Origin of the sequence: Paenibacillus sp. JJ-223, assembly GCF_927798175.1 — a bacterium.
Lineage (GTDB): Bacteria > Bacillota > Bacilli > Paenibacillales > Paenibacillaceae > Paenibacillus > Paenibacillus hubeiensis.
In genome coordinates this window covers 1-101,754 of record NZ_CAKMMP010000022.1, presented here as the reverse complement: position 1 = coordinate 101,754, position 101,754 = coordinate 1, and the positions used below count along the sequence as shown (strand labels likewise).

The 101,754-nt window shown below is 45.6% G+C and carries 98 protein-coding genes, 1 rRNA gene and 5 pseudogenes; 90 read left to right on the top strand and 14 right to left on the bottom strand.

Features of this window, described 5'->3' with window-relative positions:
• Positions 1-96: ribosomal RNA gene (rrf, locus tag L6H98_RS28790) — 5S ribosomal RNA — on the top strand; the annotation flags it as partial.
• A 188-nt stretch (positions 97-284) separates the two neighbouring features.
• On the opposite strand, the gene L6H98_RS28785 is transcribed toward rrf, so the two are convergent.
• Complete coding sequence (locus L6H98_RS28785) at positions 285-1,028, bottom strand: MerR family transcriptional regulator (protein WP_236421135.1); 744 nt, start codon at positions 1,026-1,028, stop codon at positions 285-287.
• A gap of 92 nt (positions 1,029-1,120) precedes the next feature.
• Here L6H98_RS28785 and L6H98_RS28780 point away from each other — a divergent pair, with 92 nt between their 5' ends.
• The 3 genes from L6H98_RS28780 (at position 1,121) to L6H98_RS28770 (ending at position 5,957) form a co-directional block, all read left to right on the top strand.
• Positions 1,121-1,822, top strand: a complete 702-nt coding sequence (locus L6H98_RS28780) for a type II CAAX endopeptidase family protein (protein WP_236421134.1) — start codon at positions 1,121-1,123, stop codon at positions 1,820-1,822.
• Between the two features lie 393 nt (positions 1,823-2,215).
• Entirely contained in the window at positions 2,216-4,138 is a 1,923-nt protein-coding gene (locus L6H98_RS28775; protein ID WP_236421133.1) for a serine hydrolase, read from the top strand.
• A 157-nt stretch (positions 4,139-4,295) separates the two neighbouring features.
• A complete protein-coding gene (locus tag L6H98_RS28770; RefSeq protein ID WP_236421132.1) occupies positions 4,296-5,957 on the top strand; it encodes a WG repeat-containing protein in 1,662 nt (553 codons plus the stop codon).
• A 129-nt stretch (positions 5,958-6,086) separates the two neighbouring features.
• Here the strand turns inward: L6H98_RS28770 and L6H98_RS28765 are convergent, their stop codons facing one another.
• From L6H98_RS28765 to L6H98_RS28750, 4 genes are all read right to left on the bottom strand, one after another.
• On the bottom strand, positions 6,087-6,752 hold the full coding sequence (locus tag L6H98_RS28765; RefSeq protein WP_236421131.1) for a hypothetical protein: 666 nt from the start codon (positions 6,750-6,752) through the stop codon (positions 6,087-6,089).
• Between the two features lie 421 nt (positions 6,753-7,173).
• A complete protein-coding gene (locus tag L6H98_RS28760; RefSeq protein WP_236421130.1) occupies positions 7,174-9,183 on the bottom strand; it encodes a hypothetical protein in 2,010 nt (669 codons plus the stop codon).
• Positions 9,184-9,590: 407 nt separating this feature from the next.
• Positions 9,591-10,430, bottom strand: coding sequence for a sulfurtransferase (locus tag L6H98_RS28755; RefSeq protein ID WP_236421129.1), 840 nt, complete (start codon positions 10,428-10,430; stop codon positions 9,591-9,593).
• 13 nt (positions 10,431-10,443) lie between these two features.
• A complete protein-coding gene (locus tag L6H98_RS28750) occupies positions 10,444-11,382 on the bottom strand; it encodes a DMT family transporter (protein WP_236421143.1) in 939 nt (312 codons plus the stop codon).
• 234 nt (positions 11,383-11,616) lie between these two features.
• Here L6H98_RS28750 and L6H98_RS28745 point away from each other — a divergent pair, with 234 nt between their 5' ends.
• The 5 genes from L6H98_RS28745 (at position 11,617) to L6H98_RS28725 (ending at position 16,833) form a co-directional block, all read left to right on the top strand.
• Positions 11,617-12,519 (top strand): polysaccharide deacetylase family protein, encoded by a 903-nt coding sequence (locus L6H98_RS28745; protein WP_236421128.1) that lies wholly within the window; start codon positions 11,617-11,619, stop codon positions 12,517-12,519.
• A 41-nt stretch (positions 12,520-12,560) separates the two neighbouring features.
• Positions 12,561-13,217: a YkyA family protein gene (locus L6H98_RS28740; RefSeq protein ID WP_236421127.1), complete on the top strand. Its 657-nt coding sequence runs from the start codon at positions 12,561-12,563 to the stop codon at positions 13,215-13,217.
• A 151-nt stretch (positions 13,218-13,368) separates the two neighbouring features.
• The gene (locus L6H98_RS28735; RefSeq protein ID WP_236421126.1) at positions 13,369-14,274 is read left to right on the top strand and encodes a hypothetical protein; all 906 of its coding nucleotides are present in this window, start codon (positions 13,369-13,371) and stop codon (positions 14,272-14,274) included.
• A gap of 341 nt (positions 14,275-14,615) precedes the next feature.
• Positions 14,616-15,539 (top strand): ADP-ribosylglycohydrolase family protein, encoded by a 924-nt coding sequence (locus tag L6H98_RS28730; RefSeq protein WP_236421125.1) that lies wholly within the window; start codon positions 14,616-14,618, stop codon positions 15,537-15,539.
• Between the two features lie 37 nt (positions 15,540-15,576).
• A complete protein-coding gene (locus L6H98_RS28725) occupies positions 15,577-16,833 on the top strand; it encodes an MFS transporter (protein ID WP_236421124.1) in 1,257 nt (418 codons plus the stop codon).
• Between the two features lie 121 nt (positions 16,834-16,954).
• Here the strand turns inward: L6H98_RS28725 and sigK are convergent, their stop codons facing one another.
• Positions 16,955-17,656, bottom strand: a complete 702-nt coding sequence (sigK, locus tag L6H98_RS28720; protein ID WP_236421123.1) for an RNA polymerase sporulation sigma factor SigK — start codon at positions 17,654-17,656, stop codon at positions 16,955-16,957.
• A gap of 297 nt (positions 17,657-17,953) precedes the next feature.
• Between sigK and L6H98_RS28715 the strand changes: the two genes are divergently transcribed.
• Positions 17,954-19,312: an amino acid permease gene (locus L6H98_RS28715; RefSeq protein ID WP_236421142.1), complete on the top strand. Its 1,359-nt coding sequence runs from the start codon at positions 17,954-17,956 to the stop codon at positions 19,310-19,312.
• Positions 19,313-19,408: 96 nt separating this feature from the next.
• On the opposite strand, the gene L6H98_RS28710 is transcribed toward L6H98_RS28715, so the two are convergent.
• Positions 19,409-20,488 carry an ABC transporter substrate-binding protein gene (locus tag L6H98_RS28710; protein ID WP_236421122.1) on the bottom strand — a complete coding sequence of 360 codons (1,080 nt, stop codon included), beginning with the start codon at positions 20,486-20,488 and terminating at the stop codon, positions 19,409-19,411.
• Between the two features lie 147 nt (positions 20,489-20,635).
• On the opposite strand from L6H98_RS28710, the gene L6H98_RS28705 reads away from it, so the two are divergent.
• From L6H98_RS28705 to L6H98_RS28685, 5 genes are all read left to right on the top strand, one after another.
• Positions 20,636-21,745 (top strand): iron ABC transporter permease, encoded by a 1,110-nt coding sequence (locus tag L6H98_RS28705; RefSeq protein ID WP_236421121.1) that lies wholly within the window; start codon positions 20,636-20,638, stop codon positions 21,743-21,745.
• A gap of 1 nt (position 21,746) precedes the next feature.
• Positions 21,747-22,514 carry an ABC transporter ATP-binding protein gene (locus L6H98_RS28700; protein WP_236421120.1) on the top strand — a complete coding sequence of 256 codons (768 nt, stop codon included), beginning with the start codon at positions 21,747-21,749 and terminating at the stop codon, positions 22,512-22,514.
• Between the two features lie 38 nt (positions 22,515-22,552).
• The gene (locus L6H98_RS28695) at positions 22,553-23,119 is read left to right on the top strand and encodes a nitroreductase (protein ID WP_236421119.1); all 567 of its coding nucleotides are present in this window, start codon (positions 22,553-22,555) and stop codon (positions 23,117-23,119) included.
• Positions 23,120-23,358: 239 nt separating this feature from the next.
• Positions 23,359-23,715 carry a hypothetical protein gene (locus L6H98_RS28690; RefSeq protein ID WP_236421118.1) on the top strand — a complete coding sequence of 119 codons (357 nt, stop codon included), beginning with the start codon at positions 23,359-23,361 and terminating at the stop codon, positions 23,713-23,715.
• Between the two features lie 323 nt (positions 23,716-24,038).
• A complete protein-coding gene (locus L6H98_RS28685; protein WP_236421117.1) occupies positions 24,039-24,629 on the top strand; it encodes an NADPH-dependent FMN reductase in 591 nt (196 codons plus the stop codon).
• Between the two features lie 87 nt (positions 24,630-24,716).
• Here L6H98_RS28685 and L6H98_RS28680 read toward each other — a convergent pair whose 3' ends face one another.
• Positions 24,717-25,373, bottom strand: a complete 657-nt coding sequence (locus tag L6H98_RS28680) for a DUF421 domain-containing protein (protein WP_236421116.1) — start codon at positions 25,371-25,373, stop codon at positions 24,717-24,719.
• 225 nt (positions 25,374-25,598) lie between these two features.
• On the opposite strand from L6H98_RS28680, the gene L6H98_RS28675 reads away from it, so the two are divergent.
• The gene (locus L6H98_RS28675; RefSeq protein WP_236421115.1) at positions 25,599-25,982 is read left to right on the top strand and encodes a hypothetical protein; all 384 of its coding nucleotides are present in this window, start codon (positions 25,599-25,601) and stop codon (positions 25,980-25,982) included.
• A gap of 118 nt (positions 25,983-26,100) precedes the next feature.
• On the top strand, positions 26,101-26,763 hold the full coding sequence (gene rnhA / locus L6H98_RS28670; RefSeq protein ID WP_236421114.1) for a ribonuclease H: 663 nt from the start codon (positions 26,101-26,103) through the stop codon (positions 26,761-26,763).
• Between the two features lie 84 nt (positions 26,764-26,847).
• Here rnhA and L6H98_RS28665 read toward each other — a convergent pair whose 3' ends face one another.
• The gene (locus tag L6H98_RS28665; RefSeq protein ID WP_339278458.1) at positions 26,848-27,852 is read right to left on the bottom strand and encodes a PQQ-binding-like beta-propeller repeat protein; all 1,005 of its coding nucleotides are present in this window, start codon (positions 27,850-27,852) and stop codon (positions 26,848-26,850) included.
• Positions 27,853-28,333: 481 nt separating this feature from the next.
• Between L6H98_RS28665 and L6H98_RS28660 the strand changes: the two genes are divergently transcribed.
• Together L6H98_RS28660 and L6H98_RS28655 are read left to right on the top strand one after the other, a co-directional pair.
• Positions 28,334-29,209 carry an alpha/beta hydrolase gene (locus L6H98_RS28660; RefSeq protein ID WP_236421112.1) on the top strand — a complete coding sequence of 292 codons (876 nt, stop codon included), beginning with the start codon at positions 28,334-28,336 and terminating at the stop codon, positions 29,207-29,209.
• Positions 29,210-29,446: 237 nt separating this feature from the next.
• Positions 29,447-30,436, top strand: coding sequence for a serine/threonine-protein kinase (locus L6H98_RS28655; protein ID WP_236421111.1), 990 nt, complete (start codon positions 29,447-29,449; stop codon positions 30,434-30,436).
• A gap of 104 nt (positions 30,437-30,540) precedes the next feature.
• On the opposite strand, the gene L6H98_RS28650 is transcribed toward L6H98_RS28655, so the two are convergent.
• Entirely contained in the window at positions 30,541-32,616 is a 2,076-nt protein-coding gene (locus L6H98_RS28650) for a vWA domain-containing protein (RefSeq protein ID WP_236421110.1), read from the bottom strand.
• An 809-nt stretch (positions 32,617-33,425) separates the two neighbouring features.
• On the opposite strand from L6H98_RS28650, the gene L6H98_RS28645 reads away from it, so the two are divergent.
• From L6H98_RS28645 to L6H98_RS28535, 23 genes and pseudogenes are all read left to right on the top strand, one after another.
• Positions 33,426-35,594: a transcriptional regulator gene (locus tag L6H98_RS28645; RefSeq protein WP_236421109.1), complete on the top strand. Its 2,169-nt coding sequence runs from the start codon at positions 33,426-33,428 to the stop codon at positions 35,592-35,594.
• 131 nt (positions 35,595-35,725) lie between these two features.
• On the top strand, positions 35,726-36,151 hold the full coding sequence (locus L6H98_RS28640) for a membrane-associated protease 1 (protein ID WP_236421108.1): 426 nt from the start codon (positions 35,726-35,728) through the stop codon (positions 36,149-36,151).
• A gap of 119 nt (positions 36,152-36,270) precedes the next feature.
• Entirely contained in the window at positions 36,271-36,738 is a 468-nt protein-coding gene (locus L6H98_RS31300) for a DnaJ domain-containing protein (RefSeq protein ID WP_290371503.1), read from the top strand.
• A gap of 50 nt (positions 36,739-36,788) precedes the next feature.
• A complete protein-coding gene (locus tag L6H98_RS28630) occupies positions 36,789-37,346 on the top strand; it encodes an FHA domain-containing protein (protein ID WP_236421107.1) in 558 nt (185 codons plus the stop codon).
• Between the two features lie 43 nt (positions 37,347-37,389).
• Positions 37,390-37,923 carry an FHA domain-containing protein gene (locus L6H98_RS28625; RefSeq protein ID WP_236421106.1) on the top strand — a complete coding sequence of 178 codons (534 nt, stop codon included), beginning with the start codon at positions 37,390-37,392 and terminating at the stop codon, positions 37,921-37,923.
• A complete protein-coding gene (locus tag L6H98_RS28620; protein ID WP_356724729.1) occupies positions 37,920-38,792 on the top strand; it encodes a protein phosphatase 2C domain-containing protein in 873 nt (290 codons plus the stop codon). The genes L6H98_RS28625 and L6H98_RS28620 overlap by 4 nt, the downstream gene beginning before the upstream one ends.
• Before the next feature lie 45 nt (positions 38,793-38,837).
• Positions 38,838-40,691: a serine/threonine protein phosphatase gene (locus tag L6H98_RS28615; protein WP_236421105.1), complete on the top strand. Its 1,854-nt coding sequence runs from the start codon at positions 38,838-38,840 to the stop codon at positions 40,689-40,691.
• Between the two features lie 39 nt (positions 40,692-40,730).
• The gene (locus L6H98_RS28610) at positions 40,731-42,023 is read left to right on the top strand and encodes a normocyte-binding protein (RefSeq protein ID WP_236421104.1); all 1,293 of its coding nucleotides are present in this window, start codon (positions 40,731-40,733) and stop codon (positions 42,021-42,023) included.
• A 6-nt stretch (positions 42,024-42,029) separates the two neighbouring features.
• Positions 42,030-42,719 carry an iron-dependent peroxidase gene (locus L6H98_RS28605; protein WP_236421103.1) on the top strand — a complete coding sequence of 230 codons (690 nt, stop codon included), beginning with the start codon at positions 42,030-42,032 and terminating at the stop codon, positions 42,717-42,719.
• A 77-nt stretch (positions 42,720-42,796) separates the two neighbouring features.
• Entirely contained in the window at positions 42,797-45,448 is a 2,652-nt protein-coding gene (locus L6H98_RS28600; protein WP_236421102.1) for a molecular chaperone, read from the top strand.
• A 101-nt stretch (positions 45,449-45,549) separates the two neighbouring features.
• Positions 45,550-46,320, top strand: coding sequence for a DNA and RNA helicase (locus tag L6H98_RS28595; protein WP_236421101.1), 771 nt, complete (start codon positions 45,550-45,552; stop codon positions 46,318-46,320).
• A gap of 80 nt (positions 46,321-46,400) precedes the next feature.
• Positions 46,401-47,039 carry a hypothetical protein gene (locus L6H98_RS28590; protein ID WP_236421100.1) on the top strand — a complete coding sequence of 213 codons (639 nt, stop codon included), beginning with the start codon at positions 46,401-46,403 and terminating at the stop codon, positions 47,037-47,039.
• The gene (locus tag L6H98_RS28585) at positions 47,036-48,460 is read left to right on the top strand and encodes a contractile injection system protein, VgrG/Pvc8 family (RefSeq protein WP_236421099.1); all 1,425 of its coding nucleotides are present in this window, start codon (positions 47,036-47,038) and stop codon (positions 48,458-48,460) included. Before L6H98_RS28590 ends, L6H98_RS28585 begins: the two co-directional genes overlap by 4 nt.
• A gap of 143 nt (positions 48,461-48,603) precedes the next feature.
• A complete protein-coding gene (locus L6H98_RS28580) occupies positions 48,604-49,875 on the top strand; it encodes a pentapeptide repeat-containing protein (RefSeq protein WP_236421098.1) in 1,272 nt (423 codons plus the stop codon).
• On the top strand, positions 49,872-50,435 hold the full coding sequence (locus L6H98_RS28575) for a serine protease (RefSeq protein WP_236421097.1): 564 nt from the start codon (positions 49,872-49,874) through the stop codon (positions 50,433-50,435). Before L6H98_RS28580 ends, L6H98_RS28575 begins: the two co-directional genes overlap by 4 nt.
• Before the next feature lie 66 nt (positions 50,436-50,501).
• Complete coding sequence (locus L6H98_RS28570; protein WP_236421140.1) at positions 50,502-50,978, top strand: DUF4280 domain-containing protein; 477 nt, start codon at positions 50,502-50,504, stop codon at positions 50,976-50,978.
• Positions 50,979-51,082: 104 nt separating this feature from the next.
• Positions 51,083-53,719 (top strand): contractile injection system protein, VgrG/Pvc8 family, encoded by a 2,637-nt coding sequence (locus tag L6H98_RS28565; protein WP_236421096.1) that lies wholly within the window; start codon positions 51,083-51,085, stop codon positions 53,717-53,719.
• Positions 53,720-53,723: 4 nt separating this feature from the next.
• On the top strand, positions 53,724-54,527 hold the full coding sequence (imm47, locus tag L6H98_RS28560; RefSeq protein ID WP_236421095.1) for an Imm47 family immunity protein: 804 nt from the start codon (positions 53,724-53,726) through the stop codon (positions 54,525-54,527).
• Positions 54,528-54,850: 323 nt separating this feature from the next.
• Positions 54,851-55,993: a DUF4164 domain-containing protein gene (locus L6H98_RS28555; protein WP_236421094.1), complete on the top strand. Its 1,143-nt coding sequence runs from the start codon at positions 54,851-54,853 to the stop codon at positions 55,991-55,993.
• Between the two features lie 19 nt (positions 55,994-56,012).
• Complete coding sequence (locus L6H98_RS28550; RefSeq protein WP_236421093.1) at positions 56,013-56,990, top strand: hypothetical protein; 978 nt, start codon at positions 56,013-56,015, stop codon at positions 56,988-56,990.
• 14 nt (positions 56,991-57,004) lie between these two features.
• Entirely contained in the window at positions 57,005-57,460 is a 456-nt protein-coding gene (locus L6H98_RS28545) for a hypothetical protein (RefSeq protein ID WP_236421092.1), read from the top strand.
• Between the two features lie 274 nt (positions 57,461-57,734).
• On the top strand, positions 57,735-58,172 hold the full coding sequence (locus L6H98_RS28540; RefSeq protein WP_236421091.1) for an SMI1/KNR4 family protein: 438 nt from the start codon (positions 57,735-57,737) through the stop codon (positions 58,170-58,172).
• Between the two features lie 522 nt (positions 58,173-58,694).
• Positions 58,695-59,350, top strand: a pseudogene (locus L6H98_RS28535) (hypothetical protein).
• A 340-nt stretch (positions 59,351-59,690) separates the two neighbouring features.
• Here the strand turns inward: L6H98_RS28535 and L6H98_RS31475 are convergent.
• Positions 59,691-59,849, bottom strand: coding sequence for an IS3 family transposase (locus L6H98_RS31475; protein ID WP_356724755.1), 159 nt, complete (start codon positions 59,847-59,849; stop codon positions 59,691-59,693).
• 920 nt (positions 59,850-60,769) lie between these two features.
• Here L6H98_RS31475 and L6H98_RS28530 point away from each other — a divergent pair.
• The 28 genes and pseudogenes from L6H98_RS28530 (at position 60,770) to L6H98_RS28400 (ending at position 83,832) form a co-directional block, all read left to right on the top strand.
• Positions 60,770-60,973: a hypothetical protein gene (locus L6H98_RS28530; protein WP_236421090.1), complete on the top strand. Its 204-nt coding sequence runs from the start codon at positions 60,770-60,772 to the stop codon at positions 60,971-60,973.
• Positions 60,974-61,723: 750 nt separating this feature from the next.
• Positions 61,724-63,466: an RHS repeat-associated core domain-containing protein gene (locus L6H98_RS28525; RefSeq protein WP_236421089.1), complete on the top strand. Its 1,743-nt coding sequence runs from the start codon at positions 61,724-61,726 to the stop codon at positions 63,464-63,466.
• A 10-nt stretch (positions 63,467-63,476) separates the two neighbouring features.
• Positions 63,477-63,812, top strand: coding sequence for a hypothetical protein (locus L6H98_RS28520; RefSeq protein WP_236421088.1), 336 nt, complete (start codon positions 63,477-63,479; stop codon positions 63,810-63,812).
• Between the two features lie 197 nt (positions 63,813-64,009).
• The gene (locus L6H98_RS28515; protein ID WP_236421087.1) at positions 64,010-64,294 is read left to right on the top strand and encodes a hypothetical protein; all 285 of its coding nucleotides are present in this window, start codon (positions 64,010-64,012) and stop codon (positions 64,292-64,294) included.
• A 205-nt stretch (positions 64,295-64,499) separates the two neighbouring features.
• Positions 64,500-65,030, top strand: coding sequence for a hypothetical protein (locus tag L6H98_RS28510; protein ID WP_236421086.1), 531 nt, complete (start codon positions 64,500-64,502; stop codon positions 65,028-65,030).
• 182 nt (positions 65,031-65,212) lie between these two features.
• Positions 65,213-65,725, top strand: coding sequence for a hypothetical protein (locus L6H98_RS28505; protein ID WP_236421085.1), 513 nt, complete (start codon positions 65,213-65,215; stop codon positions 65,723-65,725).
• 381 nt (positions 65,726-66,106) lie between these two features.
• Positions 66,107-66,604 (top strand): hypothetical protein, encoded by a 498-nt coding sequence (locus L6H98_RS28500; protein WP_236421084.1) that lies wholly within the window; start codon positions 66,107-66,109, stop codon positions 66,602-66,604.
• Positions 66,594-67,070, top strand: a complete 477-nt coding sequence (locus tag L6H98_RS28495) for a hypothetical protein (protein WP_236421083.1) — start codon at positions 66,594-66,596, stop codon at positions 67,068-67,070. Before L6H98_RS28500 ends, L6H98_RS28495 begins: the two co-directional genes overlap by 11 nt.
• Positions 67,071-67,194: 124 nt before the next feature.
• The gene (locus L6H98_RS28490) at positions 67,195-67,737 is read left to right on the top strand and encodes a DUF1629 domain-containing protein (RefSeq protein WP_236421082.1); all 543 of its coding nucleotides are present in this window, start codon (positions 67,195-67,197) and stop codon (positions 67,735-67,737) included.
• Between the two features lie 57 nt (positions 67,738-67,794).
• Positions 67,795-68,004, top strand: coding sequence for a hypothetical protein (locus L6H98_RS28485; protein ID WP_236421081.1), 210 nt, complete (start codon positions 67,795-67,797; stop codon positions 68,002-68,004).
• 219 nt (positions 68,005-68,223) lie between these two features.
• Positions 68,224-68,733 (top strand): hypothetical protein, encoded by a 510-nt coding sequence (locus tag L6H98_RS28480; RefSeq protein ID WP_236421080.1) that lies wholly within the window; start codon positions 68,224-68,226, stop codon positions 68,731-68,733.
• Between the two features lie 27 nt (positions 68,734-68,760).
• Positions 68,761-69,015: an SMI1/KNR4 family protein gene (locus L6H98_RS31470; protein WP_356724712.1), complete on the top strand. Its 255-nt coding sequence runs from the start codon at positions 68,761-68,763 to the stop codon at positions 69,013-69,015.
• Positions 69,016-69,030: 15 nt separating this feature from the next.
• A complete protein-coding gene (locus tag L6H98_RS28475; protein ID WP_236421079.1) occupies positions 69,031-69,483 on the top strand; it encodes an SMI1/KNR4 family protein in 453 nt (150 codons plus the stop codon).
• Between the two features lie 397 nt (positions 69,484-69,880).
• Positions 69,881-70,627 carry a hypothetical protein gene (locus L6H98_RS28470; protein ID WP_236421078.1) on the top strand — a complete coding sequence of 249 codons (747 nt, stop codon included), beginning with the start codon at positions 69,881-69,883 and terminating at the stop codon, positions 70,625-70,627.
• 38 nt (positions 70,628-70,665) lie between these two features.
• Positions 70,666-71,262 (top strand): pentapeptide repeat-containing protein, encoded by a 597-nt coding sequence (locus L6H98_RS28465; RefSeq protein ID WP_236421077.1) that lies wholly within the window; start codon positions 70,666-70,668, stop codon positions 71,260-71,262.
• Positions 71,263-71,859: 597 nt separating this feature from the next.
• Complete coding sequence (locus tag L6H98_RS28460; protein ID WP_236421076.1) at positions 71,860-72,831, top strand: hypothetical protein; 972 nt, start codon at positions 71,860-71,862, stop codon at positions 72,829-72,831.
• Positions 72,832-72,845: 14 nt separating this feature from the next.
• Complete coding sequence (locus L6H98_RS28455; RefSeq protein WP_236421075.1) at positions 72,846-73,301, top strand: hypothetical protein; 456 nt, start codon at positions 72,846-72,848, stop codon at positions 73,299-73,301.
• A 50-nt stretch (positions 73,302-73,351) separates the two neighbouring features.
• The gene (locus tag L6H98_RS28450; protein WP_236421074.1) at positions 73,352-73,642 is read left to right on the top strand and encodes a hypothetical protein; all 291 of its coding nucleotides are present in this window, start codon (positions 73,352-73,354) and stop codon (positions 73,640-73,642) included.
• Between the two features lie 33 nt (positions 73,643-73,675).
• Positions 73,676-74,311 (top strand): hypothetical protein, encoded by a 636-nt coding sequence (locus L6H98_RS28445; RefSeq protein ID WP_236421073.1) that lies wholly within the window; start codon positions 73,676-73,678, stop codon positions 74,309-74,311.
• A gap of 20 nt (positions 74,312-74,331) precedes the next feature.
• A complete protein-coding gene (locus L6H98_RS28440) occupies positions 74,332-75,747 on the top strand; it encodes a contractile injection system protein, VgrG/Pvc8 family (RefSeq protein WP_236421072.1) in 1,416 nt (471 codons plus the stop codon).
• Positions 75,748-75,782: 35 nt separating this feature from the next.
• Positions 75,783-76,898, top strand: coding sequence for a pentapeptide repeat-containing protein (locus L6H98_RS28435; RefSeq protein WP_236421071.1), 1,116 nt, complete (start codon positions 75,783-75,785; stop codon positions 76,896-76,898).
• On the top strand, positions 76,870-77,406 hold the full coding sequence (locus tag L6H98_RS28430) for a hypothetical protein (protein WP_236421070.1): 537 nt from the start codon (positions 76,870-76,872) through the stop codon (positions 77,404-77,406). Before L6H98_RS28435 ends, L6H98_RS28430 begins: the two co-directional genes overlap by 29 nt.
• 14 nt (positions 77,407-77,420) lie before the next feature.
• Positions 77,421-77,855 (top strand): DUF4280 domain-containing protein, encoded by a 435-nt coding sequence (locus tag L6H98_RS28425; RefSeq protein ID WP_236421069.1) that lies wholly within the window; start codon positions 77,421-77,423, stop codon positions 77,853-77,855.
• A gap of 2 nt (positions 77,856-77,857) precedes the next feature.
• Entirely contained in the window at positions 77,858-81,355 is a 3,498-nt protein-coding gene (locus tag L6H98_RS28420) for a DNA/RNA non-specific endonuclease (protein WP_236421068.1), read from the top strand.
• A 12-nt stretch (positions 81,356-81,367) separates the two neighbouring features.
• The gene (locus L6H98_RS28415) at positions 81,368-81,835 is read left to right on the top strand and encodes a DUF600 domain-containing protein (protein WP_236421067.1); all 468 of its coding nucleotides are present in this window, start codon (positions 81,368-81,370) and stop codon (positions 81,833-81,835) included.
• Positions 81,836-82,124: 289 nt separating this feature from the next.
• Positions 82,125-82,733, top strand: a pseudogene (locus L6H98_RS28410) (transposase); the annotation flags it as partial.
• 95 nt (positions 82,734-82,828) lie between these two features.
• The gene (locus L6H98_RS28405) at positions 82,829-83,332 is read left to right on the top strand and encodes a DNA/RNA non-specific endonuclease (protein WP_343261792.1); all 504 of its coding nucleotides are present in this window, start codon (positions 82,829-82,831) and stop codon (positions 83,330-83,332) included.
• Between the two features lie 11 nt (positions 83,333-83,343).
• The gene (locus tag L6H98_RS28400) at positions 83,344-83,832 is read left to right on the top strand and encodes an immunity protein YezG family protein (protein WP_236421138.1); all 489 of its coding nucleotides are present in this window, start codon (positions 83,344-83,346) and stop codon (positions 83,830-83,832) included.
• Between the two features lie 269 nt (positions 83,833-84,101).
• Here L6H98_RS28400 and L6H98_RS28395 read toward each other — a convergent pair whose 3' ends face one another.
• Positions 84,102-84,350 carry a transposase gene (locus tag L6H98_RS28395; RefSeq protein ID WP_236421066.1) on the bottom strand — a complete coding sequence of 83 codons (249 nt, stop codon included), beginning with the start codon at positions 84,348-84,350 and terminating at the stop codon, positions 84,102-84,104.
• Positions 84,351-84,401: 51 nt separating this feature from the next.
• Here L6H98_RS28395 and L6H98_RS28390 point away from each other — a divergent pair, with 51 nt between their 5' ends.
• The 11 genes and pseudogenes from L6H98_RS28390 to L6H98_RS28340 all read left to right on the top strand — a co-directional run bounded on the left by L6H98_RS28390 (position 84,402) and on the right by L6H98_RS28340 (position 93,974).
• Positions 84,402-84,845 (top strand): hypothetical protein, encoded by a 444-nt coding sequence (locus L6H98_RS28390; RefSeq protein WP_236421065.1) that lies wholly within the window; start codon positions 84,402-84,404, stop codon positions 84,843-84,845.
• 426 nt (positions 84,846-85,271) lie between these two features.
• Complete coding sequence (locus tag L6H98_RS28385) at positions 85,272-87,203, top strand: CdiA family toxin C-terminal domain-containing protein (RefSeq protein WP_236421064.1); 1,932 nt, start codon at positions 85,272-85,274, stop codon at positions 87,201-87,203.
• Positions 87,204-87,215: 12 nt separating this feature from the next.
• Positions 87,216-87,614 carry a ribonuclease toxin immunity protein CdiI gene (cdiI, locus tag L6H98_RS28380; RefSeq protein ID WP_236421063.1) on the top strand — a complete coding sequence of 133 codons (399 nt, stop codon included), beginning with the start codon at positions 87,216-87,218 and terminating at the stop codon, positions 87,612-87,614.
• Positions 87,615-88,170: 556 nt separating this feature from the next.
• The gene (locus tag L6H98_RS28375) at positions 88,171-88,599 is read left to right on the top strand and encodes a hypothetical protein (protein WP_236421062.1); all 429 of its coding nucleotides are present in this window, start codon (positions 88,171-88,173) and stop codon (positions 88,597-88,599) included.
• Complete coding sequence (locus L6H98_RS28370; RefSeq protein ID WP_236421061.1) at positions 88,589-89,122, top strand: hypothetical protein; 534 nt, start codon at positions 88,589-88,591, stop codon at positions 89,120-89,122. The genes L6H98_RS28375 and L6H98_RS28370 overlap by 11 nt, the downstream gene beginning before the upstream one ends.
• 269 nt (positions 89,123-89,391) lie before the next feature.
• Positions 89,392-90,639: a CdiA family toxin C-terminal domain-containing protein gene (locus L6H98_RS28365; protein WP_236421060.1), complete on the top strand. Its 1,248-nt coding sequence runs from the start codon at positions 89,392-89,394 to the stop codon at positions 90,637-90,639.
• Positions 90,640-90,658: 19 nt separating this feature from the next.
• Positions 90,659-91,024 (top strand): ribonuclease toxin immunity protein CdiI, encoded by a 366-nt coding sequence (cdiI, locus tag L6H98_RS28360; RefSeq protein WP_236421059.1) that lies wholly within the window; start codon positions 90,659-90,661, stop codon positions 91,022-91,024.
• 399 nt (positions 91,025-91,423) lie between these two features.
• Positions 91,424-92,397 (top strand): annotated as a pseudogene (locus L6H98_RS28355) (hypothetical protein).
• 20 nt (positions 92,398-92,417) lie between these two features.
• A complete protein-coding gene (locus tag L6H98_RS28350) occupies positions 92,418-92,777 on the top strand; it encodes a hypothetical protein (RefSeq protein ID WP_236421058.1) in 360 nt (119 codons plus the stop codon).
• A 571-nt stretch (positions 92,778-93,348) separates the two neighbouring features.
• Positions 93,349-93,489 (top strand): HNH endonuclease, encoded by a 141-nt coding sequence (locus L6H98_RS28345; protein ID WP_356724750.1) that lies wholly within the window; start codon positions 93,349-93,351, stop codon positions 93,487-93,489.
• Positions 93,486-93,974: an SMI1/KNR4 family protein gene (locus tag L6H98_RS28340; RefSeq protein WP_236421057.1), complete on the top strand. Its 489-nt coding sequence runs from the start codon at positions 93,486-93,488 to the stop codon at positions 93,972-93,974. Before L6H98_RS28345 ends, L6H98_RS28340 begins: the two co-directional genes overlap by 4 nt.
• A 122-nt stretch (positions 93,975-94,096) precedes the next feature.
• Here the strand turns inward: L6H98_RS28340 and L6H98_RS28335 are convergent.
• A pseudogene (locus L6H98_RS28335) lies at positions 94,097-95,183 on the bottom strand (IS3 family transposase).
• 181 nt (positions 95,184-95,364) lie between these two features.
• Here L6H98_RS28335 and L6H98_RS28330 point away from each other — a divergent pair.
• The 4 genes and pseudogenes from L6H98_RS28330 to L6H98_RS28320 all read left to right on the top strand — a co-directional run.
• On the top strand, positions 95,365-95,673 hold the full coding sequence (locus tag L6H98_RS28330; protein ID WP_290371502.1) for an HNH/ENDO VII family nuclease: 309 nt from the start codon (positions 95,365-95,367) through the stop codon (positions 95,671-95,673).
• 31 nt (positions 95,674-95,704) lie between these two features.
• Entirely contained in the window at positions 95,705-96,283 is a 579-nt protein-coding gene (locus tag L6H98_RS28325; RefSeq protein WP_236421056.1) for a suppressor of fused domain protein, read from the top strand.
• Between the two features lie 186 nt (positions 96,284-96,469).
• Positions 96,470-96,631: a transposase gene (locus L6H98_RS31465; RefSeq protein WP_356724693.1), complete on the top strand. Its 162-nt coding sequence runs from the start codon at positions 96,470-96,472 to the stop codon at positions 96,629-96,631.
• Between the two features lie 50 nt (positions 96,632-96,681).
• Positions 96,682-96,813: pseudogene (locus L6H98_RS28320) on the top strand (IS5/IS1182 family transposase); the annotation flags it as partial.
• Positions 96,814-96,850: 37 nt separating this feature from the next.
• Here L6H98_RS28320 and L6H98_RS28315 read toward each other — a convergent pair.
• On the bottom strand, positions 96,851-97,081 hold the full coding sequence (locus L6H98_RS28315; protein ID WP_236421055.1) for a hypothetical protein: 231 nt from the start codon (positions 97,079-97,081) through the stop codon (positions 96,851-96,853).
• A 457-nt stretch (positions 97,082-97,538) separates the two neighbouring features.
• Between L6H98_RS28315 and L6H98_RS31295 the strand changes: the two genes are divergently transcribed.
• The 5 genes from L6H98_RS31295 to L6H98_RS28290 all read left to right on the top strand — a co-directional run bounded on the left by L6H98_RS31295 (position 97,539) and on the right by L6H98_RS28290 (position 100,767).
• Positions 97,539-97,832: a deaminase domain-containing protein gene (locus L6H98_RS31295; protein WP_290371501.1), complete on the top strand. Its 294-nt coding sequence runs from the start codon at positions 97,539-97,541 to the stop codon at positions 97,830-97,832.
• Positions 97,833-97,855: 23 nt separating this feature from the next.
• Positions 97,856-98,299: an SMI1/KNR4 family protein gene (locus L6H98_RS28305; protein WP_236421054.1), complete on the top strand. Its 444-nt coding sequence runs from the start codon at positions 97,856-97,858 to the stop codon at positions 98,297-98,299.
• A gap of 542 nt (positions 98,300-98,841) precedes the next feature.
• Positions 98,842-99,378, top strand: coding sequence for a hypothetical protein (locus L6H98_RS28300; protein WP_236421053.1), 537 nt, complete (start codon positions 98,842-98,844; stop codon positions 99,376-99,378).
• Positions 99,379-100,036: 658 nt separating this feature from the next.
• On the top strand, positions 100,037-100,267 hold the full coding sequence (locus tag L6H98_RS28295) for a hypothetical protein (protein ID WP_236421052.1): 231 nt from the start codon (positions 100,037-100,039) through the stop codon (positions 100,265-100,267).
• Positions 100,268-100,269: 2 nt separating this feature from the next.
• A complete protein-coding gene (locus L6H98_RS28290) occupies positions 100,270-100,767 on the top strand; it encodes a hypothetical protein (protein WP_236421051.1) in 498 nt (165 codons plus the stop codon).
• Positions 100,768-101,754 lie beyond the last annotated feature (987 nt).

The window sequence follows — 101,754 nt, the reverse complement described above, 5'->3', positions numbered from 1 at the left end:
GTTCCACACGTTCCCATCCCGAACACGACCGTTAAGCCCTCTAGCGCCGATGGTACTTGGACCGCAGGGTCCTGGGAGAGTAGGAAGCCGCCAAGCGAAACCCCTTGTGGGGTATTTTTTTTTGCCTATTTAATTGAGCGATGTTATGTTCTGAATTTATTGTTCTATAACTACATCGTCTTTAAAGCCGTTCCAAATAAGGGAACGGCTTTTTTAAAGAAAACATGACCATCCATTAACACCCTCGGTTGTACGCATGATTTCAATAATAAGTTCCTCATTTCCTAGTTCTGTTCTTCTCCCTTTTCTACAGCGTGAGCAATGCTTATCTCCACAAAGTTCAGCACTTCGTCGGATACGGGGTATAGTCCTGACTCTGCTGTAGGGAGCTTTCTCACTTCCCAAAACTTCTCCATCAATTTCTCGTCTCCATTAAAGGTTTCGTGTGATAGCTTCATTAACTCGCAGGCAATGTTATAACCTTCCTCAGATTTAGGTGGAATAGATTGCTGTATACACCACTCAATTCGGCGCAGCAAAGAGGCATATTGCTGAGTGGTCTGGTCGTTACGGTTGAGATGGGGCAGAGCATTTTGTAGAAATGCACTTTCGTCATCGTTGAAGTAATCGATCCACTGTTTGGAAATGGGTTGTACGTCATGGACCAGATGAGAAACCCGATCCCAGGAGAGGGTACCTTCTAGATCAATCATATTGATCAAAGACGTAGTATTTGCAATACTGCTCTGAAGAGAAGTGAGCTGCTCCTGAAGATGATTATGGTGAGCGATGAGAATATGACGAAAAGATAGCTTATCTATTACTTTCTGAATGTCATCGAGCGGTAGTGATAGTGATTTAAGCAACGTTATCTTTTCGAGCGTGAATAAGTCTTCCTCCGAATAAAAACGGCGGCCGTTATCTTCCTTATAACTCGGTGTAAGAAGACCAATCTGATCATAATAACGCAGGGTTCGAACAGAAATGTTCCTCTGCTTGGATACTTGTCCTGTTGTCCATCTATTCATGTTTCTTCGTTCCTCCCGAAAATAATGCTTGCAGGTGACGTAACGTCACCTAATAACATTAAATTATATCACAGAGGATTGAGGGATTAAGGATGACTAGCACGGAAATGTGGAAGAAGATGGATCAGTGGACATGGCGTGAGTTTATTGCTTTGCTTGCGCTTGAATTTGTATTCGTTATATTCGTTATCAAATATCCAGTACAGTCCATGTATGAGCGATGGTTGGGGAATACGCTTTACTCAGGAACTCTTACAGGGCTTACGATCGCGATTGTACTTTGGTTAGGATTATATTTTATAGCTTTACGACCGAAGAAAATGTCCTGGACAGAGGTAGGCGTAAAGGGATTTCCTGCGAAAGACTGGTGGCGGATTGCGTTATGGATACTCATTCTCATCATATTCAGTGTGGCGACGCTCTATCTTACGAGTTTTCTTGGGAATACGATGGACAACAGCAAAACAGAGAGTCTAAAGCAACATGTCACTATATGTACTATGATTATTGGTATTGTGTCGGCAGGAATCGTGTCACCCTATTATGAGGAGATATTTTACCGTGGATTTATATATCGTTGGCTGCGGACTCGTGTTAGTATGAGATGGGCGATTGTGATTAGTTCGCTAATCTTTACGTTTGCCCATTTTCCCACTGTGAATGCCATGCCCGTCAATTTTATCAGTGGAGTTGTATTTGCATGGACTTATGAACGTACGGGATCGGTCGTGCCTGCTATGATCGTACACGGTGTGTTTAATACCATTGCCGTGTTGTTAACAGCGATGAGTTAAGCCCGCTACTCAAGACCGTCAATTTTCACGGGGCAAAAACGTATAGTACCATACCAAGTCGCTATTTTTAGCGGCTTTTTTGTTATGAAGGAACTTCCCCCATCTGTGGACATGAATGCTATATACCATAGATAAGAACTTTAGGCTTCGAGGTCGACTCTTTGGTTGCTGTAAGAGCTGGGAAGCGGGCTGGACTTATGCAGGGGGAGGTTCCTAGCCTTAAATAATAAATTGTATTCCTTCTTGAGGAGGATGGGAAACAAAGGAAAAAATAATATGATATACAAGTAAATAATTTGATGCTGAGGGATGAGGTTCTTTTATGAAAAAGAGACAAAGTTCACGAAACACGGTTGGTACCATGCATCAATACATAAAAAGGAGTAGAACCAAATGAAATTGAACATATGGAGACCCGTTATATTGTTTGGTATTAGCGTGCTTCTTTTTTTCAACTTATCGCTTCCGGCTCATGCAGCAACGAAAATGGAAACAGAAGCTACGCCTTCCGGGATTCCCTATAACCGGCTTGAGCAGGAAGTGGATAACTACGTAAATTCCCATATTGGAAAATCAACGCCTGGCGCTGCGGTTGTCGTCACCAAAGGGAATGAGATCATTTTCTCCAAGGGCTATGGATATGCCGATATCGATCGAAAAACGTCTGTGGATCCCTCTTCAACCGTTTTTGCCTACGGCTCCATGAATAAAGCGTTCGTCTGGACTTCGATCATGCAGATGGTGGAAGCAGGAAAAATGAAGCTGGATCAAGATATTCGGACCTATTTTCCTAAAGAGGTTGCAGATCAGCTGCGTTATGACAAGCCAATTACAATGCTTGATATTATGAGTCATACGGCTGGTTATGAGCAGCATCCGCTCAGTACATTTACGCTGTCGAACGAGAACCTGACTTCACTGGAAGAGACCGTACTATCCAACCAGCCGAGACAAATCTATGATCCCGGTAAAGTCATTGCCTATTCCAACTTTGCAACAGCGCTGGCTGCCTTGGCAGTGGAGAAGGTGAGCGGAGAGTCCTTCTTCGACTATGAGATGAATCATATCCTTAAACCCTTAGGGATGAAGCGTAGTTCAGGACATCCTGCGTTAGCGGATCACCCGGATTTGCTGCAGGCAAGAGCGACAGGTTACGCGGCGAAGCAGGACGGCGGATTTGAAGCTAGAGAACGCTATTATGTTCCTTTATATCCTGCGGGAGGGATGGAAGGTACGGCAGAAGATTTAGCTCGCTTCGTCATGGCCCTTAATACCACGGATAGTCCATTATTCGAGCACCCGGATACCGGACGGACGATGCTCTCCCGGAGTTATACCCCGAATGAAGCGATTCTGTCCAACGCCCACGGATTCTGGGAATATCGGGCAGTGCCGCACGTTGTCGGACATAGCGGGAATGTTAAGGGTTTCTCCGGCAACTTTGCAGTTGTTCCCGAAAATCAGCTCGGCATCGTGGTCTTAACTAACATGGAGATCGAGCAGGAGCTTACGTCTGGGATTATTAATCTGCTGATTCAAGAACCAACCAAAGAAGGGGAGCTAACCGTACCCGCTACCGAGTTGGCCCCATCCGAGAAACTGGCCGGATATTATGTACAGTCAGGGGGCACTTATTCTACTTATCATGAGGTTATTAACTACCTTGGATTAATTAAGGTGCAGCCAAAAGGGGAGCACGATCTTATTTTAAGCGTTATGGGAATGACGGGAGAACTCAAACAAACAAGTCCGAATGTATTTCAATTTGCCAAGTCGGACCATCCAAGATTTGAAAGATTGGCACCGATTCTGTATGCTGAAATTTCCGATGATCGTGTAATGCGATTGAGCAAAGGGATTGCCACGGATATTTTGCCGATCAAGGGAAGTCGGTCGCTTCCCGCTCTGATTTTCTATATGGTCTGGGCTCTTCTATCGATCCTATTTTTTCTGGTGGCTCCATTGGTCATCCTGATTCGGTGGCTCCTGCGTAGAAGAAAGAGGACTCCGCTAACAATGAACCATTTTACGTCTTCCTTTATCTTGTCCGGGACCATTTTGGTTATTAACGTCCTGTATCAGCTGGTAAACGCAATGTTTAATGAAGACGTAACGGTGGAGCAAATGAACTTGGGGGTATCGATCAATTGGGTTATGACCTTGCTTGCCATCGTACTGTTTGGGGTCTCCATGGTAAAGGACAGTAATACTTCGAGATCGACATGGAGCAAAGTATCTCACGCTGTCGCGGGAGTTCTGTTTATCGGCTTCACTTTAATACTAGCCCATTGGAACTTTTTTAATTTTATTCCGTGAGGTAATTGTCGCTGTTAATGGGCACTGAGTTTCTCAGTGTCCGTTTTAGTTATATATTAGAGCCGTGGTTGTATGGTCATAAGGGGAATAGAGCTGTCAGACTGGAGTGTGTTATAGTATGGGCAGAGTTTCAGCTTAAGCTGCAATTCCATGAAAAATGCACCTTTGTGAATCGGCGCGTTTTTCCATAACTCTAATAGGGGGAGTAGATTTGAAGAAAACGTTATTTAAAATCCTTGGTGCAACGCTCATCGCATCCGTGGTGATGATACCTCCATCATGGCCGGCGGATGCTGCATCAGCCTCGGTAATGCAACCGTGGGATAAAGCACAGGAACATGTCGAGCTTTACCAAATCTGGTTCGCGGACCGGGCAGAAAACGGGCTGATTCCGGTACGCCAAAAGCAAAAATGGGGATTCATCAACTACCAAGGGAAATTTGTACTCAAGCCTCAGTACCAATTAGCCAGAGAACCTTTTTATCAAGGCGTAGCGGTGGTGAACAAAAACCAGCTGATTAATAGGGCTGGGAAAGTTGTATTTCAGGACAAAAACATTGAATACATAGGTAGTTTCAACGACGGACTAGCCATTGCGAAGAAAAAGGGGAAAATAGGGTTTATGAATACGAAAGGAACCTTTGTTATTGCTCCGTCGTATGAGGAAGGAACCGGATTTTATAATCAAGTGGCATTTGTGAAAAAGGACGGGAAATGGGCGCTCATTGACACTAATGGCAAGACGCTTACGCCGTTTAACATCGAAGCGAAGGAGTTTGGACCTACATACGGTAAATTCGGGCTTTATCCCGTGAAGATCGACGGCCTTTGGGGCTGTATCGACAACAAGGGCAAGATGGTCATTCCTGCTGAATTTGAGAGTAAGGTAGAGTTTACAGAAAGTGATATTGAATTTGGTCTATACAAGGACAGTCACAGCGCGATCATTCAAAAAGACGGTTCGATCATCCATTTGGACAAAAATTATCGTGCTTTCGGCGAGCCGCAGGCCGGATTGTGGAAAGTGCAGTGGGGAGGCGAAGGGATTATCGACGTGACCGGGCATGTTGTGGTTGAACCGCAAGATGAGCAGAAGATCATTCTGTCGGGAGACGGTAGCTATGCGGTAAAAGAGATGAGCGAGAAAGATATAGGTTGGAAATATTACAACAAGAATCAAACTGCGCTATCCGATACATATTTTGCGGATGCGAAAGCATTCTCGGAAGGTCTGGCAGCAGTCAAACTGGATCAGAAATGGGGATACATCACAAAGCAGGGCCAGATCAAAGTGCCTAATCAGTATGAGGAAGCAAATCTTTTTCTGGGCGGCAGCGCCGTTATACGTAAAGGCGGAAAGTATGGTCTGATTGGACAAAAAGGCGAGATGATCGTTCCTGCCAAATACGATGAAATGGTTCCGCTTGTCCAACATGACGGCTTTATCAACAGTTCCTCGGAAAAAGTCACGACCTTGAATCCGTTATATAGAGTCAAACTAAATAATAATGTCGGCATCTTGGATAGCCGTGGAAAAATCGTTATGGATGTCAAATACCCGGATTTGTATCTCGATTACGTCGAATATTTTCATGATATCGGTCCGATAGCAACTGTCTGGTATACGGTGAACGCCAAGGGCGACATGATATCCACTTCAATCGACATCCAAAAGGGCAAACGTATATTTCCGCAATACAGTTCGGTTTATTATCTTGGCGATGGCATGTACAGCGGCTTCCCGCTGGCGAACCCATCCAAATACGCTATTTTTAATGCAAACGGAAAAACGGTCTTCTCCTCAGGAATCGACGGTTGAGATTATTTGCGTCAATTCCATCGTAAAATCCCCAACAAAAAGAGCTCGCGTCCAGCGCGGGCTCTTTCCATAACTTCTCTCAAGTCGCCACCGGATTCTCCATATAACTAATCTAGTCGCTCTTCCCTTTTACAACGGCAAGGGAATGTTTCTTTTTATCATAAAAGGGATCAATTTGCGAAATGCGATCGTGCTTGCAGCCTGTCCATCCCGTTGATATGCATCATAATCGTTCTTGAAGGTTTCCTGCATTTCCTCCGATAAGTGGCGGATGTATCGATGCGCGCATTCACGTATCTGTTCAGGTGAGCCGAAATCAACCACCAGGTCTAAAACGTCAAGCACATAGAATTCCATTGGATTCGCCTGCGGCAAAAACCATCCAGTCTGGATGACCTCCTCAAGGATCTCCTCAAGATTAGTCTCATACTTGTCCATCAATGGAGCGACCTTATTTTGAATCAAGGTGATTATTTCTGCCAGTTCCCGCTCTCGGGTGGCTTCCTTGGCCAAATTCCATACCTTGCCTTTGTCCCGGAAGCTGCTCAAGCTGATCTCCCAGTATACTTTTCCGCTGTCCGTATTTATGATTCGGGAATTGGTATTAAACTCCAAATAACTGCCGGCCACATTGGAAGAGTGACTTGAAAAACGTACCTCAGCTGTAAAGGGGCCCACGTGCTTGACCATGCTCCGCCTGGATTTATAATATTTGAACCCGCATGGCGCGCAGGCCGCCGCAATCCTTGAGCAACATTCCCGAAAAATATCCTTGCCGGTTTGGTGATCCGCCATATCTATTCCTCTCCTTTTTATTTATTTTATAAAGGGTAACATGTTACAGAAATCTTGGCTTTCCTTGTAAGCTCTTAAACTTTGTATTATTACGCCCAAACAGGCCTACGGTTTCGATTGCTTTCCTCTCATTTTTCACTTCAACTCTGGGCGGCACCCTGCCAAGTTATATTTGTATAGTGCTTGGAAAAGCTAATCCTCCCCAGTTCCCACCGGATTCTCTTCATAACTGATCCAGTCGCTCTAGCTTCCGGCATACAGCTTCACGTTCGTATATCCGGCTGCGTCCAGCACGATCACGTTCGGGCAGGCTTTGATTGGGTTTATCGAGAGCGGGGATTCGGTATTCTTTTCAGCCTAAATAAAAAAGCCCGAGTCCTTATTTGGAAACGGGCTTGGAGCACAGAATCTCTTCTCATGTTTATTGAGAGATATAATAAGCACTGTTCACATTAGTGTTGCTTTCGAATACCAGTACTTTTCCTTCCACCTCGTACCAGCGTACCATTTGTCCTCCGGTCTTGGTTGCCTTCGGTGTTCCATAGACGGCAATAACATGCTTCAATTTATCTAAATCGAAAAGAATATTTCGTAATGTACGGCTGTCCGCAGTATGAATAGAAGCGACATTTACGAGTAAGCCATCTTTGAAAATGAGACTGGTCCCATCAAAATAATACGTGTTGGCTTCCGACAACGGTCTTGCGGCCGGTTTGCCATTTTGCATCGTATAATAATTGCCTGGATGATTCTCGATGGCCTCATACAGATCGGGGCGAGCAATAACATCTGCTTCTTTTAGATCTTTTGAAAAAATATGTAGTACTTTAGATTCGTAACCTTTACCTAAAAGTGGATCCAAAAAACCTCCAGCCATGCCCAGTTTTGCGTTCAGTGTCTCCAATGGTACGAAGGTCTGTCCTGCCCAACTTAATGCTGTTTTATCCGTTTTGGAAACGGTCATTTTGTAAGAGCCACGAGTGATCGTCAATCCATTTGCAGTTTTGGACACCGTAGCATCCGCTGCCTTCGCAAAATCGTTCACTTCCACGTACCAGCGGTTGTCCATCGTCAGGAAAGGACCTTGTCCTGCAAAACGCATCTGTTTGCCGTTTATCAGCATTTGCGGTGGAGGCTGCATGGAGATTAGTTTCGATTGGTTCCCCGTGTATCCACCAGTGTCGGTTTGGATCAATTGAGAATTTTCCATGTTACGGGTCATGATTCCTGTTGGTAAATGCAGGTAATAATCTTTTTGTTCGAAACGGAATAAAACAATTGAATCGCCAACTTCCTTAAAATATCCGCCACCAATATCCGGAATGTCCGATACTACTTTCGCAGTTTTCGTATCGACTACTCTTATTGTTTTTTCTTTGGCTGTTTGCTGATGAATCAGAACGAAACGTTTATACTGAGTAAACCGAATCGAACTGGAAGCATCGGTGCGGGACAATGGTTTGATTGCTGCACTTGTAGAAGTTCGATAACCTACCATTTGATTTTCGTTTTTTGGATTTTTATACAAGACATAGGTTAGAGAACCGATTTTTTCTTCAAAAAGAATATTGTCAGGCAGCGCTGTGGAACCCTTGCTTGTTGTTCGGGTTCCGTCGGGGTTCAAAATGATCGTTTCTACCATGAAATGATTATCCCCATATGTATCATAATTGCCGATTTTAGCAAGAACTTTTGGGTCATTAGATATTTTTTTGTATTCGGTGTAGCTTAACGTTGTATTACTACCATTTTCGCGCGGATAATCAGCAGTACGCGCCAGCAATTTGTTACTGATCAGCGAATAGACTCGGGTATTGCGCTCCTCATAATTTATTTTTCCGTTGCCTTCTTGAATGGCGTAGCCCCCAAAGTCATAATACATTTCGAACGGAGGCGGGCTTTTCCCGTCTGTTTGTGCTTGATTCAACACGCTTAGATGATTGCGTTCGAGATCATATCCATATATAACAAAGTTGCTTATCGACTCCTTTTCACCTTTTGCATTTAATTGCTTATTTGTCGTTGAATCACAATAAACCGTAAAAGCTCGCGGACCTTTCTCTGTATCCAGCACATGTGTGCCATAGTCCCATCCGCAGCCTGGATAGAATGTTTTCTTCAGCGCTGGATCATCTTTTTTACGTGCGCTCTCCGAAAATTGGGCATCTTTTGATACAGCCCGTGCCTGCTCTGGAAATTCATGAAGTTCAGTCTCCACACGACCGTCATCAAAATAAAACTTCGTTACACGAACCTGCGGTACAACTCGGGCTGCTTCTTCCTCATACTTGAATTCAAATTTAATTTCCGATTTGTAAAGCTCCTGTGCTGCCTCTGCTTGTTCACCCGTATTCAGCAGCAACCAGCTAAAAAAAATCATACCTGCTACAATCAAAAACCTTGTGGCAAAGCGTTTCCTACTCTCTTCCATACTTCATCTCCTTAAAATTGCATAGGGTCGCTAATTTATTCATTATAAGAGAAATAGGGGCTAATACCAAGAACGAGAAGTTCAGACGATCTTTTTCTTGGATCGTTATTCGACGCGAGACCGAGTCGAAACAAGAGATATCGCTTCAATATCGTGCGCGAAAATTCGCCTACTAATCTTCTATGGCAATAATCCGATTCCTCCTTTCTCTTTACAGATCGCTTTCCTCTTTACCTATAAACCGTTTTGTGCCGTACTGATAAAATACAAAAAAACGGAGTAGCAAGTAAACGATTAACGCTCTCTCACTCGATGTCGGACTTCACGATAAAATACCGCCACGAATCCTTAGACCCAGGCGGCATTTCGGCTTAGCTATTCCACATCATCCACAACGTATCAAGCCCCTAAACTTCTTCCCCCGTCGCCACCGGATTCTCCTCATAACTAATCCAGTCGCTCCAGCTTCCGGCATACAGCTTCACGTTTGTATATCCGGCTTCCTCCAGCGCGATTACGTTCGGGCAGGCGGATACGCCGGAGCCGCAGTACACGATGATCGGCTCATCTTTGTCCAGCTTACCGAAGCGCTCCTGCAGCTGCTCCACGTTGAGCCAGCGGCCTTCGGGGCCGAGCACGTCTTTCCAAAAATAATTCACCGCGCCCGGAACATGTCCGGCTTTGGCGTCGATCGGTTCCTCCAGCCCCGCATAGCGGCGGGCATCGCGGGAGTCGATCAGCACGGCTGAGCCGTTCGCTGAGGCATGCTGTGTATCCTCTACGCTGGCAAGCATGTGAGGCTGCACGTTCGCATCGAACGTGGACGGAATCCGCACGGGCACGTCCGCAGTTACCGGAAACTTGGCGTTTTGCCAGGCCGTGAAACCTTCGTCCATCACGTAAGCTTGTTCATGGCCCAGGTAACGGAGCAGCCACCAGAGCCGGGCGGCGTTCATGCCGCCTTGATCGTCGTATGCAACGATGCGGGCATTGGAGCCGATGCCGGCTTTGGTCAGCCGCGCAGCGAGTTTGGCCGGGTCGGGCAGCGGGTGACGCCCGCCATGGGTTGAAACGGGAGCGGACAGATCCTGCTCCAGGTCGAGATACACCGCCCCTGGAATGTGGGCTGTGTCATAAGCTTCCTTGCCGGCATTCGGCTGGCCGAGCAGGAACCGGCAGTCGACAATGACGATATCCGGTTCGTACATTCTGGCGAGCAGCCAGCGCATGGATACGATATTTTTCATAACATACACCGCCTTAGGTAGATTGATTGGTTAATATACCTGAACCTTGTCCCGCAGAAGCATCCGGGGATGCAGGTTTGGTTTCGGTTTTGCCATAACGGATAAAGATCCATACCCCGAAAATGATCACCACGCCCGCAGACATTTGCAGTGCGCTGAGCGATTCGCCGAGCAGCATCCATGCCAGCAACGAAGAGAATACGGGTTCCCCGAGCACGCCCATGGATACCGTGGTGGCATTCATGTATTTCAGCAGCCAGTTGAACAAGTAATGCCCAAAGAGCGTAGGCACGATGGCAAGCAGCAGAAAGATGCCCCACTCGCTGGCGGCATAACCGCCAAACGCATGTCCGTTGGCCAGATTATAAATCGCCAGGGAGCTTGCGGCAACGAAAAACACCCAGAAATTATACGAAAAAGCGCTCAGCCCGGAACGCAAAGATTGTCCCAGCAGCATATGAATGGCCACGGCAATCGTTCCGAGCAAGGAGAGGAAATCTCCTTTCAGCGCCGTTCCGGACACCTGGAAATCACCCGCGCCAATCGCGATCGAGCCGAGCAGGGCAATGCCCATGCCGATGAGCATCATGCGATTGGCTTTAGCTTGGAACAGCCACACCGAGCCGGCAAGAATGAGAATGGGTTCGAGGGCCAGAATGACGGTGGAGCTGGCAACGCTCGTCAGTCGAAGCGATCCCATCCAAAGAAGAAAATGCAGGGCAAGCATAACTCCGGAGGCGAGCAGCAGCAGCCACTGCCTGAATTTCAGGCCAAGCATCTCATGCCTGTATTTCCACACCAAGGGAAGCATCAGCAGGTTGGTCAGATACAGTCTGTACATGGCGATCACGGCCACGTCGGCCGAGGACCAGCGCACAAAAATGGAAGAAAACGAGATGGCGATAATGCCGAGAAAAAACAGCAGGAAGATGGGCTTCCCGGCACGGTTCAAGCTTGTCATGAATGTAACTCCTTCTTGTTGTCAATTGCCTAAATCAATTCATTATACAGTGGAATGCCGTACAGGAAAAGAATCCGGAAAAATAAATAAGCAGATTGTAACCGGCCTTGTAACTTTTCTGTCATTCACCGCGTCTTCTTTTCTATTAATCTTCTATATAGAGACAAGAACCGATATAATATACCAATAATCGTGAAAAAATGAAGTTAAGGAAGTGGCGGGGAAGTGGGATTTCAACAACAGACAGCGAGAGAGAATGGAACTTTTTCAAGTAGAACAAGCCGAGTAAAGACGCATAAACGAAGACGCATCCGATACGGCAGAGTGATCACGGCAGTCATGCTATTGGCTGTGTTCGTGCTCGGAGTAACCTACATATTTGCCGGAATGACCGATTGGGTTAAAAGTTACATGGCACCGCCGCCGACGGCAGCTATCGAACAGCCTGCACGGCTGGGTATGATGGAAATGACTTCAGGCACCAAAGAGGAGCCTACCCGGTTTCTCGGGCAGGTGCGTAAGGTGGTATACATAACGTTCGACGACGGGCCAAGCGAATATACGGACACTCTTCTTAACATTTTGAAGCAGCATGAAGCGAAGGCAACCTTTTTCATGATCGGAAGCCAGCTGAACCAGCATAAAGCGGCGGTGAAACGTCTTGTGGAAGAAGGCAGCTATCCGGGGCTTCACAGCATGACGCACAACTATAAAAAGCTCTACAAGAGCGGCAGCTCCGCGAACTTTGTGAAGGAGTTCCAGAAGGAGCAGAAGATGGTGAAGGACATCGTCGGGTTCACGCCGGACTTGATTCGAGCGCCATATGGAAGCAGCCCGCAAATCGGGGAAACCTTCCGCGGAGACATTGCCGCGGCCGGATTCAGAATGTGGGATTGGACGGTCGATTCGCTCGATTGGAACCTGCCCGGCCAGCCCGATAAAATCGTGGAACGCGTGCGCAGCTCCGTGCACCGGGACAGGGAAGTGATCCTGATGCACGAGCGTGAACAAACGGTACAGGCGTTGCCGCGCATTCTGAAATTGCTGGAGAATAAAGGGTACGAGTTCGAAGTATACGATCCGAATGCGCATTTCACGGCCAATTTCAGCGGGGACACACGTTTGTGACATCCATGACGGACCTGTAGATCGAGAGAGGAGAGACGAAAGTGGCCAGAAAAGGAAGGGCGCTTCTTGTTGTTGCGAGTATGCTGCTGCTGATGATGGTGGTCAGTGCCTGCGGCGAGCCGCAAGAACCGGCAGCGAATCAAATCAATCAGCTGGTGCTGGGCGACCAGCAGATCAACGAGAGCTTAAAAGAGATTGCCCGTCATGAACGGGAGGATCTGGAGTTATATGCAACGATTCTGCAGAAGGGCAAGAACAAAAACAGCAATCTGGAAGCCTTGCTGGATCAGGCGCAGGATCATGTGGATCAGCGCAGGGAACTGCTGGATCAGGCCATGGCGGTGATGGAGCAGACGAAGCAGCAGCTGGATGGGCTGCGGGAATCCATTGGAGAGCTTTCCTTTGAAAAAGAGGAAACACTTGCCCAGGCGCAAGCGGTGCTGGAGCGTTATGAGACCAGAGCAGGCACATTTGAGGAATATGTCGCGGCGTACCAACAAAGCCTGGATGCCGACCAGCAGCTATACGATATGATGCGCAAGAAGGCAGAGCCCAATTTGGTGAAGATTAAACGGGCCATCCGACTGCGCAATAGCGAGTACGGCAAGCTGGCAGAGTTAAGGGAACAATTCAACCAGCAAACGAAAGCGTTCAATAACGCCAACGCCAAGCTGGTCAACATGGAACAGCCAAGCTAGCGTATGCCGATCAGGATGCTGACGGCTCGTGATTGATCCCTCATCCAGCGGTGTAAGTTACTATAAGAGCATTTTGCATTCTCCAGACAGCCGATTAGACGTCAGCAACATGGACAAGCAGCGATGCGTATAAGCTAACGGAGGTGTTGATATGGGAGCAAAAATGAAACTTGGTGCATCATTGGTCGTTTTGATGATGGGTTTTTCGCTGGTGGCCTGCGGCAACAGTCCTGCCATGCAGCCGCCCGCAAACGATACGAAAGAGCAGCAGCCGGCACCGGAGCAGCCGCAAGAACAAGAAAGTGCTGTGATTGAGGCAGAAGGCATTTTGACGGGATGGGCCGATCCGCATACGGTCGAGATTCGCGTGAACGGGGAGGCCATGGCTTTCCAGGTGGGCGAGGACGTGCAGAAGTTGTTCGACGATATCGATGATGAAGACAAGGTGCATTTTAAATATGTTGAAAAAACGTTCGAAGGCGATGCTTCGACCAAACAGCTCGTGCTGAAGGATATCGCCAAAATCAATACAGACGATGAGGCAACCGCTGGCGGAACGGATGGCGGCACAGGCGCGAACCGGGCCGGGAAAGCAGAGCTTGAAGTCACGGTTGAAGGCATGACGGAAAAGCGCCCGGTTACTTTGGCGAGAGGCGACGGATACTCGCTCTACGTGTTCGAACCGATGGCGTTTAATGCGAGCAAGAATGCATTAACGATGAAGATCGATCCCGAATACGTCGTAAACATTGAAAAGCTGCCTGCGGATTTTAATCTGGATCAACTGGCAATGGATGCAAAGGAAGAGCTGTCGGAGACGGGGGAAGTCAGAGAGCTGAGCAAAGAAGAGCTGGCGAAGGGCCCAATGGCCGATGCCCGTCTCTACATGATGGCCCAGAATGAGCATAAATCGCAGTATTTTATCGTAAAGGAACTTGACGGCCATGGATTCGTTTTCCGAATCGATGCACCGGTAGGCGAGCCGTCCGAAGGCTTCCTGCCTATGGCATATGCTTCGCTGAACTCCATCAAGAACGATGCCGGGATCGCCAAATAATCGCAAATAACTGCAAATAACCGGAAGGAACGATGCATCGCGCATGGAATCCTTCCGGTTTTCTTGCGTATTTCTTAATTCTTAAGCATGTCATTAGCGCTGATATGGCACGTATCGTAAAAGTTTCGGAGGCCGCATTGGCGCTATGCCCTTTACATGATAGCAGTGAACCGGATACACTTATGTCCAGCTGTATTTTATGGGATTTTTTTTGAGTCAAAGAGCCCGCTGGGCAAATCAACACGATTCGACATTTTACAATAAAAGAGAAGCTTTGTTCATGGATTGTCGATTCGACCCTTCAATCCTGGCAGCTGACAGTAACAAAGGAGGTGCTTGACATGCTGCAAAAGGATCGCTTCGCAGGTTGTCTGATCGGACTGGCTGCGGGAGATGCGCTCGGCACGACGGTGGAGTTCAGCAAGCCTGGTACATTCGAACCGATGACCGACATGGTTGGCGGGGGCGTATTTGGTTTGAAAGCAGGCGAATGGACGGATGATACGTCGATGGCGTTGTGTCTGGCAGAGAGTCTGATTCGAAAAGAAAGCTTCGACCCTGCAGACCAGATGCGCAGGTATACGAATTGGTACAAAGTCGGTTACATGAGCAGCACGGGCACCTGCTTCGACATAGGCGGGGCTACCCGAAATGCGCTGCACCGTTTCGAGTTGACCGGCGAGCCTTACAGCGGGTCGACGGACCCGATGACGGCAGGCAACGGTTCCATCATGCGTCTGGCTCCGGTTGCGATGGCGTACGCGCACGTACCGGAGGATGCCGTGCATTATGCGGGGCTGAGTTCACGCACGACGCATGCCGCTGCCGAGAGCGTGGAAGCGTGCGAACTGCTCGCCGCCATCCTGGTCGCCGGCATTCGAGGGGCGGACAAGCAGCAGATGCTGCATGCGGAGACGGGGCATCGCTGGCGGGCAGGTCGCCCATATGTGCCAGCCATCGAAGAAATTGTCCAAGGCTCGTACCGTCATAAGGAGCCTCCGCAGATTCAAGGCAGCGGGTATGTCGTTCGTTCGCTCGAAGCGGCGCTCTGGGCGTTTGACCGATCCGATTCTTTTGAAGAGGGAGCGCTGCTCGCCGTCAATCTCGGCGACGATGCGGATACGACGGGCGCCGTATACGGCCAGATTGCAGGCGCCTATTACGGTGTGGAAGGCATCCCGCAGCGCTGGCGCGAGCAGCTGGCCATGAAAGATACGCTGCATGACCTGATACAGGGTTTATGGAAGAAGCATGGGAACACATAGAGAGACAGACAAGCGGGATGGGAGAAGAGAACATCATATGAAAAACACGGCTTCAACAGCTTCAAGGTCAACAGCTTCAAGAAAAGGCTCCGGCAAACAGCGGGCGTTTCCGTTATCGCTGTTATGTTTGACGATCGGCGCTTTTGCCATTGGCATGACCGAATTTATCATCATGGGGCTGCTGCCCAATGTGGCGCAGGATTTGGGCGTAAGCATTCCGCAAGCAGGCCAGCTGATCACCGGGTACGCGCTTGGCGTTGCGGTCGGAGCTCCTTTGCTTACCGTATTCACGCATAAAATTCAGCAGAAAAAACTGCTGGTGCTGCTGATGTGCATTTTCATCGCAGGCAATGCATTATCCGTGGTTGCGCCAACGTACGGATTGTTGATCTCGGCCCGGATCTTGACTGCTTTCGCCCACGGCACATTTCTGGGCGTTGGCTCGCTGATGGCTACGCGCCTGGTTGCTCCCGAGAGGAGGGCGGCAGCGGTGTCGGTCGTGCTGGCAGGGCTCACGATCGCCAACATCGTCGGCGTTCCTTTTGGCACGTTCATCGGCCAGCAGCTGGGATGGCGCGCCTCATTCGGCGCAATCACGATTCTCGGCATCGTGTCGCTGCTCGGGATTATTCGTTTCATTCCCGTGCTTGAGCAGGGGGCACCGGCAAATCTGGGGCAGCAGTTCCGCAATCTGGTTCGTCCGCAGGTACTGCTCGGACTGTTGGTCGGCGCGCTCGGCACAGGCAGCCTGTTCGTGGTCTTTACTTACATTACGCCGCTCCTGACTGACATTAGCGGGTTTGCCGAACAGAGCGTGACGTGGATTCTGGTGCTGTTCGGCGTCGGTGTTACGCTGGGCAACATCGTTGGCGGCCGTTTGGCAGACTGGAAGCTCATGCCTTCCTTGGTCGTGAACTTTGGCGTGTTGGCCGCGATCCTTGCTCTGTTAACGTTGACGATCGGCAATCCGATTTTGGGGGTTGCGACCGTTTTCTGTTGGGGCGTCGCTGCTTTTGGCATCATGCCTGGACTGCAGATTCGCATCATGAACATGACTCGCGAAGCTCCGCTCCTGGCGACCACGTCCAGCCACTCGGCTTTCAATCTTGGAAACGCTGGCGGCGCGTACCTTGGCGGGCTGGCGATCACGCATACGGGACTGATCTCGGTTCCTCTCTATGGGGCAGCGATTGCCGCCCTCGGGCTGCTCGGACTGCTGCTTAGCGTGGCCACTGAGCGCAAAAAAGGGCTTCCGGAAACGGCAGACGGGACGGAGACGGTGCCTGTCCACTAAATTTGTGTACGGCATGACATAGGGGCGAGTTTGAGCATACCCGGTATTCCTCAGCATAACGTCTGATTCTATGGCAAAACCTCCGTTACCACGGGTCTTCGTGGAGCGGAGGTTTTGTCGTTTAGTTCTTTTGTTTATAAAATTCGTGATAAAGCTTCATTAACGCCCGTTTCTCGATGCGGGAGACGTAAGAACGGGAGATGCCCAGTTCCTTGGCGATTTCGCGCTGGGTGCGCTCCTCGCCGCCTGCTTCGAGGCCGAAACGGCCAATCACGACTTCTTTTTCACGGTCATCGAGAATGTCCAGGTTGCGATAAATTTTGCTTTTCTCGATTTTTAGCTGCACCTTGTCAACGACGTCGTCGGCTTCGCTTCCGAGGATATCAATTAAGGTAATTTCATTGCCTTCTTTATCGGTACCGATCGGATCATGAAGGGAAACGTCCTTGCGGGTTTTCTTTAACGAACGAAGGTGCATCAGAATCTCGTTTTCGATGCAGCGGGCTGCGAATGTAGCCAGTTTGGTCCCTTTGCCTTGCTGGAAGCTTTCGATCGCCTTGATCAAACCGATGGTGCCGATGGAGATGAGATCTTCCAGGTCTTCGCCGGTATTGTCGAATTTCTTCACAATGTGCGCGACGAGGCGCAAATTGTGTTCGATCAGCAGATTGCGGGAGTGGGCGTTGCCTTCAGCCATGAGGCGCAAATGCTTGGCTTCCTCGTCCTCGGCGAGGGGCTGGGGGAAGGCGTTGTTTTTGACATACGATACAAGCAGCGTTAACTCTTTGATAAACAGGGCAATGGCAGTAAATAATCCGGGCACGGGTGACACCTCCTGCAGTTTTACAACGATCTGGCCTGAGCATGTGAAGGAACAGGGTCGATCTATTGTATGTAGGCGGTTGCCCAGAAGTGCATGTACGCCGCAAAAAGGAGCGGATTCGCTTGCAAGAAGGCTTAAACTGAATTTGAATATTAAAAATGGGATGTCTGTTAGGACGGTGCGAGCATGAAAAAAATGATAGGTATTCCGCCTCTTTTATTATATGATAATGGATAAACTATTTTACAACCAAGAGAGCATGTACAGAAAGAAAGAGAGAGAGTAGTGATTGCAACCATGCAGGAAGAAACGTTAACGAGAGGATTAAAAAACAGGCATGTCCAGCTCATGGCGATTGGGGGTGCAATCGGAACGGGGCTCTTTCTCGGGGCCGGGAAAACGATCCAGCTTACGGGGCCTTCCATTCTGTTCGCCTACATCATCACAGGCATCGTATTGTTTTTCGTGATGCGGGCGCTGGGTGAGCTGTTATTGAGCAATTTGCAGTATCATTCCTTCGTGGATTTCGTGCGTGATTACCTGGGAAATACGGCCGCGTTCGTTACGGGATGGACGTATTGGTTCTGCTGGGTATCCATCGCGATGGCGGACATTACGGCGGTGGGGCTGTATACGCAATTCTGGTTTCCGGAAGTTCCCCAATGGATGCCGGGACTCATCGGGCTTGTGATTCTGCTGCTGATGAACCTGGCTACCGTAAAACTGTTCGGGGAAATGGAATTCTGGTTTGCGCTTGTCAAGGTGCTGGCGATCGTTGCGCTGATCGTCGTCGGTCTTTACATGATCATTCAGGGTTTCACCACGGACAAAGGGGCCGCGAGCTTTACCAATCTGTGGGCTCACGGCGGATGGTTCCCGCATGGGGCGCATGGCTTCCTGTTGTCGTTCCAAATGGTCGTTTTTGCGTTTGTTGGCATGGAGCTTGTCGGCCTGACGGCAGGAGAGACCCGTGACCCGCAGAAGGTCATTCCGAAGGCAATCAATCAGATTCCGATCCGGGTGCTCATCTTCTACGTGGGTGCGCTGCTGATTATCATGAGCATCTATCCTTGGAACGCGATCGTACCGAGCGAGAGTCCTTTTGTGCAAGTGTTCGCCGCAGTGGGGATTGCAGCCGCCGCAGGCGTGGTTAACTTCGTCGTGCTGACGTCGGCAGCCTCGGCATGCAACAGCGCCATCTTCAGTACAAGCCGCATGATCTATTCGATGGCCAAAGACGGCAATGCTCCGCGTATGACGGGCCGTCTGAATGGACGGAAGATCCCGTCCAATGCCTTATTTTTCTCCACCTCCGTCATTTTGATCGCGATTGTCCTGAACTATATTATGCCCGAAGGGGTATTCACGCTGGTGACGAGTGTTTCCACCGTATGTTTTATTTTCGTATGGGGGATCATGGTCATTTGCCATTGGAAATACCGCCGTACCCGGCCAGAGCTGGCCAGGAACAATCCGTTCAGATTGCCGCTGTACCCGTTCTCCAATATCGTCATCCTGGCATTTCTGGCGTTTGTGCTGGTCATTCTGGCATTGGCGGACGATACGCGAACGGCATTGTTTGTCACGCCAGTGTGGTTTGTCCTTCTTCTCGGCATCTATGCTTTCCGAATGCGTAATGGGAAGGCAAGACGCTGATCGGATAAGATCGGATTCCGGGGTTTGAAATGAAAGAAAGAGCAAGGGGAATTGCGTTTCCTCTTGCTCTTTTTGATGACTGCGTGCCAAGATCGATTATTTGATCGGATTTGCGTCCATTTCCTGTTTCAGCTTCTCGATGCCGTCGAAAATTTGATAGCCGTAACCCCAGAACTGGCTGAAGTCGGTGACGTAGATTTGTTTGTTTTTGATCGCATTCATGCTTTGGAACGCCGGGTTTGCGTACAGATTGTTGACCAGCTTGTCCAAATCCGGGGAACCGGCATAACCGGACAGCAGCAGGTAATCCGGGTTGGCGGTGATCAGCTGCTCCACGCTCACTTCGCCTTGTACCCCGTCAAATGTGTTTTTCAGCTTCAACAGGCTGAGCGCGTCCAACTGATACGTGTCGTTTGCCATGCTGCTCACCGTAACGGAATCTTCGGTCGCCGGAACGATATAAGCAAATGTGCGTTCAGGCTGAGCGGCCACAGCGGCTTTGATCGCTTCGGCGCGGGCTTTCAGGCTGTCCGTGAACTCTTGCGCCTTAGCTTGTACGTCAAAGATTTGGCCGAGCTGCTTGATGTCGTTGTACAGGCTGTCGAGCGTTCCTTTGTGGTTGGTTGTTTGCAGGAATGTGCGAATGTTCATTTCGTTCAGACCATCCACCGTACCTACGCCCCAATCGGCATCTGCGAACAGGTCGCCGCGACCCAGGACGAGATCCGGGTTGGCGCCGACAACGAGCTCTTTGCCGACATAGTCCTTGGACAATACCGGAATTTTCGCAAATTCGTCCGCCACGTCAGGGGTAACCGTGCCGTACAGGGCGGCGACGCCGACCATTTTATCGGTCAAGCCTAGCTTGATCAGCATTTCGGCTGCCGATTGGGTGTTGGCCACGACGCGTTCAGGCGCTTTTTCGAACGTTTGGGATTTCGGCTTCCATTCGCCGCCTTCGCCGGAGATCGTGAAGTTTTCAATGGTGAGCGGATAGGTCGTTTTGCCAGCCGTTTCCGTTGTTGTTTCGGTTGGCGTTGCTGCGGCGGAAGAAGCTGCCGTGTCGGCGACTTTTTCGGTGGTGCTGGAGGATGCTGCATTGGAGCATGCCGCGAGCAGGACAAGCATAAGACTCAAGCAGAGCAGCGCCGTTTTTCTGAATACAATGTTCGACATTGGATGATCCCCTTTTCTTTTTTTGAATTGACAAAGATAATCATTCTCAATTATAATCCGAGAAAATGCGTTGTAAAGAGGAAAATGCAGCGTTATTGATTTTGGAAGTCAAATGTATTCATATCTAACGGAATGATGGGGGAAAAGATGGGACAGACAGTTCAGGTTCATGCACCGCAAGCGGGGAAAAGAAAGTCTTTGATCCACAGTCGGGCAGGCTTTGCTCTGCTGATTGCAGCATTGCTGGTTTTGACGCTAATTTCGGTAGGCATTGCAGTGTCCATTGGTCAGGTGGGTATTCCATTAACCGAGTCTTACCGAATTTTATGGTACAAATTGACGGGATTCCAGTGGGGAGCGACGCCTGTTGAAGCGGGATCATTTACCGATATTATTTGGCAGATCCGTTTCCCGCGCGTGCTGATGGCAATGTTCATCGGTGCCGGTCTTGCGCTGTGCGGTGCGGTGATGCAGGCTGCCGTGCAGAATCCGCTTGCCGACCCGTATATTTTGGGCATCTCCTCCGGTGCTTCCTTGGGAGCGACCTTTGCGATTCTGATCGGTTTTGGCGCGGCAGGCTGGCTGGGTCAGACGGGTGTAGCTTTTTGGGCCTTTGCCGGTGCTATGGGGGCCTCGCTATTGGTTCTCGCTCTTGCGGGCATCCGGGGCAAAATGACATCGGTCAAGCTGGTGCTTGCCGGGATGGTCATTAACGCGCTTTGTACCGCCTTTTCCAACTTTATTATTTATTTTGCCAACAATGCCGAGGGCATCAAAACGGTCACCTTCTGGACGATGGGCAGCCTTGCCGCTTCCGGCTGGAACAAACTGCCCTTGATTGCAACCGTTGTGCTGGCAGGCATTCTGTTCTTCCTGCTGCAGTCCCGCGTGCTTAACACCATGCTGCTTGGCGATGAAGCAGCCGTGACGCTGGGCATCAACCTTAGCGTATTCCGCCGGATCTATATGCTGCTGACCGCCCTGGTGACAGGGGTTATGGTGGCAAGCTGCGGCATGATCGGTTTTGTCGGATTGATCATTCCGCATATCGTGAGGGGCCTCGTCGGTTCGGATCACCGGAAAGTCATGCCGGTATCGATCCTGTTCGGGTCGCTCTTCCTGATCTGGACGGACGTCATTGCGCGCTCGCTGATTTCCAGCGTAGAGCTGCCGATCGGAATCATCACGGCCATGATCGGTGCGCCGATGTTTATGTATATGCTGGTCAAAAAAGGATACGGTTTTGGAGGAAAGTAAAATGAAACTGAACGTTGAAAATGTATCCATCTCGGTGCTGAACACCGACATCATCCGCAACATTTCGCTGCAGGTCAACGGCAAACAATTCGTCGGCCTGATCGGCCCGAACGGCTGCGGAAAGTCCACCTTGCTCAAGAGCATATACAAGGTGATCAAGCCGCAGCAGGGCAGCGTTTTTCTGGACGACATGGACATTCTGAAATCAAGCCCAAAGGCCGTATCCCGACATATGGGCGTGGTAGGCCAGTTCAATGAGCTGAGCTTTGATTTTACGGTGCGCGAAATGGTCATGATGGGGCGAACCCCGCATAAACGGCTGCTTGAAACCGACAATGATCAGGATTACGAAATTGTGGAGCAGGCCCTAGCCAAGGTGAATTTGACCGGACATGCGGATCGCAATTACATTTCCTTGTCCGGCGGAGAGAAGCAGCGCGTGGTGCTTGCCCGCGTACTGGCGCAGCAGCCCGAATTTCTTATTTTGGACGAACCGACGAACCATCTGGACATCAAATACCAGCTGCAGATCCTGAACACGGTCCGCGAACTGGGCATCGGCATTTTGGCTGCGCTGCATGACCTTGAACTGGCGGCAGAATACTGCGACTACCTCTACGTAGTGAAGAAGGGGCAGATCGTGGTGCATGGGAAGCCGGCAGATATTCTCACCCGCGAAATGATTGGCGAAGTGTTCGACGTCGACTGCGAAATCTATCAAAACCCGGTTACGGGCGGGCTTGGTATTGCGTATCTTAACGCGCGCTAATACACGATAAAGAGGGAGTCCGGAAAGAGAGGGATAGCGTGAAATACACGGTGGAGCATACACCTGTTGCCAAAGCCATCAAAGAACGCCGGTCAATCCGGCAGTTCAAAAGTGATCCCGTATCCCAGGACATGCTGCTTTCCTTGCTCGATACGGCCAATTGGGCACCTACGCATGGATTGCGCGAACCCTGGCGATATATTCAGTTTTCGGGCGATTCCCGCCATATTTTCACGGAAGCCGTGCTGGATGCATTATCCGCGGACGACCGCAGAAGGGTGGAAGAGTCGCGAAGAGCCGAGTACATGACGATTCCCGTTCACCTGGTGGTTGTGATGAAAGAGGACTCGCGTCCGAAACAATGGATCGAAGACTTCGGCGCAGTGTGCAGCTGGGTGCAATGCTTTCAGTTGGCTGCGTGGGAACAGGGGCTTGGCGTCGTATGGAAAACGAATGCTTATCAGTTCGCGCCTTCGTTCCGCGAGATGGTGGGCGTTCAGCCCGGAGAACGGGTCGTCGGCGTGCTGCATATCGGTTATCCGGAGGTTGTACCCAAGCCGCGTCCAAGAACGGCTGCCGAAGAGAAGCTTACCATTTACAATTAGCTCCGAAGCACGTGAGGTTTCGGATTTTTTTATTAATTTTAACAATTTGAACAATAGATAACTCAAGCGGACGATTCTAGGTTATCCTTAAGGTCATAATCAGAAAGGCTCACATCGCTGCCCTTGATGACGATTCGTGACCGTGTCGTCTTCGTAGGCGATGGTATGGAATAAGCCGAGGAAGGTAGGCGCATACCCGGTGGAAGATGAATTTGGAATTGGAGGAGGACTATGGCGTTATGAGAAAAATAGTAGTTAGCGGAACTACTTATCTGTGGAATTATAAAGCAGTCAGAGATAATTACTGTAGATCCAAATTGACGTTAATTTCTGAAAATAAAGATATAAAATTTATCGTTCAGTTTACGACTAAGGATACAATTACCGCCGGAAGCCCTTTGAATGAGGGATTACGGGTGATGAAAGAGGATAAGCCATATTCTATTAATTTTAACCAACCTAAGTACGTTGCGGAGATCCTTCAGTATATCCTTGCTCTGGATTTAGATTTGGAAGTGAAAAAAGTGTATGAGCTAAACGGTAATGAATTGTTGGTCGGTATGGGATACTTGGATTTGGAAGGATTTCTAATCTAAGCAGCGTGGAATAGCATGGATCATTTCCAAGCCATTGGGATGGCTAGAAGTGGTCTTTTTTTGTTTTTGTACGCATAATATATGTCGTCTATACTCGCTTAAAAATATTTCACCAACTTACTTGACAATACTGAGTGAAGAAATTATAATCACTTACATAAAGTAACTTAAATTGAGCACACGACATTAAGAGGACACGATCCGTAAGGAGAATTGCCTTTTCCATGTAGTGATCAATGAAGGAAGTCAGCAGGATGAACAGAGCCGCATTGATTTGTAGGTCAATAATAAAATACCTGTAATATGGATTGGATGGATGAAAGATGGGTTTCTTGAAAAAAATATTTGGACAAACGTCCGAGGAGGAAGTAACCATGACTACATTGAACATCGGAATCATTTTGGGAAGCACTCGCGAAGGCCGCGTAAGCCCGCAGGTAGGGGCATGGGTCAAAGAAATTGCAGACAAACGCGGAGATGCCAATTATGAAATCGTGGATATCTCGGATTACCAATTGCCATTCCTTGGCACTACCGACGGTTCAGAACCGGGCATCGCAGCATGGAACCAAAAGCTCAACGAGCTGGATGGATTTGTGTTCATCGTGCAAGAGTATAACCACAGCATTACCGGTGCATTGAAAAACGCCCTGGATTTCGCGCGCGAAGCATGGAACAACAAAGCGGCGGGGATCGTAAGTTACGGTTCGACGGGCGGTGCGCGTGCGGCTGAACATCTGCGCGGCATTATGGGCGAACTGTTGATCGCCGACGTGCGGGTACACCCGACACTGTCTTTGTTCACGGATTTCGAGAACGGAGCCTTCAAACCGCAGGCGCTGCACCTGGATAATGTGAATGCCATGCTGGACCAAGTGAATGCTTGGAGCGGCGCTTTAAAAACATTAAGATAATGTCCCTAACTAAAAACTGACGTCGGTAACCACCGGCGTCAGTTTTTTATTTGGGAGCCGCCGCAGGCGATCTGTTCATCATAACGATTATTGCAGTTTGGGATCGATCGGTATGGTGTGACCGCCCGTGCCGACTTCCTCGAAAATATCCGTGGAGTTACCGTTTTCGGGCAAAGGACCGAGGGGGTGTTTTGGCTGCACATCGCTGGATGCTTCGTTGGCCGCTGCCTTGACTCCCGCATGCTGGGCATCCAGGAGCATTTTGCCGTTCAGCAGTTCTTCCAGTTCCCCGATCGTTACGGGACGCGCATGGCGTTTCAATACGTAGCCCAATTGACCATTGGGCTCGACTGTAGCTGATTCCAGATCACTGATGCTCGAAATGCCATTTTGCCGCAGCTGCATCTCCAAGTGGTCCACGGTGTAACGCATGCGTTTCAGGTTGGGGATAATCACCTTTCCGTCTTCTACCACCATTTTGGAACTTCCACTCATGAGCCGCTCGAAAATATTGAATTTCAGCTGAAGCTGCTCGACCACGAGCAAAATCGCAATAAAAACCGCCGCTGATCCAATCGCTTTGCCGAGTTCGTGATTCGCAATGGGCTGTACGATCGTGGTTCCGATCGAGATCATGATGACCGTCGTGGCGACGCTCATTTGCGAGATGGATTTGCGTCCCGCAATCCGCAGCAGAATGATGCCCGTCAGCGCAAGCAAGATGGATTTCCATATCCAGTCCATGAGCAGCCTTCCTTTCTGTACGGTCCTGTTCTTTTTTTAGTCTTCTCGCGGTATGGGTGAATTATGCAGTTCTATCCCCGAAAGGAAGGGGGCGAGGAAAAAAGTCCCAAGTGATAAAAAGGACCATTATCCTAGATTCTAGGATGCGGGAATGACCGATATTAATATAAGGTAGCCTTTCCAACCAATGAGGAGTGATGCAAGATAGATACGATGTATTCGAACATGATCCAAGAACTTCTTTCCGGGAAAGATTCTGAAGACGTGATTCAACAAGTAACGGAAATGGCCCAGAACAAGGACATTTCTCCATTAAATGTACTATTTGAACTGCTGAAAACAACGGAAAACGACAGATTGCGAAACGAAATCGCCATTGCATTATCCTCACTTGATCAACAGGATTATATTTTACATATAGAATACATCATTCCATATATCGGTGATCCCGCTCTGGAAGTGAGCGCACAGGCATTGATGTTGTTGGAGCAAATCAAGGACAGGCTATCCGACCAACAAATCCAGAGCTGCCTGGAAAGCTTGGAATGCCAGATCAAACATAATGAAAATAAGCTTTTGGTCGTTGCCTCGGAAATATTAAAGGGATGAAGATAACCGTCATACATAGGAAAAAGATGAAACAACGGCTTTCATTCCGTCCTTCCGATCGTTTACAATAGGTTATTGAATGTATTGAATGCAGTAAACCGAGGAGCGGTAAAGGGATATGGCAAAGCAGAAATATTATGTCGTTTGGGAAGGCAAGAAACCCGGCGTATATAGCACTTGGGCCGAATGCAAGGCTCAGACCGATCAATATGCAGGTGCAAAATACAAGTCATACGAATCCAAAGCAGCGGCAGAGCAGGCTTACCGTGCAGGCTGGAAAGGCAATTGGGGCTCCGGCGCTGCCGGTTCGGGCGCTTCGTCCAAAGCCCGCTCGGGCAGCGCCGGACGGAGTGCAGGGATGGAAACATCAGAAACCGTCGATTACGACAGCATCTCGGTGGATGTGGGTACCCGCGGCAACCCGGGGCCGGTGGAATACAAGGGCGTGGATACCAAGACGGGAGAGATTCTGTTCTCGGTGGGCCCGATTAACAAGGGAACGAACAATCTGGGAGAATTTTTGGCCATCGTGCATGCCTTGGCGTACCTCAAACAAAGAGGAAGCAGCAAGACGGTATACTCTGATTCCGTCAATGCCATGAAATGGCTGAAGCAGAAAAAGGTATCCACGACGTTGCCGCGCGATGCTTCAACGGAAGAAATCTGGCTGATGATCGACCGTGCGGAGCGGTGGCTGCAGACGAATACGTACCCCAACAAGGTATTGAAATGGCAAACGAAGGAATGGGGCGAAATCAAGGCGGATTACGGACGTAAATAAGGCCGGCATGCTCCATTTTCCAAAAGGAACGATATAACAAAAAAACAGCAGTCCGTTGCAGAAACGGCTGCTGTTTTTTTAAACCTATTGTACAGCTGGCAATGTGTACTGGGACAACTTAAAGAAATCTTTTACCTCATACAAGTAGCCATTCCCCGCATAGTAATATTCTGATGTTTCTTCGTCATAAGGGAGATGATAGATCGTTTTCAACGTGGCAGGGTCCAAGACACTCTTGTACTCGTTCTCGTTGATTAACAATTGATGGTCGATCGTTTTATGGACGACCTGCATCGGATCGGTCAGTTTCATGGATTTTTTAAGAAGCAATCCTTTGGCGCCGTATACCTTCATTTCTCCGTTCTCATACACCACATAGTTCTTTCCTACGGACTGAACCGTGGCATTCCCGGCGATGCTGCGGACCCATAACGTTTTTCCTTTAGCATTGAGAGCAATTAACTGGTTCCCCTTGGAAGGCACGTTCATGCGGAGAAGGAGATCGCTGCTATTATAAACCCAGGAAAATCCCGCAACATCAATATACGCATTGCTAGGTGGTGTATATGTAAACTGCTTGTTCAATTTGGAGCCGTAGACGTCAATCTTTGATTTAACCAAACCTCCAACCTGTGAAACCAGATATGTCCCGTCCACTACGCTGTACTGATCCCCGAGAGCCCGCTCCGACAGCTTTTTCCCGTTTGTGCCGTAGGCGTAGGCCCATGGGACAAATTTTCCATTGGCATCCCGTTTGCTGGGGTTGATCAATATAATGGTTCCATCGTTCATCACAACAAGTTCATTGGCTGCAGGTACAGGCAGCATCCAATTCAGTTTACCGGACGAATTGACCGAATATAGCTTTGTACCCCTGCCATCTTCTACGAGGGCATATACGGAGCCTTTAGCGCTATAAGCCATTTTGGTACTCCAAGGATAGGCCATCCCTTTTTTATAAAAAGGATAAGACCACTTTTCTTTTCCCGTTGTTCGATCGACGGCTGAAACGATCCCCACTTCCCATATCTTGGTTTCCGATTGGACGGATGATGTTGAATGAATGTATACCGTATTGGTATTTGGCACGTGATAAGGTGCTTGGGGAAATCCGTATGCTTCAGATGCTAACGTTTTTTCCCAATTGGGCTTGGGCAATGATGATCCGGCGGATGCAGATGCTGGCCCACTTAAGGATAGGACTGCAGCTAATCCTGCCATCAACAAGAAATACAACCATTTTCCTTTACGCATAGTACTCCTCCTTGGATTTAATTTTGGTTATTTTTACCTCGATAAGTATAATGCCGGAAGCGAGGAAAAGAAACAGCGAAAAGGAGCTTAACGAAAACAAAGCCTTTTTTTCTTATAAAAAGGGGTGAAATCCCGTCCATATCGCAAATTAAGGGGCCATAATGACGTAAAAACAACGTCTGCAATAATCGTTATTTACATTTTCCAGTTTCCAATTTATAATCAGTTCCAAATGATAGTTACATGCGAGGGAGCTTGTCACTGACGGGCTTTTTTCTATGTCAAGAAGAATGGCATTATATTGCAGGAGGCAGACATGAGTTCCATTTATAGAAGTGAAGAAGGAAAGAGCAGCATTCTGGAGGAATACGAGGCCTGTTTGGGGCAGCTCGGCGGGGATATTCGGCGGGAGTACGTGGACACGCGCTTCGGCAAAACCCATGTGTTATTGACTGGACCGGAGGATGGCAAACCGCTGTTTATTTTGCAAGGCGGCAATTGCGTGAATCCGATGACGTTGGCATGGTTCTCTTCGTTGTTCGGCGATTACCGGATTATTGCTCCAGACACGATCGGACATCCAGGCTACAGTGAGGAAGCGCGAATCTCTGCGAGGTTTGACAGCTTTGCGATGTGGGCTGCCGATCTGCTGGACCATTACGAGATCCCAAAAAGCGCGTTTATCGGGGCTTCTTTTGGCGGCGGCATCGTACTGAGGCTGGCTACGTACATTCCGGACCGGATCGCCTGCTCTGTGCTGGTCATGCCTGCGGGAATTGCTGCCGGTTCAAAGATCAAAATGGCGCAAGACGTCATCCTTCCGTTCTTCAAATACAAAATGACTTCTTCTGCCGCTTCACTGCAAAAGATCGCGGATAACGTGTCCTGTGGCTGCATGAAAGAATCGGATAAAAATATCGTCGGCAAAATATTCAAACACGTCAGTTTGGAGCAGGATCTGCCCAAGCTGACGGAGAAGGAAGAACTGAAGGATTATGCTGCGCCCACTCTGCTGCTGGCAGGGGAAAGAGACATCTTTTTCCCGGCAGACAGACTGGTGGAACGTGCGCGGGAGATTATTCCGAACGTACGGACGATCACGTATGATACGGGCCATTATCCATCCCAGGAAGCGCTGGTGCAAATGAATAAGGACATCGGTCAGTTTCTTCGGGAGAACTATGGATCATAGCATCCAGCTGTAAAAGTAAATTTAGAGGACGGGTGTTGGGACCGAAGTGATCTGATGCCATTCGGTAGTTCAACCATGTTAAAACGACGGATTTAAGCCTTGAACAGCAGGACCGTGTTTCAAAGTGCATCGTTTGGGGTAAACCATGGGATTACGTTTCCAGCTGGATCCCTGTGGGTGCTTCAAATGGTGCACATGAAACCGGTTGTGCAGGAATAGCTTGAAAAGAGGTAAGTCATGCGAAAAGGCAACGAAAAAGACGCGCTGCAGCGCAACACCGTTTTGAACAATACATATCAGGTAAGACGGGTGATCGCCCGAAGCGAACTGACCATCGTATATGCCGGAAGAGATCGGTCCACGGGTGCCAAGGTTGTCGTCAAAGAGTTTTTTCCACGAAGATTGGCGGGCCGCAAGTCGGATCACAAAAGCGCATATTGCGCTTCGCGGGGATATGGCGGGCAATATCGGGAGCTTCTCGCTGCGTTTATGCTGGAAGGTGAACTGCTGTCGGCACTGGATCATCCACACATCGTTCGGCATGTGGACCATTTTGAAGCCAATGACACAGGGTATGTGATCATGGAGTATTGCGACGGCGTGCCGATGAATGACTACCTGAAGGAGCATAACCACCGGCTTGATGCCGACTTTATCGGCACGACGCTGCTGCCGCTGGTGGATACGATCGAATACGTGCATAAGCAGGGCATCCTTCATCGGGATATCAAACCGACCAACATTATGGTGCTGGAAGACGGCACGCCAAAGCTGATCGATTTCGGCTCTGCCGTGCGCTGTCCGGTGGACGCCGGGCAGAAGCAAACGATTTTTACATCAGCAGGGTATTCGCCGCTTGAGTTTTATTCCGAGAAATCGGTGCAAGGACCGACCTCGGATCTGTATAGTTTGGCAGCCTTGTTGTATTATTGGACGTGCGGCCAGCCGCCGACGGATGTAAAACAGCGTTTGTTCCGGGATGAACTGCTCGCGGTTCGTGCCTATAACGAGTATGTAACCCGATGGCTTTCTTCCGTCATTCGCTGGGGGTTGACGGTCCGTTCCGAGAAACGCTGCTCTTCCCTAAGCTGGATCAAACGCGCCCTTCAGCTTCAGGCCATGGTGTGGAAAGTGCGCAAACCGGGGAATGTGGAATGGGCCGAGTCGGATCAGGAGCATACGCAAGTGTACGAAGCCCGAACCGGCTCCAAGCATGAAACAGCGTGAACGAAAACTCAAAAAGCCGGCTTCGCCTTATAGCGGCAAGGCACTCTTCATTGCTTGAAAACAATGGAAGTGCCTTGCGCGCAAGGCGAAGTCGGCTTTCTTTTTTACATCGCCGATGTTCCGGACTTCTGATGCGGTTCTCTGGATTGCCCTACATAAATGTTAGTGCTCGGCTTGATTGCTTTGTACCTAATTTCGATTTCGGTAACGCCGTCTTCAAACGTGATATACAATTTATCATTGTATTCCAGTGCAGCGGTTTGTTTGCGTTGAATTGGGGTCCGGCCCCGAACCACGGTACAATTGGTGTCGTGTCTGACCAGCAGCGTTTCTTTTTTGCCTGCTTCCAGCCAGATTCGTCCGGATTCCGGCACCTTGATGCCGATGTCCATCCGGTCGAACAACTCCCCAAGATTCACTTTGCGGCGGTCAATCGAGGTCAGCGGCCAATGGGTAACCGGAATGTCCTCCCCGCTTGCCGTTGCGAGAAAATATCCTTCCAATCTGCCGCGGAACGCGGGCTTCGGTTTCAGCACGAACCAATACAGCGCGAACAGTCCGCCCGCAACAACGATAGCCAGCCCCGAATACAGCATCAGTTTCTCGCGGAAGGAATGAACCTGAAGCGAAATCTCCGCCGTGGTGCTTGCTCCTTCGGGGTCTGTTGCCGTGATCTGGATGGAGGAATTTCCCGTTCGCAGGGACGACAACTGCAATATATTTCCGTTAATCGAAGCTTTCTCGAACTTGCCGTTGTCGCCTTCAACGAGCTGGTAGGTGAGAGGGTCCTTATTGGCGTCCTCAAAATAAGCATTCAGATCAACGAGCGCGTCGCCATCATCCTTCGACAAGTCCATGATTTTCCCCGTTGCGGCAGGAGCCTGATTCGTAATATCCACCTTGACTGGCGTGATCTCCCTGTAGAAATCAGGTCCATCGATGCGCACACCCCATGTATACAAACCCGATTGGGCAAACACATACTCCCCTGTAAAACCTTTTCCGGTATTTTTCAAAGGAACGCGCTCCGTGTTTCCCTTCAAAGGTGTAATGACCAGTTCGGCTTTGAGCCCTTTGTACACGTTCAAATCTTCAATCGGTTTGGATTCCGCAGTCTGGTCATGCAGTGCCGCTTCAAAGGTGATCGTTGTGCCTTTCGCCGGCTTCTCCGTTGCCATGGCGGCCGCTGCGGACAAGTTATAGTTGCCCAGCAAGTTGATTTTAACCAAATCGCCGCTGCGCCCCTTGAATTTCAGTTTGAACTGTCCCTTGACCGGCCGAATAATCTTCATCAGGGCGTATTTGTCGGATCGGATGAAGCTGACGTTGCTGGACTGGTAATACAGCTGGGCCTCCGAAACGGCATGGTCAGAGAGCATGATGATATTGGCGTCGGCCATGCTTGAATTCGGAATATCCACCGTGACCTCCTGCATCGCCCCGGTGGCGGTAACCGCAGCGACCGATACCAGAACGGATTGAATCTGATCCGCGAAGATCCGGTTGAAGATTTCGGGCAGATCGTCCGCGCTGCCGGTAATGTATGATGAACCGCCCGTCTCGGAAGCGATGCGTTCAAGCTCTGCCGGATCGACCGTGCCATCCCCGTTCAGCCCGACCGTGTATATCGGGTAGCCGGCCTTTTGGGCCATTTCGATCACGTTGTCCACATCCTTGGAAGAATCGGAGACCGTTCGGTTCGTGGACCCGCGCAAATCCGTTTCGCCATCGGAAAGCAAAATCATGAACGGTTTGCGCTGATCATCTCCCGATTGGGCAAGGAGACTTGCACCGCGTCGCAATCCGAGTCCCAGATCCGTATAACCGGAACGTTTCAGACCGTCAATGCGGCCCCGAAGAGCGTTCCGGGCTCCGGAAGAGGAGATATCCGTTAAAGGTATGGAGGAAGTGACCCTGTCGTTATAAGCGACAAAGCCAAGCCTTGTCTTGGGTCCGCTGCTCATGTCCATAAACATATGGATGACTTCTTCGGCAATGCGATCCTTGTCGGTCTCATTCATGGAATAGCTGACATCCAGCACAAACATGGCATCGAGGCCCTGATATGACTGGGTCTTGACTGCCGAAGCGGCAGAAGCTCGATCCGAATGAAATGGAGGCAAAATCAGGGGGATGAAGAGCATGATCATCATCCATAGTTTGAGTGTTTTTCGTTTCATGAGAGGCATTTGAAGCTCCTTTCTGGTCGAGTACATGATTGTTTCAAGCTATATAGACCGCACTAATCATTCACACTAGGGCACTGCGAGTGCAGTACCATCTTCCGATCGCTGTTATCCCCAGATTTTTGGGATTCCCCTTTTCTAAGGGGGGAAATCCGGTGAACAGCCTATGCTTCCGATGCAGCTTTCTTTCAGAAAGCTTTTAGCGAACGCTTTGCTTCTCCAGATTGGTTCTGCCTCTCCGTTAACGTGTGTTTGTATTTTGCGGTTTATATAACGTGATAAATTATGTGTTTTTTAAGTCTTTGCTGGTGCTCGATTTAACCGGGTTACATGTCGTTATGTATATAAAAGCTAAGCGAATCGGTTTGTTTACAAGTATTTTAAATCTTGAATAGGGGCTAAACCCCATCCGTTTAAAAAGATTGTATCTCATCCAAATTCTAGTATATTCTATATCATCGGCACGCTCCGTCAGGAAATGAAGTAAATTACAAAAATTAGTCCTTTAGGAATATTCGACAGGCAAAATTGAGCTTTTAGTCCTATATAGGGGAATATTGACAAAACATATTGCTGATGATTAAGATGAATTCCATAAATCTCCAAACAAACGGCATAAATCTGGTTCGCAAGTTCCGGGTGTATGTTGACGGCACGATCTATCAGTCGCATGTCTGCCGAATCCTGATGATTCTGCAAGCTCATGACCAAAGGCGGATGGAGGCGGGCGGAGTGTCAAAAATTGATGGAGGGAGGTAAGCGTTTGCTCCAAATGCCCATGTTTCCGGGCAAGCGCTGACTGAATGGACATTATTAATCAAACCAACCGAACGATGCTTTTCGAAGAGATCAACCCGGAGAAGCTGGACCTGATCACGATCGTGGGCGATGTCAAAGGCATCGACAGTCTGAGTGACGACAAGGTCAAAGAAATCAACGAGCATTTGCTGGTTCGCAGCTTTGACGAGTTTCTCGACAAGTTCTCTCCCAGCGTGTACTCTTTCTTCAATGCGGTAAATCAGAAGGTCATGTATACGCTTAAAAAGCCGGAAAACATTCCGGACGAGGCCATTTCGGAGATCAAGATCGATCACAGCAACGATTTCCTGAGAATGCTGTTTACGTTGATCGATACCAAGCGCAGCCAGGGAATTACCAACGTCGACTTCAAGTTCGAGAACCTGCTCGACATGATTTCGCCGAAAAAGGTGATGGACGACATCCGGCAAGTCCGGAAGGAAATCCATTACATGTACGGGCAATACGAGAAGCTGGACGACGGAGATCCGAAGAAGCTGGATGTCGGGGACAAGCTGAACGTCATGTTCGAGGAAGCCAGCCGGAACTACAACAACGTGATGGCGATGCTGCCGCTCGCGATCGAAGATATCAAAACCCGGCTTCTGCTCGGCAGGGCCCAGGAAGAGACGGCATCCGAGGCGATTCAAGTTGGTCAACTGACGATCGGCGAGAGCGGAGAATTGAAAATCATCGAAGCTCCGAAGAGTGATAACAACGAGTTGATGCTACTCGATGAGTCTTCCAGCACGGATCTGACACAGGTGTTCGCGGATGATTACGATTCCTTGTCCGAATCGCCATCCCCTTACGTTCAGGATCTGGTTGTCCGTACATTCTGCCCGCTTCCGGCGGTACAGAGTGAAGTGGATACGGCCGTTGAGGTGCAGAACTACAATACATACCTGGAGTTCTACAAGACGGCCAAGGATGATTTCGTGAAAACGGTCAAACCGCTCGTCGAGAAAATTTTGGGCGTCAAAATGTACTTTGACCAATATGCGATCAAAAACAAAGGCATGCAGCCGTCCATGCTGATCACCAATGCCAAGCTTGACATGCTGGTGAAAAGCAGCAATATTCCACGGCTCGAAACGTACCTGAACACGGTCAATGCCAAAAACGATTTCACCGATACGATCTGGTTCGGCATCGTCCCTTCGGTGGAGCTTGAAAATACCGGCAACGTCAAAGTAAGCCGCGAACGCTTCCGGGGTAACGACAAGGTCGTTAAACAGGACGGCAACAGCATGGAATCGCTGTCAATGCTGCTCAACGTCATCAAGGATTACAAAATCCAGGTCTTCTTCAGCTTCGAATCCGGGGAAGATTCCACGTTCAGCAGCATGGCGACGGCCGGGATCGACAAGTACGTCGACAAATGCGCCATGTTGACCCGAAAGGAATACAGCGAATTCGCCATTCCGAGCGCACCGAATTTCACGATCATTCCGAAGGAGAAGTCAGGCGTCATTATCGACAGCCGCATGCTCCAGACCGAACATGGCGTGGAACTGTCCAAAGAGAAGGAAGACATTTTGAAGCTTTGGATTGAAGGCGTGTATGTGGGGGCTTCCTATGTCGCTGCGGGTATCGTTGCCGCGTACCAGTGTCCGGAATATTTGCGGGCCGCGTTCAAAAACGTCAATCGCGATTATCCGGGGGTGCGCTTCGATATCGAGGCGGGCGACAACAGCTTGCGCGTCGTAACCACGATGACGAAGGAAATTTCCGGGTTCACGAATACGATCAAGGATGCCATCAACCGGAAAAACTTCGGCTTCATCTTCTCTTCGGAGAATGCGCAGCTGCAGGACAGCGACATCAAACGGATTACGGTGTACAAAGCCAGAAGCATGGCCATGTCCGAGGACGGTTATGATTCGATCTACAAAACGCTGGTCAGCACCTACATCGAGCGCCTGCTGCGTTTCCAAACCGGTGATTTCAAGCATGAAAACATCGTCAAGTTCTTCAGCAACAATCCGAGCAGCCAGAAGAGCAAATGGCTTGGCAGCCGGGGATCGGTCAATTCGATCATTCAGGAAGGCGACGACATGAGCTATATCATCGACGAGAAGAGCAACATGTGCCACATTGACCTGGTGTTCAACGGCAACGTGAAGAACCTCGAAGTCATGATTACCAAAGGCACCAGCGCCATGAGAGCGTAGTGGGCACCCATTCATTTCGGTTTTAGAGGTCTCGCCTCAGGGCGTACCTTTATAACATATATATTCCGGAATGGTTCCGTTCAACGGGCCAAGGCCGGAGACATTTTATCATTCCAAGGAGGTAACAATTCATGGGTTTTGTATTGAAAGTGGAAGGCGCAGAAACAATCGAGCTGGGAATGGATAACATCCGCACGGTCGCTTACGACACGGATACACCGGATGACTCCAACGCAAGATCCACGGATGTGGGCGCAACATTGCGCATCAGCGGCAAAATCATCACCGCAACGGACGGCGACAATGCCGACGACACGATGAAGCTTGCGCTGTGGTCCCTCGTTCCTGCCGAGAAGGCGGATTGCTACCGCAAAGTGACGCTGGAAGTTATTGCAGCGGATCAAGTGGTACGCAAAATTTACTTCCCGAACGCATTCGTCGTGGATTACAACGAACGTTTCGGTGATACCGAAGGGGTTGGTGAATTCAGCCTGTTCATCAAACAGAAGAAAGACAAAACTGAATTCACCAAAATTGAAGGCGGCTTCCCGGTTTAAGAGGGAGCTTCCGTTCGGGGCCGGCCGTCACCGGCACCGAACGCACCATCAGGTTAAGGGGCACTTGTGCCCCTTAATCTTTATTTTACTCTTACCTCAGAGAGGGAGCAACGAATACGATGAAAAATTATTATGCGGTGCTTGAGGTGGACAAAGGCGCTTCGGCGGAAGAAATCAAAAAAGCGTACCGAAGGCTGGCCAAAAAGTACCATCCTGACGTCAACAAAGGCGACCCCAAAGCAGAGGAACGTTTCAAGCTGGTGCATGAAGCCTATAGCACGCTGGGGAACCCGGAGTTGAGAGCCGCGTATGACAGGCAGCCTGATCCTGCATCGCAAGGTAGCGGTAAAGGTCGTTCGTCAGCGCAAGCTGATGCACGGCAGGGCAGCTCGGCCCGAACCCATCAGGACATGAAAGACCCTGGTCAGTTCTGGGGAGACCCGTCGCGGATGCAACAACAATTCGAGCAATTTTTCGGCTATCGTTCCAAGGGCAAGGATGCTGCGAACGGGAGTAAAACAGGGGCCAAAGATCCAACGGACATGTCCGCCATGTTTGAGCGTTATTTCGGAGTGCGAAAAAAGTAGGCCGGAAATCCAGCGAATGGGCGCATCCGGTGCACGCGGGGGTTTGAAAGGTGAGACGAGGAAGATCGGTATTAACGATGACGCTGGATGCTTGCGTCGCCGCAATTTCGTTAACCGTGTTATATTACATATTTTTTATCAATCGGGACATGGGTGCCCAGTGGGTAACAGGTGTTATCGTCATTTTGTCCGGAGGAGCGTATTTACTGCTCAAATATTTGCCTGCATCGCAAGGAAGCAGGGTCAGGAAGAAAACCGCGGTGTCTTCTCGTATCGTGAAGCTGGTGCTTCTCGATGACGATGGAACCAGCGTGAAGGAATGGTATATCCAGGGCGAAACGAGCGTCCTGATCGGCAAAAGCACCAAATCGATCGAAGCGGATATCGATCTGTCCGACACGCCGTATGCTTCCCTGATCAGCCCGCAGCATGCCGTGCTGAACAAGGCATCCGGCCAATGGTACATCGAGGATATCGATTCGACCAGCGGCGTCGGCATACGCAAGGGCAATCAGAGCCGAGCGAACAAATTGGAAATCGAGGAACCCAGCCTGATCGAGGCCGGGGACTTAATTTATATTGCCAACACGCGGATTTTGGTCAAGTAGTTGGCGGGCGACAATAACCAAGCTTACGGGGGAATGAAACGAAATGAGTCTGACGAGATGCGCTAATGGACATATGTTCAGCACGAGAAGGCATGGAAATACGTGCCCATACTGCAATCTGACGGTGGAGTCGCCAGCTGCGCCTAGCGGGGGAACCGCGGCAGCCGTACCGCGTGCGCCCCGCACGGCGGAAGACGACAAAACGATGCCTTATTTGGGCGAAACTACGGGCATTGAGCCTGTAACCGGTTGGCTGGTGTGCATTGAAGGCGCGCAGATGGGTCAGGATTACCGCATTATGGCGGAGAAAAATTTCATTGGCCGTTCCGAAGAGATGCATGTACGGATTCTGGGCGACAATACGATCTCCCGCCGCAATCATGCGGTCATCGTGTACGATCCGAAGAAGCGCAATTTTTATCTGCTGCCTGGAGATGCCTCTGGGCTTGCCTACCACAATAACGAGGCCGTTTATTCACCGGTAGAGTTGGCCGCATATGACGTCATTCAGCTCGGACGCAGCAAATTTCTCTTCATTCCATTGTGCGGCGTGCACTTTGAGTGGGAGCAGCAGTGAGTACGTTCATGATCCTGTGGAATGACAAGGAGCTGACCCCGTATTGGGTACTTGCGTGCGGCTGCATGCTGGTCGGGCTGCTCTTGTTCGTCCGAAGCCGAATAAATCCGGTGCGGCAGCGTGACGACGTGCCTTTGGAAGCACAGATCGGAAACGGTCAGACCATCGGGGCACGCAGCGAACAGGACGATTATTTTGCCAGCGCATCCATGCCGTTCGGTTTGCTGGCCGTGCTCGCCGACGGCATCAGCGGTCTGTCAGGGGGCAAGATGGCCAGTACGACGGCCGTAGAGACCTTTATTCGCGAATTCCAGGAGCAGGAGCATTTCCCGGACGTGCAGGAGTTTTATCAAAACACATCCCACATGGCCAATCAAGCCATTCTGCGCAAACAGCAGGGCGTGCCGGGAGGAACAACACTGGTAAGCGCGTTGATTCGGGGCCGGAACCTGTACTGGGGAGCGGTCGGAGACAGCATTCTTGCCGTATTTCGCAAGGGCGAGCTCGTTCCGATCAATCACAAGCATACGCTGGAGAGTCAGCTGGAAGAGCAGTACATGTCCGGCGAGATTACGGAACAGGAGGCCCTGGACAATCCGCAGCGCAAAAGGCTGGTCAACTATTTGGGCTACGAGCATTTCAGGCAGATGGAAATCGCGGACGAGCCGTTTGCGCTGCAGCCGGGGGACAAGATCGTCCTGTGCAGCGACGGCGTGTACAACACGCTGACCGAGATGGAGCTGGAAACGCTGCTTGCCCGGGACCAGTCTCCGCATGATACGGCACAGGACATCATCGATTTGATCGAAGAAAAACGACTGGTGCATCAGGATAACGCCACGATCATCATTCTGGAACAGGGATGGTAGAACGTTCGGGACAGCGGGGCACCGACACATGAAATGGGGAGACAGATGAGAAAGGAGAACAGCGACTTCAAGATGGCCTTTGTCTCGGAGGCAGGGTCATTTCTGAAAAACCGGGATTACTATGGCTGCGTGGAGCTTGAGGATTACGCCTGCTATATCATCGCGGACGGACTGGATACGGATGCCGAAGTGAACAGCGCCGAGATGCTGGTACAGGCCTTGTTGGAGTCTTTCATGGACAAACCGACGTTATCGAAACGGCGTCTGACGGAGTATATCAGTATAGCGCATGGATGGCTTCAACACGAGAGCCGCCGGGTCAGATTAAAAGCCGGTTTCGTCATCGTTGTGACGGATTATACCCGCATGGTCTGGGGTTCGGCGGGCCACAGCCGCCTGTACCATCTGCGGGGGAACAGGCTTGTGCTGAAAAGCCGGGATCACAGCATGGCGGCCCAGCTGGCTTCGGACGGACAGATCCCCGAGGACCGGATCGATCAGCATGACGAGCGCGGCAACCTGAATGAATATGCGGGCAAGCCGGGCAAGATCACGCCTTTTGTGTCCGAGAAAATCAAACTGGCCGATGGAGACGCATTGGTGCTCTGTACGCCAGGCATCTGGGAAGGCGTGCATGACGCGGAAATGATCGATGCCGCGGAAGCGGCGAACGATCCGCGCACCTTGGTGGATACGCTGGAAGAGGTCATGCTCAGCAAACAGCGAAGCCGGGTAGAGAACTATACGGCTGCCGCAATCTACGTGAACAAAATTTTCCACGAAGAACCGAAAAACCGCAAAAAGTGGATCAAACGCATTGCGATCATGTTGGTCATGCTGCTTGTTTTCGGGGGAGCGGGACTGTTCTACAAAATCAAAACGGCGGCAAACAAGGCGGAGTGGGCGACGGAGATGCTGGAATACGAGCAGAGTGCGGACCAGTTCGTGAAGGAGCAGGAATACGCCAAGGCCGTGTCGGATTACAGCTTGGCCCGCAACAACTCGATCAAGATCAAGGACCCGATCCACAAAAAACTGCTTACGGCCAAGATGACGGCGGCTCAGACGCTCGTCGACGGCGAAGCCCATCTCAAAGAAGGCGATATTGCCAAGGCGACAGCCAGTTATACGAAGGCATTGGAACAATCCGAGCCGTACAGCATGTTCGACCGGGCATCGATTCAGGAGCGTTTGGAGCAAATGACGACCTTCCAGCAGGTGCAGGATTGGGTGACCGAAGGCGATCTCAAGATGCAGAACGGAGATTACAGCGGAGCGATCACCATGTACAAACGAGCGCGTACGGCCGCGACGGAAACGGCGTACAAGGAAGCGCTCAAGGAAATCGCGACCAAGCTGGAGGAAGCGGAGACGAAACGTGCCGACATCAAGCGCCAATCGCGCCAGCTTCAGGCCGATACGCTGGAGCAGAAGGGTGACAGGTACAACGAAGCCGGAGATTACGCGGGTGCGTTGGAAGCTTATGAAAAGGCACAGGGCATTTACCAGGAGATCGACATGCTGGAACGTGTGCTGGCGATGGAACGCAAAATCAACAAGCTCGATGAAAAGCTGAATCCGCCGATTCCGGCCACCGATCCGCTGCTGGACGGCGGATTGGATGCAGGTCTTGGCCTGGATTCCACGGGCCTCTCGTCCAATCTGTCCGGCGCAGCGGAACCAACGGGCACCAGCCCGGCCGGTTCTTCGGGGAACGCGACGTCTTCAGGCACGACGAGTTCGAACGGAAGCGGCGCGGCGGGTTCGGGCCAGTCAGCGGGTACAGGCGCAACCGGCACCAGCTCGTCCGGCTCCTCTGATCATGAGGGCGAGAGCGATTTACCATCAGAGGTTGGGGAAGCCCGATCGGGAGCGGTCAGCACGAACAAGGAGCAGTAATAATCAATACGATCATTAACCCGGGAGGGGAGAGACAGGATGAAGGACATTATCCGTGACCGGCTGAACAAGATGGAAGACTTGGAGCAGCGCCGCGTTTTGAAAAACCTGATGACCGGCGTGTTCCTGAACCTGGTCGAATACCAGGAAGAGTTGAACCGGCAGATTGAGCAGCGCGTGTTCGACGAGGTGGAGAATCAGGAGGAGCGCCATGACGTCTTTGTCACTCTGAGCTCCCGGGAAGATCTGGACCCGATACATGAATACCTGTATCCGATGCTGCCGGAGGATGCGGAGCCGCAGACCGTGTACTTGAGCGAGGCAGCCGCAGCTCTGGCGAAAAAGGAAGAACTCAAGCTGTTCACCTTCTACATGGATTGCAGCCAGTATGAGTTAGGGAAGTTGTTGAACAGCCAGCGCACTTTCACCGGGGAGATCGTTACGGCCGAGGGCCGTTACGGGATCAAGGTAAAGTTGAAACCAAGCACGTTATATGTAAGCAAAATCGAGGAACTGTATCGGATTTTTCGTAAAAACAGCCTTGCCTGGAAGACGGTGAATGCGCCTTATGCTTACAAATTCGTCGACTGCGTGCTCGTTGCATCCGAAGATGGAGAGATGTGGGATACGGGACAACAGGTCAAGGAACTGACGGTGCATCTGGAAGAATTCGAACGATATAAACGAACCAACCTCGTTCCGCTGTGGAACATTCAGAAGCTGGACATGAAGACCGGCGGGTTTCCCGTTCCCGCAGCGGATCGTGTCAATTATGAGCATGTGCTGCCGCTTCGCAAGACGGGCACCGAGCATGGATACCTGGTCGATGGCGAAGAAGCGCACATTCGATACATCAAACGGTCGGAGGAGGACATCACGATCGTCTCTCCGCTGGAGAAATCGGATTCCTGGACGGTCATGAAAGTGACCGTTCCCGTAGCTACCCGCATTGGCAAAATGGATTACCCCATGTTCTCCAATGCAAAGCGGGAAGGATTTGCAGGCAAGTACGCCCGGCAGGAAGGTCGATCTGTCCGTTCCAAGGGGGAAATTGCGCGAATGATCCATGCGTTTCAGGCTGCAGAAGGCTTGGAGCTGGAAGACGTGCAGATTGCTCCTCCGGGAACCCCGACGGGCGTTACGTATCCGCTGAACTCGTTCATGAGTGACCACGTTCGCGTCGAGGCGGACAAACGCCGGATGATCATGAAGTTCGCCAAACGGGCTGCCCCGCAGGATCAGGACGTTTATTTGGACGATCTGCTCAGCTTCCTGGTATCGGAGGTCCAGCTGTCCTTCCCGGAATATCGATGCGAAGGGAAATGGGTGTGACGAGCCATGAACTACATTTGGGATCTGATCATTCGAGCGAAGCAAAATGGGACAGACTTGCGGGAACTTACGTTCATTCCGGCAAAAGTGTACTCTCCTTACATGGAACTCAGCCAGGTCGACTTGAATGCTGCTGATGTCGGACAGATCGTCGAAGTGAACCCGTATTACCGGTTTTACGATATTTTCAGGGATCTTTTCGATATCAACAACGAGGAGTACGTGGAGCTGCGCGAAACCTTGTTCGATCTGGTCATGCATTTCCTTGCAGACATGGATCTCATGCAGGGAATGAACAAACGTGAATATCACATTCGTTTCATTCTGAGGGACATGCGCTCGGGAATTTACGGTGAACGCATACGCCGCAGACTCGAACTGTTCGATCGGGAGCAGCAGGAAGTCATTGCCTGCAACTTGCTTCGGTTGTACGACACCGGAGAGGCCGTTCACCTGCTTCGGGATACGCTCGTACGGATGTTTCCGCGCTCGACGCTGTATGCCAATTGCGAAGAAAAGGATGAACTGCTCCTGTATATCGGACAGGAAGAACGAACCGAGGCGCGCGAGAAGCTGGAACTGATTCTGGAACTGCTTTTGCCGGTCAGGTTCGATACGGAGATCTATTGGGAGCATCACTTTGGCATTCTGGATGCGGACTATACGCTGGTTCAGGATGGAATCGCGCTGTATTGATCGCCAAGCAACGCCCATCCATAGAGTACAAAGGACGATTAGCGGTTGGCTTCAGCCGCCTGCAAGAAGGAGGAACCATGAACGGATATTCATACAGGCTGTATCCAGACGCTGCCGGACGGGAGCGGGCCCGCGGAACGATGCGTTATACGCGTGAAGAGCTGATGGACATGACCACTTTTCAGCTGCGCAATATTTGCTACAAAGAAAGATTGGTCGAAGGGATCGGGGCCCGAACGGAGCGCGAAGAGCTGATCCGCATCATTCTGAAATTTCTGGGCGCAGACGATGTGCTGTGGATTCGGGAACAGCGCGAGGGCGGGTTCGAGCGGCTGCAGAAGGCCATTTCTCGTAATATGTCCACGCCGATGACTAGTGATGGGGGCGTAAGCGTTCCAGCGAGGCTGATTCTTTATGAAGGGCTGAAGGTGGACAAGCTGGACCGCTACATCGTCACGGCGCCGGGAGGATTGGTCGAGTCCAATGTGCTGTTGGTGAACGAAACGATGGAGTTATGCGGCATCTTCAATCTGGTAAAGGACGAAGGGGCTCATGGCACGTTCTATCTGACCGCAGCTCCCGGTTCGACTTGGAGACGGACGGGCAACAGGCAGTACAGCTTGCTGTTTTTCCGGAAAAGGGATTCGGAATACCTCTATCAGAGCTATTATTCCGACAGGCCGCTGCCTCCGGTACATATTCAATACACCCAAATTCCGCTGGCCGATCTCGAAATCCGGGAGCTTGAGCCGACGGAAGCCGTGCTTGCGGTTGATTTTGGCACCTCCAACACGACGGCAGGCGCCTATTTGCATACCGGCTACATTCAGGCACCGAGCAGCCAGGATCTGCTGAATGGCCGGGTTCGTCTGGACGAAATCAACTACGTGGCTTTTCCCGATCCGACCTACAGGCAGACGGAATGGATCGAGGTTTTGCCTACCGCTGTCGGCGTGGCCGATTGTTCCGATCCTGCGAACATTCGTTACGAATTCGGTTACGAGGCACTGCGGAGCATGAGGCGCGGGGGATACAGCAGCAGGGCGAGTTTGTTCCGCAACATGAAGCGTTGGGTGAACGATTACAACAAAAAGGAAGAGATCGTGGACCCGCACGGCAATGCCGCCATCGTGACGCGCATGGATCTGTTGCGGGCGTATATGAACTATGTGATCCGTACGGCGGAGCATCAGTTCAAGTGCCGGTTCCGGCACGTGCATTTGTCCAGTCCGGTGAAGATGAAGGCGCAGTTTCTGCAAATGTTCGAAGAGATGCTGCCGGAGTACGACATCGAACGGGAATATGCGCTGGATGAAGGAATGGCGGTTCTGTACAACACGCTCGCGGACGGCATGGAACGAGGGTCCTTCATGGAAGGGCAGACGTATCATGCGCTGGTGATCGATTGCGGCGGGGGAACGACCGATTTGTCGTCATGTGCCTTTACGGTGGAGGACGGGCAGATCGCCTACCATCTCGACATTCACACCACCTATGAGAACGGGGATACCAACTTCGGCGGACATAACCTGACGTATCGCATCATGCAGTTCATGAAAATCGCGTTTGCCGATTATTACGAGGGCAAGCGCCGCATGGTCGACATCGACAGCCTGATCGAAGCGCCCGGCGCGGACGTGTTCCGTCAGGTGGACGAGGAAGGGGTACAGGCCGTGTACGCCAAGCTGGAGGAACGTTACCGTGAAGCGGAAAGGCTTATTCCGACCGCCTTTGCCCGGCGGGAGAACGCTTCGCGCGACGAGTATTTGCGAGTCAGGGGCAATTTTTATTTTCTATGGGAAATCGCCGAGGAAATGAAGCAGCAGTTTTTTCGCAAAACGGGCATTCTGCGTAATCGGTTCCATTCGGAACTGGAGGATGACGGCGATAACGACTTGCAAATTACGACCATGGAGCGCTGGTTCCTGTCGGTCCAACGGGACGGCGTGCTGAAGGATGAGTACGAATTCCCCGATGTGGTGTTCAACATCAAGGAAATTACGCAGCTGATCAAAGCAGACATCTACGATGTCGTGCGCAAGTTCCTCGATGAATTTTACAGGCAGGGCCGGATGAGCCAATATTCGATCATCAAGCTGACAGGTCAGTCGTGCCGGATTGACGTTTTCCGGGAAGCGCTGAAAGAGTTCGTACCAGGCAAAAGCATTGAATTTCGCCAGAAACCGGCGGAAGGCCGGGTGCCGGATCTGAAGCTCGCTTGCCTTAGAGGGGCAATTAGGTATTTAAGCTCGCGGAAGAACGGCACGGTACGGGCGCAGATTACCCACGATGCCGCCGTGATTCCATACAAAATCAGCGCATACACCCACAATGGGCGGGAAAAAGCGCTCATCAGCAGCCTGGATCGAAGCGACGGCATTCCGGGCAGCATCTCCAGACCGTCCGAGACGACCGAAGTCGAGCTGTACGTCAGCGGCAGCGACGGATTTCTCAGACACAAGCTGGTATATGGCAACCGTCCGAACATGTACAAGGAAGTGCTGTATGAGGACATTCGCGATCAATACCAAGGCAAAATTCCGCAGGATGATACCGACTCGATCGTGAACGGCGAGACGAAGTTTTTCGTTTTCCCGGATGATCGCCATTGGGGCTTCTACGTCCTGCCGGTTGCTCGAAAGAACGAACGGCTCTATCTTGGTCCGCAGAAGCTGTTTCCGTTCGAGCCGGATCTGTCGGAATTGGACTTCTTTGACGGGATGAAGTAGAGAAACCGGACCAAGGGAATGGCACAAGATGAAGTGCCCGTGAAGATTGCCCGGAGTGCGTCGTCAGGCGCTGGCTCCGGTTCGAAGGGAGGGAGAAGTTGATGTTCACGCATGCGTATCCGCATTTCCAGAAGGGCCGCATTCTCAAAACCGCCATGCTGGAGCAGCTTCGGGATTATCCGCGCGACTATCTGGAACTCCGCTACCGCAACTATGCGAACGGCATTATTGCCGGGGCGGAGGTTAAAGTAAAGGCAGACAAGCTGTCCATATCCCCCGGCATCGTGCTGTACCACGGCAAACTGTATATGCTGACCGAACAAATAGACATGTCTTACGTGGCGACAGGCCGTATGACGCTTCTGAAGGTTCGGCTGCTCGAAGAAACCACGATTCAGGATATCACAACAGGTTCGATGGAGCTTGTGCTGGATGAAGAGGAATGCAGTGCTGGCGAACTGGAGCTGGGTCGCTTCAAGCTTAAAGAAGGTGCAAGGCTCAGGCAGGATTACCAGACGTTCGCGGATCTGGCGACCGAGTTCAACACCTTGCACGTCATCCATGTACCTTATGCGGCGGAAGGGGCCAGCACGTTGTCCCCGCTCATGATGAGGGATTATGCGGACCGGCTGATGCGTACCGGCACGACCGATCCGCTGGACCTGACGTTTGCCATGATGTGCCTGAACGAGGGGATCGTGAATCGGCGGGTGATCCAGCATTACATTGCGAGCAGGCTCGGACAGGAAGTTAGGGACTACGGCAATGCCCAGATTCATCGCTACCTGGACCGGATCTTGGCCGGAGCGGGAGGCCGTGGCGGACGCCCGGGCTACCTGGGTAGCGGTCCGCAGCGAATGATCGTGGATTAAGAGGAGCGAGAGAAAGCTGCGGCTCAAACGGTTAATTCACGGAATGACATGTTGTACTCCAAGTAGAAAGGATGAGCGTGATGAAGCATTGGGACGAAAAGATTATGGCGATGATGAACGGCATGTCTACATCGCCAACCGATGATGGTTATGGTCATATCCCGGATGAACCCGAACCGGACCTTCATGCTGAATTTGTGCAGATCGGAGACGAACCATACTCTTTTGAGGAAACCGAATGTCTGGACGGGAAAATCAACCTGATGTTGCCGCGTACGTTCAAACCGATGTCTCCCCAAATGCTGGAATTGAAATATCCATCCCAGAATCGGCCGAAATGGGTCTATACGAATGCGGACGGCACCATTAATGTGGCAGTGAACCACACGACCAACCGATTGCCGCAGGAAGACTTGCCGCTTTTTAAGCAGAGCATGATTCAAATTTTGCGCCAAACTCAGAAATTGACCAAATGGTATGGGGATCATGATCGTAAGATCGATGGCAGGGATGTGGCCATTTGCGAGTTCCTTACCCCAGTCGTCAATGCCAATCTCTATCACTTCATGCTGTTCACTTCACTGGAGGACAGGGCACTGATGTGCACGTTCAATTGCACCGATCGGGAGATGGAGGACTGGCAACCGATTGCTTCTGCGATCATGAACTCTATCCGTTTTCAAGTCGAACATGAGCATGAAGGGAGTGCTTTGAATTGAGCATAGAAGCATTGTCTTACCAGAATGTGAGAGTCAGCCCGTTTGAGTTGGTCAGTCTTCAGGAACTATCCATCACGAAACAGATGAACGAGCATGCCCGCATGAAGTTTACGGGAATTGTTGACGAAGAGAAGAAGGATTCATATGTCCGATTAAGCGGCTCGGACACGCTGGTGGAGATTAGTCAAGTGGATGAGGAACGAGGCACTTCCGTGTTATTCAGCGGTTTGATTCTCAGCGTTAGCGTAACCGCGAACGGCGGGGTCTACACCCTGGAAGTGGAAGGCATCTCTCATACGCATGATCTGGATGTCCGTCGCAAAAGCCGTTCATTCCAAAACCACAGCATGACTTACCCCCAATTGTTGGACGCCATTGCGTCCGATTACCCCAATATCGATATCATGGATGCTGCGACAGATGGTGCGGCCATCGGCAAGTTCACGTTGCAATACGAAGAGACGGACTGGCAATTTCTGAAGCGGATTGCTTCCCGCTTGCGCACGGGCCTTATGCCAGCATCGGTATTCGATACGCCCAAGTTCTATTTCGGCGTCTTCGATACGTCATCCAAAGGCAAGCTTGAGGATTTCAATTACCGGGTGCGCAAACGGATGGACAAATATCGTTATACTTCCCAGAACACGAAAGTAGAAGTCGGCGAAGACGATTACGTGTACTACGAGGTCGAGACGAACCGGGTGCTGGATCTCGGTAATGCCATCGAATTCAAGGGCAGCCTGCTCTACGTCTATGAAGCCATGACCGAGATGAGGAACGGCCTGTTGAAACATCGCTATACGCTTAGTACACATCGCGGCTTGCGCCAAAATACCTTTCACAATGACAAAATCATAGGCGTCTCTTTACAAGGAAGCGTGATCGCCATCAACAAAGACAAGGTGCAGGTTCATCTGAACATTGACAAAGAGCAGAGCGCATCTGGTGCTCATGATTTCCCCTATCAATCCGTGTACACGGCGGAAGGCAACAGCGGTTGGTACGTTATGCCCGAGAAGGGCGACAGTGTTCGAATTTATTTTCCAAGCAACCGGGAAGAAGAAGGCGTGGCTACAAGTTCTGTCCGCCAGAACAGCGATGACGGAGAGAACAATAAGGTCAGCAACCCGGACCACAAGTATTTCCGTACCGCGGCAGGCAAGGAGCTCAAGATGACTCCGGAAGAGGTCATTGTGACAGGCAAGGATGGCGAGATCTTCATCCGGCTCAGCGAAGGCGGAGGAATCGAGATCATAAGCAGCCAGCAGGTCAAAATCACCGCCAAGGAAGACATCATGATGAATGCCGAGAAAAGCATCGTACTGTCCGCAAAAGAGGAGATCAGCCTGACTTGCAAGGAAAGCAACATCAAGCTTGACGGAACGACCGCATTGGTCGGGACAGAATTGAAAACCAATTAGGTGATCGGATCGGGATCGGGGCGGAAGCAATTTGGACAACATGGCTTTTGCCGGGCGGATTCCCCCATTCGGTCAGATGAATGTAAGTTATGTCTGATATTCATATAACAACATATTAATGCTATCTAGGTGGTGGGTTATGCATGAATATGGCACTTGAAAGGTTCAAGGAAGAGGTTGTAGTTCCGGTGCGTAGTCGGGTGTTACTCCATTGGGAGCGATTGTATGTCGAACAACGCGAACGATTGAAGCAAGAATTCGTCCATCATTTTGGCCAGTTCTGCGAGCGGGTTCTGCATGAGCAGCAGATTGGAGAGCACGGGCCGATTGGTCACGTTACTTACTCTATGCTCCGGACCTCCATGCTTGAAGGCCGGTTTCTGTATCTGGCCGAAGCTTCGGACGAAACATGGCTGTTTGATCCACGTTCGGTGGAGAGCAGTTATGATGCCGCGTGGGCCTTTGGTTACCTGAACGTCATGAAGAGCTGTTGGGAAGAGGAATTGGAACGGCCCGGATCGCCGTTTCGGGGAGCGATTCACCGTCCTGATGTTGAGCGGTTGCTGATTCAGGAGTCTGCGCATGGCCATGCCTATGTTACCTCGCTCATTCGTCATGCGTTGCCAGACGCGTTGGCTTGCGAGGCATTCGACCAATTGGACAAATGCGATGCATTCGAGGTAAGGGTGGGCGAGTACCTGGATGTGAGCGAATCGGTGTACCGGAGAGATTATGCCGATCAGGACGAGGCAGCCATTCGCAAATGGCTGTCGGAAGGCAACGATGAGGCTTACGGATACGGCACATTGGAACGAATGGATCTATCCGGCATGAATATGGACGGGATGGATCTGCGGTTTTCGGCTTTTCGCAGTCTGTTGTTCGGCGGCGGACGATTCCAGGCTTGTAACTTGACGGGCACATCGTGGGAAGGGTGCGAACTTACGGATACTCGGTGGGATCGAAGCGACATGTATGGGACACGGTTTCGAGGAAGCCGGCTGGTTGGAGCCACATTTTATGGAGTGAACGCACAGCGAGGGTTGCCTGATGCAGAACAATGGAACGGGCCGGGATTCGATGAGATTTCGTTTGCCGAATGCGATTTGCGGGAAGCGGATTTCATGCTGGCTAATCTTGGAGGAGCTGATTTTCGCGGAGCCGATCTGCGGGGAGCCGTCTTCGGCGTGTGTAATCTGACGGGAGCAGATTTCCGCGGCGCGGATGTAACGAAAACGGATTTCACCGGTTCTCTGCTGACAGAAGCACGGATGGACGAAGGAGCGTTCTGTTTGCTTCATGGTCGCCCGGAAGCCAGGGAACGGACGCTGCCGGATGGTCAGCCGATCGGAAATTCCCCGGAAGAGCTGAAGCAAGCCATGCAGCAGATTGGAGCAGTGGGAGGTCAGAGATGATGAAAGAAAGCTGGTTTCGAATTACGCAGGATCAGCGGATTGCGGATGCGATTGAACCTTTGCATGTGAAGGAGCGGATAAAACCGGAATGGATGCGGGGGGAGCTGCTTCATGAGCTGGAGCAGGCAACACTGCAATTTACGATTCGCCCAAGCCGCAGCCCGGTTGCTGTTGATCTGATCGAGCAGCCTTACCCTTTATGGTCAGATGATCTGAAACATGTGATGCAGGCCTTTGCGCCAAAACTGCTGTTTCGTGTGACTGGACTGATGGATCTGGAGCGCCAAAAGTTATATCCATATTGGTTCATGGTTCCGCCACGAATCGCTGCGCTGGCTGATGGCAGCGAATTCGATCGGAGCGGGCGTCTGCGCCGCTTACAGGTAGATGGAGATCGCTTGAACCGCACTCCATGGCCTGTCGTTCAGCTCACGGATCAGCGTTTGCAGGAAACGGTTCTGCTCGTCAATCTGGCACTGGCGGAAGCGATACTGAGACGGGAATTCATTGGTTTGAAGTTGGAACGGGTGGAATTGACCACTTGGGAGTTACAACGCTGAGAGGCATGAACGTCAAGTTGAACTATGGGCAGCCGCATTGCTGCCGACCCGAAGGGAGAAATGATGATGGCAGAGGCAATCGGAGCAACGAAACCGGATGTAGTGGATGAGGGGGCCGGCGGGCCGGCGTACGTCGTCGCCGGGGCCATTCTGAGCTGTTCCTGCGGAACGCAGCTGAATCGGCTGAAGATTCCGTACAGTCACGGCGTGCATTTGAAAGAGAAAGCGCAATTGAATGTGGCAGATGCCACGCCGATGATTCACATCATGCCGTTTGGCAACTGCACGAGTCAATTGAATCCGGCCGTACAGGCGGGCGAATTCGATATCGAAGGCGTGCAGAAGGCACCTTGCATCCCCGTGGTGAGCACGCCGTGGATGGGCGGAAAGACGGATGTGCTGATCGAAAACGAACCTGCGCTATTAAGCACCTGCATGAACATGTGCCTGTATGGCGGATACATCCAGATTGAAGACGATGGACAGGAATTGGGGGGATCGTCCATCGGCGGAACAACCGGGTTCGGAGGCAATATCCGCTGATCGAAAGTGCTGGCATGTAGGTCTACAGAGGACCATCACTATATGTCCTTGATCAACGGATGTAGGGATGAGGCAAGGATGAAGGCGAGGAGAGGAGGAGAACGATGAGCATCGTGGAGTCGGCTGTCGGAGCGGGGAACATCCGGTGCCTGTCGCCCTATACGCTGCAGAGCATTCAGGAATTGCGGCTCGAACGAAGGGCAGGAGATCATGCAAGGCTGTTTCTCAAAGGCATCGTGCCGGATGAGCAACAGGATCGGGAGTTGAAACGGGCTGTTCAGTCGGAAAATGTGCAGTTGATCGAAACCGGAGATCAGGGGCAGGAAGTGCGCAAGTTGTTCCAGGGCATGGTGCAGGACGTGAGCATACGCCGGGTGCAAGGGATCTATCTGTTGGAACTCGAGGCGGTATCCTATTCTTACCTGTTGGATATTCAGCCACGAATCCGTTCGTTTCAGAACAAGGACCAGGATTGTGAAGACGTGATTCGCCAGGTGCTGACCGCCTATCCGAAGTCGGATGTCATCGATTACGTCAGCGGCGGTACGAAACTGGGCGCGTTGACATTGCAGTACCGGGAGACGGACTGGCAGTTTCTGCGGCGGATGGCTTCGAGGTTCGGGGCGGTAATTATTCCGGAGGTGACGGCGGATTCGCCGAAGCTCTACATCGGGGTTCCGGATGGACGATTCTCGGAACTGCCGGATCAAGGCTACACGCTGACCCGTGACATGAAGGCGCTGAAGGAAGCGTGGGCCGTGGGTGCAGCAGGCGTGACGGAAAAGGATTTTACGAAGTATACGGTGGATACACACCGTTGGTTCGCGCTTGGAGATACCGTGCTGTTCCGGGAAGAAGAGTTGAAAGTGGAAGCCAGCGTGAGCCTGCTGCTGGGGGGAATGTTGCGGCATACGGTGACGCTAAGCCCGGAGAGCGGCATACGCCAGAACGAGATCGTGAATGATGACATCGCAGGCGCAGCGCTGGATGGCAAGATCATCGGGGTATCCAAAGATACCGTGAAGGTACATTTGGACGTAGATGCCTCACAGTCCGAAGATGAGGCCAGCTGGATGCCGTATTCGGCGGTCTACGCCGGGGACGGCGGCGGATTCTACAGCATGCCCGAATCCGGAGATGCGGTCCAGGTGTATTTTTCGACGGGCCGGGAACGGGATGCCTTCGCCATGGGGTCGGTTCGACGTGGAGGTCAGCCTTCCCCAAAGACGGCCGATCCTGCGACCAAGAGCTGGGGAACGAACTATGGCAAAGAGATGAAAATGACCGATTCCGAGATGTCCCTGATTGCGACCGAAGGCAGCCTGTTCATTACGCTGGACGGCGGCGGCATCAACATTCAGAGCGATACCGGAATTGTAGCGGTAGCCGGGCAGGAATTCATGCTGGAAAGCGAGAAGAAGATAGGGATTGAGGCTCAGGAGACCATCTATCTTCAGTGCGGTGATAGCAGCATCATCCTGGATGGCATGACCGATCTGAAGGGCAGTGAAGTGCTGCTCGATGGATTGATCAAGTTGCCAGTGACGGTCGAGGATTTGGAGCCGGTGCCGGAGGCCCCCTTTGTATCCGAGGTGCAGGTGGAAGAAGAGCCGGAGGAGAAAAAGGGCTTCTGGGGAAAATTGCTGGACGTTACCCAAACCGTACTTGACGTTGCCGGGATGATCCCTGTCATCGGAGAGGTAGCGGACTTGGCTAACGCGGGAATCTATGCGGCACGGGGAGATTATGTGAATGCCGCATTGTCCGCCGCCGCAGCGATTCCGTTCGTCGGTTGGGCGGCGACGGGTGCAAAGTTTGCAGTGAAGGGTTCCAAGCTGTTGTCCAAGGCAGGCAAAGTCGTGGATAACGTGATGGGCGTTGCTGGCAAGGTGATGGACAAAGTAGGGCAAGTAGCACAGGCTGTCGGAAGCCTTGCGAAAAAGACGGGAGATGCGATCTCCGGTGCCTTGGGTAAGGTGCTCACGAAGGCCAAGGGTCTGGCGAGCAATTTCAGCCCAATGGATCTGGCCAACAAGTTGAAGAGCAAGCTTAATGATCTGATGATGAAATCGCCGATGTTGGCTAAAGCATTAGATATGGCTAATTCATTTAGCATGAATTTGATGACCGACATGATGTCTGATGCCATGTTTAGCGCCGCGCTAGATATGTTGGGACGATATGGCGATAACAACATTGTGTTGGCAGCAGGTATAATTTTAGGTAGTCATGGAGGGCCATCAAAATCCCCTCCTAAGGGTAAAGATGTTTACGGACCTCATTACGAAGAGGCTAAAAGTTTACATGAACAATATCCTGACTTTTTTGGTGACCCCGATAATCACACAATTGTCCAAGGTAAAGAACTAGCTAATATGCGCAAAGAATACGATGATTATGTTTCCCAAGGACGTTTAGAACGTGGACATCATAGAGATGGACTTGCATTTGGAGGTAAAAATGTCCCTGAAAATATCGTGTTTACTGGTGAAACAACCATTCAAAGAAGTAAGTTAGATGGAGTTGATCTGGATTTCTATAAACAATATGGTAAACCGAACGCCAAAGTATTAAAATTACATCAACAATCTCCTGGGGGGATCATTGTATTTGGAAATAATGATAGACATACTATGGCTACTAACTTCCAAAATAAAGTACTGCGGTGGCAAAGAGAAGTAGGTTTAAGAGGGAAGTCGAAAAAAAAGGGTGGAAAGACGAAAAAAGGAAAGGGGACATAATTGTTTGAATACAGATAAATTAACTTATGTACAAGTTTTGTTTGACAGACCAATACCTGTTCAGGATATTTCAACTATAAGAAAGAGCTTTTATGATATAAAGGGTGATGAGATTCAAAAAATAGTATCCATTGTTGATTTACTAAAATTAGGAGAGTTTTCTATTAAATCAGAACTTCTGAAAATAATGATGGAGAGCTCGGACAAACAAATTCGAAATTTGTGTTGTAGGCTTTATTGTTGTGTTGCGCAACATTCGGATATACCTCTACTCGAAAGTTATGTAATGAAGATCATAACGCAGGGCGATGATGATGAATTGAAAAGTTTCATAACAAGTTCTCAGTATTCATTATCTCCTGAAGTCGTCCCTCTTTTGTTAGCTCTTTTGGATGATTGGGAAGATACAGAAATTGAGGAGAGAATAAGATCTGTACTTGATGAATTATTTCCTGTTATTGATTTTTTCGACGAGGATGTCTCCATTGATGATATCAGACAAGTGTTTGTGAATCTGTTTGATGAGATTAATGGTGATGTATATTACCACGGAGGACTGCCAGTGTTTCCTGGAATATGGACAAAGGAGTTGTTGGAAAGGGCAATTGAAGCCAAAAATCAAAAAAGTGCTCTTTATATGACGAATATTCCAACATTGTTATCTCTTTGGATAGGAAAAGATTGTCCTACTTATTTTGATACTCTAATTGATGATAAGAAGATAAATGAACTTTTCGAATATATAAAAACCATAGCAATGATGAATTGGGAGAAGGGGAGTAAGTACTTTTTTGGTCATAAAATTTAAATAAACGACTTTTTAAATTTGTGTAAAAGTATCGGGTTGTTTTACCTGCTTTTTTAGAAAAAAAGCCTATGCAAAAACTGGCGCTGGTGGTCTAATGGCGCCAGTTTTTTATGTTTGGATTTCTCGCTATACCTTTGTTCTTGTGTGATAATTTGGATATTATTATAGGAATGGATTGATCAAGTTACCATTGACGGTCGAGATTTGGAGCCGGTGCCGGAGGCCCCCTGGATGTTACCCAAACCGTACTTGACGTTGCCGGGATGATCCCGGTCATCGGAGAGGTAGCGGACGCGGGAATCTATGCGGCACGGGGAGATTATGTGGTTGCCGCATTGTCCGCAGCAGCTGCGATTCCGTTCGTTGGTTGGGCGGCGACAGGTGCAAAGTTTGCAGTGAAGGGTTCCAAGCTGTTGTCCAAGGCAGGCAAAGTCGTGGATAACGTGATGGGCGTTGCCGGCAAGGTGATGGACAAAGCAGGGCAAGTAGCTAAAGCTGTTGGGGATTTGGCGAAAAAGACGGGAGATGCGATCTCCGGTGCCTTGGGCAAGGTGCTTACGAAGGCCAAGGGTCTGGCTAGTAATTTCAGCCTGATGGATCTAGCGAACAAGCTGAAGGGCAAGCTTAATGATCTGATGATGAAATCGCCGATGTTGGCTAAAGCATTAGATATGGCTAATTCATTTAGCATGAATTTGATGACCGACATTATGTCTGATGCCATGTTTAGCGCCGCGCTAGATATGTTGGGACGATATGGCGATAACAACATTGTTATGATGGCTTCAATGGTGCTAATGGGTGCGCCTGGAGGCGGCGGGAAAAAGAAAAAAGGAAAAAGTCAGAAACAAATTAAAAAAGAAGTTGACGCCTTAGATAAGAAAATTAAGAAAATGGAAAAAGAAGGAGCGGATAAAGAAGAACTAAAGAAAATTAAACGTGAACGAAGTAAACTTGCCAATCAACTTGATACTCCAGATGACATAAGCAGTAACTACAATTTATCTAATGTGGAAGGGTATGAGCGTAAAATCGATAATACAAAGTACTATCATCACGATAAAGGTGACTTTGGCGAGGAAGTTGCTAGAAAAATTGCCAAAGATAATAATTTTGGCGAAGATATATCGGATTTGTTCCAAGTTGGTCGTAATGGAGTTGACGGTACATTTTTATCAAAAGGTCCACCGCCTAAAATTACCATGATTGAAGCAAAAACTTCTGAATGGGCAAATTTCACTTATTCAACAAATCAAAAAATGGGTGGTGATGGGTATTTTGATAATATGCTGAAAAACGGCGATTCAAGATATGAAGGATTTCAGGAAAAATTCGACAAATTGGTAAGAGAAAACCCTGGCTTAGAATTTGATTTCATAAGGGTTGAAGTAGACATTTCAAAAACGAATGTTGGATTTGGCGTAGATATTGTCAAGGTAAAGGATTGGAATAAGGCTATAAAATAACTCTGCTAAGGAGAAAGCGATGATAAATTCAAAAAAATTGCAAATGGCATACAAAAGATATATCAAGAATTTTTCTGAGGGATTAACACTGGAAAAATCGTTAAAGAAGTATGAAGAGGCTAAAATAGAAAATTCCGATATTGTGGAAAATAACGAAACTGAAAAGGATCATATCCTGTTAGTTAATATGTATAGAATATCTTCTTACTGGCTATCGGAATGGAAACATCATGTGCTGATTAAAGGTGAGGAGAATGCAATGGGGCTAAAGCAAATACAGAAAGTTGTTTTTTACCAATGTATGGTCCGACATATATATAAAGATCGTTACCCGAATATGAAGTTAATTCATTATTCATTTGATTTAAATATAGTTGCCCTAATTCATTTCAACATGTATGGATGGAAAAAAGAAGAGGATGTTTTCTTTGACTTTATTGAAGAGTATCTCGTGGAAAACATCATGAAGGCCAATGACTGGAATAAACATATTTGGTATTTATTTGAGTTGTATTTGCGAAGTTCTAACAAAACGATTTTTGGTGTAAACCAAAATATCCATATGATAGTTAAATTAAAGCTGGAAGAGAAAGGTATGAACTATGACTTAATTCCGGGAGAACTTGGCATATACAGCGAAGTGTTAGACCGTTGGAACACGCCTGACCTTGATGAGATCACACAACTGATTGGTAAAATGTCAGAATACCATTCTATGCTAGCTGCGGAGCTGGGGCAGTCATTAGAATTCGGAGATTTTCGCTATACCTTTTATCCATATGAAATCTTGTTTTTGCTTCATGTACGAAAAAAGCAAGGTTTGCCGAATCCAACGCATTTCGATGATTTCCTCATGAATTCGCCCGAAGCTAAAATAGAGATTCAAGACCCCGAGCCGTATCCGGATCAGGATCCCATTTTGCAAATGGTGGATGGTTACTATCGTAAAAACTACCCTGAGTATATTCCGAACAAGTACGGAACGCTGTTTGAATAGAGGAGGAAAAGAGTGTGGAAGATGAAGATTTGGTGCCCTTGATATTCAAAAATGCAGAGGACATTGATCAAATTTTGAATGATCCTGACGAATCGTTGGTATACTTCGGCATGCTAAACCATGGTTTAGCGACGAAACGATTTTTATTTTTGGACTACAAGGGGGAAGAGGGACAGGAAATCGTCAATTATATTTTGGATTATGAGTTTGCTCACGACATTGAACTGGGAACTGCAGAAGAATTAGAGGTGTTGGGAGAGTTTGACTATACATATCTTCCGGAGAAAATTAGGGAAGTGAATAAGTTAATCTCACCTAAAGGTTATGGTTTGTTTACCTATCCGACGACAGGAGACTTTTACGCGTTGTTTATCGCTGAATTGGAGCATAACCATGCGTTTAGTCAGGTTGATTTATTGGGAGATGAGGATATCCCGGAACGAGAACGTTATATTCAGTTGTACATTTAAAGGTTGTTGAAAAGTGTAAGGGGCTCCGGTCAAGACAACCGGAGCCTGCTTGTTTTGAATGGCGGTTTGAGTAGTAAATATAAACTTTCTTGCGAAATACATATTTCTTGATACACCAAAAACAAGACCTAGTGCTCTACAGATAATACGGGAAAGGAAACACCGTTGTTCAAAGGGCAGTTGCATGCATCTCCATTGAAACGTCCAGAGGAGTTACCAAATGCGAACTTAGAAATGTCAACGGTAAAAATAAAAAAAGTGAGGAGTAATAAGAATGGCTGAAATTGCAAAAATCCATGAACCGGTATCATTAGAACAGGTAGAGAACTTTGAGAAAACTAATGAGATCGAATTACCTAAGTTATATAAAGATTTTTTGTTGGAGTATAATGGGGGGCGTGTAGAACCGAATGTTTTTAAAATTTCATCTGATGAGGGTGAAAGTGCATTAAATGTTTTTTACGGAATTGGTAATATGAAAAATAATCTTGAAAAGAAGATTGGATTTTTTGAGGAGATATTAGAAATGGGGTTTATTCCCATAGCGAGAGATTCCGGGGGTAATCAAATTTGTTTAGGTATAAGAGAAGAGTTCTATGATCAGATTTTTTTCTGGATACACGATGAAGAGTATGATGATGCTATGGACAACATGCATTTCTTGGCGAAAAATATTCAAGAATTTATTGGTAGTTTGTATGATGATGAATAAAATTAATATGTTTTGTTACAATTTGCATTAATACTGAAATAGTCGGTACCCATTGCCGAATGAATTAAACATCCAACCAGTAACGTATGTTAGAATGGAAGGAAGCAAGTGAAAAATGAGAGAAGCTTAGAGAGTAAGGAGATATATTTTCCAACGAAAAGTTTGAGGAATTTAAAGAACAATACAAAAATGCGCAAAAAGAAATAACGATTGTAACAAACGATGGGACAAAAATTAGGGTTGATGCAATTGCAACTGATAAAGATGGTAATGTTATAATACAAGAATAAAAAAGCTCTGAGACTGCACCATATATACAGAAAATCAAGAAAAAGGCTTCCCTGATTTATAGTATTTATCAAGATTTAAAGTCAGTAGATGGATTTATATTCGATTTACAATTTAAGCATGAACCAACTGAAAATTGCAAAAAAATTTAGAAATTTTTAAGGTGAGCCACAGGATTTGCAGATTGTCTTTAGAGTTAATGAACCCGATGGACATATATATGAGGTGTAAATTATGAAGGCAAGTGAGGCATTTGATAATGTATGTGCTTTAGTAGCTGAGAAATATAAGGACGATGGTTGGAAATATGCTAAGTCAAGTCATTGGATGACTAAAAAAGATAAAAAATTCATGTATAAGGTGTTTTTTATTCAAGTTGGAATAATATTTCTGATAAAACTGTCGTGTTTTATGGGGAATGTGCCATTATTCCGCTAAAATCTAAAAATAAAATCTTTCATACAAGTACCCACAAATGTAATATTCCAAGCGGAAGTTTACATTGGAATATAGCAAATGAGAAAGACTGGAACCAGGTGGTTAGTGAATTTACCAACTGGTTAGACAGTGTATTCATGCCAATTGTAGATAAATGTATGAATGATTTGGATAACTTCGTAAAAGAAGTTGTTGTGCAAGGGTTCTACCCCGAAAATGGTTATATAATTGATATTGGATTTGTGTTAGATCATGGTTCGCGTGAATTAGCAGAAGAAGCGACCATTAGGTATTATGCGAGTTTGAGCGAGTACGAACAAAATGTATTCAAAGACAATTATGAGAGTATGATACAGGGGAATGAAGCTGTGAGTGTATACGGTAATAATATGATGAGGAATTACTCTAATTTTAGAACTATTATTGAAAATAAAATTATTGTTACGTTATAGCACAAGGTAATCGAAGGAAGGGTGGTAAAATGGAGGGATCCATTTATTACCCTTTCTGTTTTCGAATAACATTTTATGGATCTACGCCAGGAGTTTGTTAAGATTTGTGGAAACGTGGTTCGCAACTCCCACAACAAGATAGAAAGATAAAACCAGCAAACCAAACCCTAAAGAACTGCCAATACTTGATAAACAATCAAAGGCTTATTCCAGCTTGAATGCTGAGAAGGAGTAAGCTTTTTTTGCATGCACACGGTGAGCATTTTCAAAGCCGTCGTTAGAAAAGAATGAGGGCGAGACACAACAGCCATTCTGACGGGGTAAGCGAAAACCCTGACCACTAGATTGTTAATATTAAATCAGACAGCTTTTTAAGGGCTGCATGGCGATACTGAACAGGTGTCATGTATCCCAGTGTTCCGTGAATTCGATGTTTGTTAAAACAGTTTACGTAATCGCATAATTCTAATTCCAGATGACGAAGGTTTTGAAAGCTTATCTGGGATGAACTCCGTTTTCATGACTTTGTAAAGTGGCTTCAGCCGCAGCATTGTCATAGGTGCAGCCTCTCATGCTCAGAGATCGGCCGATTTCAAATGTCTTCAGAAGCTCGTCCATCCTTTGATTTTTAGATTCACTACCGCGGTCCGTATGAAACCACTGAATGTAACGCAAATCACCCTGTACTGTAGCAAAGGCGCATGAAATCAGAGTAGCGTCCTTGTGTAGATCTGCACTATGAATCTGTCTTTAATCAATAAAATGTCTTTGTATCATTCTTTGCAAGTTTCAGAATAGAAGAAGGAAAGAGTATAGAAGGCCGGAACATGGTTTTCTATATAAACCGCACTAATCAATCACACAAGGCCACTGTGAGTGCAGTACCATCTTCCTGTTATCCCCAGATTTTTTTAATTCCTTATTTCAAGGGGGAAATCCGGTGATAAAGGCGACCGCTTTGCTTCTCCAGATTGGTTCTGCCTCTCCGTTAACGTGTGTATGTTTTTTGCGGTTTATATAGTGATAAGTGAATCCTCCAGGGCAGCATTAGCGAATGAATTCTAACATTCAACCAGTAACACGCTTAACCCAATTAATACCTGTATTAAGGTTTCTCTGTTAGTTCGTACAAAAGAATCAAAATACTTGACTCGTTTTGTGGATCTTTGTTTTCTTGTTGACATAGAATGGCTTGTTTCAGAGTGCTTGTACCTTGCAAGCGGAATATGACATTTAGAGGTTATCCTACATACTATAAGGAATTATTTCCTAGTGAGTGCGTCATACATGACATGGAAACCGAGCTCTGTATGTAGACTTTATATAGGAATTGTTCGAAAATAAAAATCCTACTAAGTAAGGGATTAATAAAACTGAAATACATTGCGGGATATTCAATCTGTTGTAGGAGGTTTTATTGTGAAATTAAAAACGATTATCTTACAGGGAGATTCTAAATATGAAAAGGAAAATCAATTATTTCCTATAAGATGGAAGTCTCATCATGTAACCGAATTATTTATGGAGTTATTTCCTGATATTGAATTGGATGGGAACAGACAGTTGACTATTTTAGCTACAAGGGATAGAAGAGAAAACGCCAAGAAATACAACAATTATTAAGCGTTTAATGCCTCGGCATATTATCTTGAAGAAGCGCAGATAAAGACTTTGGAGACCTTAAACCCATAAGATGCAGAAAGTTTCATTTTGGGTATTATTGAAGAGGTATTAGTTGATATAACCAACATAATTGGTGAAGATGAACAAAAAAGAACCGTGATAAAAGATACCATTAAACAAGTAAGGGAAATGGAATTCTCACTAAAGAAAAAATGAAAACCTTATCCAAAAAGTCGAAGGTAGGAAAATATAAAGCAGATGTGTTTAGATGCCTGAATAAAGTATCTGGTGAAGTATGGTGCGTGGAAATAGAAAATGGAATCTCAGGTCAGACCAGAGTGGAGTGGTTGACCAGCAAACCGAATTATTTAGATCGCAGAGATTACTTTAAAAAATCCAAGTGGGAAGAAAATAAATTTATAATCACGAATAGATTAGGAGTAGAGGTCTTTTCGATTGAAGTGGGTAGGTATGGAAGAATCATAATGAATAAAGTCATTTACTAAAACAGATATTTACTACAATTTCCATAAAAATGAACAGGTTAATTGTGATAAGATGACTACCATGGGTTGCCATTTTTTAAACATGGAGATATATGGATTAATTAATCCAAAATATTAGAGATGATTCGTGCTGAGCTTTATATTGAACAGATTGAATATGGGGAATTCCACCATGATTAATCTGTTTTTTTGTTGAATTTTTCACTTCGAAGACGGCCTGTTAATCTCGTCCGCGAATAACGAAGTGCGTTACGACTATGACTATAACGAAGAGGGTCTGCTCACGGCCAAATATCAGAGCCGGGATGCAGCGCCACGTCCCGTGCTGCGCTACGAGTATGACGTGGAAGGGCGGACGGTGGCCCGCACGGATGCTGGCGGAACACGCGTCGAGTATGCGCATGATCCGGTGGGTCGGGTAGTTGCCATTCGGCAGGGCGAGAACGAATTGGCTCGGTACACCTATGCAGCGGGCAACCGAATCGCGTCCATGCTGTACGGCAACGGCGTGCCGACGGTGTATGAATACACGCCCGAAGGGCAGGTATCGCGGCTCCACACCCGGACAGCCGATGGCACGGTCCTGCTGGACAACCGCTATGCCTATGACCGGAGCGGGAATACGATCGGCTGTTATGGCACGCAGGATCAGGCCGAGTATCGATACGATGCACTGGATCGGTTGGTGGAAGCCCGGTATGCCGGATATGGCACGGAGCAACTGGCGTATGACGCGGCAGGCAACCGAATTTCCCGTGTCTGGAACGGACAACGGACAAGCTATACGTATGATACAAGGAACCGTCTGCTCAGCCTGATTGAGGAAGCATTGCAGGAAGAGAACGAGGAACAAGGTAGAGCGAATGAGCGAACAAGCGGGAAAAACATCCGTTACGCTTACGATGCGCAAGGCAATCTGATTCAGGAGCATCAAGGAGAGCAGACGACAAGCTACGTCTATGATGGATTCAACCGTACCATTCGAGTCGAACAAGCGGATGGACGAATCGTGCAGCACGGCTACGACCCCGAAGGTTTGCGAAGCAGGCTGGACACGGACGGAACCGTACGTCATTTTGTGCATGATGGCTGGCATGTCGTCAACGAGTTGGATGAAACAGAGCGGGTACAGGCGTCCTATATCCGTGGTCATGAATGGCTAACGCAACTGGACGATCAGGGCGAAGTGGCTTATTATGTAAATAATATCCACGGTGATGTCACTCACCTGACCGGATCACAGGGCCAGATCCTGAATGCTTATACGTATGATGCCTTTGGGAACATGCTGTCTGCAAGAGAGCAACGCGTAAATCCGTTCCGTTATGCGGGAGAAATGCAAGATGCGTTGACAGGACATTACTATCTGCGCGCCCGGTTCTACAATCCGTTCATCGCGCGATTTACGCAAGAAGACACGTATCGTGGAGACGGTCTGAACCTGTACGCCTATGTCGCCAACAACCCGATCCGATATGTAGACCCGAGTGGGTATGCAAAAGCGGGAAGCGGAGGAACCCCGGCTTCTTGTGTGAGTAAGGGCGATACACATGGTTCGTCTGAGGGGACAGGTAGAGCTCAAACAAGAGCAGATATAATAAACACTGTCCAGGATACACTAAGCCCGGCACTACAAAAGATTAAAGAATTGGATCCTAATGCTGTGGTTGGATATAGAGGTTCTTTAGCAACAGGTCAGAAAGGTGAGCATAAGGGTTATGCTCCATTTGACCCGACAAATTTTGATATTGATGCATTTATTGTTAGCGATAAGTTGGCAGAGACCTTTCCTAAGAAAGTTTATTGGAGATCAGCCAGAAAAGTTAGTGATGACATAAACCAACTATCAGACAATCTTGAGTCGGATTTCCGTAATATTTTCCCAGGGTATCGTTATGAGCCAGATAAACCGTTTACTTTTAGAATATATACCGAAAAAGAATTTAACAAAAAAATCTTTGATAAAGGTGTAAAATTTATTGAATAGGAGTGTTTTTATGGTGCCTTACTTAGAAGGAATAGTAGCTTTTCAATCGAATCAATCACTTGAGGAAGTTGGTAAATTAATTTCTGAACGATTATTTGGAGGGTTGCAATTTCAAGGCAAAGAAGAGTATATATACGAGGAGATTCCAGCTATATACATTTCTGAACTCATAATAGGTTTAAGAGTCGTATTGAGCGGTTATAATGGATTTGATGAAGATGAGAGATTTGTACTTGAGCTAGGTCCATTGAGAGGAGTTCCTCGAAATGGTGAAAAACACAATCTTAGTGCGTATTTAGAAACACTTTTCTCTGATTTTCAAGAATTTAAAATACTGAATAATTAGGATTATTTACGACTTTGGTAGCGAGATCGTACAATACAACCAACAATCCAAAACTTAACAAATACACTTGATAAACATTCAAAAGCTCTTTTCCACTTGAACGATAAGTAGGAATGAGCTTTTTTTGCATGCCCAAAATCAAGGGAGGACGAATCGAATGGCAAAAGAAGTGCAAGCAGTAGCAGAGGAGATAGGATTTGCGGAGGTTGCAGCAGCAGGACCGGAACCAACGGGTACTGGACCTGGCGTACAATTTCAATGATCAGCTTGTTCGCAGACGAGAGCTGTCCAGCGGCGAGGAAGAAACGTACACCTACCGCGAAGACGGTCTGTTGATTTCGTCCGCGAATAACGAAGTGCTTACGACTACGACTATAACGAAGATGGTCTGCTCACGGCCAAATCTCAGAGTCAGTTCGGTGTACGGACAACGGATGCGGCACCACGTCCCGTACTGCGCTACGAATATGTCAGTGGCTTGATAAATCGGAAGAAGCAGAATTTTTGAATTCATATGGTAAAGTTGATAAGCCAACGATAGTCCAGAAGGTTTAGAATTAGAAGTGAAGTTGGGAAATGTCACCAGTTGCGAGAGTGGTTATTTTTCTTAATTCAAAAACAGGAACGCTAAAAACTGCTACCCTTAAGTGACACATTCAGGTTGAAAGAATAAAAGGTGGTGAGACGGTGTTTGAAATGTATCTACATTATGAAAATAACTTTAATAAAGTTACGATTGAAAAAAAAGAGTATGATGATAATTTTGATGATCACACAAGTATAATATCTGACATTTGTGGATATTTGCATCAAACTGGAGAGATTGATTTTATTGTTTCAGGCTTTGGAAGTGAGCGATGGCCTGTAGATTGTAAATTTGATCTTCCACTGATAATTGAGGAATTGCCAGATATAATTCAAAATTTCAACAAAAATGAATGTAGTTTCTGCTTGGGTTTTTACGAACAAAATGTGATGAGAGAGATAAATTTTAGTGAAAAAGAGGGGAGTCTACATCTAGCTTGCAAAAGTCTAACGCACGGATGGTCACCCTCTCCATCATATTTAATAATGGAAAAATTATCTATGGAAAAAATGTTGGAAGGATTATTCAAGGATTTTATTTTTTGTAGTCAAAAAATATGTCCGGAACTGTTAGATGAAAAGCTTTTTAGAGAATGGATTTCCTTATATCCGACTATTCAAATATGTTATTGAAATATCAACCTGCTGCTGTACAAGATTGGACTTCGTGTTCCGGCTGGATTCTGAATAGGGGATAAATAAGTGGATACCTTATTGTGATTCAAGAAGACTAGATGCAGGTGTAGTTGATGAAGTTTGGTGATAATATTTACGATACAGTGCATAATTTGTGTAAAATTCAAAGGAGAACATCTATGCTTAAAATGGAACTACAACCTGTTGAAGTGCCTTGGATGATCAGTGCCTCCCACGATTTTTCCTGTTTTACCGGTATAGAAAATCGGGAAGTAAAGGTGCAAGTCATGGTTGGGTATAATAACCAGCATTATGAAAAAGTCATATCAAGATTAAACGGAGTATATGGAGAAGATATTCCTGATAAAGAATATAATAGAGCTGGAAATGGTATGATTGAAATTAAATTCACTCCGATCTGTGTGTTTAATATATACGGAAAGGTAGAGGGTTATGAAAAATACGATTTCAGCAAAGTAAACAAGTACTATACAGGAGAAGCTTCTTTAAGTCATGAATGGGATACAACCAATATATGTCCAGATCCAGGCCTCTATGAGATTAAGAAGTCAACAATGAAGGAGAATTATGGATACAATTCTTCGAAAGTAAAACACTGGGTATTACGCGGTCATGATTCATGTATCGATATACTCGCATATTCATTTGAATGGAGAACATTGGAGTGGTGAGGAACGTTGGCGCTTAAGGTTAAAAGGCAAGCGTGTTGGTTCTTGATACCAGGGAAGAATTAAACGTGGAAAAAGAGCGTGTTATTCAAATTGTTGGTAATTTGTTATCCGTAGTAGGGACAGAAAAAGAAGATGTAGTTGTGAAAGAATTTGAAGTTTGACGGAACTTCAATAGGCAAGGGGAAAAATGGATAATATTGGATGGAGTGATGGAAGAGTTTCTTGAAGTTTACCGCAGGATGAAATTGTGGTATACATACCGGGCAGGTCGCCAAAGTAAAGAAGATGGTTTTTAATTCGTTCATACGAGTAAACATCCAGACATACCTATACGTTGAAGTGGACTAAACTTGTATGCAAATTATAAGGAGTACATCCGAAATGAATCGTATGATTAGGAATAAAATGAACGAAATCAAAGGAAAGTTAATGGATATGCCTGATGGTATTCTGTTGGGCAAAATAGGCGAAGTGCTCTCGGGCGAACAAGAGCTCATTAGCAAATTGGAAGCGTACACGAAATACGTTGAATTTCTACGCGAGTTTAATGGTGCATCGCTGGGCGAAATAGAACTCTTTCCTTTGCAGGAAATAGAACGAAACCAATTTTATATAGACCACTTAATTGGTGGGCAGGCTAATTGGAGATGTATTGGTCATATCTTGTATGAACCTCTAGTAATAAAAAAAGATAATGGTCATGTATATAGGATTTATCGTGATTCTGAACAAGATGAACCAACAGAATGTTTCGGATGTTTTGATGACTTTGTCATGGACTATGCGCTGGGGGATAAATATAGAACGGTGGTCCCCATTGACACGGATGATTTGTGGGTGAAGTTGTTGATTGAAGGAGATGGAAAATATGAATCCTGAATTGAATTCTTTACTCCAAATGATTAGGCATGAACTTGAACAGGACAGTAGCAGTATTATTTATGGAGTTATGCAAAAAGGCATTGACACGTATAAAAATAATCATGGGCAATTCGTGCAGTTATACGAGTTTCTAACAATCTGTAATGGTGCGAGGTTCGGGAGTGTGGATTTGTGGTCCTACGAGGACTTGAAAGAACATCAATATCGGCTAGGTCAATGGATTGCAGAAAGCGATGAATGGCTTGAAATTGGACAACTTCTGTACGAACCAATAGTTATGAATAGATGGACGAGTGAAATATGCATACTCATGGATGAGATTCCGTTAAATGAGTCGAAAAAATATAAACAGTTGGATGACTTTTTAATACATCATATTTTTGGGAAAGGCTATCAGGAATTAGTGCCTGGCTTTGAGTGTGATGAGTGGTATCACTTTTTAGTCCGATTAAAATTAGTTTGAACATGATTAAGAGCTAATGCAAGATCATTTCAAAGGATTCAGCAAACATCAAGTTCACGTAATCTAGCGTTGATGTGTATGTTCAATATTGATAAAAGCGCTTATGGATATGGGGTGTTTAGTGATGATTTGGGAGCTAGAAAGTAATACGGAAGGATTCCAAACATTTCGACTTGTTGAATTTGAGAGAAAATCTAAAGTCTTTTCAGACGCGTTCAATGGTGCAGAGTTAATTCGTGATCATAAATGGAGTCCTGTGTTTGTTGAGGTAGCAGATGATGGCATGGAGAGTGATTTTCCTCATTTCTGGGGTGCTACTGGAGTGCCTATGATAAGTGAGAATGCAAAGAGAATATTAGAAGACGTATTGGAACATGAAGTGGAGTTTCTTCCTGTTATGTATGGTGAAATAACATATTATGCTATCCATGTGCTCAAAAATTTGCATGCCGTTGACAGCACGAAAACAGAGTTAAGACAATTGCCCAGTGGTTTAATTGTTGGGTTTAAAAAACTTCATTTTATACAAAACGTTATTGAAAACCATCATATATTCAAAGTCTATCTTAATGATAATCTATATAGCACCTCTATATTTGTTTCGAATGTCGTGAAGGAGACTGTAACCAAACACCAATTAAAAGGATTTAAATTCAAAACAGTTTAGTTGCAAATAAGATTTGATTGGAATGGCTAAGTTAATGGGGGAAGTAGTGATGTATACATGGAGAAATTGACTGAGGAGCAGGTGACAGAACTTGTAAGAAAAATTAGAAAGGGAGAAGGTGATGACATAGAACTTGTGCAATGGATATCCGAGATATCATTAGCAACCTCTAATCCAGAAGTAATAAAAACAATAATGCTTGGTGATGGAATCACTGTAGAAGAGATTGTTGAGACGCTTTACATATACAAACCGATTATATTGTAAAAAACGGGAATTATTAATTGGGTTTATATAGGTTGAACTAAACACTCACACGGAAAACGGAGTGGGCAGAAAGAATCTGAAGAAGCAGAGCGTTCGCCTAAAAGCTTTCTGGAGGAAAGCTGCATCTGAAGCATAGGGATAACAGCGATCGAAAGATGGTTCTGACCACGTAGTGACTCCGTGTAAAAAGTGGTTTAACTTATATAGTTGGAGGGATGAATGAATCAAGTACTTAGAATTCTAATAAAAAAACTGATTGGTGACGAAATAACAGCTAATGAATTTTTGGATTGGTTCAAAGGAAACAAGGACATAGCCGGTAACTTTGACCAACTATTAGAGGGTATTTGCAGAGAGAAGAATAAAAATGACCTGGGATTAATATTTTATGTAGGATTTACATTCGATCTGTTTAAAGAAAGACATCTGGAAATATTAAACCAGTTAATCACTGAATCTTGGCACAAGGCACATGAAGATATTGCTGGTTTACTTCAGTATTTCAAATCCAATACATCAGTAGAAAGTCTTTATAGAGCGGCAACAACTGAATTTAAGTACCTTCATTACACAACTGCTCTTGCCGTAAAATGTATTTGGGCACTAGGGGATATTAATACGCCAGAATCTCAAGAGAAATTAAAGCTTTTAAGTCAATCCAACGTAACGGAAATTAAAAAGAATGCTGTATATCAGTATCAAAGAAATGCGAATTCGTATTTCCGATAGATTATAAGGAATGTGTCATGAATTTTAATGGAGGATATCCAGAACCGAATTTATTTGAATATGATAATGAAGCACAAGGAATATTCAAAAGAAGAGCTTCCGGAAAGAATAGTTCCATTCGGAAGGGATCCTTTTGGTAACTTTTTATGCTTTGATTATCGTTCCATGCAGGAAAATCCTACAATTGTATTTTATGATCATGAAAGTGAAGTCGAGGATGAAAAAATTATATATGTATGTGATACTTTTACACAATTATTATCCGAACTATACTCTCAGTAAAAGGGTGAGGAGATTATGAAATTCGAAATTAACTATAGACCTACAACAGCAGACAAAATAAGAACTTTTCAAACTCAATATAATATTCTACTAGCTTCAGACTATGTGGAGTTTCTTCTGAGGAATAATGGTGGGAAGGCGGTTAAGCGCCGCTTCGATACAAAAGACGACACTATCACATCCTCCATTATGTTATTTTTGCCACTAGACGCTGAAGAAGATAAAAACCTTGAATCGTATTTTATTAATTATAATTTAGGTGAAATTGTTCCTAAACATCTAGTCCCTATTGGCATCGATCCAGCAGATAATTTAATTTGTATTTCAGTGGATGATAAGAGCAGAGGGGATGTATATTTTTGTGACATAGGGTATTTTGAACAAGACCAGGGGCTGAAAAAAGAACACATTTTATTGATAGCTAATTCTTTCAGTGAGTTTTTGGATTTGCTGTACATCCCCGAATAAGCTGCGCTAATCCGGAACTAAGTGTTGAAGCGTTTTTCAATACTTGGTTCTTTTGTTTGTCCACTGTGGACATTAATTTAAAAGCCCTATGTGATACATACTTCAGCTACAGTAATCAAGAATTGACCTGTTATTTGAAAATTCAAATTCGAGTAAGTCGAATACGGAAATTTGGAGTTTGTTTCAATCAGTAACTAATGAAGTAGTGGATTGTCAACAGAAAATCAGACAGTAGGTATTCTACACAGAAGTTAATAATGGTAAAATACCCCATATGAGGATCGGAAATGATCGATTATCCGGTGGAGGGTATTGGAAAAAAATATAATATTGATTAATTCAGAAGGAGGAGTTTAACCTGAAAAATGATCTAAATCCAGAATTTTTTCTTATTAGAATGTTTCCAACTGTCCCCATTGAAGGGGAGATTCTAAATAAAATATTAGATGCATTTGAAGAAACTGAATATTTTAAGCCGACTACATGGGGAAAAGGAGAAAGATCAAAAGCTCATTATGATCGAAATGTTATTGTTGAAGAGTTTTCCTTAAATCAAGTGCTCTCCGAGATTTATCTTCGAAGAGATAAGTCCTTCAAGTATGATGGGAAATTTTCAACTCAATTGTCTCCAAGATCATTTGTAAGTTTTAAATTTGATAAAAATATTAAACCAGATTACTGGCCACATATATTTGATCTTTCAAATAAGCTTGCAGAAATTATCAAACCAAGTTATGGAGTTACTCATATTTTTTGGCCCGCACCGGATAACATGGATATTGAATTTGAAAAGGATTTTTTGTGGATGGATTACTGTGCTCAGCCAGCTCCGGTAGATTTTATACAAAGTGGGCCAGCCGGAGTTGGCATGAGAACATATATTAGTGGTAAAGTAATGGAATTATTCGGTAAAGATTTCTTGCAAAACATGCCTGCCATAGTATCAAACACTGATTGGGATGGGTTACAAATTGATTTACATGATAAACCGTGGGAGGCGGATGTTGCTCAGATCGTCGATAATTTTAAGAAAACAATGGTTTATTTAGAACAGAAAGAAGTTTTGGCCATACCAGAATTTGACGAACAATTAAGAGGTGTAACTTTTAGTCCTAACACTGCGTGGAGGAATAGAAATAAATGATGATATCAGGGAGATAATTAATGGAGGAATAGAATGCTATGAGTGTTAGAAATAAGTTGTTAACCGAAATTCAGAGTGCAATAGAGAATAATGAAATATTAGATAACATTGATATAAGTGGTGTTGACTTGTCTTTCCTAAACTTGACAGGAATTACAGCTGATCGTTTACAAGGTCAAAAAACAGATTTTAAAGGAACAGCACTTATGAATGCCTCTTTTAGGGATTGCAATTTTGATGAAGCAGTATTCGAAAATTGTAACTTTCAGGAAGCGGATATAGCTGACTGTTTTTTTTATCGAACACAATTTCAACATGTTTCTATGAAAAAAGCTAAGTTAGCTATTAGTTTTTGTTCAGAGGCTTGTTTTGATGGGGCCGATTTATCTGAGAGTATTTTAGTGGGGACTTCTTTTGATGATGCATCATTCGTAAATGCTAATTTAAGTCGTGCAGATGCCGAAAGTGTAGTATTTATAGGTGCTGATCTTACGGGGGCGGATTTAAGTTATGGAAATTTCGAGGAAGCCGACTTTACTAATGCTAAACTTGACAGGGTTAGATGGAAAGGTGCAAATATCAAAGGTGCTGTTTTCGATGAGATAATAAAGGGAAAAATAATTACGTTAATCTGATCCAAAGAGGAACCTCACTCTAAAATGAAAAGCTGGTACACTGGTATTATCCCCTATAGTAGACAAGAAAAAGAGACATCTGGTAAGGTGACTTAATCTTGTTGACTAAGGGGATTTTTTTGCAGATGTAACGTTTTCAACACCATTAGATAAAAGTAGTTGGGTATGAATATTGGAACTCGTACTTTCCCTGTTTCTCAAAGTTTTTTACAACGGTAAATCAGATAGATACGCTGATCTAAACATGGCAACGAAAGACAGAAACGTCGGACGATGAATATTTTCATACCTGTTGCTTCTGGCTGCGGTAATTAATTGTGGCTGCTAAGGAACTCGAATAACAATTGTTACTTTTGTGGTCAATTTATCAATTGCATCCGTATTATTACAAAAGTTGATTAAAAAACCGATATACATATAGTCAGGGTTTTGAAGAATAAATACATACGATTTTTCTAAGAAAAGTGATTTTGGAGAAGAGGCTTCTAAACTAGGCAATATATAGATGGTGCATGCTGGATTTAGCGTGGATGTTGTAAAAGTGAAGGATTGGAGTAAAACACTCAAATAATTCATGAAGATCTGTAGGAGAGACGGATGAAAAACACTAAAAAATTGCAATTGGCATACAAGGGATACGTGAAAAATGTTGTGGATGGTATCGAAGACGTTCAAATGAGATACGAAGAGGCACAACGAGAAATTTTTAATGTAATAGAACACCATGAAGTAGAGCAGGACCATAAGTTACTAGTTAGGATGTTTCGAATATCTTCTTACTGGTTATCGGAATGGAAATATCGCGTGCTGATTAAAGGTGAGAAAAATGCAATGGGGCTAAAGCAGGCACAAAAGGTTGTTTTTTACCAATGTATGGTCCGACATATATATAAAGATCGTTACCCGAACATGATGTTAAATCATTATTCTTTTAAGTTAAATATAGTCGCTCTAATTCATTTCAGCATGTATGGATGGAAAAAAGAAGAGGATGTTTTCTTTGATTTTATTGAAAAATATCTCGGAGAAAACATCATGAGGGCCAATGATGACAATCGACATGTTTGGTATTTGCTTGAGTTATATTTGCGAAGTTCTGACAAAACGCTTTTTGGTGTGAATCAAAATATCCATACAAGGGTTAGATCAAAGCTGGCTGAAAAAGGTCTGGATCATGATATTATTCCGGAAGAACTTGGCATATACAGTGAAGTGTTAGACCGTTGGAACACGCCTGACCTGGATGAGATCACACAACTGATTGGTAAAATGTCAGAGTACCATTCTGTGCTAGCAGCGGAGCTGGGGCAGTCATTAGAATTCGGAGATTTTCGCTATACCTTTTATCCACATGAAATCTTATTTTTACTGCATGTACGAAAAAGGATAGGTTTGCCGAATCCGGAGCATTTCGATGATTTTCTCATGAATTCGCCCGAAGCTAACATAGAGATTCAAGACCCCGAGCCGTATCCGGATCAGGATCCCATTTTGCAAATGGTGGATGGTTATTATCGTAAAAACTACCCTGAGTATATTCCGAACAAGTACGGAAAGCTGTTTGAATAGAGGAGGAAAAGAATATGGAAGATGAAGATTTGGTGCCCTTGATTTTCAAAAATGCAAAGGACATTGATCAAATTTTGAATGATCCTGACGAATCGTTGGTATACTTCAGCATGCTAAACCATGGTTTAGCGACGAAACGATTTTTATTTTTGGACTACAAGGGGGAAGAGGGACAGGAAATCGTCAATTATATTTTGGATTATGAGTTTGCTCACGACATTGAACTGGGAACTGCAGAAGAATTAGAGGTGTTGGGAGAGTTTGACTATACATATCTTCCGAAGAAAATTAGGGAAGTGAACAAGTTAATCTCACCCAAAGGTTATGGTTTGTTTACCTATCCGACGACAGGAGACTTTTACGCGTTGTTTATCGCTGAATTGGAGCATAATCATGCGTTTAGTCAGGTTGATTTATTGGGAGATGAAGATATCCCGGAACGAGAACGTTATATTCAGTTGTACATTTAAAGGTTGTTGAAAAAGTGTAAGGGGCGCCGGTTAAAACAACTGGGGCCTGCTTGTCAGGTTCGATGGAGCTTGTGTTGGATGAAGAGGAGTGCAATGTCGGTGAACTGGAGTTGGGGCGCTTCAAGCTGAAAGAAGGTGCAAGGCTCCGGCAGGATTACCAGACGTTCGCGGATCTTGCGACCGAGTTCACACATTGCATGTCATCCATGTTCCCTATGGTCAGCACGTTGTCCCCGCTCATGGTGAGGGATTATGCGGACCGGATCTTGGCCGGAGCAGGAGGCCGGGGCGGACGTCTAGGCTACTTGGGTGGCGGTCCACAGCGAATGATCGTGGATTAACAATATCAATAGAGAAAGGGCGTGTTTTATCGTATGGAATATCTTGATCGCAAAGTGATTCCCATGTTATACAGCCAACGAGGCAATGAAGAGGTTGATCAGAGCAGCTCTGTAGACGAGAACATTGCAGCTGCGCATAGGCATCACGTTGGTGATCCTGCCGAAATGCCAACGATGCTGTGCATTGGAAACGAAAACGTATTTTTGAAACGTACGGAGTTGTTCGACGGTAGAGTAGCCGCCTTTCTTCCACGTTCGTTGCGTTTGATTTCGGAGAAGGAAGCAGACCTGAAATATCCCTCTTCTAATCGGCCGGAATGGATATATACCAACGATACGGGCACAGTCAATTTTACGTTCAATAGATTGGACCATCGGATTTCGGCAGAGGAGATGACCTCCTTTACCGAAACGATGGCGAATGTCCTTCGCAGTACACAACCCATTAGACAATGGGATAAACAGGGTGTACGCATTACAGATACAGGGCATGTCCTGGGTTACTGCCAGTTTTCCGTTCAGGGGTTGAATGATCAGATTTACAATTACATCGGTTTTACGATCTTGGACCAGAAGGTTCTTGTATATGGATTTAATTGCACGGATGAGGAGAAGAAGGATTGGGTCGAGCCTGGCGAAATGATACTGAATTCGCTTGAGATCCTTTGATGTAGAAGGGAGATGGGAGCATGAGTCTGACTTATGAAAATCTGATTATTGAGCCGTATGAATTACTGCATTTGCAAGAACTGACGATCCGCAAAAAGATGAATGAGCACACCAGGCTTGTGTTCCAAGGCATGGTATCGGAGGAATGGAAAGATCGCTATGTCGATGTTACGGATCGAGATACGCCTGTAGAAGTGTGGCAAAAAGACGAAGAAGGCAACAAAACCCCGTTGTTCAAAGGCATACCGTTGTCGGTTGAAGTGCAGGTTGTCAGAGGCGTGTATACGCTTCGAGTCGAAGCGATCTCACATACATATCGGATGGATATTACCAAGCGGACGCGGACGTTCCAAAATATTCAAATGACGTTGCCTGAATTGTTGAAAGAACTGGATCAGGATTATCCGGGTCTTGATGTCATTGATGAGGGGACGGGCGGGGCCAAGATTGGCAAGGTTGCCGTGCAATATCAGGAAACGGACTGGGCGTTTCTTCGGAGACTTGCTTCGCGTTTTCATACCAGCCTGATGCCAGCCGCCCAATTTGACAGTCCAAAATTTTATTTCGGCGTCTTCGAGCACGGAAATTCGATCGATCTGGATAATACGCGGTATACGATTCGCAAAAACATGTCTCCATTCATGTACTTTACCGAGAATGATTCGCTGAAGGTCAGCGAGTCGGATTTCATTGTGTACGAAATCGAAACCGACCAGGTCATGGAACTTGGACATCATATTACTTTTCGAGGCAGAAGCTTATATGTAACAGAAGCTTATACCGAATTGGTGAGCGGAATCGTGAAACATCAATATGTCCTCAGTCTTCACAGAGGGCTGCGGCAAAAGACATACTACAATTCGTTAATTGCCGGTAGCTCGCTGCTTGGACGCGTCATTTCCGTTCACAGCGGCCATGTCAGAGTGCATCTGGACTGCGATGAAAAGCAGGAGCCGGAAGAAGCATTGTGGCTCCTGTATCAGTCGCCCTACATCGCTGAGGGAAAGACAGGATGGTATGTCATGCCGGAAGTGGGAGATCCGGTTGCGGTCTATTTCCCAACGCATGATGAGGAAGAGGCCTATGCGACAGGAGCTCCCCGCCTGGATAACCAGGTTACGGGCACGAATCAGTTGAATAAGCCGGATCACAAAATCTTCCGTACGCCTTATGGCAAAGAGATCAGACTAACGCCGGATGCGATTTCCATTAGCAGCAAAGAGGGAGAAGTATTTATTCGGCTCAGCGGGGATGAGGGCATCCAGATTACGGGCAGCCAACAAGTCCGTATGTCTGCCGGAGGCAACATCTCACTGAAAGCCGGGAAGAAAATAACGTTATCTGCCGATTCGCAGTTACTGCTCGAAGGTGGCGGGGGAACGTTCAAATTGGATGGACAGGCAAAAATGAGCGGATCGGAAGTGAAAGCCAACTAGTTTGGCTTTCATGAAGAGAAGGAGGATAAGGGCAGATGGATCGCAAGGAGTCTCTGTTGCATTTCTATACCTGCCAGGTGGAACCCGCTAGAGCAAAGCTTATGGAAGATTTGCAGCATACGCTGGTTACGAGGCGCACGGAATTGGAAGCCGAGTTCATAGATCATTTCAAGCATATGATTCGGGATGTTAGCGAAGCCCAAGAACGGGGGGAAAAGGGGAATGTTGCCTATATCCAGTATTCCATGCTGCGAACAGAATTGGTAGGAGGGGCGATGAACATCCTGGTTGAGGCTTGCGATGATTCATGGTTGCTGGATCGCTCCCCTATCCGGGCATTCTATTCAGCTAACTGGGCGTATGAGTGCATTGGACGGATGCTGGATGGATTAAGAGAAGCGATACCCAACTACCAAGGAAGCGTGCCGCTGGTGGAATTGGACCGAATCATGTTACGGGAAGCGGGATTGGTAAACCGGTATCTCGTACAGTTCATACGCCGCAGCTGTCGCGCTTTGGAAAACTTCCAGCTAGATTCGCTTATGCATTTGGACCAGGTATTCGAAGTGCGAGTGGGCGAGTATCTGGATGCCAGCGAGTGCGTCTTTCGTTTGGATCGGCGAAACAGAAGCATTGAGGATATTGGCGCGGCATTGGAAGAAAGCGACGGTCTGGAGGTCATGTATGCACATTTTAAAGGACTCGATATGAGCGAAATGGAGTGCAGCGATCTGGATTTTCGTTACAGCCGCTTTGAACATATCGACATGCATTCAACCGATTTTCAGCGCTGTGTTCTGGTGGGGACGCTTTGGCGCAACTGCGATCTGGATGACGCCAACTTCACGGGAAGTGTTCTGCATGGAGCAGACTTTAGTGGCTGTTCATTGGCAAGAGCCGTATTCCGGGACACGATCGGAGAGGTAGGGCATGCGGAAGGACTCGTGCAGGGGCCAGGTTATGATGCGCTTAACTTCGAAAATGCAAACCTTGCAGGAGCCGATTTTCGCGGGGCACGCCTTCGCGGAGCCATATTTCGCGGGGCTAACCTGACCGGTGCGTTATGGGACGGCGCCGATGTAGAGGGGGCTATTTTTGACCATACAGAGAGGGGAGACGCCGATGATCCGATACTTTCGTTTAACGGCTGATGACAGGTGGATCCACCGGGTAGAAACGGAACCTGTTGGGGAACTGCAGCGCAGGGCTTGGGTTCAAGCTTTCCAGGATTCGGGCAGTGAGCACACTGCCATTAACCTTTATGTGCGCGGCGGGTTCCATGTGGATTATACGGATTATTTAGAACAACCCATGCCCCTGGTATCGGATCGGCTGCTTGAAATACTTACGTTGTACCAGCCGCGAATCCAACGAAGGGCCACTGTATTAACGGACAAGGAACGGATGACCCAGGAGACATACTGGGCTATTCATCCTCCTGCATTGGCCAATGTATTATCCCCTCAAACCCTTAGGCGAAAGGACGGAAGTCTGGAGCAGATTGTTCTGAAGCGGGAATTCCCGGAGTCGCCCTTGTTCCAATTAATGGAGCTGCGCGAAACCGTGATCATTGTCAACCTTGCTTTGGCCGAAAGCATTCTGCGCCGTGATGTAAAGGGAGTGCGGTTGGTTCCATTGGACATGGAGCAAGCCTATTAGAAAGGAGCGTTAAGATGGCGGAAAATCAAGATCAGGAGGCACAGATTCGAACGTCTGGAGAAGCCTCCAAAGGTTACGTCGTTGCAGGAGCGATCCTTAAATGCAATTGCGGGACGCAACGTACACGATTGAAGATTCCATTCAGCCATGGAGTTTATATTAAAGGCAAGGCACAGATGACGGTCGAAGATTATGTACCAGGCATTCATATCGGTTCATTCGGCAATTGTTCCAATCCACTGAATCCAGCAGTGGCGGCAAGTACAATGGTTGACATCTATGGGGTCAAGAAAGCCCCATGCGTACCTGTATTGACTATGCCTTGGCTTCACGGAAAGGGAGATACCAAGGTGGAAGGGAAGGCTGCGCTGCTGAGTCACTGTACGCATAAGTGTCTGTATGGCGGCGATATCGTCATTGAGGATGACGGGCAGCAATTGGACTTTTGACGATGAGTGAAATCACGGAGAAGAAGCCTGATCGTATCGGATACGAACAACTTCGCCTATATTGGCCTTATCGTGCACAGTGGCTGGAAAACGTGCAAATCACCCGTCAGGTAAACGAGCATGCGAAGCTATATGTTAGCGGCATCCTTCCAGAAGAGGATGGACCGGGTATTCTCCGGGTTCAGGCAGAGGGAGAACCTATTGTGCTCAGGCAAATCGATGAAAGCGGCAGATCCGTGCGGCGTCTCTTCCATGGGGTCTTGACTTCGTTCACGGTTCATCTGTCGGGAGGCATTTATCGGTTTGAGCTTGAGGCGATGTCCAATTCCTACCAAATGGATATTCGCCTGGAGGAACGGGCCTTTCAAAACAGAGGCTGGACGTTCAAAGAACTGATCCAATTCATCATGAAACCCTATCCGAACTCGGACGTTCTGGATCAGGTGACTGGTGATACCAAATTAAGCCACCTTGTTTTACAATATAAGGAGACCGATTGGATGTTCCTGCGCCGGCTCGCCTCAAGGTTCGGCACAGTGTTGGTGCCCGAGATTACGGCAGCGTCTCCCAAGCTCTTTATCGGTTTGCCGGTAGGCAAGTTGTGGAAGTGGCCGGAGGACCAGCCTTACCAGGTTCGCAAAGAGCTGGGCGGAATGGATTGGCATGGCTCCGATGTAGAGCATCGTTATATCATCCGTGGGCCGAAAGGCACGCAAGGCGTATTACAATATACCATGGAAAGTTCCGAGACCTATGCACTCGGAGACAAGGTTGAGCTTCCCGATGGCAGGGAGCTAACCGTCGTGTATGCATATTCCCGTCTGGAATCGGGTCTGTTGATGACCACCTATCGCATGGTTCCCGAGGATCAGATTCGCGTTCCGCGCTGCGACTTGTCGGACCTGATTGGCTTGTCCTTATACGGTGAGGTGGTTCGTGTCATTCACGATCATGTTCAGCTTTCATTGCCGATGGACGAAGGCCCTATGACGCAAGGGGCGGCCTGCCCCTATCCGATCGCTCCGGCTTATGCGGCTGAAGGACATAGCGGGTTGTACATCATGCCGGAAATCGGGGATACGGTGGAACTCTATTTTCCGGGGAGCCGGGAGTCCGGAGCATACATCCGCCATGCTGTTCCTGAGGGGAAGCGATCTGTCAGCGGTGGATCGGATCATAAGGTGTGGGGGCATCCTGCTGGAAGCTCCATCGGTATGTCGCCTGAGGAGGTTACGCTGCAAGCCGGATCGGGGATGACGATCACCTTGAACGACCAGGGTGTAATCCTGGAAAGTCCGGGAAACCTGTCCATTCAGGGAAGCAATATTACATTTAAAGCTGGACAGATCGAAGCTACGGCACCGGAAGCGATCTGGCTGCTTGGCGGCGGAGGCAGCTTCATATTGGACGGAGAAGCGAATGTTCGGGGGAGCGTGATTCAGCAGGAAGGCAGCAACAAAGCGCCTGTGCATGTAACAGATTTGCCGCCAGAGCCGGAGCCGCCGTTAATGCCGATCGAGGAGTATGAAGCGGCCCAGGCTGCTGCAGCCGCAGAAGCCGCCGCGGCAACGCAAGCATCGACGACCAACCCCAAGGCAGGTTCGTTGTTTGGAGCAGCGCTCGCTGTTGCTGGCATGATACCGATCGTAGGTGCACTGGTAGGAGCTGCTGTTGCCGCTCAAGCGGTGGGAATGGCGGCTGCGGCGGCAGGCGTCATTGGGGCCATCCCCAAAACAGGGTCATTCAGGCCTTCCGCACAGAATTTGCTTGATCGTCTCACAAGCGGATTTGTTGAGTTGCAACAACAGGAGAACGATGCCAAGGCGATGATGCTTGGTAAAATGCTGACGGCTGCCCGAGAGCTCACGATGGCCACGTCCCCTACGGATTGGGTCAAGAAACTGTTGCAACAGAGCACCGAGATGAGCGCTGCTTATTATGAGGTTCCGCCGTATATTCGGGAGAAGTGGGTTAAAGCTTCTGCGCCACCAGAACCCGCAGATCCGGGTTATCGTCTGGTGTACAACTCACAATGGCGATTGTGGTTGCCTGTTAATGAGCAGGGAGTTACGGATCAGGCTGCTTTGCAGGCGTACCAGAAGGATAAAGGGAAGATAGACATGGGTCCCTTGTTACAAGGCCCATACCCGGTAGAACCTGTTGTGGATCTCTATCAGATGCAGATTGATGATCTTGAGCAAGGGAAACAGCCTTTTTCTGGAAGACCGGTTAGCGAAGAATATGCTAAAATGATGATAACTTGGCTGAAGGTAAATCAAGCTTTTTCTGGACTTCAAATGATGGTAGGCAGCGTGTATGGTGCCAAGGGAGTATCAGGAGCACAGCTTAACAAGGCATTGTCTGGATCGAAGGCTATACCTAGTACAGGTACAAAAACCAGTGTGACGAGTACGATGATCACTGGGGTGAAGAACTTTGGCAAGAAGTACTGGGAAGACCACTCGGTTATCAGGATCGTACCTGGGTACTTTTGGTCTAAAGAAGAAGGTACGGGAAATCGAGTAGGGAGCATCAAAAAGCCAGCAGGAAAAGTTACCAATAGCGAATCGGGATCACCCCCTAAACCAGCAAAGAATGCATCCGAATCGGAGAGTAATAATACGAGTCGGACGCCTTCGTCAAAAACAAGTGAGTCAGACACGACGACACCGCCGAAAAACAACATGACGTCGAAGAACAAACCAAATGAAAATGAATCAGAGTCACCTCCTAAACCAGCAAAGAATGCATCCGAGTCGGAGAGCAATAATACGAGTCGCACGCCTTCATCTAAAACTAGTGAGTCAGAGACGGCAACAACGCCGAAAAACAATACAACGTCGAACAATAAACCCAGCCAAAATGGTCCGCCGAATGAGGTGAACTCATGGAAGTCTTCTGCACCGAAGAAGACGGATAAGAGTAAACAGCAAGCTGATTCGAAAACGCCGGAATCCTCCCAGTCAGAGAAACCTAAAGTGAATCCGAATAACAATAAGCCAAAGGATGACTCTGGAGCCACTGAGGGGACGCCTAAAGCTCCTAATAAGACTCATGTTGATAATCCATTTGACGATGCAGGTAAGCTAAAACCGAATGTGAAATATAAAGCTGGTGAGCACCAATATGACTACGAAACGGATCATATGGGGAGAATTGAAAAATTTACTGCTGATGATTTAAAATTGACTACAAGAGATGAACGATTACCGCATGCTGCAAATACACCAGGTAAGCAGCCTGGCGACCATGCAGGTCACTTGGCAGGGGATAGGTTCGGCGGTTCTCCTGATTTAGACAACCTTGTTTCGCAATCAAGTGAAGTAAATTTAAGCAAATATAAAAAACTTGAAAACAAATGGGCAAAAGCATTAAAAAACAACAAAAATGTAAAGGTTGAGGTTAAAATTAAGTATGACGGCGAGAATCCTAGACCTACAGAATTTGAAGTAATTTATGAAATTGATGGAGCTATTGATAAGCTTGTTATAAAAAATTAAGGAGAGATTCTATTGACTAAGAGTTTTGAAGATTACTTTTCAGAGTTGCAGGCTGACATGGTATCTACATGTTTGGAGTACGTAGATCGCAAAGCAGATGATATTTATTTATATTGTTCTTATGAACCAGAGGCCTATTATTTTAATGTGTTTTATAGGATTAATAAGACATTTGTACTAAAGCATAAGATTAACGATGCCGTTAAAGTAGTAAATGGTACACCAGAATATAACTATGATGTTTCAAGGGATAGACAATTAGGGCTCTTAGATATTGGCACCGAGGATCTAAAGAAAATTCATGAGGTTTGTAAAGCTTTCAGACGAGAGATGCCGACTGAAATGAAATTACATTACAACGTTGAAAAAAATAGTTTAGCGGCAAATTTTAAATATGATCTGGTATATTCAAATGATGATGAATTACTTCCAGACGATATATTCGAACAATGGTTTGAAGAGATTAAGTCACAAGGGTAGTACACTTTAGGTTTGAAAAAATTTAGGCTATATCTCGGGTTTACATTTTAGAAGCAAGATCGTACAATACAACCAACAAACCAAACACTAAATAATTCAAACACTTGATAAACTTTCAAAAGCTCTTTCCCACTTGAACCATGAGTAGGAATGAGCTTTTTTTGCATGCCCAAAATCAAAGGAGGATGTAACCAATGGCAAAACGTGAACAGGTAGTGGCAGAAGAGTTGAAGAACCAGCAACTAGCACAGGAAGTAGAAAAAGAAGTGGGGTCTATTGCCCAGGATCAAGTAACAATGCGTGTTCGACAAGGAAGGCAGAAGAAATACTGGCACTCGTGCATGCAGATGGAGACACAACCAGAAGCTATCAGGAACAACGAGATTTTCTAATCAAGAGCCATATGCGGGACATACAGTTCAACAAGAAGGAAATCGAATATGTAGAAGGCGAACTGCAAGGTATGATGAAACGGCTAGACTACCAACTAGAAACGATGCCAGGCATAGATTTGGTAACGGCATCTTCTCTAGTGGCAGAAATAGGCGACATTAGCCGTTTTGCCAGCGCAGATAAACTGGCACGTTTTGCAGGGATAGCCCCTGTCAATTTCAGTTCCGGCGGCAAAGGTACGAACCAAAAAAGCAGACAGGGTAATCGGATACTTCATGGTTTGTTTTATAACCTAGCTGTCCAGCAGGTACAAGTTTCAAAAGGTAGCAAGAAACCACGTAATCCACTGTTTTACGAATACTTCAACCGCAAGAAAGAAGAAGGCAAAACACCAACGCAAGCATTGGTATGTGTGATGCGGAGACTAGTCAACATTATTTACGGCATGATGAAGCACAAGACAGCGTTTCGTCTCCCCGAACAAGTAGAAAAACAAGCGAGCTGACAGGTGGTATTGCTAGTATTCTAGCAACCACCGTTACTTTTCAATAGATTAGCTTTACAACATAGGGGACGGGACAAGCTGTTAAACCGCCACCAATAGTCTATGAAACAGTTAAGTATGGTGATCATTTTACAAGAAAAAATAGAAAAAAAGTTTTAAAACCAAATATAGAATACACATCACCAGATGGGTATACTTATCGTACGGATAGTCAAGGGCGTGTTATTGAATGTGAAGGGGCACTTGTGCTTGGTAAAGGAGACCGAAGTGAATATGCCCAGAGGACGGTAGGGAAAGGGCAAGGTAGGTTACCTGATGACGATGGTGGACACTTGATAGGAGCACAGTTTAAAGGTCCAAAGGATATTGACAACTTGGTTCCACAAATTAGCCAAATTAACCGCTCTGGTGGGGAATGGTATAATATGGAGTCTAAGTGGGCAGAGGCTTTGAGTGAGACACCTCCGAAAAAAGTTACTGTAAAGATTGAACCGGTTTATTCAGGGACCTCCATGAGACCAGACTCCTTTGAGGTAACTTATCAAATTGAAGGAAAGAAGCCAGTACAAAAAACAATTAAAAATCAAGTCGGAGGTTGATTTCGTTGAGTATAGAAAAAGAAATGAATCGAATTTATAATCGAATAGCTGAAACAGTGAATGAAATGATTCCAGAAGAATGGGAAACGTTTTATTTCTATGCTCAAATTTCTGAAACAGGTGGAGGGACTTACTTTTTTTATAACACACCTGAGGATGTGCAAAATTTTAAATATAGTTTAGAAATCCCTTACTATTATGATAATTATAAAGAACGAAATAAAATTAAAGGCAGAATTCTACTCGAATTAAGTGAAAAACTAAGAAAGACTTTTATAGAAAATGAACAAGAACCTTGGTATTCATTCACATTATCGCTTAGTAGGAATGGTAAATTCAAGATTCATTATGATTATACAAATTGGTTTGATACGAATTATAGTTTTGATGATCAGTTGCTTATTTGGGAATATAAATATTTGGGTAATTTACCAGAGGATGAAGAGATGAGAGGATTAATAAACAGGTATATAGAAGAATATCCGGATAATCCGATTTAAGTTGGACAACGACGAATTATTCTGAGTCGATTGTTCAGGCGCCAGAGTCTAATTAAAATTGTCTTCATTATATCGAAGGGAAAATTTATCTATTTAATAGTAGACTCATTGATATATAAACCGCAATTAAGATCATAACCTGACAAGCAGACGATCAATCATTTCCATCGGATACTGATTAATTCTCTTCATAATTGACTCACATAAAGCCTGATTTTATAAAATTTGTCAAAGAAAACGTTGTTTACAATGTCCGCTTTGAGCCACACTCATAACCCTTCAACTGGATTTAAGTTTGGGCTGTAAGGGGGTGAAAACACCAACTGCATACGCGGATGTTTCTTCAAGAAAGGCTGTAACTCCGTAGCGTGATGAATCCGGCTATTGTCCAAGATCAAGGCGATTTTTCCACTTGGATAGGCGGAGAGATACAGGTATTTCCAACATAGGAAATGTAGGCAGTGAAGATAGAGCCCAACAACTATATACCTGGGTAAAGGGGGAAACCGTAGGTACATTGTCAGAGCGTTAAAGATCCCGAATATTAAAGAATGATGAGGGGGATATCTATGAATTTAGTTGAAAAAATAAATCATATATTCACTTTGAAAACTGAATTAGAACAAAAAAATAAGATTAGTGAGATAGGGGACATTATCGAATATGGCAGCCTAGAGAGAGAAGAATTAATTGCTGCAGTTAATTTAATGTTATCATTTATAGTTCGAGAAATTGGTATTTCGGTGAAAGAAAGTCTATTAAATGCTGTGAATAACGCTTTGGTTTATCAAAATGTAGGGACAGAGGTTTCTTTTGATATATTGTTACCTTATATGTCAAAATTCAGAAAAGATCATTTGACGTACGTTTTGACCTTTCTGGGGTTTTCAGGTAAAAAGGAGTACAGACAGCTACTAGAAAAATATCTGAACTACAATGATGATGAGATAAAGGAAGCTGCTCAAGAGGCAATTTGTGAAATTGACTTCAGAATCCAAAACAGTAAAATGTAAATATTGAAGTGAGGAAATAGTGAAATAGCCGCCAGTGCTATGGTTTCTTTATCCCTGTTCTCTCTGTATCAGCTGTTGATGGATGGACCCCACCAAGTAGGGAGTGTATTGGGCTCTGAGCCAAGCAGACTTATCCCATGTAATACCCGAATAAAGATTCTACATTTCGTTTGTAAGCACATTAATGCTTGAATTTTATACCCTAAATAACGCTATTCCGTTACATTGAACAGGTTGATTATGGTCAGATACTACCGTAATTGACCTGTTTTTAGTTATCTTCGTTTTCTTGCGTTTTTTAATTTACTCGGAACTCTAGAATACACCGCTCCATAGGGATGATGGGATTAGGGGGAAATTTCCTCTTTTGTTAAACCCCTATTTGAACTTGGATAGAAGTAGGGAACAAAATGAAAAAGAAACAGTATGTTTATTAAGCCATCGGCGCTGAATTTGCTGAATCGCTTCATTAGCGGATTTTCCGAGTTACAACAGCAAGAGAATGACGCCAAACGAAACTTGTTGGGAAAAATTTTGACAGCTGCCAAAGAATTGACCACTTCCACCTCACTGACGGATTTCATGAAGAAACTGCATCAACAGAGTAACGAAGTTAGTGCGGCGTATTATGAAACCCCTCCGTATATTCGGGAGAAGTGGGCAAGTCAATTTATACAATATCAACAAGCGGATCAGGAACTGAGGGACTCTCTGGATTACTTCAAAAAAATGATGAAGAATCCGGATGAATATAATGTGCTACTCGTAGGTGCTCAATTTGCAAACATTACCTTTGACATTGGCAGACCTTATATTACTGAGGAAGAGCTAGGGAGTTACGACTATTGGAAGTCTCAAGGGCTGAGCCTTGATGAAATGAAGTATTTGGCATGGAGACTGAAAGCCCCCATGAGTGATGAAGCTTTTGTAGACTTGTGGTATGGCTATTATGAACATGATGCAATGCAAAAAGGCTTGCATGGTCAAGCTAATTTTAGAACAAAGGGGAGTTCTGGAGGCGGCTTTGTAAGCCCACCGAAGTCGATCCCGCAATCAGGTGAAACTACGCCGTCCAAGGGCAAGAGGTTTTTCCGAAAGTTTTCAGAAAATAGTCAAAAGATGGGGACCGTGTCTGGTGAAGGCAGCAATTGGGGCAATAAAAAGAAAAATAAAACAGGCGAATCTGCTTCAGAAAGCGGAAAAGTAGCCGATAATGAAACAGGATCAGGATCACCTCCTAAACCAGCAAAGAATGCATCCGAGTCGGAGAGCACTAATACGAGTCGCACACCTTCATCTAAAACAAGTGAGACAGAAACAACAACAACGCCAAAAAACAGTACGACGTCGAAGAAAAAACCAAACGAAAATGAATCAGAATCACCTCCTAAACCAGCGAAGAATTCATCCGAGACGGAGAAGAATAATACCAGTCGTACGCCTTCGTCGAAAACAAGTGAGTCAGACACGACAAAACCATCAACGAATCATACAGCGTCGAAGAACAAACCAAACGAAAATGAATCAGAATCACCTCCTAAACCAGCAAAGAATGCATCCGAGTCGGAGAGCACTAATACGAGCCGCACACCTTCATCTAAAACAAGTGAGTCAGATACAACAACAGCGCCAAAAAACAGCACGACGTCGAAGAATAAAAATAACCAAGATGAAGCTCCGAATGAGGTGAACTCTTGGAAACCTAAAGCATCGAAGAATAAGGATGAGGGTAAACCGAAAGATGATTCTAAACCACCAGAATCCTCACAGTCAGATAAACCTATGGAGAATTCAAATACTAATAAGCCGAAGGAGGGCTCGGAAGGTACTGAGGGGACGGGTGAAGTTAAATACAAAGAAGGATATTATTTTGAGCATTTAACTGGAAAGGTAGAAAAAGTAACAGAATGGAAGGGTGTTAGCGGTGGTCATAACTACGAAGAATTTAGGAAGTTTTTTGGCGCAAATGAGAAGTACTCATTACAAGAGGTGAAAAAAGTAGAACATTCCGACATTCCTGGCATTTATGATTTGGAATATAGAATGATGGTTGAAATAAAAGATTATACAGGGAAAGGTACAGGTAAATTTAGGTATATACCCAAGGAAGATAAACCACCGTATAAAAAAACTATATATGATCCTAATATAATTTCTAATGACGAAATTATACGATTAGGAAAAGAGGCAATGGAGGAAGGAATTAACTCGAAAAGAGTAAGTCAATTGAAAAGTCAAAATAATAAGCAAATAATCCGAGGAGTTTCAAGTAATGGGTTGAAGTTTGAAGGGATAAAAAATATTGATACTGGTGAAATTGAAAACTTTTATCCGGTATTAAAATTTGGAGAAAACTAAGGTGAAGCCATAATGACCACTGTTTACGATGATAAGAATAAGTTTATTCTCAGGTACGAAGAAAACGGACTTGAAAAAGGCTCAGTTATTGATGTTCTTGGCGATTTTGTATTAGAGTATGACTTTGTTAAGGTATTAGATGGATTTTTAAACGAATACGTTGAGAGACGAGATTATATGGGGGTTATATATTCAGATGAATACGATGTTGGCGAAGAAGGTTACTTTGGCGAGAATAGTGTTTTATTTTATTATGGTGTAGATGATAATTATGATATTGTAAGTTACAAAGAACTGTATGATTACTTGAAGGTAGCATGTAGTTTTTATATTGAAAAGAACGCTGACCAAAAAGATTTAATAAACAAATCTTTATTAAGAATAAAAGAAAAATATAATATTAAAGAATAACAATTGAATTGGCGAGTATAATCCATAAGAGCGTCAGGAATTGGACAATACAATGAACGGATCCACAACACGAGCAATGCCCGTGTTGTGTTTTTTTCGTTCCTTGGTATGGGCACAGCAGTTGGTGAAGTAGTCCATCCCAACCAGTGCCGAATTACCAACAGTTCAACGAATAACCCACGTAATACCCGTTTAGAGATTTTGTCATTTCGGGAGTACGCACATTAGCTTTAATTTTATAACCTAAACAACGCTATTGCGTCGCAATGAACAGGTCGATAGTGGTCAGATACTACCATGATAGAGCTGTTTTTAGTTATAGGGCGGCGGCAACTCTAATAGAACGCCAAGCAAGCTGATATAATGGCGGTAATCAGAAAAACGGTTACCACCTTCTTTACTCCCAATTTTAAGTTTACAACTTAGGGGACGGGTGAATTTACGAAGAGGTATGGTGACCCTCCTGTAGAAGAATTAAGTTAAGATTGATGTTGCTGCTGAAAAGAAAGCTGAAGAAGTAAGAAGTACAGGATTGAAAAATATAGAGGAGTTTGCAATGAATACTGGTTTGGAGTTACAAGAGGCAATAAATTTAAAATCACATCTTTTTCTTAATAAATATGATCTTCCAGCTTACGATGAGAAAGGTTTGTACTTTTATAACTCTAAATTAACACCGGATCCTGAAGTAATATATGCTTTTCATAAGGCAATGGAAGGAGAACTAACGCCAGAACAGAAAAAATGGTTTCAGCAGTTAAAAGCACATGAATTAGATGAAAAAGCCCGAATGGATTCAGGAAATGAATATTATAGAAATCCAGAATCTTGGGATTTTGAGGAGAAAGTTTGGAGATCAAAGCCTCCAGGTGCACATGAGAATGCTGTACCTCAACCTAAATTTGGAACATTCCCGGGTTATAAGGAAGAAAGTGCGAAATTTCATCAAATTAGAAAAGGTGATTTTTATGATATTGTCTTTTAGTAGTGCAGTAAAAAGGATAAAGGATATTAACTGGTCTATTGAAGAAGAACCCAAAGAATCCCATTCGGTCTTGTTGTCCGAATACTTGAGAAGAATGGCTGTTTTTGTGAAAACTTATTCTTCTAACCATAACCCGATAGGAAGTCCGCTTAAAATTTTCAATATAGATGACAATAATTTGTTGCTAAAGATCGATAGGAATTTTGATGAAAAATTACCCAATATCAACAATCCTATACATTATAAAATTTGTAGAAATTATTTAGAGGCAGCAAGTATTGTTGAAATGGGGCATTCAGAAGCTTTAAAAGTAGCAAATATTTATGAACCCATTATTAATTTTTTTGAAAGGGGTGGAAATTTAAGATTTGATAGCGACAGGGCACTGAGTTGTGGTAGTGCTGCTTTTGTTCTTGAAAATTGGGTTGATTTCCATAGTAGTAGGATAGAAAAAGATATTAGCGATTTCAATTTGGAGAGAATTGATCTTAATGAAACAATGTTTAGGGTGCAAGCCCCTTGAATTAATAAAATATGTAACTTGAATCAGCCACGGCCCAGTGCCAGTTCTTGGACTTGCGTGGTGGTGTTCCAAGTTGATAAGTCATATCCCAAACAACTTATAATTTAAAATAATTATATACCTTTACATCAAACAGGTGACTATGGTCAGATACCACCATAATTGATCTGTTTTTTGTTATCTTCGTTTCCTTGCGTTTTTTAACTTATCGGTAAGAATTTTTTGGAAAATAGTCAAAAGATGGGGGCCGTGTCTGGTGAAGGCAGCAATTGGGGCATAAAAAGAAAAATAAAACAGGCGAATCTGCTTCAGAAAGCGGAAAAGTATACGATAATGAAACAGGATCAGGATCACCTCCTAAACCAGCAAAGAATGCATCCGAGTCGGAGAGCACTAATACGAGTCGCACACCTTCATCTAAAACAAGTGAGACAGATACAACAACAACGCCAAAAAACAGTACGACGTCGAAGAATAAACCAAACGAAAATGAATCAGGATCACCTCCTAAACCAGCGAAGAATGCATCCGAGACGGAGAAGAATAATACCAGTCGTACGCCTTCGTCGAAAACAAGTGAGTCAGACACGACAAAACCATCAACGAATCACACAGCGTCGAAGAACAAACCAAACGAAAATGAATCAGAATCACCTCCTAAACCAGCAAAGAATGCATCCGAGTCGGAGAGCACTAATACGAGCCGCACACCTTCATCTAAAACAAGTGAGTCAGATACAACAACAGCGCCAAAAAACAGCACGACGTCGAAGAATAAAAATAACCAAGATGAAGCTCCGAATGAGGTGAACTCTTGGAAACCTAAAGCATCGAAGAAGAAGGATGAGGGTAAACCGAAAGATGATTCTAAACCGCCAGAATCCTCCAAGACAGATAAACCTAAGGAGAATTCGAATGTCCATAAGCTGAAGGAAGATACGAAAGATTTCGATGATAGAGAAGATGACAATTGGGAAGCCCAGAAACCTATGTTTGGCGAAGACTGGGATGCATACTTTAGATCTAAATACGGAGATAATAATGTTACATGGGTGACTAAGAATAAATTCGAGTATGTAGACGGTTTTGACGATCATCTAATAAATGCACAGAGTATTGTAAGGAAAGGGAATAAAGGCGTTGTGGGAGGTCACAATTTAGATAGTTTCGAAAAGATTTTAACAGATCAAGGTTGGAATTTTGATGACCTTATTGTTTCCAAAACGCCACACCCCACAATCCCTGGAGTCTATCAAATTCAGTATAGAATACCAGCACTTGATAGGGAATTGAAAGTAATACCTGATCAGTATAAAAATATATCACATCCTAAGACTGTATATGATCCAAGTGTAATCTCGAATGATCAAATAATACAATGGGGGAAAGAAGCGATGATGAATGGAGAAATTGTGGGTAGGGAAATTCGAGGAACAGCATCGAATGGCTTGAAATTCACGGGTTACCTCAATGAAAATGGAAAAGTGACTAATTTCTTTCCGACCACTTCAGACTAATTTCTAGGAGGGTGATTTGATGAGTGTCAAATTAACAGAGAAAGAATTATTAGATATGTATTATCGACACCTTGAGGGGAAATATTTTTTAGATGCACTTAAAAACTACTGCAATGGAAATGGGTTTGGTGGTAGTGAGAGTGTTTGGTGTGTTTTTGCTGGTGAGTTAGATGAGTGGGAAGAAGGTTATTTCGGAGATGAGGGAGTTTGTTATTTTTTTGACTACCCTGCGGTAGAGGAAGATCAGAGAATTGTATTAGATTACCCAACTTTCTATCAGTATCTAAATGAAGCAAGTATGGATTATTTAATACGGAATCCAATTGTTAAGGATGAGGTTGAAGCTCGATTAATGGAAATCAAACAAAAGTTCAACATTGAATAAGTTGGCGAGAACATTTCTAACCAATATCATGACTTAGATAGATATAATAATCAAATCTTGTCTACAACTTCAACATAGAGAGCGTAAACACAATCAGTTCTATCAGGCATGGGAACGCGGTATACAGATGCGTTTTTCATTCAATGAGTGTGGCTATGCACTCTTTACCTTTTCCACGACCTGAAACCACGTATCAGTTCCCCAGTGCCTAAACGTTTCACGAGAACGGACTTTCTTCGGACGGGTAGAGATGGATTACCATAGGAGCTGTATCCTGATTTACGGTTTGAATTTTATAGAGTGGAGGCCGATGTAAATATACGAAAGTTGGTTTTGGTGTGAATGTGGTTAAAGTAAAAACGTGGAAAATGCATTAAAGTAAATATAAGGAGGTTGGCTATGATAAACATAAAGAAAGTAGATATTTCCTTTAAAAATATCGGAAAAACTTTATAGATGGCATTAAGTTGGAAGATGTGAAAAAAGAGTACACAGAGGATTTTAAAAAAATAAAAGAAATAATTGAGCAAAATAAAAAAGCTGTAGATCACATATTATTAATTAATCTTGAATCAGTATTGTCTTATCATCTCTCGTTGTGGAAACAAGATGTTCTCATTAACGGAGGAAACATCCCTGAGCATCTTAAAACAGTTCAAAAGGTTGTATTCTATCAATGCATGGCTCAAGATGTTTATAAGGATCGGTATCCTAATATGATGCTGGAGTATTCTTTTGAAAAAATTATTATTGCGTTGGTCCATTTTGTTATTTTTGGGTGGGAGAAAGAGGAGAACATACTATTTAACTTCATGGAAAAACGATTTGGGACAAAATATTTGAATGTAAAGGAGACCCATAAACATCTATGGTTTCTTTTAGAGCTTTATTTACAATTTAGAAATCAGAAGATATGGGGTACGGACATAGAGGTTTCGAAAAATACAATAAAGAGATTGAATGAGCAGGGCATAAACACAGGCTTGATTCCAGAGAACCTGAGTGTGTATGAAGATGTGTTGCAACAATGGAGAACATCTGATCTTGGATTGATCACTGTGCTAATCACCGATATGTCTATTTATCATCTCAACTTAGCAGCGGAAATTGGTCAGTTTGAGGAATTTGGTGATTATATGTATGGATTTTATCCTTACGAAATTCTGTTTTTGCTTTATGTACGAAAAAGTCTAGGTTTAACCAACCCTGATGAATTCAATGACTACCTAATGAATACACCAGAGGCTAAAATGGAAATTAAACATCCAGAACCTTATCTAGAATGGGACCCTATGTTACGAATGATTGATGATTTTTATCGTGAAAATTACCCTGAGTATATCCCAAATCAGTATGGAAATCTGTTTGAATAGAAAAGGAGCGCGGCGAGCATATGGTTCAGAAAGATTTGGTACCTATCATATTTGCAAATGCAGAGGTCGTTGATAAAATATTGAATGACCCAGACGAATCATCGACATATTACAGTATGCTGAATTATGGTTTGGCGTCCAAAAGATTTTTGTTTTTGGATTACAAAGGGGAAGAGGGCAACGAAATCATCAATTACATTTTGGACTATGAGTTTGCCCATAATCTCGAGTTGGGAACCTCGGATGAGTTGGAATTATTGGGGGACTTCTATGTTCTGTTCATTGCTAGTATTGGGGATAAGGAAGGATTAACGCAAGTGGATTTATTGAAAGATGAAGACATACCCAAAAAGGAACGTCATATCCAATTATACATATAAAATTTGTAGGAGAGTAAGGGGAGAATTGATCTTGTGGTATGCAAAAAACTCTCACCGAATTCTTGTGGATTTTTAGTGTTGTAGTTTTTTTATTCTTTAGGCGATAATAAACTCAGTGTACTCTTTCCACTTATAGGCTACCAAATGTCGAGTGAAATGTCTCCCCTTACCTCAATAACCTATGTTTTGCTTGTATGTACTAAAAGATACGTGTGTAGAAAAAAAGTATAATCAAACAGGTGGATTACGGACAGATCTAATTCATCTGTTTTTTGTTTTCTTACGATTTTTCAATTTACTCGCAACTGTAGAAAATCTCTGGATCAGCTATACTTAATTGGACAAAAATAAGGGCTTGTAGAATAAACCTATCTTCCTAAGAAGCGGATCTGGTTGAGGAATATAGCCTCACTGCCTCGTCTCTGGATCGCTGGATCAAGCAAGCCAAGACCTCGAGTTCTTTCAAAGAGGAGGATAACCGTTCATCAGAAGAAAATGAATGGATTGCTCAAAGAGCAATTGAAAATGGAGAGGTTCCAAAAGTAAATTTAATGAGAAACAATTAGCACAGATTGAAGCGGGGAAAGCTAGAATTCAAGGTTTAACTTGGCATCATCATCAAGTAACTGGAAAAATGCAATTAGTGGTCACAGATACACATGGCGTAAATCACTTGGGTGGAAATGCGATATGGGGGGATGGAATAAGATGATGAATGTTGAATGGCAATTTGCTGATAAAGAAGTGAGTCGAGAAGAAATTGATGCAGTTTCAAAAAAAATAGGTTATAGATTTCCACTAGACTATATATTATGTTCGATGGTTAATCATGGTGCGAATGTAGAACCTGAAGTCTTTGATGTAGGACATAAACAAAAGGTGTTTGGTTCTCTCCTGTCATTTGATGAGTCAAGTCCAGACAACTTTTTGAAGGTCTATGAGAACTATAAAGAAACATTACCGACTGGAGTAATTCCTTTTGCATTCGATCCGGCTGGAAACTTAATTTGTTTTGACTATAAAGAGAGTGAAGATATGCCGAAGATCGTTTTTTGGGAGCATGAAGGAGCGTGGGAGAAATCAATTCTCGTCCAGGACGAAGGTTTGTCTGTCGAACAAGCTGAAGAAAGAGCGCGAGAGAACATATTTTTTGTGGCTAATTCATTCACTGAACTACTTGAGAGCTTGCATGATTAATAAATGTCTGTAGATTCTATAACATACAGAACTCACTCCTATATAAAACTATAATTAGGAGTGAGTTTTTTTAGGTTCATTTGATAGATGAAGACACACGAAAGTGGATTGTCAACATTAGATCAGACAACTTTTTTAAGGGCTGCTTGACGATACTGAACAGGCGTCAAATATCCCAGTGATCCATGAACTCGGTGCCTGTTAAACCAGTTGATGTAGTCGTATAATTCCAATTCCAAATGACGGAGGTTTCGGAATTCCATCTGGTAAATAAACTCCGTTTTCATGATCTTGTAGGTGGCTTCGGCCACGGCGTTATCGTAAGGACATCCTTTCTTGCTGAGTGATCGGCCAATACCAAACATGCCTAAAAGCTGGTCCATCGTATGGTTCTTAAACTCACTCCCACGATTCGTATGAAACCACTGGATTTGGCTCAAGTCGCCTTCTACCGTTGCGAAGGCAGGGGAAACCAGAGCAGCGTCTTTATGTGGACCTGCACTATGGCCAATGATCTCGCGATTGAACAAGTCAATGAGGACGCAAACGTAATGCCATCGATACCCGACCTTCCCATATGTGAGCTCGCTTACCACGAAGCGCTTTGCTTCCGTCTGATTAAACTCACGACCCAGTTCATTCGCCGTTGTTGCCTCATTACAGGCCGTTTTGTGAGGTTTAAACTGGGCAACGGTGTACGCGGAGACGAGGCCTTGCTCTTGCATGATTCGACCTGAAGCTTGGCTTTTATCTTTCGTGTACCGTAGACTTTTCGATTGTTGTGGAATATCTCCACAATAGCTTCCGTGAGCTCATCTACATTGGGCTTTTCCTTCGCTTCATGATAGAAGGTGCTTTTGGCGATTTCGAGGACATTACACATTGCTGATACCGAGTATTGTTCACGGTTATTCTGGATGATAGCTACCTTCGTCCCATGATCAGCGCGGCTTGCTTTAAAATGTCGTTCTCCATCCGTAGACGCTCAAGCTCTTTACGCATAGCCATTAATTCGTTTTCTTCAGGTGAACGGTTGTCCTTCTCTTTGGAAGAGCCAGTGGCCTGCGATTGCTTGATCCAACGGTCTAGAGCCGAAGCAGTGAGGTCGTATTCCTCCACAATGGCAGCTCTGGGCTTGCCGTTTTCATAGAGCTCTACCATTTGTTTTTTAAACTCCGTTGTGAATGTGCGTCGTTGTTGTTTAGGCATTGTAGAAATCCGCTCCTTAATATGATAGTTCTATTCTAAAGCCCTTATTTTTTCTGTCCAACTAAGTGTAGCCGATCCACCACTACATCGGAGAAACCTAGGGGGAGTTCGGATCAACGGAAGGACGATTCGGAAAGTGTTGAGGGGATGGATAATAGTGCTTCTAGCACGATAACATGGAATGAGTTTCAAATTGAAAATATATAGAAATGGTGTAAGAGATGCGGTTTGGGATAATGCTAAAGATGAAGATGGTAATGTAAGAGATCCATTGACTAATGTCATAATGAACAAAGACGAGCCATGGGAAATGGGGCATAAGCCAGGTTATGAATTTAGAAAGCATAAGAAAAGTGCACAACAAAGAGGTATAACAAGAGAACAATTTCTAGATGAGCACAACAATCCTAAACACTACTATCCGGAGCTCCCAGAATCCAATCACAGCCATAAGGGTGAAGATTTAACGGACAATTATTTCGGAGATTAAGTTTAGGAGTGTTGGAGCAGGAGGGGGGATAATGGAAATACCAAATGATAGTAAATTGCTCGCTAAATCAGCTTTAAAAGCATTAGGTGGGAATCCCGTTATTCACAAATATTGGGATGATGATGAAGTGGGTAATATTGATATTTTATCAACTGTTGATAGACCATGGGAAGGTATTACGTCATATGCAACTCTCGGATTATATATGCATTCAATAGGAAAAATTGTAGATGGGAAGTTTTTGAGGGTAGAAATTGTAGGGGCAAGTGCAACAAGCCATAAAAAATTTTCGAATATTTTAGCAACTTGTGCATTTTGTATAATTAATTCAAAAATGCCGATTTATCCAGGCGCAATATTCAATGATGTGGTGAAGATGTATTATCCTGATATAGACATGAAACATATGCTCTTCGTGCCTCCATTTCTTTGGGAAGAGCAATTACAAACAATTGATTCTCTAGATAAAAAAGTTGCATGGTTGCTTGCTGTCCCAATTTCTGAAAATGAATACTTATTTGCTCAAGAATATGGCTCCAATAAACTTGAAGACCTATTTGAGCAGAAGCAGATTGATATTTTCGATATTGAACGAAAATCAGTTTTGTAGTATCGTGCTACTAGTGTCAAATCAGCTAAGCTGTGTCTTCAAACCGTTTAAATAGTAATGCATGGGTTAAATAGTTTAGATGAATACTCGATATGAGATCAAAGAGACCAATGGCAGCGAGTCCGAGATCTGTTTCCACCTGAACGAAAACCACAAGGAGGACATCCCGCTTTGGACAACTGAATCATGTTAAATACAATGCTTTGGGTTGCACGTTCAGGCGCCCCATGGCGTGATCTTCCTGACCACTTTCCCCATTGGAAATCCGTGTACACTCGCTTTCGACGTTGGCAGAACGCCGGGATTTGGGATAAGGTGATGAAGGCTGTCTCCCTGGATAACGAATGAGAAAGTATTATGATTGATGCCACGATTGTGCGTGTTCATCACCATGATCGGGCGCAAAGAGGGGCAAAAGCAAGCAAGCGATCGGACGTTCCCGTGGTGGATGAAGTACCAAAATTCATGCCATCGTCGATGCGTTAGGAAATCCACTACGTTTCGAATTAACGGATGGTGAAGCTCATGACTCGGTTCAGGGCTAAAAGCTTCTGCAAGCGAGGGAATCTACAGGGTCAGGTAATGATCAATCGCTTGAGTTGATCGAGAATGGTAACAATCCATGGCCAGATGGACTTTCGCGGTTCGAAAATACGTTTCTATCGCCCAACGTTTACTATAATAACTCAGAATCTCATCATTGCTTAGTGAAACATCCGTACTTAGAAAAGCTTTCATTTGCTTGGGATCAAAACCTTTCCCCTCTTTCCAATACAGCAGCAGGACGGCGTATTCCAAGAGATCGAGTTTTCCTTCATAACGATATATTCGATAAGCGGAGGAGCTAACGGTCACCAGGTTGGTATTCGATTTTTAGATGTAGGAAGCAAAGCTTGTTCACCTCTGCGCGGGGGGGTTGGTGATACTTCTATTTTACGCAGAGAGTCGGGTGTGTCTCTTTTTACATTTCATGGAACCAATTTTGGGCAAGTACAGTTATAACCAAATAATGCTATTCCGATACAATCAAACAGGTTGACTATGGTCCGATACTACCATAATTGACCTGTTTTTGTTACCCTCGTTTTCTCGCAGTTTTTTTATTACTCGCCGATTTCATCTGCTACGCTCAAGAAGCGGGTGCCCATTTTTTCCGGACCTGAGATCAATAACTACTGTAAGTGCGTCTTCTTGATAAAAAGATAATTCTGATCAGTAAGTGTAAAAACAACACGTATCAATAAATCTTGAATCAATGAGTGGATATGATCCAAATCATCCAAATCATAAAAATAACTATCCTAGACCACCTAAAAATCACTATAAATATAGAGGGTCAGATAATAAAGGAAGGTTGCGAGATACAGAGCAAAAGATGATAGAATATCTGAGAGAAAGGTTCAAAAATAATCCTCATGTTAAAGGCAGTATTGAAATTATTTCACATAACCCTATTTGTAAAAGTTGTAATGATATTATTGATCAATTTCAAATTGATTTTCCGAATATCAAAGTCACGAGAGTTCAAATCTTGGATGACTTGAATTGAGTAGAATATGGAGGAGATTTAACATGGATATTTCAAATAAGGGTGAGTTAAAGAAATTCTTATTAACATTAGAAAAAAAATCATACCCAATGAAGCCTTGTAGTGAAGATGAGCTAACAAAATTAAAACATTTTTCTCCAACAAAAACGCTGCCCTCGAATTATTTAGATTTTATGAGTAAGTTTGGGAATGGTGCAGAGTTTTTGACTGGTACACATTATACTATGAAGTATATATTAGAGTTAAAAGAATGGGCTGTAGAACTTTTAGAGGAAAATAGTTTCTCAAAAAAACTCACAGATAATCAGTTTGTGTTTATGATGCACCAAGGATATATGTTTTGGTTTTTCAATTTGGATGAGGGTGATAATCCACCTGTGTATCTTTATGATGAAAGTCTTGATCTAACTGATTTCAAAAAAGTTAGTGATACACTTTCGGAATTTTTAATTTCATTGTATGACTGATATATATCGAGTTTAATTCAATAATAACCAATAGTGCCACAATACGAGCTAGCCGCCCGTATTGTGGTCTTTTTTTATCCTCTATATGTATGGCGGTAGATGAAATAGATCACCCCCAGTGCCGAATGAATCCATCATTTAACCAATAACACATATAACCCTTGTAATACCCGTATAAAGATTTCTTCATTGCGGTTGTACGCACATCAAATGCTTTAATTTTAAACCCTAAATAACGCTATTCCGATAAATCCAGCAGGTTGATTATGGTCAGATACTACCATGATAGAGCTGTTTTTAGTTATAGAGCGGCGGCAACTCTAATAGAACGCCAAGCAAGCTGATATAATTGTGGTAATTAGAAAAATGGTTACCACCTTCTTTACTCCCAATTTTAAGTTTACAACTTAGGGGACGGATGAATTTACGAAGAGGTATGGTGACCCTCCTGGGAAGAATTTAAAGTTAAGATTGATGTTGTTGCTGAAAAGAAAGCTGAAGAAGTAAGAAGTACAGGATTGAAAAATATAGAGGAGTTTGCAATGAATACTGGCTTGGAGTTACAGATGAATAAGCTCTTTGAAGAAGCTAAATGCATTATTCGAAATATTGATTGGAGCCATATTGAGTTTAAGAGACCGTCATATGTTGTGTTGTTGTCTGAGCACCTGAGAAGAAGCTCATTATTCTATGATTATTTTCACAAAGATTCGATGAGGTTAATAGTATTTAGTGCTATGGACTTTATCGATATGCAATTACCTAAAAATATATTAGATGAATGTACGGAAACACTCCAGAATGTAAAAGGTATTTTTGTCAGAGAAGTGTGTAGACATTATTTGGAATGGGCTTATTTGATAGGGGAGGGTGTGCCGATCGCTGTTCAGTTTCAGGAGCTATACTTACCCATAATAAAGCTATTTGAAAGAGGGGGCAGAATACAATATGATAAAGGACTGTTGATTATTGGGGGATTAACTTGTTCGCGATTTGTATCTTCGGATTCTAGTTTGTTTGAACCAGAGGATATTAGTGATAGTTATCTAGAGGAGATAGACAAAGATGTTTTGAATTAGTGAATATTGTAAAATGTTTTATATAACTATCTTTCAACACTATCAACAACGCCGCAATGCGAGCTATCAGCCGTGTTGTGGTTTCTTTTTTGTCCACCGCTATATGCTAAAAAATACAATTATCTAAGTGGCGGCTATTGAAAAAATAGACCACCAGTGATGAATGAACCCATTATTCCATCAATAACATATATAAACCTTGTAATAACCGTATAAAGATTTCTTTAATATGGGTTGTACGCATATCAAAGATTTAATATCGAAAATGAATCAGAATCACCTCCTAAACCAGCGAAAATTCATCAGAGACGGAGAAGAATAATACCAGTCGTACGCCTTCGTCGAAAACAAGTGAGACAGATACGACAACAACGCCGAAAAACAGTACGACATCGAGGAATAAAAATAACCAAGATGAAGCTCTGAATGAGGTGAACTCTTGGAAACCTGAAGCATCGAAGAAAAAGGATGAGGATAAACCGCAAGCTGATTCCAACCCGTCAGAATCCTCACAGTCAGATAAACCTAAGGAGAATTCGAATGCTAATAAGCCGAGGGAGGACTCGGAAGGTACTGAGGTGACGGGTAAAGGTTCTGTTAAAATTGAAAAGATTGATTGGAGTAAATACAACAATCTCAAAAAGAGTGGTTGCAACAAATGATTAAACATGAGCTTACGGAAATTGAACTTATGAAGCAAGGATACCCATACAAAAATCCTGGTGCGTACAATCCTGACTGGAATACCTTTGGTAATAAACCACCAGGAGCACACGACGCAGCTGATCCTCAACCTAGAGGTGAGTTTGATGGCGCGTTTAAATATAATCTTTCTGAACAAAACAAGATAGAGAAACAAATAGAAAAAGAAAAAGAAAAAGGAGAATAAATGTGGAATATTTAAAACAGGCGATTAACCGTATATCTGTAATTGATTGGAGCTGTCTTGGAGAAAAGGAAACCATGTCACAAAGTCATTTGTGTCGAGAGTATTTGAGAAGAGCAACAAAATTTTTAAAAGAGTACCCAGGTACTTGCGTACCTCCATTTATTATGATTTCAAATTCGATCACGAAGCCACATGAAAACATTGAAGTGATTTCCATATTAGATGAAATAAACAATTCCTACCACAGAGCTCTTGTTACCAGTTACCTTGAATTATGTGCTCTTATTGATGAGAAAAACCCAATTGCTATAGATAACAAGGATTTGTTTGAACCAGCAATAAAATTATATGAAAGAGGTGGCTTTTTTCATAGAAGGGAAGGATATATATATATAAATGGTAATGCTATTTTAATTGCAAATGTTGCTTGGGATAAGCAGGAACCGCTAGATATTAGTGATGAAACCTTGGAAGCGCTAGATAATGGTTATATCGAGTAAAAATTTTCACATTTTTCAATATTGAGTGGGCTGCTTAGTGACGATTAAGATCCTCATAAACCAATAATTAATGAAAAAAATAATTGGGTTTATAATGCCGAAGGAAGATTATACAGAGCAGTTGACAAACCTAGCCCTTTAAAACTTGATAATTATACTTAACAACCCGTCATTAAAAAAAAATAGGAAGAAGCAATGTGAGCAAAATAATATATTGGTCTAAACATGTGCAATTAGACATTAGAATAATTAAAAAGTTGGAAGGTAAGTGGGATGTTCAGTTTCCTAAAGAGGAGGTGCGATCGAACTCCTAGTGTAAAAGTTACAGTGTATGTTACTTTGGCTGAAATACTATTGAAGAATAATCAAACTATTTCTAAAGAAATTATTGATGCTATAATTGGCTTTAAAATGGATTCAATTAATGAGGAACTTAGCTTAGATGAATTAACAGATTTATCAAGAGCCGTTAAGAATGTTTAGAATAAGATTCTGGTTCTGATAAAAACAATCTACTCACAATATTACTAATATCACCACAATGTGAGCTAACCGCCGTATTGTGGTTTCTTTTTTTCGCCACTCCATTCTAAAAAATATAATCATTTAAGTGGCAGCTTTTCAAAAACACTCCACGCTGAATGAACTCATAATTCAACCAAGAACACATATAACCCATGTAATACCCGTATTAAACATTTTTCTATTTTCGGTTGTACGCACATTAGATGATTTAATTTCATAGCCTAAATGACGCTATTCCGTTACTGAAGTAATATATGCTTTTCATAAGGCAATGGAAGGAGAACTAACGCCAGAACAGAAAAATGGTTTCAGCAGTTAAAAGCACATGAATTAGATGAAAAAGCCCGAATGGATTCAGGAAAGGAATATTATAGAAATCCAGAATCTTGGGATTTTGAGGAGAAAGTTTGGAGATCAAAGCCTCCAGGTGCACATGAGAATGCTGTACCTCAACCTAAATTT

Excerpts from the sequence above, each read along its gene's own strand:
- L6H98_RS28785 (WP_236421135.1), bottom strand. The coding sequence starts at position 1,028 with ATGAATAGATGGACAACAGGACAAGTATCCAAGCAGAGGAACATTTCT.
- L6H98_RS28780 (WP_236421134.1), top strand. The coding sequence starts at position 1,121 with ATGACTAGCACGGAAATGTGGAAGAAGATGGATCAGTGGACATGGCGT.
- L6H98_RS28775 (WP_236421133.1), top strand. The coding sequence starts at position 2,216 with ATGAAATTGAACATATGGAGACCCGTTATATTGTTTGGTATTAGCGTG.
- L6H98_RS28770 (WP_236421132.1), top strand. The coding sequence starts at position 4,296 with ATGCACCTTTGTGAATCGGCGCGTTTTTCCATAACTCTAATAGGGGGA.
- L6H98_RS28765 (WP_236421131.1), bottom strand. The coding sequence starts at position 6,752 with ATGGCGGATCACCAAACCGGCAAGGATATTTTTCGGGAATGTTGCTCA.
- L6H98_RS28760 (WP_236421130.1), bottom strand. The coding sequence starts at position 9,183 with ATGGAAGAGAGTAGGAAACGCTTTGCCACAAGGTTTTTGATTGTAGCA.
- L6H98_RS28755 (WP_236421129.1), bottom strand. The coding sequence starts at position 10,430 with ATGAAAAATATCGTATCCATGCGCTGGCTGCTCGCCAGAATGTACGAA.
- L6H98_RS28735 (WP_236421126.1), top strand. The coding sequence starts at position 13,369 with ATGGGAGCAAAAATGAAACTTGGTGCATCATTGGTCGTTTTGATGATG.
- L6H98_RS28730 (WP_236421125.1), top strand. The coding sequence starts at position 14,616 with ATGCTGCAAAAGGATCGCTTCGCAGGTTGTCTGATCGGACTGGCTGCG.
- L6H98_RS28725 (WP_236421124.1), top strand. The coding sequence starts at position 15,577 with ATGAAAAACACGGCTTCAACAGCTTCAAGGTCAACAGCTTCAAGAAAA.
- L6H98_RS28715 (WP_236421142.1), top strand. The coding sequence starts at position 17,954 with ATGCAGGAAGAAACGTTAACGAGAGGATTAAAAAACAGGCATGTCCAG.
- L6H98_RS28710 (WP_236421122.1), bottom strand. The coding sequence starts at position 20,488 with ATGTCGAACATTGTATTCAGAAAAACGGCGCTGCTCTGCTTGAGTCTT.
- L6H98_RS28705 (WP_236421121.1), top strand. The coding sequence starts at position 20,636 with ATGGGACAGACAGTTCAGGTTCATGCACCGCAAGCGGGGAAAAGAAAG.
- L6H98_RS28700 (WP_236421120.1), top strand. The coding sequence starts at position 21,747 with ATGAAACTGAACGTTGAAAATGTATCCATCTCGGTGCTGAACACCGAC.
- L6H98_RS28690 (WP_236421118.1), top strand. The coding sequence starts at position 23,359 with ATGAGAAAAATAGTAGTTAGCGGAACTACTTATCTGTGGAATTATAAA.
- L6H98_RS28685 (WP_236421117.1), top strand. The coding sequence starts at position 24,039 with ATGGGTTTCTTGAAAAAAATATTTGGACAAACGTCCGAGGAGGAAGTA.
- L6H98_RS28680 (WP_236421116.1), bottom strand. The coding sequence starts at position 25,373 with ATGGACTGGATATGGAAATCCATCTTGCTTGCGCTGACGGGCATCATT.
- L6H98_RS28675 (WP_236421115.1), top strand. The coding sequence starts at position 25,599 with ATGATCCAAGAACTTCTTTCCGGGAAAGATTCTGAAGACGTGATTCAA.
- rnhA (WP_236421114.1), top strand. The coding sequence starts at position 26,101 with ATGGCAAAGCAGAAATATTATGTCGTTTGGGAAGGCAAGAAACCCGGC.
- L6H98_RS28660 (WP_236421112.1), top strand. The coding sequence starts at position 28,334 with ATGAGTTCCATTTATAGAAGTGAAGAAGGAAAGAGCAGCATTCTGGAG.
- L6H98_RS28655 (WP_236421111.1), top strand. The coding sequence starts at position 29,447 with ATGCGAAAAGGCAACGAAAAAGACGCGCTGCAGCGCAACACCGTTTTG.
- L6H98_RS28650 (WP_236421110.1), bottom strand. The coding sequence starts at position 32,616 with ATGAAACGAAAAACACTCAAACTATGGATGATGATCATGCTCTTCATC.
- L6H98_RS28645 (WP_236421109.1), top strand. The coding sequence starts at position 33,426 with ATGGACATTATTAATCAAACCAACCGAACGATGCTTTTCGAAGAGATC.
- L6H98_RS28640 (WP_236421108.1), top strand. The coding sequence starts at position 35,726 with ATGGGTTTTGTATTGAAAGTGGAAGGCGCAGAAACAATCGAGCTGGGA.
- L6H98_RS31300 (WP_290371503.1), top strand. The coding sequence starts at position 36,271 with ATGAAAAATTATTATGCGGTGCTTGAGGTGGACAAAGGCGCTTCGGCG.
- L6H98_RS28625 (WP_236421106.1), top strand. The coding sequence starts at position 37,390 with ATGAGTCTGACGAGATGCGCTAATGGACATATGTTCAGCACGAGAAGG.
- L6H98_RS28615 (WP_236421105.1), top strand. The coding sequence starts at position 38,838 with ATGAGAAAGGAGAACAGCGACTTCAAGATGGCCTTTGTCTCGGAGGCA.
- L6H98_RS28610 (WP_236421104.1), top strand. The coding sequence starts at position 40,731 with ATGAAGGACATTATCCGTGACCGGCTGAACAAGATGGAAGACTTGGAG.
- L6H98_RS28605 (WP_236421103.1), top strand. The coding sequence starts at position 42,030 with ATGAACTACATTTGGGATCTGATCATTCGAGCGAAGCAAAATGGGACA.
- L6H98_RS28600 (WP_236421102.1), top strand. The coding sequence starts at position 42,797 with ATGAACGGATATTCATACAGGCTGTATCCAGACGCTGCCGGACGGGAG.
- L6H98_RS28595 (WP_236421101.1), top strand. The coding sequence starts at position 45,550 with ATGTTCACGCATGCGTATCCGCATTTCCAGAAGGGCCGCATTCTCAAA.
- L6H98_RS28590 (WP_236421100.1), top strand. The coding sequence starts at position 46,401 with ATGAAGCATTGGGACGAAAAGATTATGGCGATGATGAACGGCATGTCT.
- L6H98_RS28580 (WP_236421098.1), top strand. The coding sequence starts at position 48,604 with ATGAATATGGCACTTGAAAGGTTCAAGGAAGAGGTTGTAGTTCCGGTG.
- L6H98_RS28575 (WP_236421097.1), top strand. The coding sequence starts at position 49,872 with ATGATGAAAGAAAGCTGGTTTCGAATTACGCAGGATCAGCGGATTGCG.
- L6H98_RS28570 (WP_236421140.1), top strand. The coding sequence starts at position 50,502 with ATGGCAGAGGCAATCGGAGCAACGAAACCGGATGTAGTGGATGAGGGG.
- L6H98_RS28565 (WP_236421096.1), top strand. The coding sequence starts at position 51,083 with ATGAGCATCGTGGAGTCGGCTGTCGGAGCGGGGAACATCCGGTGCCTG.
- L6H98_RS28550 (WP_236421093.1), top strand. The coding sequence starts at position 56,013 with ATGATAAATTCAAAAAAATTGCAAATGGCATACAAAAGATATATCAAG.
- L6H98_RS28540 (WP_236421091.1), top strand. The coding sequence starts at position 57,735 with ATGGCTGAAATTGCAAAAATCCATGAACCGGTATCATTAGAACAGGTA.
- L6H98_RS28520 (WP_236421088.1), top strand. The coding sequence starts at position 63,477 with ATGGTGCCTTACTTAGAAGGAATAGTAGCTTTTCAATCGAATCAATCA.
- L6H98_RS28505 (WP_236421085.1), top strand. The coding sequence starts at position 65,213 with ATGCTTAAAATGGAACTACAACCTGTTGAAGTGCCTTGGATGATCAGT.
- L6H98_RS28500 (WP_236421084.1), top strand. The coding sequence starts at position 66,107 with ATGAATCGTATGATTAGGAATAAAATGAACGAAATCAAAGGAAAGTTA.
- L6H98_RS28495 (WP_236421083.1), top strand. The coding sequence starts at position 66,594 with ATGAATCCTGAATTGAATTCTTTACTCCAAATGATTAGGCATGAACTT.
- L6H98_RS28490 (WP_236421082.1), top strand. The coding sequence starts at position 67,195 with ATGATTTGGGAGCTAGAAAGTAATACGGAAGGATTCCAAACATTTCGA.
- L6H98_RS28485 (WP_236421081.1), top strand. The coding sequence starts at position 67,795 with ATGGAGAAATTGACTGAGGAGCAGGTGACAGAACTTGTAAGAAAAATT.
- L6H98_RS28480 (WP_236421080.1), top strand. The coding sequence starts at position 68,224 with ATGAATCAAGTACTTAGAATTCTAATAAAAAAACTGATTGGTGACGAA.
- L6H98_RS31470 (WP_356724712.1), top strand. The coding sequence starts at position 68,761 with ATGGAGGATATCCAGAACCGAATTTATTTGAATATGATAATGAAGCAC.
- L6H98_RS28475 (WP_236421079.1), top strand. The coding sequence starts at position 69,031 with ATGAAATTCGAAATTAACTATAGACCTACAACAGCAGACAAAATAAGA.
- L6H98_RS28470 (WP_236421078.1), top strand. The coding sequence starts at position 69,881 with ATGTTTCCAACTGTCCCCATTGAAGGGGAGATTCTAAATAAAATATTA.
- L6H98_RS28465 (WP_236421077.1), top strand. The coding sequence starts at position 70,666 with ATGAGTGTTAGAAATAAGTTGTTAACCGAAATTCAGAGTGCAATAGAG.
- L6H98_RS28460 (WP_236421076.1), top strand. The coding sequence starts at position 71,860 with ATGAAAAACACTAAAAAATTGCAATTGGCATACAAGGGATACGTGAAA.
- L6H98_RS28455 (WP_236421075.1), top strand. The coding sequence starts at position 72,846 with ATGGAAGATGAAGATTTGGTGCCCTTGATTTTCAAAAATGCAAAGGAC.
- L6H98_RS28445 (WP_236421073.1), top strand. The coding sequence starts at position 73,676 with ATGGAATATCTTGATCGCAAAGTGATTCCCATGTTATACAGCCAACGA.
- L6H98_RS28440 (WP_236421072.1), top strand. The coding sequence starts at position 74,332 with ATGAGTCTGACTTATGAAAATCTGATTATTGAGCCGTATGAATTACTG.
- L6H98_RS28435 (WP_236421071.1), top strand. The coding sequence starts at position 75,783 with ATGGATCGCAAGGAGTCTCTGTTGCATTTCTATACCTGCCAGGTGGAA.
- L6H98_RS28430 (WP_236421070.1), top strand. The coding sequence starts at position 76,870 with ATGATCCGATACTTTCGTTTAACGGCTGATGACAGGTGGATCCACCGG.
- L6H98_RS28425 (WP_236421069.1), top strand. The coding sequence starts at position 77,421 with ATGGCGGAAAATCAAGATCAGGAGGCACAGATTCGAACGTCTGGAGAA.
- L6H98_RS28420 (WP_236421068.1), top strand. The coding sequence starts at position 77,858 with ATGAGTGAAATCACGGAGAAGAAGCCTGATCGTATCGGATACGAACAA.
- L6H98_RS28395 (WP_236421066.1), bottom strand. The coding sequence starts at position 84,350 with ATGTACCTACGGTTTCCCCCTTTACCCAGGTATATAGTTGTTGGGCTC.
- L6H98_RS28390 (WP_236421065.1), top strand. The coding sequence starts at position 84,402 with ATGAATTTAGTTGAAAAAATAAATCATATATTCACTTTGAAAACTGAA.
- L6H98_RS28385 (WP_236421064.1), top strand. The coding sequence starts at position 85,272 with ATGTTTATTAAGCCATCGGCGCTGAATTTGCTGAATCGCTTCATTAGC.
- cdiI (WP_236421063.1), top strand. The coding sequence starts at position 87,216 with ATGACCACTGTTTACGATGATAAGAATAAGTTTATTCTCAGGTACGAA.
- L6H98_RS28375 (WP_236421062.1), top strand. The coding sequence starts at position 88,171 with ATGAATACTGGTTTGGAGTTACAAGAGGCAATAAATTTAAAATCACAT.
- cdiI (WP_236421059.1), top strand. The coding sequence starts at position 90,659 with ATGAGTGTCAAATTAACAGAGAAAGAATTATTAGATATGTATTATCGA.
- L6H98_RS28350 (WP_236421058.1), top strand. The coding sequence starts at position 92,418 with ATGGTTCAGAAAGATTTGGTACCTATCATATTTGCAAATGCAGAGGTC.
- L6H98_RS28340 (WP_236421057.1), top strand. The coding sequence starts at position 93,486 with ATGATGAATGTTGAATGGCAATTTGCTGATAAAGAAGTGAGTCGAGAA.
- L6H98_RS28330 (WP_290371502.1), top strand. The coding sequence starts at position 95,365 with ATGAGTTTCAAATTGAAAATATATAGAAATGGTGTAAGAGATGCGGTT.
- L6H98_RS28325 (WP_236421056.1), top strand. The coding sequence starts at position 95,705 with ATGGAAATACCAAATGATAGTAAATTGCTCGCTAAATCAGCTTTAAAA.
- L6H98_RS31465 (WP_356724693.1), top strand. The coding sequence starts at position 96,470 with ATGTTAAATACAATGCTTTGGGTTGCACGTTCAGGCGCCCCATGGCGT.
- L6H98_RS31295 (WP_290371501.1), top strand. The coding sequence starts at position 97,539 with ATGAGTGGATATGATCCAAATCATCCAAATCATAAAAATAACTATCCT.
- L6H98_RS28305 (WP_236421054.1), top strand. The coding sequence starts at position 97,856 with ATGGATATTTCAAATAAGGGTGAGTTAAAGAAATTCTTATTAACATTA.
- L6H98_RS28300 (WP_236421053.1), top strand. The coding sequence starts at position 98,842 with ATGAATACTGGCTTGGAGTTACAGATGAATAAGCTCTTTGAAGAAGCT.
- L6H98_RS28295 (WP_236421052.1), top strand. The coding sequence starts at position 100,037 with ATGATTAAACATGAGCTTACGGAAATTGAACTTATGAAGCAAGGATAC.